This is a genomic window from Leeuwenhoekiella blandensis MED217 (genome assembly GCF_000152985.1).
Taxonomy (GTDB): domain Bacteria; phylum Bacteroidota; class Bacteroidia; order Flavobacteriales; family Flavobacteriaceae; genus Leeuwenhoekiella; species Leeuwenhoekiella blandensis.
In genome coordinates, this window is record NZ_CH672395.1 from 285,520 (window position 1) to 400,862 (window position 115,343).

Annotated in this window: 83 protein-coding genes and 1 tRNA gene (2 of these 84 only partly in view); 46 read left to right on the forward strand and 38 right to left on the reverse strand. The window is 42.1% G+C overall.

The genetic code is table 11. The features are described 5' to 3' along the window. Window positions 1–380: the 3' portion of a hypothetical protein gene (locus MED217_RS01280; RefSeq protein WP_040532491.1), read on the forward strand. 43 nt of this gene lie to the left of the window's left edge; the window shows 380 of its 423 coding nt (coding positions 44–423); its start codon lies beyond the left edge, outside the window; its stop codon occupies window positions 378–380. Window positions 381–516: 136 nt separating this feature from the next. Continuing rightward, window positions 517–2,730 carry a TonB-dependent receptor gene (locus MED217_RS01285; RefSeq protein WP_040532492.1) on the forward strand — a complete coding sequence of 738 codons (2,214 nt, stop codon included), beginning with the start codon at window positions 517–519 and terminating at the stop codon, window positions 2,728–2,730. A gap of 171 nt (window positions 2,731–2,901) precedes the next feature. Here the strand turns inward: MED217_RS01285 and MED217_RS01290 are convergent, their stop codons facing one another. After that, on the reverse strand, window positions 2,902–3,318 hold the full coding sequence (locus tag MED217_RS01290) for a cupin domain-containing protein (RefSeq protein WP_009778660.1): 417 nt from the start codon (window positions 3,316–3,318) through the stop codon (window positions 2,902–2,904). An 86-nt stretch (window positions 3,319–3,404) separates the two neighbouring features. Between MED217_RS01290 and MED217_RS01295 the strand changes: the two genes are divergently transcribed. The 4 genes from MED217_RS01295 to MED217_RS01315 all read left to right on the forward strand — a co-directional run bounded on the left by MED217_RS01295 (window position 3,405) and on the right by MED217_RS01315 (window position 9,582). Then, on the forward strand, window positions 3,405–4,238 hold the full coding sequence (locus MED217_RS01295) for a helix-turn-helix domain-containing protein (RefSeq protein ID WP_009778661.1): 834 nt from the start codon (window positions 3,405–3,407) through the stop codon (window positions 4,236–4,238). A gap of 167 nt (window positions 4,239–4,405) precedes the next feature. After that, entirely contained in the window at window positions 4,406–5,230 is an 825-nt protein-coding gene (ygiD, locus tag MED217_RS01300; protein ID WP_040533114.1) for a 4,5-DOPA-extradiol-dioxygenase, read from the forward strand. Window positions 5,231–5,910: 680 nt separating this feature from the next. Then, on the forward strand, window positions 5,911–7,104 hold the full coding sequence (locus MED217_RS01305; protein ID WP_009778663.1) for an esterase: 1,194 nt from the start codon (window positions 5,911–5,913) through the stop codon (window positions 7,102–7,104). A gap of 771 nt (window positions 7,105–7,875) precedes the next feature. After that, complete coding sequence (locus tag MED217_RS01315; RefSeq protein WP_009778665.1) at window positions 7,876–9,582, forward strand: GH39 family glycosyl hydrolase; 1,707 nt, start codon at window positions 7,876–7,878, stop codon at window positions 9,580–9,582. 852 nt (window positions 9,583–10,434) lie between these two features. Here the strand turns inward: MED217_RS01315 and MED217_RS01320 are convergent. Together MED217_RS01320 and MED217_RS01325 are read right to left on the reverse strand one after the other, a co-directional pair. Next, window positions 10,435–10,818: a DUF3037 domain-containing protein gene (locus MED217_RS01320; protein WP_009778666.1), complete on the reverse strand. Its 384-nt coding sequence runs from the start codon at window positions 10,816–10,818 to the stop codon at window positions 10,435–10,437. Further along, window positions 10,796–11,590 carry a HipA family kinase gene (locus MED217_RS01325; RefSeq protein ID WP_009778667.1) on the reverse strand — a complete coding sequence of 265 codons (795 nt, stop codon included), beginning with the start codon at window positions 11,588–11,590 and terminating at the stop codon, window positions 10,796–10,798. The genes MED217_RS01320 and MED217_RS01325 overlap by 23 nt, the downstream gene beginning before the upstream one ends. 111 nt (window positions 11,591–11,701) lie before the next feature. Here MED217_RS01325 and MED217_RS01330 point away from each other — a divergent pair, with 111 nt between their 5' ends. The 15 genes from MED217_RS01330 to MED217_RS01395 all read left to right on the forward strand — a co-directional run bounded on the left by MED217_RS01330 (window position 11,702) and on the right by MED217_RS01395 (window position 31,337). Continuing rightward, window positions 11,702–12,076 (forward strand): hypothetical protein, encoded by a 375-nt coding sequence (locus tag MED217_RS01330; protein WP_009778668.1) that lies wholly within the window; start codon window positions 11,702–11,704, stop codon window positions 12,074–12,076. A 200-nt stretch (window positions 12,077–12,276) separates the two neighbouring features. After that, window positions 12,277–13,479: a dipeptidase gene (locus MED217_RS01335; protein ID WP_009778669.1), complete on the forward strand. Its 1,203-nt coding sequence runs from the start codon at window positions 12,277–12,279 to the stop codon at window positions 13,477–13,479. Between the two features lie 191 nt (window positions 13,480–13,670). Further along, window positions 13,671–14,357, forward strand: coding sequence for a hypothetical protein (locus tag MED217_RS01340; protein WP_009778670.1), 687 nt, complete (start codon window positions 13,671–13,673; stop codon window positions 14,355–14,357). Then, complete coding sequence (locus tag MED217_RS01345; RefSeq protein ID WP_009778671.1) at window positions 14,354–15,751, forward strand: alpha/beta hydrolase family protein; 1,398 nt, start codon at window positions 14,354–14,356, stop codon at window positions 15,749–15,751. The genes MED217_RS01340 and MED217_RS01345 overlap by 4 nt, the downstream gene beginning before the upstream one ends. Before the next feature lie 90 nt (window positions 15,752–15,841). Then, window positions 15,842–17,224 carry an alpha/beta hydrolase family protein gene (locus tag MED217_RS01350; RefSeq protein ID WP_040533116.1) on the forward strand — a complete coding sequence of 461 codons (1,383 nt, stop codon included), beginning with the start codon at window positions 15,842–15,844 and terminating at the stop codon, window positions 17,222–17,224. 998 nt (window positions 17,225–18,222) lie between these two features. Continuing rightward, window positions 18,223–19,809: a family 43 glycosylhydrolase gene (locus tag MED217_RS01355; protein ID WP_009778673.1), complete on the forward strand. Its 1,587-nt coding sequence runs from the start codon at window positions 18,223–18,225 to the stop codon at window positions 19,807–19,809. 345 nt (window positions 19,810–20,154) lie between these two features. Further along, window positions 20,155–20,352 carry a hypothetical protein gene (locus MED217_RS18970; protein WP_154648887.1) on the forward strand — a complete coding sequence of 66 codons (198 nt, stop codon included), beginning with the start codon at window positions 20,155–20,157 and terminating at the stop codon, window positions 20,350–20,352. 1,011 nt (window positions 20,353–21,363) lie between these two features. Next, complete coding sequence (locus MED217_RS01360) at window positions 21,364–22,722, forward strand: sulfatase family protein (RefSeq protein ID WP_230199223.1); 1,359 nt, start codon at window positions 21,364–21,366, stop codon at window positions 22,720–22,722. A gap of 1,129 nt (window positions 22,723–23,851) precedes the next feature. After that, complete coding sequence (locus MED217_RS01365) at window positions 23,852–24,436, forward strand: hypothetical protein (RefSeq protein ID WP_009778675.1); 585 nt, start codon at window positions 23,852–23,854, stop codon at window positions 24,434–24,436. A gap of 229 nt (window positions 24,437–24,665) precedes the next feature. After that, window positions 24,666–25,898 carry a DNA cytosine methyltransferase gene (locus MED217_RS01370; RefSeq protein WP_009778676.1) on the forward strand — a complete coding sequence of 411 codons (1,233 nt, stop codon included), beginning with the start codon at window positions 24,666–24,668 and terminating at the stop codon, window positions 25,896–25,898. Continuing rightward, the gene (locus MED217_RS01375; RefSeq protein WP_009778677.1) at window positions 25,895–28,123 is read left to right on the forward strand and encodes a sensor histidine kinase; all 2,229 of its coding nucleotides are present in this window, start codon (window positions 25,895–25,897) and stop codon (window positions 28,121–28,123) included. The genes MED217_RS01370 and MED217_RS01375 overlap by 4 nt, the downstream gene beginning before the upstream one ends. 2 nt (window positions 28,124–28,125) lie before the next feature. After that, window positions 28,126–29,241 (forward strand): hypothetical protein, encoded by a 1,116-nt coding sequence (locus MED217_RS01380; RefSeq protein WP_009778678.1) that lies wholly within the window; start codon window positions 28,126–28,128, stop codon window positions 29,239–29,241. 149 nt (window positions 29,242–29,390) lie between these two features. After that, the gene (locus MED217_RS01385; RefSeq protein WP_009778679.1) at window positions 29,391–29,816 is read left to right on the forward strand and encodes a hypothetical protein; all 426 of its coding nucleotides are present in this window, start codon (window positions 29,391–29,393) and stop codon (window positions 29,814–29,816) included. A 141-nt stretch (window positions 29,817–29,957) separates the two neighbouring features. Further along, on the forward strand, window positions 29,958–30,374 hold the full coding sequence (locus MED217_RS01390) for a hypothetical protein (RefSeq protein ID WP_009778680.1): 417 nt from the start codon (window positions 29,958–29,960) through the stop codon (window positions 30,372–30,374). A gap of 240 nt (window positions 30,375–30,614) precedes the next feature. Continuing rightward, on the forward strand, window positions 30,615–31,337 hold the full coding sequence (locus MED217_RS01395) for a hypothetical protein (RefSeq protein WP_009778681.1): 723 nt from the start codon (window positions 30,615–30,617) through the stop codon (window positions 31,335–31,337). Window positions 31,338–31,526: 189 nt separating this feature from the next. On the opposite strand, the gene MED217_RS01400 is transcribed toward MED217_RS01395, so the two are convergent. From MED217_RS01400 to MED217_RS01435, 8 genes are all read right to left on the reverse strand, one after another. Continuing rightward, window positions 31,527–32,762, reverse strand: coding sequence for an MFS transporter (locus MED217_RS01400; RefSeq protein WP_009778682.1), 1,236 nt, complete (start codon window positions 32,760–32,762; stop codon window positions 31,527–31,529). Window positions 32,763–33,050: 288 nt separating this feature from the next. Beyond that, the gene (gene msrA, locus MED217_RS01405) at window positions 33,051–33,770 is read right to left on the reverse strand and encodes a peptide-methionine (S)-S-oxide reductase MsrA (protein WP_009778683.1); all 720 of its coding nucleotides are present in this window, start codon (window positions 33,768–33,770) and stop codon (window positions 33,051–33,053) included. A gap of 453 nt (window positions 33,771–34,223) precedes the next feature. Then, window positions 34,224–34,358: a hypothetical protein gene (locus MED217_RS19295; protein WP_262494744.1), complete on the reverse strand. Its 135-nt coding sequence runs from the start codon at window positions 34,356–34,358 to the stop codon at window positions 34,224–34,226. A 514-nt stretch (window positions 34,359–34,872) separates the two neighbouring features. Next, on the reverse strand, window positions 34,873–35,634 hold the full coding sequence (locus MED217_RS01415; RefSeq protein ID WP_009778684.1) for a DUF6503 family protein: 762 nt from the start codon (window positions 35,632–35,634) through the stop codon (window positions 34,873–34,875). A 546-nt stretch (window positions 35,635–36,180) separates the two neighbouring features. Further along, window positions 36,181–36,801 carry a TlpA family protein disulfide reductase gene (locus tag MED217_RS01420; protein ID WP_040532497.1) on the reverse strand — a complete coding sequence of 207 codons (621 nt, stop codon included), beginning with the start codon at window positions 36,799–36,801 and terminating at the stop codon, window positions 36,181–36,183. A gap of 209 nt (window positions 36,802–37,010) precedes the next feature. Further along, window positions 37,011–38,198, reverse strand: coding sequence for an aldose epimerase family protein (locus tag MED217_RS01425; RefSeq protein WP_230199224.1), 1,188 nt, complete (start codon window positions 38,196–38,198; stop codon window positions 37,011–37,013). Continuing rightward, window positions 38,188–39,255 (reverse strand): cellulase family glycosylhydrolase, encoded by a 1,068-nt coding sequence (locus MED217_RS01430; RefSeq protein ID WP_009778688.1) that lies wholly within the window; start codon window positions 39,253–39,255, stop codon window positions 38,188–38,190. The genes MED217_RS01425 and MED217_RS01430 overlap by 11 nt, the downstream gene beginning before the upstream one ends. Before the next feature lie 21 nt (window positions 39,256–39,276). Beyond that, on the reverse strand, window positions 39,277–40,326 hold the full coding sequence (locus MED217_RS01435; RefSeq protein WP_040532498.1) for a glycoside hydrolase family 43 protein: 1,050 nt from the start codon (window positions 40,324–40,326) through the stop codon (window positions 39,277–39,279). A 254-nt stretch (window positions 40,327–40,580) separates the two neighbouring features. On the opposite strand from MED217_RS01435, the gene MED217_RS01440 reads away from it, so the two are divergent. Beyond that, window positions 40,581–40,865, forward strand: coding sequence for a hypothetical protein (locus MED217_RS01440; protein ID WP_009778691.1), 285 nt, complete (start codon window positions 40,581–40,583; stop codon window positions 40,863–40,865). Window positions 40,866–40,974: 109 nt separating this feature from the next. Then, a complete protein-coding gene (hemN, locus tag MED217_RS01445) occupies window positions 40,975–42,336 on the forward strand; it encodes an oxygen-independent coproporphyrinogen III oxidase (RefSeq protein WP_009778692.1) in 1,362 nt (453 codons plus the stop codon). A 575-nt stretch (window positions 42,337–42,911) separates the two neighbouring features. Here hemN and MED217_RS01450 read toward each other — a convergent pair. The 9 genes from MED217_RS01450 to MED217_RS01485 form a co-directional block, all read right to left on the reverse strand. Beyond that, entirely contained in the window at window positions 42,912–43,619 is a 708-nt protein-coding gene (locus tag MED217_RS01450) for a sulfite exporter TauE/SafE family protein (protein WP_009778693.1), read from the reverse strand. 3 nt (window positions 43,620–43,622) lie between these two features. Next, on the reverse strand, window positions 43,623–44,069 hold the full coding sequence (locus tag MED217_RS01455) for a FixH family protein (RefSeq protein ID WP_009778694.1): 447 nt from the start codon (window positions 44,067–44,069) through the stop codon (window positions 43,623–43,625). A 42-nt stretch (window positions 44,070–44,111) separates the two neighbouring features. Beyond that, complete coding sequence (locus MED217_RS19085) at window positions 44,112–44,258, reverse strand: hypothetical protein (protein WP_009778695.1); 147 nt, start codon at window positions 44,256–44,258, stop codon at window positions 44,112–44,114. Between the two features lie 8 nt (window positions 44,259–44,266). Further along, window positions 44,267–45,688 (reverse strand): cytochrome c oxidase accessory protein CcoG, encoded by a 1,422-nt coding sequence (gene ccoG, locus MED217_RS01460; protein ID WP_009778696.1) that lies wholly within the window; start codon window positions 45,686–45,688, stop codon window positions 44,267–44,269. Window positions 45,689–45,691: 3 nt separating this feature from the next. Further along, window positions 45,692–46,675, reverse strand: coding sequence for a cbb3-type cytochrome c oxidase N-terminal domain-containing protein (locus tag MED217_RS01465; protein WP_009778697.1), 984 nt, complete (start codon window positions 46,673–46,675; stop codon window positions 45,692–45,694). Beyond that, window positions 46,672–46,860 (reverse strand): CcoQ/FixQ family Cbb3-type cytochrome c oxidase assembly chaperone, encoded by a 189-nt coding sequence (locus MED217_RS01470; protein WP_009778698.1) that lies wholly within the window; start codon window positions 46,858–46,860, stop codon window positions 46,672–46,674. The genes MED217_RS01465 and MED217_RS01470 overlap by 4 nt, the downstream gene beginning before the upstream one ends. 2 nt (window positions 46,861–46,862) lie before the next feature. Then, window positions 46,863–49,067, reverse strand: a complete 2,205-nt coding sequence (gene ccoN / locus MED217_RS01475; protein ID WP_009778699.1) for a cytochrome-c oxidase, cbb3-type subunit I — start codon at window positions 49,065–49,067, stop codon at window positions 46,863–46,865. Window positions 49,068–49,069: 2 nt separating this feature from the next. Further along, window positions 49,070–49,288, reverse strand: a complete 219-nt coding sequence (ccoS, locus tag MED217_RS01480; protein WP_009778700.1) for a cbb3-type cytochrome oxidase assembly protein CcoS — start codon at window positions 49,286–49,288, stop codon at window positions 49,070–49,072. A 131-nt stretch (window positions 49,289–49,419) separates the two neighbouring features. Then, window positions 49,420–51,831 (reverse strand): heavy metal translocating P-type ATPase, encoded by a 2,412-nt coding sequence (locus MED217_RS01485; protein ID WP_040532499.1) that lies wholly within the window; start codon window positions 51,829–51,831, stop codon window positions 49,420–49,422. A gap of 103 nt (window positions 51,832–51,934) precedes the next feature. Between MED217_RS01485 and MED217_RS01490 the strand changes: the two genes are divergently transcribed. Then, entirely contained in the window at window positions 51,935–52,636 is a 702-nt protein-coding gene (locus tag MED217_RS01490; RefSeq protein ID WP_009778702.1) for a Crp/Fnr family transcriptional regulator, read from the forward strand. Here MED217_RS01490 and MED217_RS01495 read toward each other — a convergent pair. Then, the gene (locus MED217_RS01495) at window positions 52,633–54,171 is read right to left on the reverse strand and encodes a pectinesterase family protein (RefSeq protein WP_009778703.1); all 1,539 of its coding nucleotides are present in this window, start codon (window positions 54,169–54,171) and stop codon (window positions 52,633–52,635) included. The genes MED217_RS01490 and MED217_RS01495 overlap by 4 nt on opposite strands. A gap of 600 nt (window positions 54,172–54,771) precedes the next feature. On the opposite strand from MED217_RS01495, the gene MED217_RS01500 reads away from it, so the two are divergent. The 4 genes from MED217_RS01500 (at window position 54,772) to MED217_RS01515 (ending at window position 62,588) form a co-directional block, all read left to right on the forward strand. Next, window positions 54,772–57,804, forward strand: a complete 3,033-nt coding sequence (locus MED217_RS01500) for a SusC/RagA family TonB-linked outer membrane protein (protein ID WP_009778704.1) — start codon at window positions 54,772–54,774, stop codon at window positions 57,802–57,804. A gap of 20 nt (window positions 57,805–57,824) precedes the next feature. Further along, on the forward strand, window positions 57,825–59,633 hold the full coding sequence (locus tag MED217_RS01505; RefSeq protein WP_009778705.1) for a RagB/SusD family nutrient uptake outer membrane protein: 1,809 nt from the start codon (window positions 57,825–57,827) through the stop codon (window positions 59,631–59,633). A gap of 68 nt (window positions 59,634–59,701) precedes the next feature. Further along, the gene (locus MED217_RS01510) at window positions 59,702–60,826 is read left to right on the forward strand and encodes an alkaline phosphatase (RefSeq protein WP_009778706.1); all 1,125 of its coding nucleotides are present in this window, start codon (window positions 59,702–59,704) and stop codon (window positions 60,824–60,826) included. 4 nt (window positions 60,827–60,830) lie between these two features. Next, window positions 60,831–62,588, forward strand: a complete 1,758-nt coding sequence (locus MED217_RS01515) for an alkaline phosphatase (RefSeq protein ID WP_009778707.1) — start codon at window positions 60,831–60,833, stop codon at window positions 62,586–62,588. A gap of 74 nt (window positions 62,589–62,662) precedes the next feature. On the opposite strand, the gene MED217_RS01520 is transcribed toward MED217_RS01515, so the two are convergent. After that, a complete protein-coding gene (locus MED217_RS01520) occupies window positions 62,663–64,582 on the reverse strand; it encodes a family 43 glycosylhydrolase (RefSeq protein WP_050759310.1) in 1,920 nt (639 codons plus the stop codon). Window positions 64,583–64,868: 286 nt separating this feature from the next. Here MED217_RS01520 and MED217_RS01525 point away from each other — a divergent pair, with 286 nt between their 5' ends. Then, window positions 64,869–67,277, forward strand: a complete 2,409-nt coding sequence (locus MED217_RS01525) for a TonB-dependent receptor (protein WP_040533124.1) — start codon at window positions 64,869–64,871, stop codon at window positions 67,275–67,277. Between the two features lie 19 nt (window positions 67,278–67,296). Further along, on the forward strand, window positions 67,297–68,655 hold the full coding sequence (locus MED217_RS01530) for a hypothetical protein (RefSeq protein WP_009778710.1): 1,359 nt from the start codon (window positions 67,297–67,299) through the stop codon (window positions 68,653–68,655). Between the two features lie 100 nt (window positions 68,656–68,755). On the opposite strand, the gene MED217_RS01535 is transcribed toward MED217_RS01530, so the two are convergent. Both MED217_RS01535 and MED217_RS01540 read right to left on the reverse strand, forming a co-directional pair. Beyond that, a complete protein-coding gene (locus MED217_RS01535; RefSeq protein ID WP_009778711.1) occupies window positions 68,756–70,096 on the reverse strand; it encodes a sensor histidine kinase in 1,341 nt (446 codons plus the stop codon). Beyond that, window positions 70,086–71,432 (reverse strand): sigma-54-dependent transcriptional regulator, encoded by a 1,347-nt coding sequence (locus tag MED217_RS01540; RefSeq protein ID WP_009778712.1) that lies wholly within the window; start codon window positions 71,430–71,432, stop codon window positions 70,086–70,088. Before MED217_RS01540 ends, MED217_RS01535 begins: the two co-directional genes overlap by 11 nt. A gap of 204 nt (window positions 71,433–71,636) precedes the next feature. On the opposite strand from MED217_RS01540, the gene MED217_RS01545 reads away from it, so the two are divergent. The 15 genes from MED217_RS01545 (at window position 71,637) to MED217_RS01615 (ending at window position 96,511) form a co-directional block, all read left to right on the forward strand. Beyond that, window positions 71,637–72,890: an efflux RND transporter periplasmic adaptor subunit gene (locus tag MED217_RS01545; RefSeq protein ID WP_009778713.1), complete on the forward strand. Its 1,254-nt coding sequence runs from the start codon at window positions 71,637–71,639 to the stop codon at window positions 72,888–72,890. Between the two features lie 55 nt (window positions 72,891–72,945). Continuing rightward, entirely contained in the window at window positions 72,946–73,650 is a 705-nt protein-coding gene (locus MED217_RS01550; protein WP_009778714.1) for an ABC transporter ATP-binding protein, read from the forward strand. 90 nt (window positions 73,651–73,740) lie between these two features. Next, on the forward strand, window positions 73,741–76,128 hold the full coding sequence (locus tag MED217_RS01555; protein ID WP_009778715.1) for an ABC transporter permease: 2,388 nt from the start codon (window positions 73,741–73,743) through the stop codon (window positions 76,126–76,128). A 25-nt stretch (window positions 76,129–76,153) separates the two neighbouring features. Then, window positions 76,154–78,568, forward strand: a complete 2,415-nt coding sequence (locus MED217_RS01560; protein WP_009778716.1) for an ABC transporter permease — start codon at window positions 76,154–76,156, stop codon at window positions 78,566–78,568. A gap of 28 nt (window positions 78,569–78,596) precedes the next feature. After that, window positions 78,597–80,969, forward strand: a complete 2,373-nt coding sequence (locus MED217_RS01565) for an FtsX-like permease family protein (protein ID WP_009778717.1) — start codon at window positions 78,597–78,599, stop codon at window positions 80,967–80,969. A gap of 25 nt (window positions 80,970–80,994) precedes the next feature. Beyond that, entirely contained in the window at window positions 80,995–83,421 is a 2,427-nt protein-coding gene (locus tag MED217_RS01570; RefSeq protein WP_009778718.1) for an ABC transporter permease, read from the forward strand. 24 nt (window positions 83,422–83,445) lie between these two features. Next, complete coding sequence (locus MED217_RS01575; protein ID WP_009778719.1) at window positions 83,446–85,890, forward strand: ABC transporter permease; 2,445 nt, start codon at window positions 83,446–83,448, stop codon at window positions 85,888–85,890. Between the two features lie 23 nt (window positions 85,891–85,913). Next, window positions 85,914–88,334 (forward strand): FtsX-like permease family protein, encoded by a 2,421-nt coding sequence (locus MED217_RS01580; RefSeq protein WP_009778720.1) that lies wholly within the window; start codon window positions 85,914–85,916, stop codon window positions 88,332–88,334. A 29-nt stretch (window positions 88,335–88,363) separates the two neighbouring features. Beyond that, on the forward strand, window positions 88,364–89,032 hold the full coding sequence (locus tag MED217_RS01585; RefSeq protein ID WP_009778721.1) for an ABC transporter ATP-binding protein: 669 nt from the start codon (window positions 88,364–88,366) through the stop codon (window positions 89,030–89,032). An 84-nt stretch (window positions 89,033–89,116) separates the two neighbouring features. Next, window positions 89,117–90,538 (forward strand): TolC family protein, encoded by a 1,422-nt coding sequence (locus MED217_RS01590; RefSeq protein ID WP_009778722.1) that lies wholly within the window; start codon window positions 89,117–89,119, stop codon window positions 90,536–90,538. A 72-nt stretch (window positions 90,539–90,610) separates the two neighbouring features. After that, window positions 90,611–91,510, forward strand: a complete 900-nt coding sequence (locus MED217_RS01595; RefSeq protein ID WP_009778723.1) for a pirin family protein — start codon at window positions 90,611–90,613, stop codon at window positions 91,508–91,510. Between the two features lie 28 nt (window positions 91,511–91,538). Continuing rightward, window positions 91,539–92,246: a helix-turn-helix domain-containing protein gene (locus tag MED217_RS01600; protein WP_009778724.1), complete on the forward strand. Its 708-nt coding sequence runs from the start codon at window positions 91,539–91,541 to the stop codon at window positions 92,244–92,246. 146 nt (window positions 92,247–92,392) lie between these two features. Further along, window positions 92,393–93,817 carry a S41 family peptidase gene (locus MED217_RS01605; protein WP_009778725.1) on the forward strand — a complete coding sequence of 475 codons (1,425 nt, stop codon included), beginning with the start codon at window positions 92,393–92,395 and terminating at the stop codon, window positions 93,815–93,817. A 30-nt stretch (window positions 93,818–93,847) separates the two neighbouring features. Beyond that, window positions 93,848–95,833, forward strand: coding sequence for a tetratricopeptide repeat-containing sensor histidine kinase (locus MED217_RS01610; RefSeq protein WP_009778726.1), 1,986 nt, complete (start codon window positions 93,848–93,850; stop codon window positions 95,831–95,833). Between the two features lie 12 nt (window positions 95,834–95,845). After that, a complete protein-coding gene (locus MED217_RS01615) occupies window positions 95,846–96,511 on the forward strand; it encodes a helix-turn-helix domain-containing protein (protein WP_009778727.1) in 666 nt (221 codons plus the stop codon). A 111-nt stretch (window positions 96,512–96,622) separates the two neighbouring features. On the opposite strand, the gene MED217_RS01620 is transcribed toward MED217_RS01615, so the two are convergent. The 6 genes from MED217_RS01620 to MED217_RS01645 are packed head-to-tail and all read right to left on the reverse strand — an operon-like array spanning window position 96,623 to window position 104,289. Beyond that, complete coding sequence (locus MED217_RS01620; RefSeq protein ID WP_009778728.1) at window positions 96,623–96,994, reverse strand: response regulator; 372 nt, start codon at window positions 96,992–96,994, stop codon at window positions 96,623–96,625. Then, on the reverse strand, window positions 96,981–98,540 hold the full coding sequence (locus MED217_RS18975; RefSeq protein ID WP_009778729.1) for a hypothetical protein: 1,560 nt from the start codon (window positions 98,538–98,540) through the stop codon (window positions 96,981–96,983). The genes MED217_RS01620 and MED217_RS18975 overlap by 14 nt, the downstream gene beginning before the upstream one ends. Beyond that, a complete protein-coding gene (locus MED217_RS01630) occupies window positions 98,537–100,432 on the reverse strand; it encodes a glycosyltransferase family 2 protein (RefSeq protein WP_009778730.1) in 1,896 nt (631 codons plus the stop codon). Before MED217_RS01630 ends, MED217_RS18975 begins: the two co-directional genes overlap by 4 nt. A gap of 6 nt (window positions 100,433–100,438) precedes the next feature. Further along, window positions 100,439–101,326 carry a hypothetical protein gene (locus tag MED217_RS01635; protein ID WP_009778731.1) on the reverse strand — a complete coding sequence of 296 codons (888 nt, stop codon included), beginning with the start codon at window positions 101,324–101,326 and terminating at the stop codon, window positions 100,439–100,441. Then, window positions 101,316–103,358, reverse strand: a complete 2,043-nt coding sequence (locus MED217_RS01640; protein ID WP_009778732.1) for a cellulose biosynthesis cyclic di-GMP-binding regulatory protein BcsB — start codon at window positions 103,356–103,358, stop codon at window positions 101,316–101,318. Before MED217_RS01640 ends, MED217_RS01635 begins: the two co-directional genes overlap by 11 nt. A gap of 31 nt (window positions 103,359–103,389) precedes the next feature. Beyond that, complete coding sequence (locus tag MED217_RS01645; RefSeq protein ID WP_195891549.1) at window positions 103,390–104,289, reverse strand: sensor histidine kinase; 900 nt, start codon at window positions 104,287–104,289, stop codon at window positions 103,390–103,392. Between the two features lie 467 nt (window positions 104,290–104,756). Here MED217_RS01645 and MED217_RS01650 point away from each other — a divergent pair, with 467 nt between their 5' ends. After that, complete coding sequence (locus MED217_RS01650) at window positions 104,757–105,794, forward strand: glycoside hydrolase family 5 protein (protein ID WP_009778734.1); 1,038 nt, start codon at window positions 104,757–104,759, stop codon at window positions 105,792–105,794. 83 nt (window positions 105,795–105,877) lie between these two features. On the opposite strand, the gene MED217_RS01655 is transcribed toward MED217_RS01650, so the two are convergent. The 8 genes from MED217_RS01655 to MED217_RS01690 all read right to left on the reverse strand — a co-directional run. Next, window positions 105,878–105,951, reverse strand: a tRNA-Asp gene (locus tag MED217_RS01655). A 113-nt stretch (window positions 105,952–106,064) separates the two neighbouring features. Beyond that, window positions 106,065–106,994 (reverse strand): DUF58 domain-containing protein, encoded by a 930-nt coding sequence (locus MED217_RS01660; protein ID WP_040533126.1) that lies wholly within the window; start codon window positions 106,992–106,994, stop codon window positions 106,065–106,067. Window positions 106,995–107,102: 108 nt separating this feature from the next. Then, window positions 107,103–107,648 (reverse strand): ClpP family protease, encoded by a 546-nt coding sequence (locus tag MED217_RS01665; RefSeq protein ID WP_009778736.1) that lies wholly within the window; start codon window positions 107,646–107,648, stop codon window positions 107,103–107,105. 266 nt (window positions 107,649–107,914) lie between these two features. Continuing rightward, a complete protein-coding gene (gene trxA, locus MED217_RS01670) occupies window positions 107,915–108,232 on the reverse strand; it encodes a thioredoxin (protein ID WP_009778737.1) in 318 nt (105 codons plus the stop codon). Between the two features lie 157 nt (window positions 108,233–108,389). Further along, window positions 108,390–112,772, reverse strand: coding sequence for a DNA polymerase III subunit alpha (dnaE, locus tag MED217_RS01675; protein WP_009778738.1), 4,383 nt, complete (start codon window positions 112,770–112,772; stop codon window positions 108,390–108,392). Between the two features lie 244 nt (window positions 112,773–113,016). Further along, window positions 113,017–113,463, reverse strand: a complete 447-nt coding sequence (locus MED217_RS01680; RefSeq protein ID WP_009778739.1) for a ferritin-like domain-containing protein — start codon at window positions 113,461–113,463, stop codon at window positions 113,017–113,019. A gap of 185 nt (window positions 113,464–113,648) precedes the next feature. Next, a complete protein-coding gene (locus MED217_RS01685; RefSeq protein WP_009778740.1) occupies window positions 113,649–114,095 on the reverse strand; it encodes a ferritin-like domain-containing protein in 447 nt (148 codons plus the stop codon). A 204-nt stretch (window positions 114,096–114,299) separates the two neighbouring features. Then, window positions 114,300–115,343, reverse strand: partial view of a zinc-dependent metalloprotease gene (locus tag MED217_RS01690; protein WP_009778741.1) — the end only. Its footprint extends 1,392 nt past the window's final position; 1,044 of the gene's 2,436 nt are visible here — the last part of the coding sequence; the start codon falls outside the window, past its right edge; it ends in the stop codon at window positions 114,300–114,302.

Genomic DNA, 115,343 nt, shown 5'->3' on the forward strand with positions numbered 1-115,343 from the left:
CCTTACTCTATATTTTGGCGCCACTGCATCAATTCGTGTTAGAGGCCGCTCACGACCTGGAACACGAGTTTGATCACATCACGCAAAGCGAACATCAACACGATTTTTTTTCTGCCGAAGAACTCCTTGCCGAGGCCGGTCACGATCATCGCACTTTAGAATACATCAAGCAAGTACTCGAGCCTTTTGAAGACGATCTCAAAAAGGAACAAGAAAAAGAAAAGCCTACTCCCAAAAAGGTGGATAAGCACCTGCGCTTTGAATATGCGGTAGCATCCCCTGTGGTTGTGCAACACTTCATAAAACGTCAATTTGATCGTAGGACAGCAATACACAACGCTTTGCCTGTATTGCAACCGGTACCGCCTCCCGAAGTTTAAGAATAGCTCAAATCACATTTTTTAAAACCTGATGCAATAGCATTCAGGTTCACGTTGAGGTGCCGTAGCTATAAAGTTGTGCAATGCGATTTTGTTGCCTTTACGGTACCTAATCACTATTCTTATAAACACTTTTATGAAAAACATATATATCGTGTTGCTGTTGTTCTGTGCGTCTCTTTCTGCACAAAACCTAACAGGAACCGTAACCACTCAAGCCGGTCAAGCGCTTGAAAACGTAAACATCTATAACCTCAATAACGGAAAACACACCCACACCAATGCCAATGGAAGCTTTGTGCTTTCTTCGGTAGCCGTCAGCGATTCTATTGCTTTTTCCCGCCTGGGCTTTGCGACACAGCATTTGGTGGTTAACAAACGCAATGGAATAAACATCAGCCTGGCTGAAGCCAGCACTTCACTAGATCAGGTGTTGCTTACTTCTGAAGTGAACAGCCTGAGCAGTGTGGTGGCTGTAGACCTCAAGCTGAATCCCGTTAAATCTTCACAAGAGATCTTGCGCAAAGTACCCGGACTCTTCATAGGTCAGCACGCCGGGGGCGGTAAAGCCGAGCAGATCTTTTTGCGTGGCTTTGATGTAGACCACGGTACTGATGTGGCGATCAGCGTTGACGGGATGCCGGTGAATATGGTCTCTCACGCACACGGTCAGGGTTATGCCGACTTGCATTTTGTGATCCCGGAAACTATTGACAACATCGACTTTGGAAAAGGCGCGTATTATGCAGATAAAGGGAATTTCAATACCGCAGGTTATGTTGATCTTAGACTTAAAGAAAGCTTAGATGCGAGCAGCCTGTCGCTTGAAGCGGGGCAGTTCAATACTTCGCGTCTTACAGGAATGTTCAGCCTGATCGATGAGCAAAACCACTCGGCGTATCTGGCTTCAGAAATGTACCTGACCGACGGTCCTTTTGAGAGTCCGCAAGACTTCAACCGCATCAACGTTTTAGGGAAATACACCTATACCGATGCAAACAAAGACAAGATCACTTTGACGGCTTCGCATTTTCAAAGCAAGTGGGACGCTTCAGGACAAATTCCACAGCGTGCCGTAGATCAGGGGTTGATCAGCAGATTTGGTGCGATTGACGATACCGAAGGCGGGCAGACGAGCCGTAGCAATCTTACGCTTCAGCACTTGAAAAACTTGGAGCACAATGCCGTATTGAAGACCAATGCCTATCTTTCTAAGTATGACTTTGAGTTGTATTCTAACTTCACCTTCTTTTTAGAAGATCCCATCAACGGCGATCAGATCAAGCAAAAAGAAGAACGCTTTATCGCAGGCTTGCAGAGTACCTATGAGCGCAAACACATCGCATTGGGTGAAACCCGTTTAGATTATCAGGCGGGTGTAGGATTTAGATACGACAACATAGACGATGTTTCGTTATCGCACACCCTAAACAGGCAGACGGTTCTTGAGCCGTTGGCACTGGGAGATGTAGACGAACTCAACGCTTTTGCGTTTTTGAATACCGAATTTAAAACCGGGAAGTTCACCTTCAATCCGGCGGTGCGTCTCGACTATTTTAAGTTTGATTATTACAACAAACTCACCGAGACCTACGACAATCAGAGCGAAAGCAAAGTGGCATTCAGTCCTAAGTTTAACACCGTATTTGCACCGTCTCAAAACTGGCAGCTGTTCCTCAAGACGGGTATTGGTTTCCATTCTAACGATACACGCGTGGTGGTGGCAAATGGTGGAGAAGAAATTCTACCTGCAGCCTATAGTGCAGACTTGGGAACGATCATCAAGCCGATGCCGCGACTGGCATTGAATGCTACACTATGGACGCTGTTTCTGGATCAGGAATTTGTGTATGTAGGCGATGCCGGAATTGTTGAACCTAGCGGAAAAACCCGCCGAATGGGAGTAGAAGCCGGTGCGCGCTATCAGTTAAACGATTGGTTGTATGTGTTTGCAGATGCCAATTATACCCACGCCCGAAGCACTGAAGAAGCAGATGGGGAAGATAACATTCCGTTGGCGCCTAAGTTTACTTCCGCGGGTGGTTTGAGTGTAGATAATCTTTCCGGGTTTTCGGGATCTTTAGGCTACCGCTGGTTGGGCGATCGTGCAGCCAATGAAGACAACTCCATCGTTGCGGAAGGCTATTTTGTAACCGATTTTAACCTGAACTATACGATCGAGAACTGGACGCTAGGCGTTATCGTAGAAAACCTGCTGGATACCTCGTGGAATGAAACGCAGTTTGCAACCGAAAGTCGCTTGTTTAACGAACCGGCACCGGTTGAAGAAATTCACTTTACACCGGGAACGCCATTTTATTTAAGAGGAAAGATCACGTATAGATTCTAAAACTGGCACCGCCAGAGGGTTTTATACTCCATCCCGATAGCTATTGGGATGCCTCGAAATTGCAATTAATGCCTCTTGGGCCTACCCTGAGGTAAGTTTGCTTTTCTAAACGGTCTAAGTTCAGTTCTTCTGTGCTTAGACCGTTTTTTTTATTGGCACCGCCCAAGGTATCTATTGCTCGTATTTCTGCATTACGAGATACTTCAGCTGCGTATCCCCTGCATTGCTGATACCATGCATACTGTTTGACGGGCAGTACAAGCTGGTGTATGGGCCTACTTCTACTGTTTTTCCATCCAGATAGAATTCCGCAGTGCCTTCCAATACAAAGAAGAACTCGTCTTGAGGATGTTGATGTGGCGCATGCGTGGATTTACCCGGCTCTACCACACTCATCTTGATCGTTCTTCCATCGGTAAATTCCTTATCGGCAAACCAGAATTGATGCCCCACTTTAGTTTCCTGCGCCTGCTCTTCAGAATAGGTAGTCACACAATCTTCAAAGCTGTAAGTTTTGTCTGTCGGGGTTTGTTGTGCGCAAAGCGGAAAAGCCATACACAGCAAGATCACATAAAGAAAAGGCTTCATAATACTGAATTTAAAGCGCTTAAGTTACGCATTTTGTAAAGGAGTTTCGTAGGCCGGTATTGCGTAACTTTGATAAAAACCCGGGAATGCAAGAACTTTTTAAAATTTATCAGGTAGACGCCTACGAGGCCGCGCGTATTGCTGCAACTCCCAACGAGCCGCATACGCATTCCTACGAAGAGTTGATGATAGGCAGTGCCGGTGCGCTCGAGCATTTTATAGATTTTGACTCGGTAACCACGCGTGCGCCTTTTGTGAGTTTTGTGACCAAAGGCAAGGTGCACCGCGTGTATCCCAAAGCGGTCGATGGGCAGTGTGCCATTTGGGTGATTCGTTTTAAGAGTGAGTTTATTGCAGAGACCACCTTTCAACTGTATGCCTGGTATCACAAGCAAGCCGATCTCAGTCTGGAAGTCGGACCTTGTTTTGACCGACTGCTTACTGTGTGCGAACTGATGGCTGCCGAAATGCAACAGGAAACTCCAGATTATGCAATTATCCGTCAGTTGTTGAGTGCCTTGTTTACGATGGTGGAAGGCGAACGCAAGAAAATACATCCGGAAACCGATTATGCGCACAACACCAAGCATATTTCGTTTAAGAACTTTCTGGCGGTTCTAGAAGAGAATTACCACCGCCCGGTAGGTGTGGAGTATTATGCTGAAAAGCTGTTTATGTCGAGCCGTAACCTCAATTTGATCTGTCAGGATATTTTAGGTCAAAGCGTTTCAGAGATCATTGAAACCCGCAAGTTGATCGAAGCCAAAAACCTGCTGATCAGTACCGACAAAACCGTGAGTGAGATCGCTTACGAGCTGGGCTACAGTGACAATGCCTATTTTTCTAATGTCTTTAAAAAGAAGTCCGGCGAGTCACCGGGAGCCTTCCGTAAGGAGATGCAAGCCAAGCTTATTTCTTAATCTTACAATAGTTTTTCTGATAGGCTCAATGAAGTACAAGGATGTATTGCTGAACTTTGTTCTGTAAAAAATACGCGTCTTTTAAGACGGTGTATACTCAAAATCAGGTTATGAACCGATTGGATTTTTTAAAAATGGCAGCGATGCTGCCGATACTAGGAGCAGCTATGAAACTTAAAGATTTAGAAAAATGGAACCAGAGCCTTCCCAATACCGAAAAAATGCCGGTGTTGTTTTTAGGTCATGGGAGTCCGATGAACGCAATAGAAGAAAATCAATTTGTCACCGAATTCAGAAAACTGGGGCAGGAACTCACCCGCCCACAGGCTATTTTATGTATTTCGGCACACTGGGAAACGCGAGGGACTTTTGTAACGGCGATGGAGCACCCGCAAACCATTCACGACTTTGGCGGTTTCCCTCAAGCCTTGTTTGACGTGCAATACCCTGCACCGGGCAGTCCGGAACTGGCACTTGCAACGCAAAAGTTGGTAACAAGCACCGAAGTACATCTGGATGATAAATGGGGATTGGACCACGGCTCGTGGAGTGTGATCAAACATATGTACCCTGATGCGATGGTAGCCGTGATCCAGATGAGTATCGACTATACACAGCCAGCGCAATACCATTATGATCTGGCTAAAGAACTGGCAGCACTTCGTCACAAAGGCGTGCTTATCGTAGGTAGCGGGAATATGATCCACAACCTGCGCCGCGTGGCCTGGGACAAACTCAACGCGCCTTATGCGTATGATTGGGCACTGGAAGCTCGCGAGAAAATGAACACCGCAATTCTTACCCACGATCACCAAACGCTTATCGATTTTAGAAAGCAAGGCACTGCTTTTGACCTTTCGATCCCCACCCCTGAGCATTACCTGCCGCTGATCTATGCGTTGGCCTTACAAGACGATCAGGATGAGGTACAGTTGTTTAACGACGAACCTGTTGGTGGGTCGTTGTCTATGACGTCGTTGAAGATTGCATAAACACAATTGAAAGCACGTGCTTTCAATTGTGTCTTTTCAATTCGTAATTCTTCGATGTATATGGCTGAGGTACTCTGTTTGAGTAAACTTAACGTCTAATTAAGTTCTTTACTTTTCTTTGCTTGTCCAAAGAAAAGTAACAAAAGAAAAGACCCTTTTTCTTAGGTATTTTGCCTTATCAGGCAAACCACAACAAGGCTCCTAAATTTTTTCCAAGGCTTCTAAAATTTTTAACGGAGCCTTATTGTTATACTGAAGAAAAAGAATGCCAAAGCAGAAGCAGTCTTCCTCTAATGTATTAAAATGTTCAAACCGGCATACTTTTTACATCTGTAGTAAAACAAGGAAATGCCGCAGCGTTGGGCAGTGGAGGATGGCCTAGCGTAGCGGTTTGCCATCCGCAGGATAAGGAATTTACGTAGTTTTCAAGGATGTAAAAATAAGCCTAGACTTTCCTGCCTGCCGGCAGGCAGGTTTGATTCTTTTTTGGGCAATGCAAAAAAGAATGAATATGAATAGAAGTAAATATTATCAAATATAGGATAGTAGATTCACGAGCTCTTGAATAATAGGGCTAGGGGATGATGGGGATTACCTTCAATTCAACATTGCTTAAAAAAAAAGCAATAAAGAATGCTTAGGATTAGCTAAATTTGAGAGATAACCCATTTTAAATCCTTATGAAAAAATATATAGTCATTGCACTCTTGGGCCTTACAGGTTTGGTGCAAGCGCAGGAAGCCCTATTTAGCGGACAGCAAGTGAGTTCGCCTCAGGTGAATGATGATAAAAGTGTAACCTTTCGTCTGGTAGCGCCACAAGCCGATACCGTTCAGGTGACCGGAGATTTTTTACCATCGGTTAAGGTCGATACCCCAATGGGAAAAGTAGACGGTCCCGGAAAAGCCTTACTTAGCAAAAACGAAGAAGGGGTCTGGACCTATACGACTTCTGTATTAGCACCCGAACTTTACAATTATGCCTTTATCGTAGACGGGTTTAAAACTACCGATCCGGCCAACCCGTTTCTTATACGGGATGTGGCTTCAGTAACCAATATCTTTATCGTTCCTGGGGAGCAAGCCGATCTGTACCGCGTACAGGACGTGCCGCACGGTACCGTGGCGAGCCGTTGGTATGACGCCAAAGATCTAGGTTTTGACCGAAAGCTGTCGGTGTATACACCTCCGGGGTATGAAACCTCAGCTGCTGAATACCCGGTCTTGTATTTACTGCACGGTGCCGGTGGAGACGAGGAAGCTTGGTTGTCTTTGGGACGCGCTGCTCAGATTCTCGATAACCTCATCGCTGAAGGAAAAGCAGAACCTATGCTTGTGGTTATGCCTAACGGAAATGTAGGGCAGGACGCTGCGCCCGGTGCCGGAAGCGACGGTTTTTACACACCCCAGTTTATGACACCGGAAACCATGAACGGTAAATATGAAGCCCAGTTTATGGACATTGTTGCGTTTATAGAAGCCAATTACCGCGTAAAGTCAGACAAGGCACACCGTGCGATCGCCGGTCTTTCTATGGGGGGCTATCACAGTATGCACATCTCCCGCTTTTACCCCAATACGTTTGATTATGTAGGCTTGTTCTCTGCAGCGATTATGCCTCGGGAAGATAAGAGTGATAAAGGCGTCTATGCCAATTTTGACGAAACTTTAAAAGCCCAAAACGAGAATGGTTACCAGCTTTACTGGATCGGTATCGGGAAAACCGATTTTCTGTATGAAGCCAATACGGCCTTTAGAAAACAACTGGATCAAATGGATATGCCCTACGAGTACATGGAAACCGAAGGCGGACACATCTGGAGAAACTGGAGGGTGTATTTAAGTGAGTTTGTGCCGTTGTTGTTTGAAGAATAAGACTAAAGAACATAGAGAAAAGAGCAAAGAGCACAGAGCAAAGATTGTTTAAATATAAAAGTAGAAATCGCATCTTGTAAGCGTTGCACAAAAGTCCTAATACCTATTTTCTCTTAAGGTTAAGTGCCATGATTATAGTTCCAAAAGATGTTTCTGTTCATTTTCTTTGCTTGTCCAAAGAAAACGAACCAAAAGAAAAGACCCTTTTTCTTAGGTATTTTGCCTTATCAGGCAAACCGCAACAAGGCTCCTAAATTTTCTCCAAGGCTTCAAAAATTCTTAACGGAGCCTTATTGCTATACTGAAGAAAAAGAATGCCAAAGCAGAAGCAGTCTTCTTCTATTTTATAAAAATGCTCAAACCGGCATACTTTTTACATCTGTAGTAAAACAAGGAAATGCCGCAGCGTTGGGCAGTGGAGTATGGCCTAGCGCAGCGGTTTGCCATCCGCAGGATAAGGGATTTACGTAGTTTTCAAGGATGTAAAAATAAGCCTAGATTTTTTTGGTTCGTTTTTTCATCGATGGAAAAAATGAACAGAACATGATTAGTTCCAACTCATACTAAAATCGCCGTTAGGCGATAACGCCCAACACCCAACAATCAACCTTAATTTTAAATCTTTAAAAATAAATCGCTTCTAAAAGGACGATAGGCTGTCAAAATCGTGATAATCACAACCGCAGGAATAATAGGAAGGCACTACGTTTCTTAATAAATGTGCTTTGAACATTTTAACGTAACTTATTGAGCTCAATATTATTTACTCTTATGAAACGATTTATAGCTTCTTTATTATCGGTTTTGGTGCTGATGCTTTTAAGCACCAGCGTATTTGCGCAGTACGATAACGTGCAGCCCATTGAAATGACGGTTAATTTAACGCACGAAGACGGTCAGTTACAACCCATCTGGGCTTGGTGGGGATATGATGAGCCCAACTACACCTATATGAAAGACGGGAAAAAGTTAATCAGAGAAATCTCTGAACTGAGTCCGGTACCTGTATTTTTTAGGGCACACAGTCTGCTGGTTACCGGTGATGGCGAAGCGGCACTCAAATGGGGTTCCACCAATGCCTATACCGAAGATGAAAATGGAAATCCCATTTACGACTGGACCATCATCGATACGATTTTTGACACCTACATCGATTTAGGAATGAAACCCCTGGCGCAAATTGGTTTTATGCCTGAAGCCTTATCTACCCATCCCGAACCTTACCGGCACCACTGGAAACCGGGTGCTAAGTATGAGGACATTTATACCGGCTGGGCATACCCGCCTAAGGATTACGATAAGTGGGCAGAACTGGTTTATCAATGGGTTAAACATTCGGTTGACCGCTACGGAAAAGAGGAGGTCGAAAGCTGGTATTGGGAATTGTGGAACGAACCGAACATTGGCTACTGGCGCGGTACGACTGAAGAATACATCAAACTGTACGACTATACGGCTGATGCGGTGAAGCGAGCTTTGCCTACGGCGAAAATTGGTGGCCCTGAAACAACGGGACCGGGTTGGGACAAAGCTGAAACCTTTCTACGTACCTTTTTAGATCACGTGGTTTCCGGCAAAAACTATGCGACCGGAGAAACCGGTGCCCCGCTTGATTTTATAACGTTTCACGCCAAGGGAAGCCCCAAACTTGATGAGGGTACGGTCGTAATGAATATGGGCGCGCAGCTCAACGACATTCGTAAGGGTTTTGAGGTGGTAGCTTCTTACCCCGATTTACGCTATTTGCCTGTGATCATTGGAGAGTCTGATCCTGAAGGTTGTGCCGCCTGTTCTGAAGAGGATTACCCCGAAAATGCCTATCGCAACGGGACGATGTACAGCAGTTATACGGCGGCCTCTTTTGCCCGTAAATACGATCTGGCCAAAGCATACGATATCAACCTGGCCGGTGCGGTGACCTGGGGATTTGAATTTGAAGACCAGCAGTGGTATGCCGGGTTTCGGGATATGGCTACAAACGGCGTCGATAAACCGGTGCTTAACGTATTCCGCATGTTTGGGATGATGGAGTTTAACCGCCTTAAGGTGGAAGGTGATTTTGACTACGACTATAAGAAAATAAGCGATGCTAGTGTGCGCGATAATCCTGATGTGAATGCTCTGGCGTCTCGTGGCGAGAATGCTGTAACCGTTATGGTATTTAATTATCACGACCGGAATGCCATTGAGGTGAAGCCTACCCCTGTAACCTTAAATCTGGAGGCTATACCTTCCAATAAAGTTTTGGTTTCTCAGTATCGGGTAGATGAACAGTTTAGCAATTCCTATACAGCCTATAAAGCGATGGGTTCACCCAAGAACCCAACTCTGGAGCAAATAGACCAATTGGAGCAAGCCGGTCAGTTGGAGCTTTTCACTTCACCGCAGTATATGCAGGTTAAAGATGGGAAACTCACCCTAAACTTGGATCTACCCAGACAGGGTGTAGCTTTGTTTAAGGTGGAGTTTATGCCGTAGTTGTTTGAAGACTAAGATTAAAGAACATAGTGCAAAGAGCAAAGACTGATTAAATAGAAAAGTAGAAATCGGAAATACAAAAGCATTATACACTGTCACTTCGAGCGCAGTCGAGAAGTTTTAGGAAATTAACTAATTTAAATATAATACAAGCTCCCCTCATTTCTAAGGAGGGGAAAGCCCGCGCAGCTGGGCAGGGGTGGTTACTTTTTTTCTATCACAGGCAACCACCCCGTCTACAAGCTAGCACTAAGGCGTATCTTGCAGCCACCCCTCCTCTTTTGAGGAGGGGAACGCTTATATCTAATATTGATGCTTGCTTTTAAAGACAGCGATTAGAACAGATGAGATGCTGAAACGATTCGGAGGAGAAGGGTGCTAGCAGCTTGTGTGATCTCTCCTATCGTCGAGATGACTAGGCCTATTCATACCCGAAGGGTTTAACGAATACAATTTTCCCTCGGTTCAGAATAGCTGCAAGGGCAGAGCGTTAAGGAAAGGTCTAGTAGACCTTTTTAGCGAATGAGCCAGGTGGCGCGTTGGCTTTGATATGGATTACTTTACTTCAAGTAAGAACTACTCTTAGAAAAACGTAAGTAGCGACGCGGAGCTGACAAGGTGGTTTTTGCCTGATAAGGCAAAAAAATCCTAAGCGAGGGTGTCTTTTCTTTTCTGCATCCGACGACCGCAGGGAGAGGAATGCACCTGTTGTGCTATCTAATGCTGGTAGTCGAATTAGTACAAGCAAAGAAAATGAACAGAACATGATTAGTTCCAACTCATACTAAAATCGCCGTTAGGCGATAACGCCCAACACCCAATTTTGAATCATAAATTTTAAACCTTGAATCTTTAAAGAACCAAATCCTCAAACAAACCCTCCAGTGTAGCTTCCAGATCTTCACTAAACCCAGGGTGGGTTTTAGAAGTTTGAATCACCGAACTGCGCGTTGCCGTTAACCAGCGGAAACGTTCTGCAGGTTCCAGTTGTGCGATAGGTCCGCCGTTTTTGGCACCGGCGCAGATCGCTTTAAAGGCTTCCAGATTCTTAGTAACCTGTTCCACGTCGAGTTCAGGGCAAAAGGCTTCCAGTTTTTTGGTATCCAGCTGAAAGCGCATCCCAATAAAGCGTGGGCGTTTGCAATACACCACCACACCTACATTAAAGAATTCCTCGCGTTCTACCTGAGGGACCAGGCGAATGACCGCATATTCATACAAGTGTTTGTCGTGCATCTTTGGCGGTTTTAGTGAATAGATCGGCGTGGGTTAAGCGGGTGCTTAAAAACTGAAAATAAACCTGGCGCAGTGCGTCCGGACGTTCCTCATAGCCTTCCCAGTCGAGCCAGGCATCAGGGATGAGGTTCACCATATGCTGTAAAACCTCGTCGGTGAGCAAGGCTTTGAATTTAGTATTGGCTTCATCCAATTGCGAGGCTTGCGGAAGCAACACGTGATCTTTGATCATCGCAAAAGGCGTAGCGGCACTTTGTTCCCAGTTGGTAAAACTGTGATGAAAATACAAGGTGGCGCCGTGATCGATCAGCCAGAGTTCACGATGCCACATCAGCATATTGGTATTGCGAAACGTACGGTCAATATTGGTCATAAAGGCATCAAACCAAACGATCTCAGAAGCCAGTTGTGCGTCTACCTGGGTGACTGCCGGGTCAAAGTTGATCGCTCCCGATAAGAAATGCAGCCCTATGTTCAAGCCTTGAGAGAACTTCAGCAGATCTTGTATTTCCTCATCGCCTTCGGTACGACCAAAAGCTTCATCCAGATCGGCAAACACCACTTCAGGTACTTTAAAACCCAGATACCTGCCCAGCTCACAGCCTAGCAATTCGGCGATCAGGGCTTTGGGTCCGTGGCCTGCCCCTCTAAATTTCACCACATATTTAAAGCCATCGTCTGCATCGGCAACTGCCGGCAGGGAGCCGCCTTCCCGCAGGGGCGTGATGTAGCGGGTGACGTTGACGTGACGTAATTCAGGGAGTGTTTGCATAATTTCGTTTGAATAGGGTAAAAATACAGTTATATTCCCTGCAAAACCAATTTTAAGCCAAGGCTTGAACTTGCATCCGTAGGGCTTATTTTTGAAGTAGAATACACGAGTATGAAGGTATATGCGACTTGTAAACAGTGTAAAAATGAACTGCAGTTTCGTACAGCTACCGAAACCCGGGTGGACTTAGCGATGCGGGAAGGTAAGTATCACTCCAAGATCTGTAAGGCGTGCGGGAAGAACAATACTTTTTTTGTAAACGAACTTTATGCTAAAACCTCCAAAATCTTATTGGTGGTCGCAGGTTTGATCTTTGCACTGGGCACTAGTATTGCCTGCGTAGTCTGTTATTATGCCTTTTTAAAAAGTACCCATCTTGCTGTTGCGGGATGCTTTGGCCTGCTCTTGATACCGGGCTGGGCATGGTCTATTGTGGTGAAGGGAGATCGGGACCGTGTACGCGCATTCAACTATAGTTTTCTATAAGATACCTCAGTTTTAGCCAATGCTAAAAAACCATTCAAATAGTAATATTGTACTTGTTGAAACATATTGTGGATAATTGAATAAACAGAGGGGGAATTCCTGATTTGTTGTGATTAATTCATCATTTTTCAAGAAATGCTGATTATTAATTCATAAAAATTATTAATTTACATTTAGTAATGGTCCCAAATTCTTCCCCTATGCGTTACCTCTTTTTACTGTTATTGGCAGTAACTTCCTGTAAACAAGACACGCAAGATGCTTCAACCCAGGCTGCATATCAAGACATTCACGAGACGGCAGTGTTTATTGATACGCATAACGATATGCTCACCAAGATCGTAGAAGACAGCCTGAAGTTTGACAGCGACCTGAGCGGAATAACCCACAGCGACTTAGACCGTATGCGCACCGGCGGACTCGATGCACAGTTTTTTTCGGTGTGGAGTGATGGTACGTTGGACGAGCCGTTTGCCTACGCCAACCGGCAGATCGACAGTCTGGATGCGGTGATCGCCCGCAATCCCGATAAGATGCTGAAAGCCACAAGCAGTGCCGCGATACAAGCAGCCGTAGATCAGCACAAACTGGCCGCCTTGATCGGTGTAGAAGGTGGGCATCATATCGAGCATAGTCTTGAGAAGTTAGACAGCTTATACGATCGGGGCGTACGCTATATGACACTTACCTGGAACAACTCAACCGATTGGGCGACCAGCGCCACCGATGAGTGGGACCTGGAAGGGCAACGCAACAGCGAAGGGGAAAACGGTCTCACCGAATTTGGTGTTGCCGTGGTGCATAAGATGAACAGCCTGGGAATGCTTATCGATATTTCCCACGTGGGCGTCAATACCTTTTGGGATGTGATGTACGAGACCACCAAACCGGTGATCGCTTCGCACAGTTCGGTGATGGCACTGCATACCCATCCCCGTAATTTAAACGACGAACAACTCAAGGCGATCGCAAAGAACAAGGGGGTGGTGCAGGTGAACTTTTATTCGGCATTTATAGACAGCAGTTTTAATAAAAAGCACGAGGCCTTTATGACGCGGCATCAAAAAGTCTATGACAGCTTGATCGCTTCAGGTACTTCGGCATACGCTGCTAAAGCTTCCTTATACGAGCGCTTTCCCGAAGAGGCCGAAAAGCTGCGCGCCCCGTTTGAGGTCTTGATGCAGCATATCAACTATATTGTTGATCTGGTAGGGATTGATTATGTAGGCATCGGTTCAGACTTTGACGGGATCTCCTTTCCACCCCAACAGCTGGATGATGTAACGGCGTATCCCTTGATCACCAAAGCCTTGGTAGACAAAGGCTATAGCAAAGCAGACATTCATAAACTATTAGGCGGCAACCTCCTGCGGGTTTTAAAAGCCAATGAAGCACAACCTTAATTGGGAAAGGGGAGCTTCAGTCAACACAGCTTATATTTTTTATGGAAGCGTCACCTTGAACCTGTTTCAAGGTCTCAATAGTTTAGGTGTGGAGTGCACGACTGGCCTTATTATCAATAATTTGTGATTTTTAATTATTAATAATGATAACTTAGTGACTTGAGAAGCTTCGGCTACAACTATTTATCATCATGAAATGGATACTCCTTATATTCTTTAGCTATTCTGTAGCCCAAGCACAAGCTTTAGAAAAAGCATACGCCAAAGGTGAATATATTTATTCGGTAAAGATTTATAAGAATGAAATACAAGCGAATTATACGTTTTCCAATGAGATGACTCAGGTTAAGGAGTTAGGGGATTTATTAAATGGTGGGCAGTTTCCAGTACTGGAGCAAGTAGCTTATATAGGATTAGAGATCACAGGCCAAACCCTTTTTACTAAACAACAGATGATTCATTGGAATTATTACGATTCAAATTTTAATAGATTGAGTAAAGAGATCACAGGCTTAATTCAAAATGCTTCACGAGTATGGCTTCATCCACCTCGAACGCAAATCTTCAAAATGCTTGAATTAAATCCCTTTCCGGAGATTCGGTTTCAAGAATCCTTATGGGATACTACACTAGAAGTTGGGAGTATTTGGGGTGATGAACGTTGGAAGACTTGGGAAGGCTTGCTTACGATTAATTCAAAATATCAGTATGATAAAGCCAAAAATGAAGTTGTTGCCGAAGCAGCTACAGGTGTCGGAAAGACGCAACTCCGTTTGGAGTATGATCCTAAATTAGGTTTTAAGACTTTAGATTTTACAACGATTAACGGTCTGCGTATTCTGATGGAATTCGTCAAATTTGAAAAAGAAAAATTATGAAAAAACCACTCCTCCTCCTTTTACTCGTATTTTGTCTGACCTCTTTGTCTGCCCAAGACATCAATGGCGACTGGTTTGGTACCTTAAACGTGCAGGGGTTTAAACTGCCTTTGGTATTTCATATCAAAACCACCGATACCGCGACTACCGTAAAAATGGACAGCCCCAGTCAAAAAGCGTATGGCATTCATGCAAGTACAGCACGTTTTGAGTCTGATACCTTGTACGTAGGTCTTAAAAGTCTGGGCGCTTCCTATACCGGATTCTTTAACGGTGAGCTTTTTAACGGCAACTTTACCCAGTTGGGCAACAGCTTTCCGCTGGACCTGTATCCCGAACTTCAGGAAGAAGAACCGCTTAAGCGTCCGCAGGAACCGCAACCGCCGTTTCCGTATGCTACCGAAGAGGTGGAGTTTCAAAACGATACCGCAATGATCAAGCTGGCAGGAACTTTAAGCCTTCCACAAGGCGAGGGTCCTTTTCCGGCCGTGGTGCTCATCAGCGGTAGTGGTCCGCAAGATCGAAATGAGACCTTGATGGGGCACAAGCCTTTTCTGCTTATTGCCGACTACTTAACCCGAAAGGGCATTGCCGTATTGCGGTATGATGATCGTGGTGTGGGCGACTCTGCAGGCTTTTTCAGTTTGGCCGATTCTGCAGACTTTGCCACCGATGTGTCGGCTGCAATGGCGTATTTAAAAACTCGTCCGGAAATCAATGAACAACAACTGGGATTGATCGGTCACAGTGAGGGCGGACTCATAGCCCCGCTGGTGGCGACCCAGACTGAGGATGTTGCGTTTATGGTATTGTTGGCGGGTCCCGGAGTGCGGGGAGATCAACTGCTTTTAGAGCAGGAAGCCTTGATCGCACGTGCCAGTGGAGCTTCAGAAGAAGCGATCAAAACCGCCCAAAGCCGTAATAAGGCGCTCTTTCATTTGGTAAGCCAATTTGAAAATAAGGAGGCTCTGGCAAAAGCATTAGAAGATCAAATCAACGTGTTTATTGATGAAGAAGAACGCGTAGACTTTCCGCAGGAAATGAATCGGGAGACCTATGTAAAACAACAAGCCAACCAACTCGCCAATCCCTGGATGATGTATTTTATCAAACACAACCCTGCCTTTGTTTTAGAAAGTGTCACCTGTCCTGTCCTAGCACTCAACGGAAGCAACGACCTGCAAGTTTCGGCAGCGCAGAACCTACCCGCTATTGAAGCGGCACTCAAAGCCGGCGGAAATACACAAGTCACTATAAAAGAATTTGACGGACTCAACCACTTGTTTCAGGAAAGTGCAACCGGTGCGCCTTCAGAATATGGGGAAATCGAACAAACCATGGCACCTATCGTACTGGAAACAATCACCAACTGGATCCTGAAGCAAGTTGATTAGCTTTTTATATTTAAGAGTATACTTTGTGTTACCCGAGGCTTTACAAGCCTTATATAGGAGGATATTACTTTAACAATGGGTGTTGGTATTATGAAAAAACTATTGCTTTTTATTTTTGTTGCTTTATTTGGTAGGATCTCTTTTGCTCAGAGCATTATCGGTGACTGGTATGGTATTATAAATAGTGAAAACAGCAGTATTCCTTTGATTTTTCATTTCTCTCAAAAGAACAATATCTATAGCGCTACTTTAGATAGTCCTTTACAACAATCCTTAGGTATTGATGTTACTACTATAGATTACAATGCAGGAAAATTACACTTGGTAGTTGCGAGACACGATTTACAATATAAAGCGGTATGGTCTGGGGGTAAATTGGTTGGTAATCTTACCCAAATGAATACGGATTATTTTTTAGTGCTAACTAAAGAATCGAAACAACTACAAGAGCCTAAGTCTACTTTTCCGTATTTAACTGAGGAAGTTCGCTTTCAAAATTCTCAAGCAGAAGTAAACTTAGCAGGTTTGCTGAGCTTACCAGAGGGTAGCGGTCCATTTCCTGCAGTACTCTTATTAGGAGGCAGTGGCCCAACAGACCGTGATAATACAATAAATAGCAATCATAAGATGTTTTTGGTGCTTGCAGATTATCTCACCAGAAAGGGAATAGCAGTTTTGCGCTACGATAAACGTGGTGTAGGTGCATCAACCGGAGATTTTAATGTAGCAGGATTACAGAATTTTGCTTCAGATGCCAAAGCTGCACTACATTACCTTCAAACACTTCAGGAGATCAATACAAATCAGATTGGCTTGATAGGCCATAGTGAAGGTGGACTTCTTGCCGCCATGCTTGCTGCATCATCTAAAGAAATAGATTTTATAATAGCACTTGCAGCACCCGGTATCGATGGTGACACAAACTTTATATTGCAGAGGAAATTGATTTCAAAATCAAAAGGAATCTCAGAAAAGGAATGGCTGGCAAAACTTGATTTTTTAGAACAGGTAGTAGGTGAAGTTAAAAGCGCTGAACGTCCAAAAGAATTAGAGCGGTCTTTAAAAGAGATTGTTGTTTCTTATTTAGAGCGTACAAAAAGAGAGATACCCTATGGAATGAGTACTGAAGATTATACAGCAATGCTGGTTGATCGATATACTCATCCTTATGTTCAGGATTTAATTAAGATTGTTCCGAGGCAAAGCTTTAGACAAGTAACTTGTCCCGTATTGGCACTCAACGGAAGCAACGACCTGCAAGTTTCGGCAGCGCAGAACTTGCCCGCTATTGAAGCGGCACTCAAATCCGGTGGAAATACGCAAGTCAGTATAAAAGAATTTGACGGACTCAACCACTTGTTTCAGGAAAGTGCAACCGGTGCGCCTTCAGAATATGGGGAAATCGAACAAACCATGGCACCCATCGTACTGGAAACGATAACGGACTGGATCCTGAAGCAAACGGAAGAATAAACAGTCGGCAGTAGCAGTTTTTCAGTAACTTCTTAAAAAATACGAAAGTAGAAATACAAAATACGCTTTGCAGCGTCACTTCGAGTGATGCTTGAGCGCCGGAGCGCGAAAGGATTGTATCGAGAAGTCTCACTAGATGAGATGCTGAAACAAGTTCAGCATGACATTGTTTCCGAGCTGTCTTTCCTTATATTCCCGCGCTGCCTGTCCCAATGTCTATAGGGAATTGCATCGCGTGTTGGTTAAGCTTAAAACTAATAGGTTTTTCTTTTGAATTCGAATTTTAGCACCCTTCCTCCCGAAGCTTCGGGAGAAGGAAGGGAGTTAGCTTGTTGTGTGATCTCTCCTAACGTCGAGATGACTAGGCGCATTATACCCGAAGGGTTACACGAATTTAAACTTCCCTTGGTTCAGAATAGCTGCAAGGGCAGAGCCTTAGGAAATTAACTAATTTAAAAATAATAAAAGCTCCCCTCCTTTTTAAGGAGGGGAAAGCCCGCGCAGCTGGGCAGGGGTGGTTACCTTTTTTCTATCACAGGCGAAACCACCCCGTCTACAAGCTAGCGCTAAGGCGCATCTTGCAGCCACCCCTCCTCAAAAGAGGAGGGGAACGCTTATATTTAATACTTATGCTTGCTAAAGAAAAACAGCGACCGGAACAGATGAGATGCTGAAATGATTCTGATAGTTATCGGGAGAAAAAGTGAGTTAGCCTGTTGTGAGATCTCTCCTATCGTCGAGATGACTAGGCGCATCTATACCCGAAGGGTTACACGAATCTAAAATTCCTAAGCAAGGGGGTCTTTTCTTTTGTTACTTTTCTTTGGACAAGCAAAGAAAAGTAAAGGACACGTTTAGAAGAACATAATATCAAAATCGACACTAGGAGATTTATGAGTTTCACGAAATAAAAATATCATAAGCAAAGAAAAAGAACAGGCAAGCACAGGATAAAGAACCTTAATTCTTCTCGTATTTTGTTTCCTTATCTATTGCCTATGAAACCCTTTAGCCTTGCTTTTCTTTTAGCTTTTGCTGTGTTTTCCTGTACCTCACGGGCGCAGGAACTTAAGATCACGAACGACCGTTTTTGGAATACCGTAGACGGCGAACCCATCTATTCGCAGGGTGGGGGCATTTTTCAGTTTCCTGATCCGCAAAGCGGAATTCCTAAATACTACTGGTATGGGGTGCATTATAAAGAAGCTGAAACCTACCGCAACGATCCGTCTAAAACCTTAGAGCGTAACCATTTTGAAGGGGTAACCTGTTACACTTCTACCGATCTGGTGAACTGGAAATTTGAGAAACACGTGCTTACCAAAGAAGCGGTGAACTATGAAGAACGCCCTACCTGGCTGGGGCGTATGGGCGTGGCCTATATCGAGGCACTTAAGCAGTATGCCCTATTGATCCAACACGGAAAAAATGTGATGATCGCCTTGGCTGATTCGCCTTTGGGGGATTTTAAAGTACATAGACATATTGATATGACCTCGCGTATTGGGACGCCCAATACAGGGGACCAAACCGTCTTTACAGATCCCGATACCGGAAAATCCTACCTCGTATATTCCTACGGGCGTGGGCGAAACAAGATCTATATTTCAGAGATCGGCGTGCGCGACGGCAAGGTAGATTTGCTTGAAGTGCACGAGATCTTTAGAGGTGCCAGCCGCGAGGGCAATTGTATGTTTAAATACAAGGGCAAGTACTATATGGCGGCTTCCAACATCTACGGTTGGGATGGTTCTTTTGCCTATTACCTCGTCGCCGATACTATCTTTGGTCCGTATAAACCCACTAATGAGATGCAGGTGATGCCGGGCAGCGAACAAGACTATGCGCACATCTCGCAAACCGGATTTTTTTATACTGTGCGCGGAAGCGAACAAGAAACCGTACTCTTTTGCGGAGACCGCTGGGCAGAGTTCGCCGGTAACGGACTCGGCTACAACCAGTGGGTGCCTTTGTCGTTTGATGGGGAAACACCGTATTTCAATTCGTTACACAGCTGGAAGCTCAACGAAGCCACCGGAACCTGGAGCGTCGCAGCCGATAACAATTACATCAAGAACCCGAGTTTTGAAGCCGACCGTCGCCACATTCCCAGTAACAACAAACCCGTGCAGGAACAGCTGTTGGGTTGGCATACCGAGATCCTGCAAGGGAATCCCATTTCCACCACCGATCCCGATTCACCTGTACTGAATCACTTCAACACCCAAAACGACCGCCAGCATGTGATCGGAGAAAAGAGTTTACACATCAGCGATCAAGTGCCTTTTGAACGCCGTATCACCCAAGAACTAAGCAGTACGCCCTATGTAAGTTTACCTGACGGAAAGTATCGCCTTTCCGCCACCGTCAAAAACACCACCGGATTTGAAGAACTAAACCTTTATGCCCAAAGCGGTACCCAAACGTTTGAAACTAGCTTCACCACCTCAAACCCCGAATGGACCAGCATCACCATAGATGAAGTTTCCGTAGTCAACGGTAAGCTTACTGTAGGTATTTATGCTAAAGGAGCTGCCGGTGCAACGGCTTGGGTTGATGATGTGCGTTTTGAGCTATTAGACTAGAGCTGATAGACGGGAGACAAAAGAGAATAGAATAAAGCGTAAAGACAGTGTTGAAATACGAAAGTACAAAGTAAGAAGTAAAAAATACGCTTCGCTCTGTCACTTCGAGTGATGCTTGAGCGCCGGAGCGCGAAAGGATTGTATCGAGAAGTCTCACTAGATGAGATGCTGAAACAAGTTCAGCATGACATTGTTTTCGAGCTGCCTGTCCCAATATCCATGTTTCCGCGCTGCCTGTCCCAATGCATATAGGGAATTGCATCGCGTGTTGGTTAAGCTTAAAACTAATAGGTTTTTCTTTTGAATTCGAATTTTAGCACCCTTCCTTCGAAGGAAGGGTTGGGGATGGATGTTTTCAGACGAAATCTTAACATCCCTCTAAATCTCCCTTCAAAGGGAGACTTGGCTTTATTGATGGGTGTTGAAACAGACAGTCATTTCAACCATCGGGAGAAATCGCATCTTTTATCCCTCATCCCCGGCCCTTCTCCTCCCGAAGCTTCGGGAGAGAAGGGAGTTAGCTTGTTGTGTGATCTCTCCTAACGTCGAGATGACTAGGCGCATTCATACCCGAAGGGTTACACGAATTTAAACTTCCCTTGGTTCAGAATAGCTGCAAGGGCAGAGCCTTAGGAAATTAACTAATTTAAAAATAATAAAAGCTCCCCTCCTTTTTAAGGAGGGGAAAGCCCGCGCAGCTGGGCAGGGGTGGTTACCTTTTTTCTATCACAGGCGAAACCACCCCGTCTACAAGCTAGCGCTAAGGCGCATCTTGCAGCCACCCCTCCTCAAAAGAGGAGGGGAACGCTTATATTTAATACTTATGCTTGCTAAAGAAAAACAGCGACCGGAACAGATGAGATGCTGAAACGATTCTGATAGTTATCGGGAAAGAAGGGAGTTAGCTTGTTGTGTGATCTCTCCTAACGTCGAGATGACTAGGCGCATTCATACCCGAAGAGTTTCTCATTCTTTTTCTTCAGTATAGCAATGAGGCTCCGTTAAGAATTTTTGAAGCCTTGGAGAAAATTTAGGAGCCTTATTGCGGTTTTCGCCCTAAGGCGAAAAATACCTAAGAAAAAGGGTCTTTTCTTTTGTGTAGCCTGTCCTGAGCGATAGTCGAAGGATTTCTTTGGACAAGCAAAGAAAATGAATGAACATGGTTAGAAGAACATAATATCAAAATCGACGCAGGAGATTCAAGAGTTTCCATTAAATAGAAATCGCGCGATTGTATCGCGTGATAGTTTGATCTTAAACGTACAGGTTTGTTTTGTAATTACTTTCAAAAGCAGGAAGTCATTTCAACCATATCAGGAAATCACAGGTGTTGTGCTATGTAGCTGCTAGTCGAATTAGTACTAGCAAATCGACGCTAGGAAGTTCACGAGTTCCCATAAAATAGAAATCACGCGAGTAAAGAAAATGAACAGAACATCATTAAAAGCAAAATAGGTATTTCAAAAAAGAATCCTATTTTTAAACCACGCGAGAGACCAACCGCGATTTAAATACGCTTTTATGAAACGTTTACTGCTGCCTGTACTTACGGGCTTGGGTCTCTTTTGCTCGTGTGCCGAACCGCAACCGGTTCAAAAACCTAATGTGATTGTACTGTTTATTGACGATATGGGGTGGGGCGACTTCTCCTGTTTTGGCAATACCGATGCGCAAACGCCCAACATCGACCGGATGGCGGAGCAAGGCATCAGCTTTGAACAGTTTTATGTCAATTCGCCTATTTGTTCGCCTTCGCGGGTGGCCATCTCCACAGGCACTTACCCACAGCGGTGGGACATCACTTCGTTCTTGGCCCACCGGGAATATAATGAAGAACGCGGACTCGCACAGTGGCTCGATCCCGAAGCGCCAATGCTGGCACGCAGCCTGCAACAGCACGGGTATGCTACGGGACATTTTGGAAAATGGCATATGGGCGGGCAACGCGATGTGACCGAAGCGCCGGCCATCACCCAATACGGTTTTGATGCATCCCTTACCAATTTTGAAGGTATGGGCCCCAAGCTGCTACCACTTACCAAAGATGAGAACGGCACCATAGGTCGCATTTGGGCAGATGCCGAAATTTTGGGCGGACCGGTCACCTGGATGCAGCGCTCGGAGATCACCACAGGCTTTGTAGATAAAGCTTTGGAGTTTATGAAAGCCAGCCAAACCAAAGACCAACCTTTCTACGTCAACATCTGGCCCGATGATGTGCACAGCCCATACTGGCCGCCGTATGAAGAATATGGAGTGGCAAAAGAACAAGGCAAACGCGGCTTGTACCTGGCGGTGCTCGAAGCTTTAGACCAACAGGTAGGCAAGCTTTTTGACTACATTCAAAACGATGAACAACTCAGAAACAATACGCTGGTATTGATCTGTTCGGATAACGGACCCGAAAAAGGTGCGGGGCGTGCGGGCGGACTCAAAGGCTATAAGACGCATTTGTATGAGGGAGGCATTCGCTCGTCGCTCATCGTCTGGGGACCCGGTCTTATCGCTCCCGAAGCGGTGGGTACCCGAAATGCAAGCTCGGTGTTTTCGGCGATCGATCTGGTGCCGACTATATTAGAAGTTACCGGTACTCCCGTAGCCGACAGCATCACCTACGACGGCGAGGCACTTACCGAAACCTTACTAGGAAAAACACAGGCTTCCCGAACAGCGCCTATTTTTTACAGCCGTCCGCCGGATCGTAAAAACTACTACGGCTTTACCGAACTACCCGATCTGGCGATGCGTGACGGAGCCTATAAACTCTTATGCGATTACGACGGCAGCCGTCCCGAACTCTACAACCTCGAGACCGACGCCGCTGAAACAACAAACCTCGCCACCGCACAACCCGACCGCACTGCTGCCATGACGCAGAAGTTGTTGAAGTGGTATGCTGAGGTACAGGAGTAGGTTTTTAGACATGAGATTTTAGATTTGAGACGTTAGAATAAAGAGAAAAGAGAAAAGACGTTTTGAAAATACGAAAGTAGAAATCGGAAAAACAGTGGGCAGTAGCAGTTTTCAGTCTTCAGTTTGTGGTAGATAGACTTGAGATTTTAGACTTGAGACAAAAGAGAATAGAACAAAGCGTAAAGACAGTGTGATATACGAAAGTACAAAGTAAGAAATACAAAATACGAAATACAACGCCCTGTCACTTCGAGTGATGCTTGAGCGCCGGAGCGCGAAAGGATTGTATCGAGAAGTCTCACTAGATGAGATGCTGAAACAAGTTCAGATGACATTGTTTTCGAGCTGTCTTTCCTTATGTTCCCGCGCTGCCTGTCCCAATGCATATAGGGAATTGCATCGCGTGTTGGTTAAGCTTAAAACTAATAGGTTTGTCTTTTGAGTTCGAATATTAGCGCCCTTCCTCCCGAAGCTTCGGGAGAGAAGGGAGTTAGCCTGTTGTGTGATCTCTCCTAATGTCGAGATGACTAGGCGCATTCATACCCGAAGGGTTTCCGCTTCTTTTTCTTCAGTATAGCGAGAAGGCTCCGTTAAGAATTTTTGAAGCCTTGGAGAAAATTTAGGAGCCCTATTGCGGTTTTCGCCCTAAGGCGAAAAATACCTAAGAAAAAGGGTCTTTTCTTTTGTGTAGCCTGTCCTGAGCGATAGTCGAAGGATTTCTTTGGACAAGCAAAGAAAATGAACATAACATGACTCTAAGTCACAATCATAAAAACTAAAAAAATCAATAAAAACACACCTTAACCCTCACATTACTCCTACCAATACCCACCTCCAAAAACACCTGCTTTATTCAAAAAACAACAAGTAAAAACCTTGTGTTTTAAAAGCAAAAAACAAAGGTTTGGATAGGGTTTTGTTCGGTTGTCCTTCGGGTCTCCTTCGGTACTGGTTCGGTAAAAGGGGGTGTTTACCGAACAACACCCGAACAACACTGGGAGAACACCCGAACAAAGGGGCTTTTGAGGCTATACTATAACTCAAAATAATAAAATTAAAGGGTTGGAACACCTAAAACACATAAATTGAATATCTTGTAATTCAAGAACCCAAGCTTTAAACCCGCGTTATGCCCAAGCTAACCAACAGGCCTTACTTTAAAGGCAAGACCGTATTTATCGTTTCGCTGCTGGTGATCGGGGTAACGGCCTTGACGGTTTGGTTAACCGGGATCCAGTATCACCGAGCGCTTACGACCAACTTTTACCTTGCTCTAGGGGTCATTGGGAGTATCTTGTTTGTATTTATGAGCTACGGACTCTACAAAGGCGTGGGGCTCAAAGATGATTTCCCTAAATACCGTAGCTATAAAACCGGTACGTTTATGGAGTATGACGCTGTGGGCAGGTTTAAAATGCCTGATACTGATGTGGGAGATGGCCTGGCAGGCGTGGTGCTGAGTATCCTGCTCTGGGTGGTTATGGGCATCGTGTTTCTCTTGCTGTTGCTCTTTTTAGAAGTGCTCTTTTGGTTTTCGCTATTCATCCTGATTATGATGCTGTATTGGGTGTTTTTTAGCGCCTTAAAACAGGTGTTTAACAAAGCTGAGCAAACCCGTGGCAACCTCTTTTTAGCACTGACCTATGCCTTGGGTTATACGCTGCTATATACCGGATGGCTCTTTGGGATCGTGTTTTTAAGTACTGTAATTTAGAAGAGAAGGGGGTGTTTTCCCCCTTTATGTGTATAAACTACAAGTATTTACGGGATTCTGTAGAGTACAATTATATTTTGTTTATAAATTGACTAAAAATATGACTACTTACGGAAGATTTTAAACCATTTCAAATAAGTACTTTCGTATTATTTTCATAATTTTTAAAAGTTAAGGGGTGTTACCCGTAGATTTTCAGGTCTGTTGGGTAAATCCATATTAATATAGAATGAGGCAACTAAACTTTATAGATCTTTTTTCGGGGGCTGGGGGGCTTTCAGAAGGTTTCATTAATGCTGGATTTGAGCCTATTGCTCATGTCGAAATAGATGCTAAAGCCTGCGAAACTTTAGAGACTAGGCTTATATATCATAAATTAAAATCAGAAGATAAACTAAAGGATTACTATAAGTACATATTAGGGGATATTTCGCGGAGTGACTTTTTAGAAAAAAATAGTTCTTCGACTATTTCAAATTCGGTGATAAATACCGCAATTGGAGGTGATAATAACAAAGTGATATTTGCAAAAATAGACAACCTCGTTAAGGGCAAGCCGGTTGACTTAATTGTTGGAGGACCTCCTTGTCAAGCTTACTCGTTAGTTGGACGCTCTCGGGATAAAAATAAGATGAAGGATGACCCAAGGAATTTTTTATACAAGGAATACGCCAAATTCTTAAAAAAGTATCAACCAAAAGTGTTTGTTTTTGAAAATGTTATGGGGTTGATTACTGCGGAAAGCGGTAGCTATTTTAAAAATATGCAAGCTTATTTTAAGCGCATAGGTTATGAGTTAGATTATACCATTCAAAAATCTGAACATTTTGGTGTTTTACAGAAAAGAAGAAGGATTATCCTAATAGGATGGCAAAAGGGTTTTAGCTTTCAATATCCGTCTTTTACAAAGGTTAAGGAAAAGTATACTTTAGATCAGATACTCTCAGATTTAAAAAAGCTTAAACCGGGAGAACAAAATAATGTTACAAAATATACGGGGCAGATTACGCCGTATTTAGAGAAGTATGAGTTAAGAAACGGGGTTGACTTTGTGACGCAACATATCGCAAGGCCTCATAATGAACGGGATTTAAAAATATATAAGATCGCCATAAACAAATGGCTAAAAGAATCTGAACGCCTAAAATACCCTGATCTACCTTCTAAACTCAAAACCCATAAAAATGAAAAAGCATTTGTAGATCGTTTTAAAGTAGTTGATATAAAAGGATTGTCACATACTATGGTTGCACATATTGCAAAAGATGGACATCATTATATCTACCCAGATACAAAGCAAGTTCGATCTATATCAGTTCGTGAAGCTGCTCGAATTCAATCTTTCCCTGATGACTATTATTTTGAGGGAGGAAGAACTGCTGCTTTTAGACAAATTGGGAATGCTGTTCCACCTTTAATGGCAAAAAAAATTGCTAATAAAATTAAAAAACAGCTTCAATGAGCGATGATTTAACATACAAGATTAGACCAGCAGCTAGATTGATTCATACAATCGGTAGCGATTTAATAGGAGATTCTTATGCTGCATTGGTTGAACTAGTCAAAAATTCATACGATGCAGACGCCACGAAAGTCGACATTGTTTTTAAATACACCGAAATTGACAATGAACAGGCTTTGATTATTTCTATTAAAGATGATGGTCATGGAATGGATTTCGACACAGTAATTAATAAATGGCTAGTTCCAGCAACCAACGATAAGCTCAAGAGAAAAGTGAGTAAAAATGGTTCAAGAACCTTGCAAGGGAGAAAAGGTATTGGTCGTTTTGCTGCTTCCATTTTAGGTCAAGAAATGACACTTTCTACAGTTGATGCAAATGGTGAAAAATCTGAGGCTGTTATTGACTGGAGAATTTTTAAAACAGATGAATTTCTTGAGAACATAGAACTTCTCATTGAGAAGAAAGAAACTCAAGAGGCCTCTGGAACAGATATTTTAATTATTGCTAAAGATGAAAAATATGAAGAAATAGTTATTGATGAAAATGGTGATGAAAAAGTCATTGAAAAAATAGATACTAAACTATCTTATTGGAATAGAGATACACTAAACCAATTGGTCAGTGAATTAAGGAAGCTTATTTCACCATTTAATGAATCAATTGAAGACAAATTCAAGATAAATTTGTCATTTAAGAATTCACCATTTAAAGATATTGATGATAATATAAAAATTGAGACGTATCCTATCATAAAATATTATGATTATCGTGTGTCAGGAACAATATCTGATAAAGGAAAGGCAAATCTATTGTTTGAAAACAATGTAAATCCTGAAGTTGTCCAAACTGAAAAGATTGAGAAAAATTTAGAAATATCAGAATCGAGTAAATTTTGTGGCGAAGTTAAAATAGATTTTAGAGTTTTTGACCGTGAACCTGAAGCTATTGAAAACCTAATAAACAAAGGACTAATTAATCCAGTTTCAAAGGTTCTTATGGGCAAAAGAGAGGCAAGAAATCAACTTAATGAGGTCTATGGTGTAAATATTTATAAGAATTCATTTAGGATTAGACCTTACGGTAATAAGGGTGTTGATTGGCTTGGGCTTGACAAAAGCAGAGTTCAAAGTTTTGCCGATAGAGTAAGTAATAATCAAATCGTTGGATTTGTCACAATCCAATCAGAGGAAGCATCAGGATTAGAAGAAAAAAGTGCAAGAGATGGTTTAAAAGAGAATGAGTTTTATTCTGGATTGGTTGAGCTTTCTCAAAAGGCACTTTCAGAGTTAGAGGAAAGAAGATATGGGTTTAGATTAAAAAGTAAAAAAAGCAGAGGTGAAACGTCTAAAATTCAAGATAAAATAAATACGCTTTTTAGCCTAACGGATGTTAAGTCTTCAATTGGTAAAACACTATCTGAGTTTAAAATAGACGAGAATGCAATTGACGAGATTGAAAATATATTAACCAAAGAAGAGGCTAAGAAAGCTGAACTCAAAGAGGAAATTGAAAAAACAATAGCCATTTATCAAGGTCAAGCAACTCTAGGTAAAATTGTCAACTTTATTCTTCACGAAGGTAGAAAGCCATTGCAGTTCTTCAATTCTGAAACTAAGATAATGGAGCGTTACTTAAAATTCTATCGAGCACAACCAACTGAAGAGGACTATGAACGCCTAGTAAAAAGCATAAATGGATTTAAGATGAATAGCAAGTTTATTTCGACTCTATTTAAGCGAATATCACCTCTAGCCAAACTAAAGAGGGAGAAAAAGTCTGACTTTTCAGTTATTCGTGTTATTAACGAGAGTTTAGATGTTTTCAAATCAAGTATTGAAGAAGCAAATATTAAAATTGACATTGTTGGAGATGAAAGGGTAGAAATTTTTGGTTGGTCAGAAGATTTGTATATCGCTTTAACAAACCTAATTGAAAACAGTGTTTATTGGTTAGGTATATCCAAGACAGTTGAAAAGAAAATTGTAATAGAAGTTATTCAAAATAAAGACTCTGTTATTATCGACTATAAGGACACTGGTCCAGGCTTAACAGATTTGGAAATTGAATCTGGAGCCATTTTTGAACCTGGTTATTCTAAGAAAATTGAAGGAACTGGTCTTGGTTTAGCCATTGCTGGGGAAGCATCAGATAGGCTCAATGGTGAACTTTCGGCTAGAAAAAGTGATAACGGAGTGAACTTCCAAATTGAAATCAGCAAATAAATATGGAAGAGTTAAAAATATTAATTGTTGAAGATGATAAGGCAATCTACGACGATGTATACAAAACCAATATTGACTTATTCAATAGAGAAAATGAGGAATATCAAATCAACCAGCTTTGGATACAAAGTAAGGATGAGGCTATTGTAGCACTAAAAAATTCTGAGAATATATTTGATGGTGCGATTGTAGATTTAGACTTAATAGGTTCGGGAGGAACAGATACTTCTGGAAACGAGGTTGTCAAAGAAATCAAAGAGAATTTACGCTTTCCGACCTTTGTAATCACAGGAACCCCTTATCACATCTCAGATGAATTGAATGTACCAAGTTCAGTTTTTAGAGTTTTTCAGAGAGATGAGGTAGATGTTATGGATACTCTTGATAAATTCAAGACAATCAAAGCTACAGGTATTCTTAACCTTTTAAATCGGAAGGGAAAAATTGAAGAATTAATCCAAAACATTTTCTGGAATCACATTTCAACTTCTTTAGACAATTGGGCTCTAGATAACAAACGAACTTCAACAGAGAAAGAAGACTCACTTCTACGTTACACCATTTTACATATGTTGGAGTATTTAGATGAAAGCAAAATACATCCAAGCGAGTTTTATATAACAAGGCCTGTAAGAGAAAACCTTTCAACAGGTGACTTAATCTTACTAGACGATGTTCGATACGCTGTACTAACTCCAGCATGTGATTTTGTTTACCATAGAGGAAAAAGAAAAGTAGAAAAAGTGTTTTTACTTAGGATAAAAGAACTAGAGGAGATTTCAGAGTTTAAAAAGTTAAAGGACATTGAAAAATTTGAAGATCTTAGTGGAACAAAAAAATCTGAGCTTTCAAAATTAATCACTAATAGTGCTAAGCCATACTATCATTATATCCCAAGACATAGTTCTATCAATGCTGGAATAATTGATTTTCAAGATAAATACTCAATACCAGTAGAAGAATTAGAGCAAAAAATTAACACAAAAGCTGCGGATAACTTTGCTACGATTTCAATGCCATTTTTAAAAGACTTGATTGAGAGATACTCAAGTTACTATGCTCGACAAGGTTCGCCAGATTTTGACTCAGATGAAATTATAGAATCATTAATTAGATAAGACTATAAAAGTTTATTATGATAATTTTTTTATTTGGCGATTGAAATATAATCCAAAATTATTTCGATACACCACATAAAACAGCCTATTCCCTCCTTTGATCCCTAGACTTTTACTAGTTTTAAACTTCATCAATCAAAAACAACCTTATGAATACATTCAGCATCAAATACCTAAGTCTTGTGGCAGGTATCTTTGTTTTGTTCCAATCGTGTAAAGAGCAAAAAGAAGCAGCAGACCCCATTACCTATACAGTAAATGAAATCGTTGGTACTTGGGATCTCCTACCAGAAGGGCGAGATAAGGGCGCGGCAGCCATTAGCAGCGCAGACTTGTTAGCCAATCACGTGGCGCAACTGCGGTTTACTGACAGTACAGGCGTTCATGAGTATACCGGGAGTTGGGGACTACCGGAAGATGAGGAAGTTTCAGGGAGCAAACTCCCGGATTATGATTTAATGATACAGTACAACCCCACGCCTTCACATACCATGCGCTACCTTGGATTGTTACGTGAGGAAAACATGCATTTGGTCTTTTTGGCGGCTGGTTTTTCTATGCAAAAACAGAAGTAAGTTTTTTGCATACGTTCGCTATAGCTACAGGTTGCGTTTAGAACGTGTGCTGCCGTGTTTCCTATAAATAAAATAGCCTATTGCTACCTTTGATTCCTAGGCTTTTAGTAGTTTTAAAGTGCATCAATCTAATACAAATCTATGTATCGTTTTAGCTTTAAAAGCGTAAACCTGTTGCTAGGGGTCTTAGTTCTTTTGACCAGTTGCTTAGAAGTCAAGGAAGACGACCGCTATCCCTATACGCAGGACGAACTGATGGGTGCCTGGGAAACGGAGATTCCGCTACATCAAGATGAATGGACGGGGATTACCGGAGTAGATCTTCAAGCCAATAATCAAGCAACCATACATCTGGTGGATATGTCTGGGGCGCATGAGTATACCGGAAGTTGGGAGGCTTCAGGAACTCAGGATTTAAAAGTGATGGAATTCTCCTATGATCTGAAAATAGAGTACACCGATCCTGAAATGACCAGGATACACTTAGGGAATGTTTATGTCAAAGACGATCAGCTGGTCTTTTCCAGTTCTAAACTAACCTTACATAAACAGGAGTAGGGCGTTTGTCACCCTGAGCTTGTCTCAGGGTCGCACAAGTAGCTTTTTGCAAGCAGGTTAATGAGATGCTGAAAAGTGTTCAGCGTGAGGTTTACATTAGGCTGTAGTCTTTAATATTGAATTTTAAACTTTGAATCTTGAATTTAGGAATGCACTTCGACAAGCTCAGTGTGACACGCTCGATGTGACAGCTAATTCTATTTATTATTGATGATTTCTTATTTTGTTTAGTTTTACAGTATGCTAAAACAACTACTATTACTACTTCTGGTTACATTAAGTCACCAAGCTATTGCTCAAAAAGGAAAAGCAGTACTTATTCTAAAAGACAGCACACGTGTAAATGGATATGGCGAGATTAGTGGTGTTTCTACCACGGTTTCGATTATGTTTGAAAATGATACGTTGCGATGGAAAAAATACAATGGCAAAGACCTGATCGGGATTGATATTCTGGAGCATAATTATTACCGTAAATTCAGATATAAATACATAGATGGTGGAAAATACCCTAGAGCTTTAGAGGTGGTTTCTCTCGATAGTTTAAGTCTGTATGTAAAATTGTACGAAGGCAGAGCGCTATCCAATTCTTTTGTAAGCGTGCCACAACCAACAGGTGACTTGGCCAAGCCGCAAACCATTATCCTAGAAGATGGTAAGGAAGTACCTGTGGCATCGAGTCGTAATCTCTATAATGAAATTAACCTTCCCCGATACAGCTACTATGTAGGATATGGAGAAAGCGATCAGGTAGAACATCTGTACACCAAAGGAATTCCTTTTGCAAAGAGTTTTAAAAAAGCGATGACCATGTACTTTGAAAACTGCCCTGAATTGTTGGAAAAGGTAGAAAACAAAGAGTTTTCAAATACCCAACTAGGTGAGGTATTGGATTTTTACAATTCAAGGTGTTTGAAAGCAGATAGTACAAAGGATCGCGATACTGATACTATTTCAGGATAGCGTGTGGCACCACCCCTCCTCCGTAAGGAGGGGAGCTTTTTGTTTTGTTTGCTTTCAACTTTGAATTTTAGCCTTTGAATCTTGAATTTAGGAATGCACTTCGACAAGCTCAGTGTGACACGCTCGATGTGACACTTCCAACAGAAAACAACAAACTGTAAACCGAAAACAACAAACCGAAAAACCGTATTAGCCTTGAACCTTCAACACGCTTTGGCGTTTCCGCAGGTCGCGTTTTTTAAAGTAGCGAAGCGAAAAGAAGATCACTACGGCCAGTGGGGCGGCGATGAGCAGGTAGCGGAGGGCCATATCCTTGGTATCGGCAATGCTTCCGGAGTGGGAGATCACAAAGCTGCCCATCGAGGTAATGATGTACAGGAGCCCGCCCATAAGTCCGCCGGCGATGCCTGCGTTTCCGGGAAAGAACACCATATTCTGCGTAAAGTAATTGGTAAACAAAAACCCGGAGCAGATGTGCACGATAAAGGCAAAACCTACGAGCAGCACCAGATTGTCGATCATACTGCCTAAGCCGATAAAGAGGCCTATCAATACAAGTTGCGTTAGTGATACCAGACGGATCTTTTTAGTAAAGTTCACCGGCGTAAAACGCTTGCTTAAGATTCCACCGATCATCCAGGCAAAGCCTAAAACGAGGGTGCAATAGCCAATGATCACAGCGTTGTAATTAAAATGCTGTTCTACCACAAACGGCCCTGCGATGTTGAACACCATCACCACCGAATAGGCACAGCCCAAAACGGCGATGCCTAAGATAAAACCGGGGTTCTTCAGCATGGCCAGATACAGCAAGCCGGTTTTCTTGAGGTTGAATTTCTTGTAGTTGCGTATGGTCTCCCCGCTGAACACGAGTTCGCCTACAAACAGGATGGCCGCATAGATCGCGAGGAAGTAAAAGTTAGACTGCCAGCCCAGATGCTCTTCGAGGAAGCCCCCTAAAAAAGGCGCGATGATGGGTCCGCAGCTCCATACAATAGTAAAGTAGCTGAGGTAGTGTTTTCGTTTTTCATCGTCAAAGAGGTCAACAAAATAGGCACGTTTGGCGACTACAATAAAGGCGGTGGCGATCCCTTGTACGATACGCAGCACACTGATCACCAGCACTTCGCCGGTAAAGGTCACGGCGAGGCTGCTTAGCAGCAATACGGCCAGCGAGATCAGCATAGGTTTGCGCCGGCCTACACTGTCGGCTACCGGGCCTACAAACAATTGGGAGAACCCGTAACTCAGAAAAAAACAGGTGAGTGTCAACTGAATACTTTGTTCTGAAACGCTGAGGTTGCGTGCCATTGATGGAAACGACGGCAGGTAGATGTCGGTCATAAAGCCCGAAAGCGGAATCGACAAAAAGGTAAGTATCGTAGCGATCTTTTTACGTTGAGGGGAAGCGTCGCGTAAATGCATGTAAAAAAGGAGTATTGACGTTAGGGTGCTGCAAAGCTACTACATAAAGAAGAAGGATATACTGATGCCTTGAAGCTTTGTATGCGTTTTAACGGAAGTGCCAGACGCGCGGTTGTCTGGCGGTGCCATTACACTACCTCAGGGCAGACCTATGAGGCGTTGGTTGGAAACGAATTTCTAAATTCGACGTAAGTCTCGGAGTATTAAACCCTTTGGCGGCGCCAAATAAAAAAGCCCTCTCCGTGTTGAAAGGGCTTAGGGCTTCTTTTTTCTTCTTCATAGTTCAGCCTAGTGGCTGTTCGCTTTTAAAAGTTCAGGAAACTTTTCTTTAAAACGGTTGATACGCGGTATCGATACGTTTTGGATATATGGGTTTTCCGGATGCTGTACCTCGTAGTTTTGATGATAGGCTTCTGCGATCCAGAACTTCTCAAAAGGCTTGATCTCTGCGGCTACCGGTTCGCCCAATGCTTTTTCCAAAGCAGCTTTCTTTTGTTCGATGATCTGTTTTTCGGCATCATTCTGATAAAAAATGATCGAACGGTATTGCGAACCTTGGTCCGGTCCCTGACCGTTTACCTGTGTTGGGTTTTGCGAACCGAAATACACATCAACGAGTTGGCTAAAGCTGATCACACTAGGATCATAGATCACCTTAACCGATTCGGCGTGTCCCGTACGGCCGGTATTGCTCTCCTCGTAGGTTGGGTTCTTGGTATGTCCACCGGCATAGCCCGAAACGGCTTCGTCTACACCTTTTACACTTTCATACACCGCTTCTACACACCAGAAACATCCGCTGGCAAAATAGGCGGTTGCCCGGTCCTGAGGCACCGGTGTTTCGGCAGGCATCGCAGCCTCTTCGGCAGTACCTGTGGTGTTGAGCGCAACAGCCTCGGTGGTCTGCGCGCTGTCTGTATTTTTAGGCGTATCGGCACAACCTGTGAACAACAAGCTCAAAGCAATAGTTGCAGCCAATAACGCGGAAAGAATGATTCTGTTTTTCATCGCACTTTTAAATATAAACGTAAGTTCTACTTCGTTGGTTTTATAGACGCAAAGGTGCAGCTAAACTTTCTTAATAGGGTACTAAAATTTGAGATGAAATGATAAAGTGTTTTTAAAATCGTGTTTGTTCATTTTCTTTGCTTGTCCAAAGAAATCCTTCGACTATCGCTCAGGACAGGCTACACAAAAGAAAAGACCCCCTCGCTAAGGAATTTTTTGCCTTATCAGGCAAAAACCGCTTTGTCAGCTCCGCGTCGCTACTTACGTTTTTCTAAGAGTAGTTCTTACTTGAAGTAAAGTAATCCATATCAAAGCCAACGCGCCACCTGGCTCATTCGCTAAAAAGGTCTACTAGACCTTTCCTTAGCGCTCTGCCCTTGCAGCTATTCTGAACCGAGGGAATTATGATTTCGTTAAACTCTTCGGGTATGAATGCGCCTAGTCATCTCGACGTTAGGAGAGATCACACAACAAGCTAACTCCCTTCTCTCCCGAAGCTTCGGGAGGAGAAGGGCTGGGGATGAGGGATACAGTATGCGATTTCTCCCGATGGTCAAAATGACCGCCTGCTTCAAGAGGTTGCTTCAAAAAATCCTCGAGTTGAGATCTAACGAACACGCGATACAATTCCCTATATGCATTGGGACAGGCAGCGTGGGAACATGGGAATTCGTGTAACTCTTCGGGTATGAAGACTGTCACTTCGAGTGACTGAATACCAGCGGTAGCAGGGATTCAGTTGTATCGAGAAGTCTTTGAAGTCAGTGAGTTTATAGTTACCCTTATTGCTGTCTCGAAAACTTCTCGATACAACCCTTTCGCGCTAAGGCGCTCAAGCATCACTCGAAGTGACAGGGCGAAGCGTATTTCATATTTCCAATTTCTACTTTCGTATTTGACGCTGTCCTTTCTCTTTATTCTCTTCTCTTTTGTCTCTCCTCTATCCACCGCAAACTGAAGACTGCTACTGCCAACTTTTTTATGGCTTCAAAAATTCTTAATGGAGCCTTATTGATATACTAAAGAAAAAGATATTAACCCTCCGGGTAAGGGGCTTTAGTCTTTTTTCTATTATCTCTTCTCTTTTGTTTTAAATCTAAAATCATTTAGCATAAAACCCCTTCGGTTTTGACGCAGTACTGAGGCTTACTTGTTCAAAACGTACGGTACTTCGGGGTTGGGTGGGGATGCCGTTCTCTACGGTGTACCAACTGATCGCGTGCGGTAACACGATGCCTTCAACTTCCTGCCAGTCGTGGTAGGCGATGTAATTCACGCGGTCTGATTTTTTGGCAGCGCCAAAGGTAGCAGTATACCCCAGCCAGCGCATCTGGTGGGTGTTGGGGTCGTAATACAGGTAATATTCATCGTTAGACGAAGCGCCAATGTTGGCTTCAAACTGCATCTTGATCCCGGGATAGGCGGTGTCTGCTACCTGCAGGGCTTCGGTTTTTTCATAAATGATCCCTTCATCTGCGAGCACAAAGGGCATGGCATAGAAGTAAAACATCAGGTTGTGGTAAAATGCAGCATTGCCTTTATAGATCGAATCTGGGTCTTTGACCCATACTTCCTTGCCGTCATAGCCTATGGTCGCCGTACCGATGGCCAAACGGTCTTTACGCGAATGCAGATCGATGGTGTGGACTTCTTCAGTGCCTTGTTCGGGAACGAGCGTATAGCTTAAGGTTTTAAAAGCATCCCAATCGGCAAGTGTACCGTGCGCGTCCAGCACCTTACTGAAATGTGCAGGATAGCGTTCAGGAGTTTCCGTCACCGGGGCTACCGGCTGCTCTTTTTTGGAGTTGTTAGAATTGCATGAAAGCGTCAGGATAAAAAGACCGAGGAGGAGTAAAGCGCGCATACTAAGGTTTTGGTTGTGAGTTGCTTTAGTCTGCGTGTTTTGGGAATGCTTACAATAGGAGGAGTATTTAGATTTTAGACATGAGAGGTGAGAGGTGAGAGGGTAGACTAAAGAATCGTTTAAAATCATGTTTGTTCATTTTTTTGCTACCGCTCCTGTCCTTTGGAGTTTCCCGTACCTATTCTGAACCGAGGGAAGTCTGAATTCGTGTAACTCTTCGGGTATGAAGACTGTCACTTCGAGTGACTGAATACCAGCGGTAGCAGGGATTCAGTTGTATCGAGAAGTCTTTGAAGTCAGTGCGTCTATAGTTAACCATGTTGCTGTCTCGAAAACTTCTCGATACAATCCTTTCGCGCTCCGGCGCTCAAGCATCACTCGAAGTGACAGGGCGAAGCGTATTTCGTATTTCCAATTTCTACTTTCGTATTTGACGCTGTCTTTACTCTTTTTTCTATGATCTATTATCTCTTGTCTATCCACCGCAAACTGAATACTGCTACTGCCAACTGCTTATCCGTATTTCTAGGATTTACTTCCTAACCCTTACTGCAATCCCTCCAAATACTCCCTGAATGCTTCGGTATCATAATCGGCCATACCCATATGGGTGAGGGCGAGTTTGCCTTGGGCGTTGATGAGGATGGTGGTGGGGAGGCTGCCGGTGTTGTACATATCCGGCAGGTCGTAGGCGATGCGGTAAATGGGAAAGTCAAATCCTTTTTTTGCCTTAAAGGCTTTGGCCTTCTCAAAATCGGTATCAAAGGAAACCAGCACAAAGTTCACTTCGTCTTTTTTGTCGGCATACACCTTAGCGATGCCGGGCATTTCTGCGATACAGGGCGGACACCAGGTCGCCCAGAAGTTGATAAAATAGGGTTGCTTTGGCATATCGGCAAGGGAGACAAGTTGGTCGTTCTCATCAAAGAACTGTACATTAAGCTCTGCAGGATCGCCCGGGGCTACAGCTTCGCTTTGGGTTCCTTTTACCCGGGTTTTGGTATCCATATCCGGAACTTCTTTAAGCTGCGGATTCATAATACCCGTTTTCAGGATACCACGTTGCAGGGTCGCTATAATAGGTTTGTGCCATCCCTGAGAATAGACTAGGAGGAGAATACCGAAGAATAGGCCGTATTTCAACAGGCGTTTTTGTCGTGTGCTCATAGCGTCAAAAGTAGCAACTCTTGCAGGTTCTTTACGTAACCAAAGTCACAAAAAAAGCCCCTCCATTGCTGGAAGGGCTTTCGGTGAAGGTAAACTGTTTCTGGTGAAGTGTTTTGCGCTGTGAAGGTTGCGCAACCCACACAAGTTTACCCCTTTCAACACACACGAATAATTATCGTTACACGCAGGGCGTGCGTTTTTAAAATGTATTAAGTTTTAGTAACAGAAAATTTATAAACGGATGTGCTGGTAAAGGTTTCCCCGGGCTTCAATACAATACTCGGAAATTCCGGTTGATTGGGGGCATCGGGAAAATGCTGTGTTTCTAGAGCAAAAGCTGTTCTAAAGTCGTCTTTGGCTCCCGTTTTAAAGGTGTTTTTACTTTCCATAAAATTTCCGCTGTAAAACTGCAGGCCGGGTTCTTCGGTAAAGACCTCCATCACAATCCCGCTTTGATCTCCACTGATCTTCGCGGCAGGCTTTAAGGTTTCCCCAGTGGTATTGAGCACATAATTGTGGTCATAGCCTTTACCAAAGGTGAGTTGCTCATTGGCAGTTTCTATACGCTCCCCAATGCTATGCTCCTGAGTAAAATCAAAAGGCGTTCCTGCTACCGAGTCTAGCGTTCCGGTGGGGATCAATCCGCTGTCTACCGGCGTATATTGATCGGCGTTGATCACGAGGCTGTGGTTTAAAATACTTCCGCTGCCTTCCCCGTTCAGGTTGAAAAACGCGTGATTGGTAAGGTTTATCAGTGTTGTTTGATCGGTAGTCGCTTCATAGTCCATCTTGAGTTCGCGGTCTGCAGTCACGCTATAGGTCACTTTCACATCCACATTCCCAGGAAAGCCCATTTCCATATCCGGCGAGCGGTAGGTGAGCATCAGGGTGTGCGCATCGGGTTGGCGCGCATCCCACACTTTATACTGAAAACCCTGATCCCCACCGTGCAAGGCGTTATCGCCATTGTTTGTAGGCACTTGATATTCTTTGCCGTCCAGGGTGAATTTACCGTTGGCGATGCGGTTGCCCACACGCCCGATGGTCGCGCCAAAATACGGTTCGCTGGCATCGGCAAATTCCTGTACTCCGGCCATACCCACAACCACGTCGGTCATCTCACCATTCTTATTGGGCACCCAAAGGCCTACAATACGTCCGCCATAGTTGGTAAAGGCCACTTTAATGTCTTGATTTTCGATCCAGTACAAGTCGGTCTCCTTTCCGTCTATCGTCTGTTTAAAGGCGGAAGGATCTAAAAGAACCGCTTCAGAAGCTGCTGCTGTGGTTTCCTCTTCCGGCGCGTTGTTTACCATTTCTTTACAGGAATAAAAGCTTATGCCCAATGTGGTGATCAGGCATAAGCGGACGCATAATGTGGTTAGATTAATATGCATCGTTTAATTTTTTAATGAGGTCTACTTCGTCCTGACGATATGGTGTTCCGTCTTTTCTGAATACATCGTGAAACCATTCTACCGGCTCTTCCCCAGAGTCGATAGGCGTGTCCCAGGCATAGATCGTATTGGTTTTTCCGTTAACGAGTCCCCAGTTGATCGCACCAATATTGTTTTTGGCCAGCATAGGCAGGGTGGTAGAAAACCGACTGTCGTTAGTACGCGCCATATATTCGGTACAGATCATCGGGCGGTCGTGGGTTTTTAAGAGTTCGATCACGCGGCGGTGCATATCGGCACTTTCATAATCGTGGTAGGTGATGATGTCTGAGTGCTGCGCCTGAAAGGTGTTGAGCTCCTGGTAGCCCCAGCTCCATAGACCTGCAGAAAGCGGCTGGCTTGGGTTGATCTCCCGTGCCCAGGTGAATACGCTGGTGAGTAGCGGTAAGCTTTCGGTATTCTTGCCGTTGTTTCCGGGTTCATTATACAAGTCCCAAAACAAGATGCGGTCGTCGTCTTTAAAGGTTTTGATGATGTCTTGCACATAAGCCTTTAATTCGGGCGAGTTGGCCATCTCGTTAGAGGCAGGATATCCCGGGTCTTGCATCCAGCCGCTGTTGTGCGTTCCCGGTTTAGGAGCGCGCTGCTTTCCTATTTTAGGGTTGGCATCCCACACGTCGTCAAAGATCACAAAGATGGTTTTGATGTCGTGTTTATCGGCGATACTCAGGTAATCTGCCACACGCGCTTTAAAACCTGCTTTATCGGCCTTATAGGCCAGACTGTGCAGGTAGACACGCATCGTATTGAAGCCAATACCGGCGGCATAGCCCAGTTCACGGTCTATGGTCTCAGCATCATAAGTATCCTCCTGCCACATTTCTAATTGGTTAATGGCGGTACTCGGGATAAAATTGGCTCCGGTGATCCAGTCGTGCTCGGCATACCAGGCCTTTGCTTTTTCTTTAGACCATTTGTTGGCGTCAAGATTTGCCCCGCTCTGGCTAAAGCCAAAAAAACCAAGAGCGAGCGCAAATACTAAAAGTGTTTTTTTCATAATTGAGTTTGGTTACTGTTGTTATTCGTTTTCAGAAGGAATGGGTAAAATGACCGAAGTAGGTAAGGGCGTCCCTATAAAAGGCGTGCCGTCTTCTTGCCAGTAGAGGCGCTGCATACGCGGTGCACGTTTGTTACCGCAGCCTTCTCCGGGATTGGAATTGGCGTGGTATAAGATCCAGTCTTCTGTTCCGTCAGGAGATTTAAAAAAGGAATTATGTCCCGGCGCGTATACGCTGTTTTCAGGAGTTTGCTGAAAAATAGGTTCTTCTTTTTTGATCCAGGCCGAAGCATCCATCGGGTCTGTTCCTTCGAGGCTCAGCAAGCCCAAGGCATAAAAATCGGTCCAGCAGCCACTCGCAGAGAATACGATAAAGAGCTTACCGTCGTGTTCTAAGAATTGCGGACCTTCATTGACAAACACCTGCTCGGGGTTACCTGCCGTACCCAGATCGCCGTTACGCTCCCAGGGGTAAGTAGGCGAACTGATCTTCACCCGTTTTCCGGAGATGGTAAGCGGGTCGCTCATTTTAGCAATAAATAGATCCTGTTGCCCATTGGAATCTCCTTCCCAGCCAGACCAGGCCATATACAATTGGTTGTTGTATTCAAACACATTCCCGTCAATTGCCCATTTATCGGAGGGCGCAGCGAGTTTGCCTTTAAATTCCCATTGGTCATTGAGCGGATTGGCAGACGTGTTTTGCAGCACATACATGCGGTGGTTTTCATTGGTGCCGTTATCGGCAGCTACATATACATACCAGGTGTTGTTGATGTAATGAATCTCGGGCGCCCAGATGTTTTTGCTGTACTTGGTTCCTTGCGGAGGCGTCCAGATGGTTTTGGACTGTGCTTCACGCAGGTTGGCGAGATTCTTGGTTTTCCAGAGCACTACGCGGTTGCCCATGGTATGGGTGTAATAATAATACCCGTTTACATACACGCTAAACGGATCTGCACCTGAGTCTAACAACGGGTTTTGAAAGCTTTGTGCAGTAAGCGAGCTGCCCACACACAGGAGTGCGATGAGGTTAAAAAGAAAAAAACGAAGCTTAAGGAACTGAGTCATACCAAAGTCGAAAACGTTATAGAAGCGAAATTCAGCAAAGCCGATACAATTGTACCTGTTGGCTTAGCTCATTCTTTCAATAGATCGTTTCAAAATGCTGTTTTTGAGCAGTATTTGGAGGGTATGAAACAAATTGATGTGTTGTGGGATAAATCTTTTGATAAAAAAATACTGAACTGACAAAAGTCATAAAATAGGTTGCACTTGACTGGTACTTTTACCCTGTAATTTGATATTAATTAAATTTTTCAGGTATGACAACGCTATCAAAATTTCAGAACGACTTTACAAACAATATCATTGGCTATTCAGCTATAGGCATCATTCTAAGTACATGTTTAGGATCGGTTGCGATTATGACCACGTTGATGCATGGGCATACGTTACTACAAATGCTTTTTGTGATGATCACCGTTGTTTTTTGCAGTATGCATAATGCATCAATTCTTACAGTTCAAAAGCCGCAGTTAATTTTTAAACTGCTGATTGCAAGTACTGTGGTAAACACCTTGATCATTGTCGGAGGTATGCTTCTTTAAGGGCAGTAGATAACGTATTCAACGTTTTACAAGAACCTAAACCCGATTCTCAACCCTACTTCCGGAAACCTGTACAATGGGTTTCCGGGAGTTCTTTTGATTAGAAAAAATGACAACTCTAGTACGTAAATATAATGTTCCCGGCCCACGGTATACCAGCTATCCTACCGTGCCGTATTGGGATCAGGAAGCCTTTAGCCTTAAAGACTGGAAAGCCACCTTTAAAGCCAGTTTTTTAGAAAGCAATAAACGTGAGGGCATCAGCCTGTACATTCACTTACCCTTTTGTGAGTCGATGTGTACCTTTTGCGGCTGTACCAAACGCATTACCAAGAACCACAGTGTCGAAACGCCTTATATCGATGCGGTGTTAAAAGAGCTCGCACTGTACAGAAGCTTTGTAGGGGAGCGACCTGTAATTCAACAAGTGCATCTAGGTGGGGGCACCCCCACCTTTTTTTCAGAACACAACCTTGCCCGTCTCATCAATGGCATTTTTAAACATGCCGATAAAGCGCCGCAGTGCGAGATGAGTTTTGAGGGGCATCCTAACAATACCACGCTTGAGCATCTGGAGACTTTGGCTTCTTTTGGTTTTAAACGGGTGTGTTACGGGGTACAGGATTACAACGAGACCGTGCAGAAAGCCATCAATCGCATTCAGCCTTTTGCGCATGTACAACGCGCTACAGATCAGGCACGACAGGCGGGGTATACCTCAGTGGGACATGATATTATTTTCGGTTTGCCCTTTCAAAAACTGGAGCACGTAAAAAATACCATCGAGAAAACCATACAGCTCTTTCCAGATCGTATTGCGTTTTACAGCTATGCACACGTGCCGTGGATCAAAGGCAACGGGCAACGCGGATATGATGAAGCCAATTTGCCTACGGCGGAAGAAAAGCGCGAGCAGTATGAGGTAGGAAAACAGCTGCTTGCCGAAGCGGGATATGTAGAGATCGGGATGGATCACTTTGCCTTACCTACCGATGCGTTATTTCACGCGCAGCAGGAAGAGCGCATCCACCGCAACTTTATGGGCTATAATGCTTCAAAAACGCAGGTGATGCTGGGATTGGGCGTATCGGCCATAAGTGATAGCTGGTACAGTTTTGCACAAAACGTAAAAGGCATTAATGAATATTATCACCTGTTAGAAAATGACATTCTACCGGTGTTTAGAGGACATATTCTTACCGAAGAAGACTTAAAAATACGTCAACACATCCTTAACCTGATGTGTCATTTTAAAACCAGTTGGGAGACGCCGGCGCTTTATTTTGACGAATTGCCTGAGGTGTTGATCAAACTGAAAGAACTGGAAGCCGACGGACTGCTCATTTTTGAGCATAAAGGCTTACGAGTAACCGAAAAAGGAAAGCCGTTTGTGCGCAACGTGTGTTTGCCTTTTGATTTGCGTTTACAGCGTAACAAACCGGAAACCAAGCTTTTTTCGATGACCATTTGAGTCAGGCCAGGCTCATTTGATTTTTTTGATTGGTGAAAGCCTGCTCCTGTGACCGGAGCAGGCTTTTTTCTTTAATTGCTTTTGTTCATTTTTTCCATCGATGAAAAAACGAACCAAAAAAATCTAGGCTTATTTTTAGACCCTTGAAAACTACGCAAACGCCTTTGCCTGCGGATGGCAAACCGCTGCGCTAGGCCATCCTCCACTGCCCACCGCTGAGTCGCCCGCTTGTTTTACTACAGCTCTAAAAAGTAGGCCGGTGCTGACGTTGAAATAGAAATCAGATTTCAGAAGAGAGACAAAAGATGAATTACTCATACCTGTAGGGTTAAACGAATTCAAAATTCCCTCGGTTCAGAATAGGCGCAGGACGTTCCGAAGAACAGGAGCGATAGCGACGCGGAACGTACAAGACGGTTTTTGCGATAGCGAAAAAATTCCTAAGCGAGGGGGTCTTTTCTTTTGTTACTTTTCTTTGGACAAGCAAAGAAAAGTAAGGAGTCTAATGATGTGGAGGATTATACAAACCGACTTTAGAAGGTTCCTAACTTACTTAGCGTAATAAAGAAATAAGTTTAATGACAACTATGCGTTGCTGAGACTTCTGCTACAGCGACTTGATTGGAGGGTGAGATGTAGGGAATGCCCAGCCCGAGCCCGCGTAGGATAAACAGGCAGCCCATAAGCACTACGGCTACGGGAATGGCTTTAACCAGCAGCTGTTTGGTTTTTCCCTTTAAGAAATTACCAAGGTAAATGGCGGTGGTCATAAGCGGCAGGGTGCCTAATCCAAAAAACAGCATATAGACGCCGCCTTGTACACCACCACCGGAAGCGATGGCTCCAAAGATCGCCATATAGACCAAGCCACAGGGAAGGAGACCGTTTAAGAGGCCCAGCGTGAAAAAGGTAGACGCCTTCTTCTTTTTTAACTGAACGCCCAACGCGGTTTTGAGTCGGCTTACCAGGCGGTAAGCAGGTTTAGAAAAGCTGTAGGTTCCCATACGCTTGTGGGGTATGAGGATCACCAGGATCATCAAAACCCCAACAGCGATAGAGACTTGTTGTTGCAGGCCAAAAAGTTGGAGTCCACGACCCAGATAGCCCAATACCAATCCCAGCATCGCGTAGGTGAAGAGTCGGCCGCTGTGGTAACTCAGCACCTGAAAAAAGCGCTTAACGGGATTGTTGCGATCTACCGGCATGAGAAAGGCGATGGGGCCACACATACCTACGCAGTGAAAACTACCCAAAAGTCCAAAAAGTAATGCCGTCCAGATCATCGTTTAATAGGTTATGGCTTTCTCAAAGCGGTATTTTTTGCCTTGATACTCCCAGTTTACGGTAATGTTCCAGCGACCGTCAAGCAAGCGGCTGTCAGGTATGAGCAAAGTAGAATTTGACAAGGCTATCAACATGTCAAAATCAAGTTGCTTGCCAGACGGTCTGTATAGGAACACTTTTCCGGTTATTTCTTTAGGATCAAATGTTTCAGGAAACTGAAGCTCGTAACCGGCTTCGGTTTTTCTACCGGTCACCGGAGTTTCCAGCTGTGCCTCATTGGTAGCGGCATCAATAGTTTCCTGCAATTGCATTTCTTGTTTATAGTAATCTTCGGCCACCAGATCGTGGCTGTATTTATCGTCTGTGGTCATGGTGATCACAAAAAACATGATAAAGCCAATAAATAAGACCATACCAATGACCAGACCGGTTCCCCAATTGATTTTCATACTGCTAATTTTATAGTTGATGTGTAAGCGACCCCGTGTGGGTTAGGCATATTTTTCTGCCAGTTCTTCCTGACTCAAGGCTTTGCGTTCTTCGGCTTCCTTAAGCAAGCGCACTTTACAATTGTGATTTTGTCCCGGGTAGCCGTTTTTGCATCCTAAGCAGCAGTTTTGGTTCGATTTTGTACTCATAGTTCTAATTATTTATAACTGCGGGGTCCTAAAAACACCGTAGTTGTGGTTTCAATAAGTTGGTCTTCACTATAGACCCCTATTTTCAGTTTTTCCTTTTCGTCTTCGAGTTCGTGACTGTCTACTTCTATAAACAGCGTTCCTTCGGCAAGGCCTTGCTCAGGCACTTGAATGCGATCGTGTGACACGACGCGTATGATTCCTTTATGAGAGATCAATTCAAAATGCACTTCAGGAATCTCTTTGGTGGTTTTATTGATGAGTTTGTAGGTATACACATTGCTGATGATGTCTTCGCCTTTATGCTCATACAATTGCCCCGGAAGTCGCAATACGGTTGCTTCAACATCATTGCGCAAAAACAGCATTCCTGTAAGTACGCCCAGCAGGATCACCAGCACAGCGGTATAGCCTTTTAATCGGGCATTGAAGGTGAACTTAGCCTTCTTCTCAATATTTTCTTCACTCGCATAACGAATGAGATCTTTAGGCAGATTCACTGCTGCCATCATCTGGTTACACGCATCGATACAAGCGGTACAATTTACACACTCCAGCTGGGTGCCGTTGCGAATATCGATACCCGTAGGACATACCTGCACGCACTGTGCACAGTCGATACAATCCCCTTTTCCGGTTGCAGCGCGATCTTCAGACTTTTTAAATTTGGCTCTGCCGGCTTCTTTTTCTCCGCGCTTGTGGTCATAGGCCACAACGATCGATTTGTTGTCGAGCAGTACGCCTTGGAGCCTTCCGTAGGGACAAACGATGATACACACCTGTTCTCTAAACCAGGCAAACACAAAGTAGAATACACTGGTAAAGATGAGCAGCGAGATCAAAGTACCCACGTGATTGGCCGGCCCGTCTGTGATGTACTCAATAAGACGATCACTACCTATGAGATACGCAAGAAACACATTGGCAATAAGAAAGGAGATCACAAAAAAGATGCTCCATTTAATACTACGTTTTCTTAGTTTCTCTGCATTCCATGGCATCTTGTCCAGACGCATTTGTTTCCCGCGATCGCCTTCGATCCAGTATTCAATTCTGCGGAAGACCATCTCCATAAAAATAGTCTGTGGACAAATCCACCCACAAAAAAGCCTTCCGAAAGCGACCGTAAAGAGTACCACAAAGACGACGCCCGTGATCATAATGATCACAAACAGGTGAAAGTCTTGCGGCCAAAAAGGAAACCCAAAAATATTAAAGCGGCGTTCCAGCACATTGAACATCAAAAACTGATTGCCATTGATGTGAATAAAAGGTGCGCCAAATAAAAAGATCAAGAGCACATAGCTCACCAGCTTGCGGTACTCATAGAGCTTACCCACCGGTTTTTTAGGATACACCCACGAGCGTTTTCCTTCCTCGTTGATGGTTCCTATACTGTCTCTAAAATGTTCTTGATCCTGAGAAGCCATGGCTTATTCTTTAGTCTGAATGATATCTCCGGTTACCGCTTCTGTTTCTAATAACACTTCGATCTGTGTTGAGTCTTGCGTTACCTGAGCTTCTCCAATTGGAGCGTTCTCATCAACCCAAAGGTCACCCTGAGGCTCTTTAGCATCTGCGGGATTGGTACCGTGCAGACTCAATACATAACTGGCAACCTGAGCGATCTCACTGGGTTTCAAGTCGGTTTTCCAGGCGATCATCCCTTTACCGGCACGACCTCCTTCAGAAATGGTATGGAATACATTTTTGATGCCTCCACCTAAGATCCAGTAATCGTCGGTAAGGTTAGGGCCGATACCACCGCCACCGCCGGCTTTATGACATGCCACACAATTACCGCTGAAGATATTCTCCCCGGCTTTGATGTCTGAAGCATCGGTAAGCAATTCTACTGTGTTCTCATCTACAAGATCTTTTGCGGTTTTCTTGTACTCTTCGATCTCTATTTTTGCCTGAGCCACTGCTTGCTCATACTCGTCGATCTGGTTGTCGCCGCCCAGCACTTCAAAACGAATGAGGTAAATGGCCGCAAATAGTATGGTAGCGTAGAACCCGTATACCCACCACGGCGGAAGGTTATTGTCAAGTTCCTTGATGCCATCGTAGTTGTGGTCTAGGATGATCTCGTCTTCTTCTTCAATAGCTTTTACTCGGGTGAGTTTAGCATAAAGACCTTTTAACCAGGCGGTACGTTGTTCTTTTTTTGCAGCAACTTCTGCCTGATATTGTGCTTGAGCTTCCGGCTTTAGGGTTTTAAAGAGTACAGCGCGTAGGCTTTCTATACAGATCTCAAAAGCGATGTACATAAAAACCAGCACGGCATAAATGGCCCACAACCAGTTTTGTGTGGTGAATACCGAAGCTTCGTCTTCGGGCGTTCCTACATAATTTAAAAAGAGGTAGGCAAAGCCGGCAAAAACCAGAATGCGTATAAGTGATGCGATACTTCTCATGAGTGTTCAGATTTTAGTTGGTCGTCTAACGGAATGTTACTCACTTCGTTGATGTGCTCTTTTTTTGCGGTAAATACCCATAAGAAGAGCGCTACAAAAAAGAGGAAAAAGATGAGTAGGGAGATGATGGGGTAGATGCTTACCCCATCAATATTTTCTAGATTCTGTTTTACAAATTTCAACATGGCTATTCGGTTTTAGCAGCGCTTACTTCAGGGCTGTTTTTAATTTTAATATCGGTTCCTAAGCGTTGTAGATACGCGATAAGGGCAACGATCTCCCGGTTGCGCATTTCTACGAAATCTTCACCGTTTTCTTGCGCATACTTTTTATCAGACTCGTAGGTGTCTGCAAAATCAGGATCGGTATAGAGGTTTTGCTCTATTTGGGTTCCCTGCTCCAGCATCCACTGTTGTGCGCGTTCGATATCTTCAACTGTATACGGCACGCCCAGTTTTTGCATTGCTCTCATCTTATCTTCGGTCTTCGACTTGTCTAGTTCGCTACGTATCAACCAACTGTAAGAAGGCATTATCGAACCGGATGAGGTACTCTGCGGATCGTACATATGATTAAGGTGCCAGTTGTCTGAGTACTTTCCACCTACGCGTAACAGGTCGGGGCCGGTACGTTTACTACCCCATAAGAAGGGATGGTCATAAACATATTCTCCTGATTTGGAATACTCGCCATAACGCTCTACTTCACTGCGGAACGGTCTGATCATTTGTGAGTGACACGACACACAACCTTCTCTGATGTAAAGGTCACGACCTTCTAATTCAAGCGGGGTATACGGTTTTACGGTGGAAATTACCGGTACATAATCGTCAACGATCAAGGATGGAATGATCTGAACCATACCTCCGATCAAAATAGCGATGGTTGCAAAAATGGTAAGTTTTACCGGGCGACGCTCTAACCAGGTATGATAGCCTTCTTTTGCGGTACGCTTGCTGGTCACGCGTTGTAGCGGTGCAGCTTCAGCAAGTTCGTCGGTTACTTTGCTTCCGCTTTTTACGGTTTTAAATACGTTGTACAGCATTACAAATGCACCCAGAATATACAAGCTACCTCCTATGGCACGCATCCAGTACATTGGGATGATCTCGGTTAAGGTTTCCAGGAAGTTTCCGTAGGTAAGCGTTCCGTCAGGATTGAATTGTTTCCACATAGATGCCTGTACAAATCCTGCAACATACATCGGTAGCGCGTACATAATGATCCCTAAAGTTCCTACCCAGAAATGCACGTTAGCCAGTTTGGTAGACCAGAGTTTGGTTTTAAACAGACGAGGTACTAACCAGTATACCATACCAAAGGTTAGGAAACCATTCCACGCCAAAGCACCTACGTGTACGTGGGCGATCACCCAGTCGCTAAAGTGTGCGATCGCGTTTACGTTTTTAAGTGAGAGCATTGGCCCTTCAAAAGTGGCCATCCCATACCCGGTAATGGCAACTACCATAAACTTCAAAACAGGATCGGTACGCACTTTATCCCAAGCACCACGCAGGGTTAAGAGTCCGTTGATCATTCCACCCCAAGACGGTGCGATCAACATTACTGAGAACGCTACCCCAAGGTTTTGTGCCCAGTCGGGTAATGCAGAATACAATAAGTGGTGTGGTCCTGCCCAGATATAGATAAAGATGAGCGACCAGAAATGCACGATAGAAAGACGATACGAATATACCGGGCGGTTTGCCGCTTTAGGCACAAAGTAATACATCAAGCCTAAAAACGGAGTCGTTAAAAAGAAGGCTACCGCGTTGTGGCCATACCACCATTGTACCAGTGCATCTTGTACACCTGCATATACCGAGTAACTTTTAAGAGCGCTTACCGGGATCTCGATGCTGTTTACAATGTGTAGCACCGCTACGGTAACAAAGGTTCCTAAATAAAACCAGATCGCAACATACAGGTGACGCTGTCTACGTTTTAAGATCGTACCGATAAGGTTGGCACCAAAGGCCACCCATACCAAGGCGATGGCGATATCAAAAGGCCACTCGAGTTCTGCATATTCTTTTGAAGTAGTATAGCCTAACGGAAGCGTAAGCGCAGCACCTACAATGATGAGCTGCCAGCCCCAGAAGTTAAAGTTACTCAGCCAGTCTTGCCACATACGTGCTTTAAGCAGGCGTTGAGTCGAGTAGTAGACTCCGGCAAAAATGGCATTTCCTACAAAGGCAAAGATCACGGCATTAGTATGCAAGGGACGTAGGCGCCCAAAGCTGAGCCACGAGATGCCATCTGTAAGGTTGGGAAATAAAAACATAAAGGCGAGCAGTAGTCCTACGCTCATACCAATGATCCCCCAGAAGATGGTGGCATTGATAAACTTTCTTACGATCTTGTTATCGTAATAAAACTGTTCTGTTTGCATAATTACTTCAGTTTGCGATTAGCGTTGTTTTGGGTTTTGGATTGTGGTGTAGCTTTTGAAGTTTTAGAAGCACCTTTTACGAGTTCGTCTTCAAAAAGCATACGTACAGATGGGGTATAGGTGTCATCGTACTGTCCCTGTCTTACCGAGAGAATAAAGGCCACAAAAAAGACCACAGCTACAACCACGCTTATCGCGAGAAGCATATAAATGATACTCATACCTACCTGATTTTATACGGTAAAATTACCGGTGTATGTTTGTTTAAAAGATGACATAAATCAGCTTTTGAAATTATTTTGATTTTTTATTGGCATCGACAAATGATTCAATATCAGAGTCTTGCCTTGATCTAGTTTACCTGGCGCTGAAGGCTGCGACCATAATAGTAAGTGGCCAGCGTTGTAAACACCACAATACTTATCGAGCTCAGCGGCATGAGAATGGCTGCGTACACCGGTTTTAGATTACCTGTGATCGCCAGAACCAGTCCTACCAGATTGTAGAGCAATGAGAATACAAAACTCCATTTGATGATGCGTTTTCCTTGTTTTGCCAGTTGTATAAATGCGGGAAGATCTTTAAAGCGCGAAGCGTCAAGAATCCCGTCACAGGCAGGTGAAAACACATTGATATTCTCTGAAATGGCGATGCCCACGTCGCTTTGCGCCAGCGCTCCGCTGTCGTTGAGACCGTCACCTATCATTAAAACCTTTTTACCTTGTTGCTGTAGGTTTTTGATGAAATTGAGCTTGTCGTCTGGCTGTTGCTCAAAGTGCATCTCTACTTCCTGTGTGAGGAGTGCATTTAGATTTTGGCGTTCGGCATCATTATCTCCAGAAAGAATGATGAGTTTAGCCTGTTGCTGTAAGGCAGTAAAGACCTCTTTTAAGCTTTTTCTGAAGCGGTTGTAAAACACATAACAACCTTTGTAAGCAGCATTAGTACTGATGTGAACCGCGGTGCGTTTTCCATTCTTAAAAACCCATCCGGCGTTCTTGCCGCCCACAAAATCATACGAACCTATTTTGACGCTGTTTTGATTTGCAGTGCCATAGATACCGTGTCCTACTTCCTCTTCAAACTCATCAAGCGTTTGAATGTCGTGATTCTGAAGGATTGCATATAAGCTGCGACTCAGTGGGTGGTTTGAAGCTCTTAGCGTACTAGTGACCAGCGACTCTTCATCTTCGGTTAAGGCCAAGCCTTCATAACGAATGGCTGTTTCTGAGGCTGTGGTAAGCGTACCCGTCTTGTCAAATACAATATGGTCTACATCTGCAAGTTGCTCAAGGATGGCTGCATCTTTAAGGTATAATTTGTGTTTGCCGGTGATGCGTAATAAGTTACCCAGCGTAAAAGGTGCCGAAAGTGCCAAGGCACACGGGCAAGCCACAATGAGTATCGCGGTAAACACATTAAGGGCCATAGCCGGGTTGTAAACCAACCAGAACAGGCCGGCTATCGTAGCAATACTGAGCACGCCCCAGGTAAAATGTTTACTTATTCGCGCAGTAAGGCTGTTGAGGTGGGTTTGCTTCTCTTTTTTAAAGGCCTCGTTGCTCCATAATTGGGTGAGGTAACTTTGTTCTACCGCTTTGGTGACGCGCAATTCGATAATGCCGCCCTGTTGTCTTCCGCCGGCAAAAAGCGTGTCTCCGGCATTTTTAGCAACGGGTTCGGCCTCACCGGTAACGAAGCTGTAGTCCAGCAATCCCTCTCCTTTTAAAAGAATGCCATCTACAGGCAAGAGTTCGCCATTACGAATGAGAATACGGTCGTCCGGTTGCAGTTCGTACACCGGTACTTGCTGCTCCAGATATCTGTTTTTAAAATGCTTTGCCGGTTCCAGACGGGTGACGGCAATAGGGAAATAGGATTTGTAATCCCGTTCAAAAGACAAAAACGCATAGGTTTTTTGCTGAAAGAACTTTCCAAGTAATAAAAAGAATACCAGACCGGCGAGACTGTCAAAAAAGCCTGTTCCGGTTTGAGTGATCACCTCGGCGCACGAGCGTACAAAGAGAACCAGAATACCCAATGCGATGGGAACATCGATGTTAAGCAGTTTTGAGCGTATTGATTTATACGCAGAGCGGAAGTAATCCTGAGCAGAATACACCACCACAGGAATCGAGAACGCCAGCATTAAACCTCTAAAAAGATGCTTGTATTGATCGAGCCAGAATTCTTCAACCTCAAAATATTCAGGAAAGGACAAGAACATGATATTGCCAAAGGCAAAGCCGGCAACGCCCAGTTTATAAATGAGTGAACGGTCTGTTTTCTTTTCCTTTTTATTGAAATCCTCAAGAGAAATTGCAGGTTCGTAGCCCAGCATACACAGCAATTCTACTACTTGTTTTAGCGAGAGTACCGAGGCATCATAGGTGATGCGTATGCTTTTTTCCGGGAAATTGACCTGCGTACTTTTTATCGCAGCGTTAAGTTTGTTGAGGTTTTCTAACACCCAAATGCAGGAGCTGCAATGAATGGCAGGGATCGTAAATGAAACGATCTGTGTGTTTTGCTCGTTAAACTCCAGAAGTTTATCAAGAATGGTTTCATTGGTGAGGAAGTCAAACTTGCCTTGCACCGCTTTAGGTGAGATCCCGGGGTTTTGGTCGAGGTTGTAATAGTATTCCAGATCATTCTCGTGAAGAATGTCGTATACCGTTTTACAGCCGTTACAGCAAAACATCTTGTCCTGATGCTTTATGCTGTCGCTTAAACACGGGTCACCACAATGATAGCAGTTTTCCATTTTAATCTAATTTGCTCAAATACCTGATACAAAGGACTAAAAGATCCTAAGGTTAAAAGATGACTTTTGTCAGTTCTCAAAAAAAATGTGTTAATTTTGAAGTATGGCAGCACACGAACAAACCCGATGCGAAAACTGTATCATTAGAGAGCTCAATTCCCTCAGAGCCCTTAAAAAGGAGGAGCTCAAAGCCATTTCTGATAGTAAAGAGATGCGTGTGATCAAAAAAGGGGAACCTCTTTTTAAGGAAGGAGAGAAGCTGGGAGGTGTGTATTGCGTGCGTAATGGGGTTTCTAAACTCTCTAAAATAAGCGATAACGGTAAGGATCAAATTGTCAAGATCGCTTCAAAAGGAGAAGTCATGGGGCAGCGCTCGGTTATCGCTGAGCAAACTACCAATCTTAGTGCTGTAGCACTTAATGATATGGAAGTGTGTTTTATTCCTAAACATAACATTACAGCGGGTATTCAAGATAACCCTGAGTTTACACAAGCGGTTTTAAAATATATGGCGCAGGAGCTCAAAGTGGCAGATGACGTTATAGTGAATATGTCGCAGAAAACGGTAAACCAAAGACTTGCAGAAACCCTGTTGTATATTGAGAATAATTTTGGCCTGGATGCAGAAGGCTACCTCGCGCTTATTTTATCACGGTCAGATATTGCAGATGTCGTGGGTACGGCAACCGAACTTTGCATACGTACACTTGCCAAATTTAAAAAGGAAGAACTCATTGAGACCAAAGGAAAGCGCATCAAGCTCATCGACAAAAAAGGCTTGAACCAACTCAAGAACGGTTTTTAAAATACTTTGGGGGTCCAGCCTTCTAAAATGAATTTTGGGTTTTGGTAATCTGTGATCAATTGTTGGTCTTCGGGTAGTTGAAGCTGTTTAGCATAGGCAGCCCGTTGAGAAACGTCAGCTTCAGTAGAATCTTTAAGTTTACGGCTCTTATATTCCCAATAATGCAGTTGGTCTTTTGCTTCACCCACTGCACCCCATCCTTCAGGAATGATATTGTCTAAATAACAGTTGATCAAAACCGCTTCTGCATTGGGATAGTTGTAGCCTTTATTGTCAGGTGCACGGGCGATTTCACTTCCGTTAGTGCGCGTTCCCGTAAAACTGCAATTGACAAAAACATTACCGTGATTTTCTTCAGTATTTCTTACCCACATAAACGGGCCGGGCGAGTAGAACTCACAAGACTTGAAAAATGCGGGTCCACGTCCCAGGATCATATCTCCGCCACCATCTATGGTGACATTTTCAAAATAGGCAGGACCGTTGGTTTGCAAGGCATCACCATCCCCAACGATAGAGACATCTTTAACCAGTATTTTGTCGCCGTTGATGAGGAGTCCTTCGGCCTGTCCTTTTAATAGCGTTTTAATCGTGAGGTTATGCAATTGAATGTTCTCGCAGTTATCAATTGCAAAAGCCGCTCTACGTGAAGGGAAGGTTCCCGGCCATTCATTGGTTTTTACATACTCCGGGTGTGGATTAAAAACTTCATTATTGGCATATTGGATAATGGTGTTTTTTTGATCTGCGCCGCTTATGCTGATATTGGTCTTGTTCCTAAAATAGATCAGGTCTTCATATATCCCTTCCTTTACAAAGATCTTAATCGAATCTTGATGAAAGTCCGGAATAAAATCAACAGCGCCCTGCAAGGTATTGAAGTCGCCCGTCCCTTTATGGTCTACCACCAGACGCTTAGTAGACAAATCAGGTTTTTGGGTTTTGGTGGTAAAGGTCCATTGGTTTTTATCATAAACGCCTTTAAAGGGTTTACCGCTGCTTTTTAAAACGGTGCTGTCTACCAAAACATAATAGGACGTATCATACTCCAGCAAATTATGGTGCAGGTTAATGATGGCAGTGGTGTCGTGAATGATTATGGGATAAAAATGAAACGCGTCGGTAAAACCGCCTATGATGGTAAGTTGGTACTCATCAGAATTTGGAGCAGCGGTGCCTGATGGAGTGCCGGGTTTGGTATTGGCATTGGTAGCCGTAGCGGGAGCATATTGATACGGGGTTTGCGTGTAGGTAGCTTCCGGATTTTTGCGAGGCTCGGTCGGGCCCGGTGGAATACTCAAGTCGAGCACATCGACTAAGGTATCGGTTTCCTGCTCATAGATACGAATGCGTCCCGAAGTACCAATTTCTGGTTTGGTATCAAAGGTGATTTTTAGATGGGTGTCTACGTTTACAGCTTTTTGCTCAGGTTGGGGGTAGAGCTGCAAAGCTGCTGAATCTTTGGGTTTACACGCATAAAAAACACTTAGAATAACGAAGCTGAAGAAGAACAATCGGACGGTTTGCTGAATCATAGTAGTGTAAGGTTAGCTGCAACGAGACGCCCTATTTTAAATCATCTGCCTGGGCGTAAAGCGCCACTAAAATATCACTTTTGGTTAAAAACAACTAATAATCAGCGCTTTGTATTTTAAAAAAATGGGTTAGGGGCATGGCAGTTATTCTAGCTACTGTTAGGCAATCTTAATGCCCAAGAGATTATTTAAAGGTTGTTTTAATGTAAACTAAAACTTACTCTTTGGTCGGTTTGTGTTAATAAGCTTGAGGTAATCTTTTGATTGTACTTGATACAGGTTTTGAAGTGCTTTTATAGATTTTTTAAGAAAAGCCCATTCTTATTATAGGTTTTTAGAAATAAGCGGGTGTAAACTATGCGTTTTTCAAAAAACTGAAGCGGCTGAGGTCGTTTCAAGCTTTGAGAGGAGGGCTTTTTAAGGTTAATCCTTCGGTAACATTAAAGTAAAACCTTTTAGCGGAAAATTCAATTATTTAGCGGCTTGAAGTAAATACCCCTAAAATAAATTTCTATGTAACACTCCCAACAAAAAAACGCAGCTGCTACCAACAACTGCGCCATCCATTATTAAGCATTGTGTCCAATCAATTACTTAACCATGAATTTTAAAAATAATACTATTACGTATAAAAATATAGTTGCATTCGCTTCAATTGTATTTTTTTCTACACAAACCCAAGCGAAAACGCCGTATTTGGCGCTAAAAAGCACTGTCGATCCTATTAAAAATGAGGCAGTACAACAAACGATAACCGGTACCGTAACCGATAGTGACGGAGTTTTATTACCCGGAGCATCGGTAATGGTGCAAGGAACTTCTATAGGAACCACCACAGATTTTGACGGAAACTTTAGCATTGATGCTAATCCCGGCGATGTGCTCGAAGTTTCATATGTAGGTTTTGAGACCACTATAATTGAGGTAACTCAAGAAACTAAGTATAGCATTCAACTTGCTGCAAATACTTCAGAATTAGATGAGGTGCTTGTTGTAGGTTATGGTACTCAGAAGAAATCAGATTTAACCGGAGCGGTAAGCTCTGTGGTTGCAGAAGAGTTTAACAAAGGGGTGGTGAATAACCCCGGGAACTTGCTACAAGGTAAAGTTTCTGGTCTTAACGTGACCAACACCAGTGGTGAGCCGGGAGCAGGTCAAGACATCATCATACGTGGTGTGGGAACTTTGCGTTCTGGAACTTCTCCTCTTTATGTTGTTGATGGTTTTGTTTTAGACAACTCCGGAAACGGTCTGGCAACAAACCCGTTAAACTTTATCAATACGCAGGATATCGAGTCGATTAACGTATTGAAAGATGCTTCGGCAGCGGCTATTTACGGTTCGCGTGCGGCAAACGGGGTGGTGGTAATTACTACCAAAAAAGGAAAAGCAGGAAGAACGCAAATGAACTTTTCGGCTTCAACAGCAATCTCATCTATTGCTAATAAGATCGATGTGTTTTCTGCAGAAGAGTTTAGAACCATCGTACCACAAATAGGCGGAAGCTTAAGCGATAACGGCGCAAACACCGATTGGCAAGACGAATTGACCCGTACCGCGATTACTAACAACATCAACTTCTCGATGAGCGGAGGTTCGGCAAATACGTCTTACTTCGCTTCTATTGGTGTTGATGATCAGGAAGGGATCATTAACAAAAGTGACTTGAAGCGCTACTCGGCACGTGCCAATGTAACGCAAAAAGGTTGGGACGATCGTTTAAAAATCGATTTGAATCTTACTGCGACCCGTACCGAAAATACGCGTCCTAACATTGGTACGATGGTGAGCAATATGTTGAGCCTTAATCCAACCACGCCGGCGTATACCAATGGGGAACCTACCGTATTTGGAACAGGGATCAACCCGCTTATTATCGAGAATATCTACGGTGATTTTTCTAATAACAACCGTATGATCGCTAATATCGCACCCTCGTTAGAATTTGTAGATCATCTTACGTATAAATTGAACCTTGGGGTAGATTACTCTACAACAGATCGTGATGTGCAGTACATCCCGTACGCTGCAGATCCAGATTATGCACAAGGATCGATCAATACCTCGTTTACAACGAACAGAAACACGCTGGTTGAGAACACCTTGACCTATAATAATGTTTTTGGCGATCACGGATTGACGCTGCTAGCGGGGCATTCTTATCAAAAGTTCTACATTCACGATAAAGGCTTTTATTTTGAAAATTTCCCAAATAACGGTATCGAACCACGATATCAGTTAGAAGCAGCGCGCGGAGAAAATGCGACACAATATTCTAATGCAGTTAGTAATGAACTGCAATCGTTCTTTGGTCGTGTGAACTACACGTATCAAGACAAGTATCTGGTAACTGCAACCTTGCGTTCTGACGGTTCGACCAAGTTTGGAGAGAACAACCGCTATGCTACTTTCCCTTCTTTAGCTTTAGGTTGGAATATCTTTAAAGAAGATTTTATGGCAGACTCCGGGATCAACAACCTAAAGTTGAGAGCGAGCTGGGGTAAATCAGGGAATCAGGAAATTCCTGCTAAACAAACCCGTTTGAGCTATGGAGAAAGTTTTGCAGATAATGACATCTACCCTTTAAATGATGGAATCACCACACGCGAGGGCTACGACTACGGTTTGGTATTCGCACGTACGGCAAATCCTGATCTTCAGTGGGAAGAAACCACACAGACAAACATTGGTTTAGACTTCGGTTTTCTGGATTATAAATTGAGCGGTTCGGTAGACTATTTCTTAAAGGAAACCAATGATGTATTGCTGTATTTCTCTACTCAGGATCCTATTGATGAAGTAGGTTACAAGTGGCAGAATATTCCTGATATGAAGATCAAGAACAGCGGTATTGAAGTTGCTCTGGATTATCAGAGTGACCGTACCCGTGATTTTTCGTTCAACATAGGAGGAAATATTTCTTATATCAAAAATGAGATCACCGATTCTCCTTTTACCATTGTGACTACAGGAACAGCCAGTGGAGCAGGGCAAACCGGAGCGACCATTAATGGGTATATGAACAATCAGCCTATAGGTAATTTCTTCTTGCGCGAGTTTACAGGAATTGGTGCTGACGGTTTCAGTACTTACACCGATCTTAACGGTGACGGACAGATCGATGACAGTGATCGCATCTCTGCAGGTAGTGCAGTGCCCGATATCCTTTATGCATTCTACCTTAAATTCAAGTACAAGAACTTTGACTTAGGACTGAATTTTAACGGGGTAAGTGGTAATGAGATCTACAATCATACCCGTATGAGTTTGTTTAATAAAACACAAATTTCAAACTCTTTGAATACCACAGATCAGGCGATAGCCTATCCTAATGAAGATCCCAGCAATACCAATACAGTTTCTACGCGTTATTTGGAGAACGGTGCGTTCTTACGCCTTAACAACGCAACATTTGCCTATAGCTTAAACCCTCAAGTGATCGGTATGGACAAATGGTTAGACAATGTACGTCTATCTGTTACCGGGCAAAACCTGTTTATCATCACAGATTACACCGGTTTTGATCCGGAATTGAACACAGGTAGCTCGAGCGATTCAAAATCCTATGGTATTGATTACTATACCTATCCAAAAGCACGTACGGTGGTATTTGGTTTAAATGTATCCTTCTAAAAAATTAAAAATTGTTTACAATGAATTATAGAATTCTCACGCTGGTTGTTGGGCTTAGTGCTTTACTCTTCAGTAGTTGTACAGACCTCGAAGAAGAAATATTAGACGAATCCCTAACGGGAACAGACGGACTCGCAGAGCCTATTACAGGATCGATCTCTGCGGCTTACGGTATTTTACCACAAACCTTTAGACATACGCGTTATTTTGGCTTACAGGAAATTCCTTCAGACGAAGCGATCCTTCCTCCGCGTACCGGTTTGGGTGGAACGCAATGGGCAGATAATGACACCTACACAACAGCGCACAGACACTTGATGTCTTCAAGCAACAGTCTGGTAACGCAATCCTGGAGTTATTTAACGACCGCCTTGTTTAGAACAGTAGCAGCAATTGATGTTTTAAGACCGCTTGCCGAAGCAGGTGATACCGAAGCAATTCAGGGATTGGCAGAAATGCGTGCGTTACGCGCCTATGAGAACATGCTGTTCTTAGACAGCTGGGGACTTACTTTTAGAAAAGAAGCAACCTCAGAAACTTCAGAAGTATTACGAGGTGCTGAAGCAGTGACGTATATCGAAGAAGAGTTTCTTGCTTCGCTTGAAAATCTTAGTAATTCTAACGGTCCCGGTCGTATGACGCAAGATGCGGTTTATGGGTTTTTAGCGAAATTATATCTGAATGCAGGCGTATATAGAGATCCATACGGAACTCCGGTATTTACCGATGAAGATATGGCCAATGTAATAAACTATACAGATCGCATCATCAATAACGGAAGCTATGCGCTTTCACCGGAATATTTTGATCTTTTTAATGACGAGAATCACGATAACGCCGAGCTTATTTTTGCGCTTGATCTGCGTGGTGTATTGAACAATGACCACAACCGTTGGGCATACTGGTCGATGTCTGGTTCGTTGTTCCCAAGACCCGGTGATTTTTATTTAAGTATGGACGGTACAGACGGTCCTGCCGCTACACCTGAGTTTTATCAAAACTGGGTAGATGCTTACGGTAATGTTGACCCTGCAGCTGCAGATGCACGTTTTTATAAAAAGAATGCACAAGTGCCTGCAGAGTTGGAAGACATTTCAGGATTAACTCCGTATACTAAAGATACCTTAGGCTTAAGCACAGATAAAGATCATTACTTTATCGCCGATGAAGATTTTGAGATCGACCGTGGTATCATTCGCGGTACGATGTGGGCACCTCGTAAAGAGAATTACAGATCGGGAAGCTTTATGACCGGTACTGATGCCAGTGGGAATAGCGGTTATAGAATCTATCCACTTGCCGAGGCACGTGAGAACGGTTCAGATCTTGAAGATATCGTGTATTATGTAGATCATACTTTAGACATCAGCCTTGACGGAAGCGCAGGTTATGCAAGCGGCTATCGTTTTGCCAAGTGGCAATTCAGTAAAACTTCAGATGATGGTAACAATTACAGCAGTGTAGATCTAGTGTTGTTACGTCTTGCAGATGTGTATTTAATGCGTGCTGAAGCTAAATTGAGAATGGGCGATGCTGCAGGCGCTTTAACCGATGTAAATACGGTACGTACCTCAAGAAATGCGCGTCCAGATCAAACCCCGGCAGCACTAACGGAGATCACCTTGCCTACTTTATTGCGTGAGCGTGGCTTTGAGTTCTACTGGGAGATGTCTCGCCGTAGCGACCAGATTCGTTTTGGCACTTACGAAGATTCCTGGACGTCAAAAACAGATAGTGATGTACTTCACAGGTTGTTCCCAATTCCTCAGGAAGCGATAGATGGAGCCTCAAACACTCCGGGATATCTAGAGCAAAACGAAGGATACTAATTTTTAAGTGTGTGTAGAAAACAACGGCAAGAGGAAACTCTTGCCGTTGTACTTTTTAAAAAACAGCAATGAAAAACTATTTAATTAGCGCAAGTGTGGCAATCAGTGCATTGGTAATGCAGGGATGCGGCACTACGCAAAACATAAAACAGCAAACCCAAAGCGACGAACCCTTAAATGTCATTTTGATGATAGGAGACGGGATGGGAATTCCGCAGGTGTCGAGTGCTTTTTATTTTGGAGATCAACGTTCAAATTTCGAACGGTTTGAGACCATAGGCTTGCACAAGTCGTATTCTACAAGTCATTTGATTACCGATTCTGCAGCGGGAGCCACAGCGTTTTCCACAGGAGAGAAAACTTATAAACGCGCAATTGGCGTTTCAAATGATACCATTCCGCAGGAAACGATTCTAGAAAAACTGAAAGCAGAAGGTTACCAAACCGGACTCATCAGCTTAACGAGCATCACTCATGCTACGCCGGCATCTTTTTATGCTCACGTCAAAGATCGTGATATGCACGAAGAGATCGCAGCGCAATTAGCGGTTGCAGATATTGATTTTATAGCCGGTGGTGGGCGTAAATTTTTCGACCAGCGTAGTGATGATCAGGATTTGTTTCAAACGCTTTTAAACCGAAATTACAATCTGGACACCTTGGCGCTTAGCAAAGCAAAACCAGATATGCGCAACGCCTTTATTATCGAAGATGAGGGACTTCCGTCTAAAACAGAAGGACGTGGAGACTTTTTAAAAGATGCGAGTTTACAAGCGCTGTCGTATTTTGACTCCAACAATAAACCTTTCTTTTTGATGATCGAAGGTTCGTATATCGATTGGGGCGGGCACGCCAAAGATGCCGAAATGATGATACAGGAAGTGGCTGATTTTGATCAAACCATCGGTGCGGTTTTAGACTATGTAGAAGCACATCCCAATACGCTTTTGGTCATCACTGCAGATCACGAGACCGGCGGGGCGAGCATTGGTAAATATTATGAGGTTGATGAAGAAACCGGTAAGAAAACCGAAGTGCCCGAAAAAGTTGCAGTCTATTTCATTACAGACCAACACAGTGGGGAGTTGATCCCGGTTTTCGCAGCAGGAAAAGGCGCTGATCATTTTAAAGGAATTTATCAAAACAGTGCGATTTACCACAAAATTTTAAACGCCATCAAGGCTAAAAAATAAGAATATGAAAAACAGCATTTTAATCCTTTTTCTTTGTCTGTGCAGCCTGAGTTTTGCACAGCAAAAGGTCAATTATAAAGTTCACGCGCACAACGATTATGCACAGGAATTTCCGTTTTGGGAAGCGTATATTGGCGGTGCCAGCAGTATCGAAGTGGATGTGTTTTTAAAAGAAAACACACTTTTTGTTACGCATAGCGAAAATGAAATCAACAAGGCCAATACGCTTGAAAAACTGTACTTGCAGCCGCTTAAACAATTGCAAACAGAAGGCCGACTGAGAAGTCTTCAGTTGTTGATCGATATAAAATCTGATGCTGAAGCTACCCTGAAAGCGATCACAAAAGCCATCAAAAAGCACAATTTAGATGAGGTTGAAGGGCTGCGTTTTGTGATTTCCGGCAACAAGCCCAAGGCAACAGACTATTCAGAGTATCCTGATTTTATTCAGTTTGATCATCAAAATCTAGACAATCTGGATAGTATTGATTTAAGCAAAGTTGCTTTGGTAAGTGTGAATTATAAGAACTATTCCGTTTGGAATGGCTTCGGAAATATGGTTGCTCCAGAACTTGAAGAAGTAGAGGAGGCGATCGCCAAAGCCCACGCGGTAAATAAACCGTTCCGCTTTTGGGCAAGTCCCGATACTAAAATCGCCTGGACGCGTTTTGCGAATTTGGGTGTGGATTTTATCAATAGCGACAAGCCTGCGGAAGCTGTGTCGTATCTAAAAACGCTTGATCAAAATACCTATGTAAATACACAGCAGATCGAAGTGTATCAGCCGGAATTTCAATTTGATTACAACGATACTCCGGTAAATGTGATTTTGATGATTGGCGACGGGACCGGCTTAGCACAGATTACTTCGGGGCAAATTGCTAATGGCGGACAGTTAACCGTAACGCAGTTAAAAGACATCGGCTTTTCAAAAACGGCTGCTACAGACGATTTGGTTACCGATTCTGCTGCGGGTGCAACTGCAATGGCCACCGGAACCAAAACGCATAACCGTGCGATTGGCGTAGATCCTGACGATCAGCCGCTTCAAAACATAACAGAGCTCTTAGGCGGAAAAGGTTTTGCTGCAGGTTTGATCACAACAGATGCGATCGATGGGGCGACTCCGGCATCGTTTTTTGCGCATCGCAAAGAACGCGACGATGCAAAAGGGATTCTCTCTGATTTAGAAGGGAGCGAGATTGACTTTTTTATCGCTGGTGGAAAATCTAAAGCAGCGTTGGTTCCTGACTCGTATCAAGTGAAAACCTTGGCCGATTTCAATTCCATCGAAGAAAAAACCGCAATTTATGTGGGTGATGGGAAAGTACCTTCTATCGCAGATGGTCGCGGACCGCTTTTACCCAACAGTGTAAAGCAGTCGCTTGAAATCCTGGAAAATAACAAAAAACCCTTCTTTATGATGATCGAAGCGGCGCAGATTGACAGCAATGGGCACGCTAATAATACCAGCGGAATTGTACAGGAAATGCTTGATTTTGATCAAACCATCGCCGAAGTTTTAAAGTTTGCAGACAAGACTAAAAATACACTGGTAGTCATCACTGCCGATCACGAGACTTCCGGATTTGGGATCATTAGTGGCGATCTGGATAAGGGAGAACTACACGGCGAATTCTTAACCACCAATCATACGGGGATTATGGTTCCTGTTTTTGCTTACGGTCCACAGGCGCAAAACTTCAGAGGCGCTTTTGAAAACAACGAGATCTTCCACAAGATTTTAGCCGCTTTAAAGTAAAGTCTAGAATTGAATTTTAATAAATAAAGCCCGTCAAATGACGGGCTTTATTTATGGAAGCAATACCAATAGCATCAGTTTTTAGCCTGCACACCTTCCGTAGTCATTTGAATACGTTCTAGACTTCCGTCTTCATTATAATGTAGAGGATCTATACATACCGAACGGCTATAGCTACTACCATCAGGTTGAATGCCGCCGTTGTGATAGATAAAATACCAGTCGTTTTTAAATTCAACAATACTTTGATGATTGGTATTGCTGTTACCGGCAATTTCATTGAGAATGCCTTTGTAGGTGTATGGTCCATCAATTTTATCTGCGACTGCATAAGCGATTTTTTCAGGAAATTCTGTGGCATAGGTGAGATAGTATTTACCGTCACGCTCGTGAACCCAAGGTGCTTCGGTAAATTCTAGACCTTCAAAATCTATGGTTTTGATTTCGCCCTCGATCTCGATCATATTGTCTTTCAGCTTTGCGTAATAACAAACCCCATTCCCCCAGAAGATCCAAGGTTGGTCGTCCTTGTCAATAAAAATGGCCGGGTCAATGCAGGTCCAAGAGTGGCTCGATGCAAAACAATCTTCATTGGTAAGTAGCGGTTTGCCCAGTGCGTCTTTGTAAGGACCTTCAGGTTTATCGGCTACTGCGACACCTATCCCGTTCCAGTTGGTACTGATGTACCAATAGTACTTTCCATTTCTTTTAGCGACGTGACCGGCATAGGCGTCACCACTGGTTGCCCAGGTAAAATCATCAATCTTGAGAGGTACAGGATGTTCGGTCCAGTTTTTTAAATCGGTGGTAGAATATACCAGCCAGTCTTTCATTTTATACCCTTTTTGTCCGCCGGCATAATCGTGACCGGTAAATAACCAGAGCGTGTCGTTCTCTACCAATGCTGCCGGGTCTGCGGTGTATTTATGCTGAATTATAGGATTTCCTTGTGATTGAAAACGGTAGCGGCCTTGTGCATCGGTGAGCAAAGAAACAGGAACGCCATCCCATTTTTGATCGAGGCGTTGCGCTTCTTCTTTGGTAATACTAATGACACTCCCGTGTCGGGGATGAAAATCTTTGGTAAAAGATTCGGTTTCTTTGGTAAAAGTGTACAGATCTTTGCTGCGCTGAAACTCATACCTTCCGCTAGAATACAAATCATACATAAGAATGTATTCGTCTTTATCATTCAGTTTAAATACCGAACTGCCTTCTACAGTCGTTTTTTTGTCGGCATAAAAGTCGATATAGTCAAAAGATTCTGTGTAGGGGCCTAGCAGCTTTTCACTCGTAGCTTGCTTGATACCGTTTTGTATTTCTTTGCCTGCTGCGTCTTTGGTATTGCCTTTATAAAAAAGATGATAGGTTCCATCTTTATAAATGATATCTCCATCAATAGCTCCGTCTTTTGCGCTGTAAAGTAATTTGGGTTCAGCCTCAAAACCGGTAAAATCTTTATTGGCATAAGCCGCATAAAAGTCGAGTTTGAGGTTGTCGTGAGAGCGCACGGTAAAATACACCAAGTATTTCTTTTTCTTAGTATCATAGAAGGTTTGTGGCGCCCATACCCATTTGGTGTTTTTGAATTTGGGATACGATTTTTCGAGATTGATCGCAGTGGATTGCCAGGTTATCAAATCATCAGAATGCATGAGAACAATTCCCGGGTTAGTGTCCCAGCCGTCTTTTTTGGTAAACATATCGGTTGCGACCATATAAAAACCATCGGCTTCTGCACCTCTTAAAAGATGCGGATCTCTTACTCCGCCAGTATTTGAAATGGCTGCGGAAGGAATAATCGGGTTGTTTTGATTAAGTGCCTTCCAATGTACAGCATCATCACTCACTGCAAACCGAATGGCTTCCTGGTCTGCCCCGGTACCTTCAAAGTAAGCAAAAAGGTAACCTTGCATAGATGTTTGCGCAACACACTGAAGGGAAAAGGCAAGAAATAAAAGGTGTACTAATGATGATTTAAAAAGTGATCGCATAGGGAAACTATTAAGGCTTTAAAAATAAATGTAATTTATACAATAATTATTGACTTGATACATTTTTCTGGGATCTGTTAATCGACTTTTCTTAATGCGTTGCAGTGTATTTTAAGAAGAATTCCTGTTGCTTTTATTTAGTTTGATTAAAAATAATTTTTAAAATACTTGCTAAAAAAGCGCTTTAACGCCTGTGTATTTGCGGGTTGAGGGGCTTTTTCATCTTTCCTTGTTTTTATTTGTACTTAATCTAAATAAGCATAAATTTGTCAGCAATAAATTACTGATGAAGCCAAGATTACTCCTTTTATTATTTATCCTTCCATTGACCTTAAGTGCACAAAACACCCTGAGTGGCGTGGTTAAAGATGCCAATGGGTATATCGTCCCGCAAACTGAAATTGTCTTAACCGGAGGTGGAATTTCTCAAAAAGCTAAAGCCAACCTTCAAGGGGTTTACAGTTTTCAAAATTTGCCTTCAGGAACTTTTACGCTCGAGATCGTAAGTGGCGATTTTATCGCTTTTGATCAGGTGACAATAAAAGAAGCAAATCTGCGTCACGACATTAAGCTTGATAACGCCAAAGATTATGAGTTGGACGAAGTGGCCATTCGTGCGGAGTCGATCAAAACCAAAATGGAAAAGCAGGGCTTTGCGGTAAATGTGGTAAATACTGAGGAGGCTGCACAGCGCAATATTCAGACTAACGAGCTGCTCAATACCACAGTAGGTGTAAAAATTAGACAGAATGGTGGTTTAGGGTCGCAAGTACAATACAGCCTTAACGGACTTTCAGGCAGTGCGGTGCGTATTTTTATTGATGGGATTCCCATTTCAACCTTTGGCTCTTCTTTTAATCTTAACAGCATTCCGCCTGCGATGATCGAGCAGATCGAAGTGTATAAGGGTGTTGTTCCCGGTCATCTTTCTGATGATGCTTTAGGAGGAGCGATCAATATCGTGTTAGATAAATCTGCGGGAACCAATCTGAATGCTTCGGTTTCTTATGGATCATTCAATACCTTTCAAGCAAGCGTTAATGGGTTGTACCGTTTTGATAAATCTGGCTTTACGGTTAAAGCTTCAGGCTTTCACAACTATTCTGATAACGACTACGAAGTTTCAGGGCGAAGTGTTGTAGTGACCGGTTTAGGCGGGGTACAAACACCCATTACTGCAAGGCGTTTTAATGACGCATACCGTTCTACAGGCGGTGTTGTTCAAGTAGGATACACCGATGTGAGTTGGGCCGATCAATTTTATGTTGGTTTTACAGGATCTGATGATTACAACGAAGTGCAGCACGGGGCATTTATGACCATAATGCCATACAAAGGGCGCTTTTATGAGTCTGATGCGGCACTGGCCAATTTGACCTATCAAAAGAAAGATCTTTTTACTGAAGGTTTTGATGTGAACATCAACGGATATTATGGGAGCCGTAACCGTCAACTGAGCGATACTGTTGCTGCTGCCTACAGCTGGAATGGTGAGCGCGCGATCGACTTTAGAGGAAATGAATATGAGTATACTTGGGGTTCACAACAAGAAGGTGGACCAACCTTAGCGAAAATCAGTAGAAATGTAGCTTCTATACGTACCGGACTTTCTTATGCCTTTAATGATAATCATAAGGTCTTGCTTAATCATATGTACAGTGGGATCGATCGGGAAGACAGTGATGAATTACGCTCAGTGCTAGAAAACACTTTTGTGGGTACTCGTGATTTACACAAAAACATCGTGTCTTTAACCTATGAGGTCAATGCTTTTAATGATCGGTTAAAAGCGAGTTTATTTGGGAAATACTATCAGCAAAAAACCATTAGTAAAGATCCGGCGATTGTAACCAATGAAGCAGGTAACCGTGTGATCGTTGACGAAGTGGTAAGCAGTAATAAAGAATTTGAGGGTTATGGTTTTGCTGCTTCTTACGGAATTACTCCAGAAGTGTTTCTACTCGCATCTGCAGAAAAAGCCATTCGTTTACCCAATGAGACCGAAATTTTTGGTAACGATGGGGATAACGTAGTTGCCAACGCCAGTATTAACCCTGAGCAGAGTAATAATTACAACTTAGGATTTCGATTTGGAGCCTTTACCTTCAACAAACATCGGGTTACACTATCGACCAATGTTTTTACACGAAACATCAAAGACCGTATAGGCTTACCTATTGAAAATTCACTGAATGTAGATGACGAACTTATCGTTTATGTAAATCAGGGAAGTGGTACTTCACAAGGTTTTGATGCGCAGGTCAACTATGTGTACAACGACAAGCTTTCGGCCAATTTCAATATTTCAAAATTTGATTTGGAGATTGAAAACCGTGGGACAGAGGTCGCTGTGCCCAACACGCCTTTCCTTACGATGAACGGAAATCTACGCTATTCTCTAGATAATCTATTTCAGAAAAAGTCGCGCTTAGACTTGTTCTATACGCTCTATTATACCGGTGAATTTTCATACTTGGTTCCACAGGGATCTAATACCGTAGGCGATGATTTTTTTAAAGTTCCTGAGCAGTTGGCACAGGATTTTGGGATGAGTTACACCTTCCCTAAAAAACGCTTTGTGCTCAGTTTTGATGTTAAGAACATCTTTGACAAGCCTTTGTATGATAACCTTTCGGTACAAAAACCGGGAAGAGCATTCTATTTAAAACTTAACTATTCAATCAATAAATTTTAATCGTTTAAACAAAAAAGCAATGAAACGTATATTCTTAAACTTAAAAGCTTTTTCTCTCATAACCCTTTTGGGACTCGCAGCATCTTGTAGCTCAGATGATGATAACACCGGTGTGGTGGGACCAGAGCCTGAAGAAGCACGTATGATCACCATCGCCGCTGCGCGTATGGGCGACAATCCGGGAGATGGTAATGGAGGAACCTTGATTTACTCCGTAACCAGTGCAGAGGCAAAAGACCCTTCGGTTTCTATTGAGCCTTTTGATAACGGATTTATCGTGCCTTCTAACCGAACTGCAAGATTACAAGCTTCAGAAGATGGATCGACTATTTTCAACATCAGCTATGCGGGAGACACCGGAGGAAACTACACAAAATATGACGTTCAAGGTGGACAGAATTTTGAACAAATTGGTTCAGCCATTAGTATCGCACCTTATGTAGGGACGGCTCCACGATGGATCAAACTTTTTGATGGTGATCAAACAGGAGCGGCAGTTTATGCTTCTACCGAGCATCAATTTGACGATAACGGTACTCCGGCGGATGAGTCTGATGACACGTATTTACGTACAGATGTTACTTTAGGCGTGGTGACACTAGACCTGGTAAACTCAGCAATCAAAAATTTTGAAGAAACAAATGTTGCTTTACCAGCAGATTTGGAAGCGCAAGGATTTTTTATTGGTAGAACAGATATGCCAACCCTAAATGCAGCTGGTGATAAATTGTACATCGGAGCACGTTTAGATAAAGTTGATCCTGAAACTACTGAAAGAGACCGAAATTTTGATCCTTTAGAATCTATTACCATCGTGTTAGACTACCCGTCATTACTTAATCCTGAAGTGATTATGTCTGGAGTAGGAAAAGGTAATACTAGCGGTTACCGAAGCATCAACGCTTTTGAATACAACGGTGCCGTGTACCAAGCCAACCAAGGTGACCCTCAAGGATCTCACATCTTACGTATAGGTTCAGACAATGAATATGATGATTCGTATGTTTTCAATCTTGATGATGCTTTAGGTGTTGATGGTGCTTACATCCTGGCGTGGAGACCCGCTGCAAACGGAAAAGCAGTGGTAGCGTATCGTCACGAGGGTTCTGCAGAAGGTGTTGCAGGAGCTCAAGGTTTCTTTGCATTGGTAAACTTAGAAGCTAGAACGGCACAGCAAATTACAGAGATTCCTTACGATCCTGATTTTTACTTATTCCAGTATCAAGGTTTTGCGGTTGACGGAAACGAAATTTATGTAACCCAAGCGCCTGTAGGTGAAAATGGAAACATCTACGTGATCGATACCGAAACCGGAGCGGTTACTCAAGGAGCAGAATTAGTAAATGTTGAAGGAAGCCACTTTATTGGTGCGTTCTAATTAAGACAGACTTAATACACATGTAAAAGCCTCGAGAAATCGGGGCTTTTTTATGGCACCGCCAGAGAGCGAATTTACTTTTGGTAGTCTATGTCTGTTCTCAAAACTGAAGCGTAAACTCGGTTCCTGTGCCGGGTTCGCTTTTAAGCTGAATTTTCCCTTTATGTAAGGTCATAATCTGTTTGCTCAAGCTCAGACCGATACCGCTACCGGTCTTTTTGGTGCTGAAGAAAGGAATAAAGATACTTTCTTTAATTTCTTCTGGAATGCCGCTGCCGTTGTCTAAAACTTTCAATAGCACACGACCTTTAGCGTTTTGCGTAGCGTTGACATAAATTTTAGGCTGTGCGACCATTTTTGTGGCGTCAATGGCATTGAGAATAAGATTGATCAAAACCTGCTCGATGAGGTAACTGTCAATTTCTAAAAGCATCTCCGGCTGATCCATTCCAAAACTTAACTCCACAGGTTTGTCTGCAAGTGTGGGCTGCAGCAAGTCGTTTATGTTTGTAAAGAGTTCGTTGACGCTCACCGTTTCCAGATTGAGGTGCGTGACTTTACTCAGGCTGCGATAGGTTTTTGCAAATTTCATCAGCCCTTCACTTCGCTTTTTGATACTGCTGATGCCAGCATGCAGATCATCCAGATCAATTTCAGTTTCTTGATTGGTTTTTGAAGCTGCGATGTGCTGTTGTAAGGTTTCGGCAAGGGAAGAAATAGGCGCGATACTATTCATAATTTCGTGGGTCATCACGCTTAGCAATTTCTTCCAGGCATCAGATTCATTCTGATTAAGTGTGTCTTCAATATTTTGCAACACGACCAGTTTAAAAGCATCTTCCTCTACCTGAAAAACTGTTTCAGAGATCAAGACTTTCAGATGTTCGTTTTTCAACGTAATACTTATGGAAGTCGCTTCGGTACGATACGTATCAAAAAGCTCCTCGTAGAGTTTCGGTCTTCTTTTTTCAACAAAATGAATGTTCTTAAACGCAGGTAGATCAAGCGTGCTCAGTATAGATTCGTTGGCCCAAAGAATAGCGCCTGAATCTAAATTGTAGGCAATAATACCCACATCAACCATCTCTAATATTTTTTGAAGATAGACAAATTGCGCCTGACGCTCATTGTTGATGGCTTTGATGGTTTTGTTTACCGAATTGAAGCCTTTATGTAAATTTCTAAGATCCTGCGGACCGTGTTTTTCTGAAAACCATCGTGAAAAGTCGCGGTACTTGACGGCTTCAAAAAAATCATCCATCGCTACAAAACGCCTGATGAGAAATTGATGTAAAAAATAGAGCAAACCAATGCTTGCCAGACTTCCTCCCAGTATCGCATAAGTATTCAACTTTACGAGGCCAAAGGCCAACACCACCAGCGCTGCCAGCAAAAGCAACACCCTTAGTAAGAGTCCGGCGGTATAGCGTTTATAGGTCATATTTGTTGAGTCTGCGGTATAAGGCCGTGCGTGTAATACCCAATTCTTTAGCCGATTTTGAGATGTTGCCTTTGTTTTTCTCGATCACCTTTAGGATGGTGTTTTTTTCAACCGCATCCAAATTGGTCGTTTTTAATTTGAGTTCGGTTTCAGGCTGTTGTTCGATGGGGGAAAAAGCCAAATCTTCAGCATGTAGAATTCCTCCTTCAGCCATAATAACAGCGCGTTCTAATGCATATTGTAACTCCCGTACATTTCCGGGAAACGGGTGCTCTTTAAGCTTTTTGATAAAGTCGGGATCAAGTTCAAACGAAGTTTTGCCATATTTTTCGGCATACATTTTCACAAAATAATGCGCGAGTAAGGTGAGGTCAGATTGGCGTTCCCGCAACGGCGGAATGATCAAATCAACTGTATTGATGCGGTAGATAAGATCTTTTCTAAAGGTGTTTTCATCCGCGAGATCCTTTAGGCTAAGATTGGTTGCACAAATCAACCTGATGTCTACCGGGATCGCCTCATTGGCTCCCAAAGGCGTCACCTGCCGGTTTTGCAAAACCGTAAGCAACCGCGCCTGTTGCCGCAAGGGAATATTGCCAATTTCATCAAGAAATAAGGTTCCGCCATGGGCGGCTTCAAAACGTCCTTTTCGGTCTTCGCGCGCATCAGTAAATGCGCCTTTTTTGTAGCCAAAAAGTTCGCTTTCAAATAAACTTTCGGTGAGCGCACCCACGTCTACTTTTACAAAAGGTTTGTGCTTACGCAACGAATTTTCGTGAATAGAACGTGCGATCAGGTCTTTACCGGTACCGTTTTCGCCTAAAACCAAAATATTAGCATCGGTGGGCGCTACTTTTTTCAGCTTTACAAAAACCTCTTGCATAGGTTCGCTTTCCCCAATGATCTCGGTCGCCGAATCCAGCTTGATTTTAAGGGTTTTGTTTTTGCGTTTTTTGGTCAGGATTTCACTGATGGCATCGAGAAGCTTTTCATTTTTCCAGGGTTTGACCAGAAAATCAGAAGCCCCTTCTTTAAGCGATCGTATAGCAAGATCAATATCGCCATAGGCAGTGATGAGAATTACGTCTGTAGCCGGTTTCCAGGATTTGATTTTATTCAGCCAAAAAATACCTTCATTTCCCGTATTTACGAGTCCGTTGTAATTCATATCGAGAATAACAACATCAAAATCCTGCGCATTGAGGAGTCCTTGCAGCGCATTAGGATTTTTCTCCACGACCACCTGTTTTACTTTGGGTTTGAGCAAAAGCCGTAGCGCGGTGAGCACATCTTCATCGTCATCAATGACTAATATATGGGCGTCTTTGAGTTGCATACGTACAATATTACAATTTATAAGGCTTCAGTTTTTGGGATAAAAGACTTATTTCTACAGGTCAATAAACTGTATCGCAGGCGTACATGAAGTGTATCAAAACCGAACACTTTCAAATTGTATTTATTTATTAAAACATTGTAATTCAATTAATTATATTTTTGGCACAGTATTGCTTAACTAGAAGGTGCAAACAACTTATTTATGGACATCCCTTTAGAAAAAAAGCGTTTTACAACTTCTAAAATACTGATGATCGTTGGTGCTGTGAGTATCGTCGCGCTCATCCTTTTTGTGATTCTATCCACTACCGGAAATGCAAAACTGAATGTGCAAAAAGAACGCATAAGTATTGCCACTGCGACGCAAGGCGTTTTTCAGGAAAATATCCCGGTGAATGGTGTGGTGATGCCTATCACAACTATTTATCTCGATGCCTTAGAGGGTGGTCGCGTCGAGGAAAAGTTTGTAGAAGATGGGGCGATTATGAAAAAAGGCGAACCCATTTTAAGGCTTTCAAACACCGACTTAGAATTGAGTTTGGTCAATCAGGAAACGCAGGTGTATAATTTGCTGACGCAGATGCAGATTTCACAAAACGCAGCGCGCCAGAACACCATTAATAAACTCAATCAATATACCGATGTTGAGAACAGTCTTATTGAAGCCAAGCGTTTATACGAGCTCAACAAAAAACTTTACGATAAGGATGCGATCGCGCGTCAGGATTTGATAAAATCTCAAAATGATTACAACTATCAGAAAGAGCGTATGCAACTTGCCAAGCAGATTTTGGAGCAAGATTCAATTGCGGTAAAACAGGAAAAAAATCAAGTGAGCAGTTCGTACCAGCGTACACAAAACGCCTTGGAGTTGATGCGTCGCAAAGTGGCAGATCTTGTGGTGAAAGCGCCGGTTGACGGGCAATTAACTTCGCTGGATGCCGAAATTGGTCAGTCTAAGAACAAAGGAGAGCGTCTGGGGCAAATCGATGTGTTGAGCGGTTATAAGGTGCGTGTAGATATCGATGAGCATTATATTTCTAGAATTTACACCGGTCAGACCGGAAGCTTTGATTTTGACGGAAAGAACTACACTTTGGTCATCAAAAAAGTTTACACACAAGTAACAAACGGAAGGTTTCAGGTAGATATGGAATTTGAATCTGAAGTTCCTGAAGGTATTCGTCGCGGGCAAACGCTGCAAATACGTGTAGCATTAAGTCAGGAAAAGCAAGCGCTATTGATTCCGAAAGGGGGCTTTTTTCAAGAAACCGGTGGAAATTGGATTTTTAAAGTAAGTGAGGATGGAGCTTCAGCGTATAAAGCAGACATTTCACTAGGCAGTCAAAACACCGAATATTACGAAGTCTTAAGCGGCTTAGAACCCGGCGATCGTGTGATCACCAGCAGTTATGATAACTACAAAGAAGTGCAAGAATTGGTACTTCAGGATTAAAATATAAACCTATGACAACACTAATCATCACCCTATTAACACTAATCGTTTCCTAATGATAAAAATTACAGACTTAGAGAAATACTACGCCACCGAAGAAGTGCGTACCATCGCCTTAAATAAATTGTCTTTTCAGGTTCAGGAAGGTGAATTTGTAGCCGTTATGGGACCTTCGGGTTGCGGTAAATCAACTTTACTTAACATCCTTGGTTTGCTGGACGATCCTGATGGAGGAAGTTTCATTTTCAACGGAATTGAAGTTGCCGGCTTTAATGAGCGCAAGCGTGCCGATTTGCGTAAGCACAACATCGGTTTTGTTTTTCAAAGCTTTAATCTCATTGACGAACTCACCGTTTTTGAAAATGTAGAGCTTCCGCTGATCTATACCGGCGTAAAACCTGCAGAACGTAAAAAGCGTGTGGACGAAGTACTTGAGAAAATGCAAATCATGCACCGTCGCAAACACTTTCCGCAGCAATTATCTGGAGGGCAGCAGCAACGTGTGGCCGTAGCACGCGCCGTGGTGAATAATCCTAAACTCATACTTGCCGATGAACCTACCGGAAATCTGGACAGCAGCAACGGTAATGAAGTAATGGACCTGCTTACCGAACTCAACGAAGCCGGGACGACGATCATTATGGTTACACATAGTGAGCACGATGCCAAATACAGCCACCGCATCATCAGGATGCTCGACGGTCAAAAAGTAACCGAAAATGTATTGACCGAGTATAAAAGCAAAACACTAGAAGTTTAAAATTCCTTACGGGGATTCATTCATCAATCGGCAGCTGCCGAAAATCAATCAATTAAACGGGACTTCATCACTCCCTATATAGTATCAGTTATGCTTAAAAACTATTTCAAAATCGCGTTTAGAAATCTGTGGAGACATAAAGGGTTTTCCATTTTAAATATTGGGGGTCTGGCTGTAGGTATGGCTGCGGCGTTTTTAATTATGCTATACGTAGGTTTTGAACTGAGTTATGATACGATGTTTCCTAAAAAGGAGCGTATTTATATGTTGGTAAGCGATATAAAAACACCTTCAGATTCGTATCAAATACCGGTAATAGACTGGAGTGTCCTTGAAAAAATCACTCCGCGTTTTCCTGAAATCGAAACCTCTACCCGAATTATGGATCTGAGTTTGAGTATTCAAAAAGGGACTGAAAATTTTCAGGAAAAGCGATCGCTGGCAGCCGACTCGACCTTCTTTCAAATATTTGGAATAAAGCTTTTAAAAGGAAATCCTAATGAGGCGCTTCGGGCACCATTAAGTCTGGTATTGAGCGAGACCGGTGCCAGGAAATATTTTGGATCAGAAAATCCGATAGGCAAACGTTTAAAAATTATGAACGGGGAGTATACGGCGCAAGTCACCGGAGTCATGGAAGATCTTCCACATAATACGCAAATTGAAGCAGATTATTTACTCTCAATTTCCACCTACACTCAAATTATAGATCCTTCACTGGATACTTCTTGGGCAAACTACGAGCCCAGAGGCTACGTACTTTTAGCAGAGAATACCAATACAGAGAATTTGGTTTCCAAAATCAATACGTATCTCGATGAGGTCGATGGTGATAAGATGAAGGCAGCCAACCTATTTGTAAAACAAGACCTGGAGCTTATTACAGACGTCTACCTTCATTCTACGCGTATTGGTAACGGAAGTCCTAACATCGGCAAGGTTTATATTTTTAGCTTGATCGCAGTTTTTATTCTGCTTATCGCAGGAATTAATTTTATCAATCTTACCACAGCGAGATCAGTCGAGCGCGCAAAAGAGGTAGGCATCAGGAAAGTCGTAGGCGCTCAAAAAAAGCAGCTGATGCTGCAATTTGTAGGAGAGTCTCTTATTGTAACCTTATTGGCCTTTTTCTTGGGAATTGCAATCGCCACGCTGGCTTTGCCTTATTTTAATGCTCTTGCCGGTCAAACCGTAGCTAGTGGCATATTTATCAATTGGTCGTATATCGCATTGTTTTTTGGGATTGCGTTGGCCATGGGCTTGGCGGCAGGAACCTATCCCGCATTGGTGCTTTCTTCCTTTAGACCCGTGAGTGTACTTAAGGGGAAATTTTCAACTACGCGTAGTGGCGCATTCCTGAGAAAAGGGCTTGTGGTAGGCCAATTTTCGCTTTCGATTGTGTTGATAATTGGAACGCTGGTGATGTACAATCAAATGCATTTTATGCAAAATCAAGATTTAGGTTTTGTTAAAGATCGTTTACTTATTCTGGATACAGACAACGATCCAAAGCAACAATTGCTTAGTGATCATTTGAAAACGAATCCCAATATAATTTCGATAGGTAAAGCTTCAACTGTTCCCGGTGGCGGTGGTAACAAAAGCTCTGCTTTATCCCTTATGGAAAACAGTCAGGGACAGGATCAGACCCTCACAGCAGACCGCTATATTATTGATGAAAATTATCTAGATCAATTAGATATAAAGTTATTGGCCGGTAGAAATTTTTCAAGAGAACTTGCCAGCGACAGTACCCAAGCTATTATTGTAAACGAAAAAGTAGTTGATCTTCTGGGCTATGCAAATGCCGAGGAGGCTATTGGAGCTTCATTTGATCAATGGGGTAGAAACGGTCAAATTATAGGTGTTGTTGAAAATTTTCATGCTGAATCTTTAAAGAGGGAAATAGGCCCGCTAAGTTTTGTGTTTGACCCTAAACAGTCCAGATTATTGACGCTTAAAGTCGCTGCGACTGATTTATCTAGAACCCTAAATTTTGTTGAAGATTCTTGGAAGCAATTTTTGCCCAATACTCGCTTTGAGTATTATTTTCTCGACGAGTTTTTTGATAGACAATATCGCTCCGAACAACGCTTCAACAATCTCTTTTTGAGTTTTGCAGTTTTAGCCATTTTCATCTCTTGCCTGGGACTTTTAGGGCTAGCTTCTTACAGCACTAAACAGCGTCGACGCGAGATAGGCATACGTAAAATAGTAGGAGCCAGTGTTCCCGGGATCGTCAATTTGCTTTCAAAAGAATTTATAAAGCTGGTTGGAATTGCATTTCTAATAGCGGTTCCGGTGGCTTGGTTTGGTATGCATAAGTGGTTACAGGACTTTGCTTACAGGATAGAATTGTCTTGGTGGATTTTTGCTCTGGCAGGTTTGCTCGCTATTGGTATTGCAATGCTCACCGTAAGTTTTCAAGCCATCAAGGCGGCAATCGCAAATCCTGTAAAGGCTATTCGAACAGAATAACATCAATCAATCAAAACATTCAGTTATGCTTAAAAACTATTTCAAAATCGCCTGGCGGAATCTCAAAAAGGACAAATCCCTGTTCTTTTTGAATAGCAGTGGTCTTGCCATAGGGATTGCCAGTTGCTTAATGATCTCGCTTTACGTTTGGGACGAGTTGAGCTACGAGCAGTCTTTTGATAATGCAGATCGTATAGCGCGTGTCGTGCTTCGCGGAAATGTAAACGGAGAAGAACTCAAAGAAGCCATGGTTGCTGCGCCGGTGGCCAAATCTTTTAAGGCAGATTTTCCGCAAGTGAAAAATGCTACGCGACTGAGTATGGTCTACAATCCGCAGGTACAGTACAAGAATACCAGCTATGAAGAGTTGAAAGCCGCTTTTGTAGATCCTAATTTCTTTGAAATATTCCACTTGAATTTCCTCAAAGGAAATCCTGAAACTGCGCTTGAAAACCGCAACAGCATTGTACTTACCGCATCTGAAGCTAAAAAGTATTTTGGTACAGGAAATCCTATCGGGAAACGTGTGTACTTTCAGGATATTGAAGAAGCGCTCGAAGTAACCGCGGTGCTCGAGGATCTTCCGCAAAACACCCATCTGCAGTTTGATGTCTTTATACCTATGCAGCACAATACACGCAGCACATCAAATTCGTGGGTAACCTCAGGTTTTGCGACCTATCTAGAGCTTCAGCCGGAGACCGATTTGGCACAGCTGGAAGCACAAATTCCTGCGCTTTTAGAAAAATATATAGGAGATCAGGTCAAGCAGGCTATCGGGATTTCTTATGAAGAATTTCAGCAGAACAACAAATTAGGTTTGTTTTTACAGCCGCTCACTGATATTCACTTACACTCAGATTTTAGTCCGAATACCGAGCTGTCTCCCACGGGAGATATCAAATACGTCTATATTTTTAGTGCGATCGCGTTATTTATGTTGTTGATCGCCTGCGTTAATTTTATGAATCTCGCTACAGCAACCGCAACAAAGCGTAGCAGAGAGGTGGGCATTCGTAAAGTCTTGGGTTCGGCCAAAAAGCAATTGATCACGCAGTTTTTAACCGAATCTATACTTACTACAACTTTTGCAACGCTTCTGGCGATAGGCATCATCGTCTTGCTTTTACCGGCGTTCAATACGCTGGCCGGAAAAGAACTTGCGCTGCTTGATTTTATTTCGGTTCAAAATGTGTTACTGCTTGTGGTTTTCATCATGGGCATAAGTCTTTTTGCAGGGGCGTATCCGGCATTTGTGTTGTCTGGTTTTAAACCGCTGGCGGCCATCACTAATAAAATTACGCGTAGCGGTCGCAGCACAAGTTTGAGAAGCGGGATGGTGATCTTTCAATTTGTGATTTCGGCTTCTTTGATTCTTGCTACGATCGTGGTATATAAACAGATGCAATTCATTCAGCATAAAAAATTAGGCTATGAGAAAGGCCAGGTGATCGTGTTGAGAGATGCCTATAAAATGGGATCAGAACGTGTAAACGCTTATAAAGAAGAGTTGCTTCAAAACCCCGGAATTGCCAGTATAAGCAGATCGGCTTTTGTTCCTGCGGGAGAAACAGACAATCATTTGCGCGGAATTTTTAAGAATAACACTTACCTGAGAAAATTCTTCTTTTACGATGTAGATGAGCAGTATATCCCCACGTTGGGATTGGAATTGATTGAAGGACGCAATTTTTCTACAGAATTAAAAAATGAATCTGATAAAGTGATCCTGAATGAGCAGGCAGCTAAAATTTTAGGGTTGGGAGAGAATCCTATAGGAGCAACTTTTGAACGTGCGGCTGATACTGAAAATGAACGCCTGACGGTTATAGGGATCATTAAAGATTTTCATTTTAAGTCCTTGCATAGCGAGATCGATCCTTTGGTCTTGGCGTACAATCCTTACGGCGGTCTGATCGTAAAAACCAAGAATGCCGACGTCGCGGGAGTTCTCGATTTTGCTGAAGAAAAATGGGCAACATTCAATCCTGAACAAGCTTTTACCTATTCGTTCTTAGAAGATTCATTTGAGGAAACTTATCGCAAAGAAGAGAAAAAGGGAGTGATTCTAAGCATCTTCACGATGCTAACCATTTTTGTGGCCTGTCTGGGCTTGTTTGGTCTGATCACCTTTGCCACCGAACAGCGTTTTAAAGAAATCGGAATTCGAAAAGTGCTGGGCGCGAGCGTTACAGAAATAGTAGGCTTGCTCGCTAAAGACTTTATCAAGTTGGTAGCCATTGCCTTTCTGATTGCGTTCCCCATAGGCTATTATTTAATGCAAAAATGGCTGCAGGATTTTGCATATCGCGTGGATCTAGAGTTGGGGCAATTTGTGCTAGCGGCTTGTATCACACTTTTTATAGCAATGGCTACGATCAGTTTTAAGAGTATAAAAGCTGCACTTCAAAATCCAACCCAATCGCTAAAAACGGAATAGGAAAACAAGCAACAGAAAACGAACACAAATGTTTAGAAATTATATCAAAATCGCCTGGCGAAGTCTCCGTAAGAATACGTTGACGAGTTCATTAAGTCTTGCAGGCTTGGTTGTAGGCGTTATAAGTTTTTTGCTCCTCGGAACTTATATTTTAAATGAATTGCGGTATGACCGTTTTAATGAGAAGGCAGATCGTATCGTATATGTAAACTATAGCTATAAGTCTCCTTCTGATGCAGAAGCTACCATTTCACGCTACACGCCAACTGCAGTTGCTCCCGTAGCCAAGCGGGAATTTTTTGAAGTAGAAGATGCGGTGCGTGTTTATAAATATGATCGTCGGGAGGTTGAAATAGATGGTAAGAATTTCACTGAAAGGAATATGATTCTTGCAGATGCATCCATTCTTAATATTTTCAGTTTTGATTTTTTAAATGGTAATTCTAAGTCAGCTCTAAACAAGCCTAATGCTGTAATACTTACTCAAACCACTGCTACCCGATATTTTGGAGCTCAACCGGCTTTAGGAAAGTCAGTTGTTATTAATGATAATGTATGGGAAGTAACCGGAGTGATTGAAGATAACTTACCGTATTCTTCGCTTCAATTTGACTTGTTGGGATCTTATCAATCAAGTAAGCGTGCTGAACGGGAAATCTGGAATTCAGCAAACGATCATTCTTATTTGCTGCTGAAAGATGCACAACAACGTACACAGGTAGAGCAAAAGTTTAATGCCTTTGTTCAAAAGGAATTTGAGGAAGATTTTCAGGCTGGTTTTAAGATGCACTTTGACTTTGTTCCACTTAATGAAGATCATCTTTCGGCTGAAGCATCAGGTAATTTGAAAACCTATTTATTCATTTTGGGAGCATTAGCAGTGTTGTTACTTACAATAGCGGCAATAAATTTCACCAATTTAATGACAGCAAAATCTGTTGAGCGTCTTAGAGAAATAGGTGTGCGTAAAGTGATGGGTGCTCCGCGTAAAAGCTTAATTGCTCAATTTTTAACCGAAGCAGGGGTTATAATTGTTTTGGCTATCATGATAGGTACGTTGGGAGCACTCGCATTGCTACCCACATTTAATAATCTGACAGGATTAAATATAAGTCTTGCTAGTTGGGATTGGTCATACTTCGTAATCACTCTGGTAGTTCTGCTTTGCAGTACTACACTATTAGCAGGAGGTTGGCCTGCACTTATTTTATCGAGGTTCAAACCAGCAACTGCCTTAAAGAATAACACCTCCTCCCTGAGCAAAAGCGGTAGTGTTAGAAAGTTGCTAATTGTCTTTCAGTTTACGGTTTCCGTAGTTTTTATCATTGGTACTTTGGTAGCAAAAAGGCAACTTGATTACATTAAAGATACCGATACAGGTCTTGATCGATCTAATGTTGTTGTTGTCGATGCTAACGGAATGTCTCAACAAACGGTAGAGTCTTTTAAAAATGCATTATTGGCCTCGCAGTCCATATCAAACGTCACGACATCTTCTCATACTCCGGTAGATATGCAAGGCGGGTACAGTATTCAGGTTAATGGCCAAGAAAGCGGGATTTCAATAACTGCAGCACCTGTAGATAAAGACTATGTTACCACATTGGATATGCACGTAATCGCAGGGTCCAATTTTAATGAAACCGATAAAATGCAAGTGAAAGTTGCTTCTGAAGAACGTACTTATGCTTTTATGTTGAATGAAACAGCAGCAAATAAATTAGGATTTACTCCAGAAGAAGCTATAGGAAAGGCAGTAAATCTTAATGGAAGGGCTGGATATGTCAAAGGTGTTCTGCAAGATTTTAATTTTGTATCACTACATCAAAAGATCACTCCGGTAGCACTTTTTGCAGAGTATGACTGGTCTGCTAAAGTTCTAATTAAGGTACAAGGGAATACAGCTCAGGCCCTTTCAGAAATTCAACAGGTATGGAAAGCGTTTAAACCTGATAGTGCGATCACGTATTCCTTCTTAGATCAAGATTATCAAAATCTTTATGAAAGTGAACAGCGCACTGCGAAGATTCTGAATGTTTTTGCCGCAATAACCATTTTGATTTCTTGCTTAGGTTTGTTTGGACTTTCAGTTTTTATGGCAGCACAGCGAAAAAAGGAAATAGGCATACGTAAAGTTCTTGGTGCTTCTATCGCTCAAATCACCTACTTGTTGTCTATCAGCTTTTTGAAACTTATTGTGATTGCGCTTTGTGTCGCAATGCCTCTAGCATGGTATATAACTACAACCTGGTTACAGGATTTTGCCTATAAAATTTCAGATCCTTATGAACTCTATTTCTTAGCGGGAGGTATTGCGATCACTATTGCATTGTTGACCCTGAGCATTCAAGCCATAAAAGCAGCAATAGCAAATCCCGTAAAATCACTGCGTACAGAATAATAATTAGAATAGCAATAACAATAATATGTTTAGAAACTATATCAAAATCGCTTGGCGGAATCTTCTTAAAAACAGCACTTATTCGCTAATCAATATTATTGGGTTAACGATTGGATTAGCAGCCTGTCTAGCCGTAACCACTGTGGTGATCGATGAATCATCGTATGATAGCTTTTGGACCAAAAAAGACCAGATTTTTAGGCTGAATACTATAACTACTCGGGATGGAGAACTTTTAGAAAAAGGAGATTATGCATTATCAGGAACTAATATCGCTTTAAAAGATTTCCCGGATGTGGAGGCGATTACCACCATCGAACAATTTGACACCAATTTTAGTTTTAGAAATATTCGGGGTGAAGGCACAAAAACCAAGGTGATCTACACCAACCCTTCATTTCTGGAGATGTTTGATATTGAGATCACTTCAGGGAATCCTGAAAATTTGGTTGAAGGAACTCTAAATATTATCATTTCAGAATCCTTGGTAAAAAGATTTTTTAACGGTAGAAACCCGGTTGGAGAGACCATTAAAGATCTGCCTTCTTACAGCAATGAGCCTAACGAGTATCTTATCACGGGGATTTTCAAAGATATTCCGGAAAATACACATCTAAGAGGGCAGGTGATATATCTGCATAAACCCAGAACAGAGGTACTTAATAAAAAGCAGTTTGGATTTTTTCAAACCTATTATGTAAGTCTGAAAAACGATGTGGATAAAACAACCTTTGAAGCGAAATATAATAATTGGTATTCAAATTATACCGAAGTGGAACATCCAGATAAATTTGAGTTACAGCCTTTACAAGATATTTATCTAAGATCTGATTTTGCTGGCAACCAGATTTACAAAGGAAGTGCTCAGAAACTTTATATTCTAGGTGCGATAGCGATTTTATTATTGGTTATCGCCTGCATCAATTATGTCAACCTAACTACAGCCAGAGCTTCTCACAAAATGCAGGAGACTGGTGTTAGAAAGGTTTTAGGAGCAGATCGGTTTCAGCTTATATCTCAATATTTGGCAGAGTCTGGATTGTTTTTTCTTATTTCTGGCATTCTTGCTTTTGCGATCTATCAGCTGAGTTTACCAGGCATCGTAAGTTATATCGATCATCCTTTGGCGCTTACTTTTAGCAATTCTGCGTTATTATTTTTAGGTGCCATTGCATCGATTTTCGCCTTAAGTGTTCTAACGGGCTTATATCCTGCGCTGTTGATCTCAAGAATAAATCCTTTGGCTTCATTGCGCAAGAAATTTAGATCTAATGCTACAGGCCAAACTCAGTTTGTGAGAAAAGGGCTTGTGGTCTTTCAGTTTTCAATATCACTGGTTGTACTCATCGCTATGATCGTGGTAAACCAACAAGTAACACTTTTAAAATCTAAAGATATTGGGTTCGATGCTTCCAATCTTTTAAGCATTAAATATTCGACTTGGCAGAATAAAGGCGAGAGTTTTAAAAACGAATTACTTAAAAGTCCGTTTGTAGAAAATGCGAGTATTTCTTCCTGGATTCCATCTGGTGGAGGCGGAAGTATGAATCGAAGAATTGAAAATCCGGACAAAACTGGTGATGAAGTGGAGATCTGGTATATGTTCGCCGATACCGACCTAGCTGAAACTTTAGGGCTGGAAATTGAAAAAGGAAGATTTTTGAGCAATGATTTTGGCGGTGATGCCCTGCCACAAAGCTTTTATATTGAAATGGATTCGGTCAAAAAAGCTGAGTTGGAGAAAAGACCATCTCTAATTACCGCTCAGGCTGCAAGACTTTTAAAAGTTGATCAATTAAATGTCGCTAACAAAGATTTGGAAGTAACGCCTGTTGGTATTGTAAGCAATTTTAATAATGAAAATCTTAGAACCAGCGCAAAACCAGTCGTGATTCAGGCTGATAAAAATCCAGATCGCGGAAGCCTACTCATGCGTATAAAACCCGGCTCTGAAGAAAAAGTTATAGCCAAAATCAACGAATTGTGGCAAGAGTTTTATCCTTACAAGCTTCTGGAAATCAATAATGTTTCAGACCTATTGCAAAAACAATACGAAGCTGAGACCAAACTTTTACAATTCTTCAGCTTTTTTAGTGCGCTTAGTTTATTTCTGGCGGCCCTTGGTGTTTTCGGTTTGATCGTTCAGGTAACCGAGCAGCGCGTAAAAGAAATAGGAATTCGGAAAGTGCTTGGCGCTTCGGTACAATCTATTGTGCTATTATTTTCTAAAGACTTTTTAAAAACCATTGCCGTAGCACTTTTTATCGCTATTCCAATTGGTTGGTATGCGATGCACGAATGGCTTCAGGATTATGCACATCGCATAGAAATAAAATGGTGGGTTTTTGGGCTTGCTGCTTCTGTAGTAACAGGTGTCGCTATGTTAACCGTAGGAATTCAATCGGCTAAAAAAGCAATTATCAATCCCGCAAAAAGCTTAAAAACGGAATAATTCATCAATCAAAAACGAACACAAATGCTTAAAAACTATATCAAAATCGCCTGGCGCAACATCTGGAAAAACAAACTTTTTTCAGCCATCAATGTCATCAGTCTGGCTATTGGGTTGAGTGCTTCGTTTGTGATCGGACTCATGGTGTATTATGATTTTAGCTTTGATACCTTTCACGAGGACGGCGATCGCATTTATCGTGTGGTAACCGATTTTGAAACGCCGCAAGGGAATTATAAAAACGGAGGGGTTACCCCGCCGATGCGTATCGCTGCTAAGGAGCAACTCACCGGTGTTGAGCAATCGGCTTATTTTTATAATTGGTGGATTTCTGAAGCTAAGGCCGAAGCAAACAAGCAAACCTTTAAAGATCCTGAACGTATAATTCTTACCGAAGCCAGCTATTTTGACATTTTTCAATACAAATGGATCGCCGGTTCTAAAGCAACGGCGCTGCAGCAACCCAACAGTGTCGTGTTAACCCGAAAGCGTGCTGAAGCATATTTTCCGAATATGCCTTTAGCAGCTGTAATGGGACAATCTTTGGTATATGATGGAACCATTTCAGCAACAGTTTCCGGGATTGTTGAAGATTTTGACAAGCGTACCGACTTACACTTTAATGAGTTCATTTCGCTAGAAACCGCAAAGCAAACCGAAAGCAGCGATCAGATTTTTGGTGATGATTGGGGAAACACCAATAATGCTTCGCAATTGTATATCAAGATCGCGCAGCAGAGTACGCCGGAGCAAATCAAAACGCAGTTGGCTACTTTGAGCGAAGCGCACGTTGATGCCGATATGCTCAAGTACAACAATAAGCGTACGTTCAATTTACAAGCCTTGTCTGATTTGCATTTTGATCACGAGTATGGCGCCTATGGCTATTCGGATTATGAAGCCGATAAAGGTATTTTGATAAGCTTGGTTTTTGTGGCGCTTTTCCTGTTGCTTTTAGGCAGCATCAATTTTATCAATTTGAATACCGCTCAAGCAGCGAGTCGTGCTAAAGAAATTGGAGTGCGCAAAACCATGGGCAGCTCTAAACGTCAATTGGTGCTTCAGTTTTTAGGCGAAACCTTTCTGCTCACGCTTATAGCCGCTTTATGTTCTGTTGTTTTCTGCGTCTTAGCGCTTAAGGCTTTTGATAGTTTTATGGCTGAAGGAATTGAGCTGAGTCTTATGCTGACTCCTTGGTTTGCGGCACTAGTTGTCGTGCTTGTTATTGTGATCACATTATTGTCGGGTTTCTATCCCGGAGTCGTGTTGTCCCGTTTTAAACCGGCACGCGTGCTTAAAGGAAGCGTTTCGAGCAGCAAAGAAAAGGGCGTTTTGCGTCAGGTGTTAACCGTTTCTCAGTTTGCGATTGCACAGGTTTTTGTGATCGCCACACTCCTTGTAGGAAAGCAAATCTATTATATGATGCATCAGGATTTAGGGTTTAATACCGAGGCTGTTGCTTACCTGCAAACGCCATGGGATGATTTTTCAATAGACAAACGGCTTGTTTTAGAACAGGAATTGAAGCGTATTCCTGAAATTCAAAACGTGAGTCTGGGGGGTATGCCGCCTGCTTCATTCAATATGGCGACTCGAATGGGGATTTTTAAAAAAGACGGTCAGGAGCTTATTCAGGAACTACAAATTCTGAATGGTGATACCGAATACCTAAAGCTTTATGATATCGAATTGCTTGCCGGAAGACCAGCACTTAATGATACCATCGAAGAATATGTGATCAATGAAACCGGAATGCGTGCTTTTGGTTTTAAAGATCCTGAGAAAATTGTAGGGCAATATCTTGAACTCAATTCGCATCAACGATTGATCGTTGGAGTGATGCAGGATTTTAATCAGCGCTCGCTTAAAGATAAAGTGATGCCGCTGATGCTTACCGGAGATACCAGCCGAGATCGCCGTACCAATTTTAGAACACTGCACGTCAAACTTACCGGTGCATCTTCCGGTTGGCAAAATACCATTGCAAAAGTAGAGCAGCTTTATCAAGAGGTGTATCCCGGAGAGGAGTTTAGGCTCTCGTTTGTAGACGAGAGCATTTCAAAATTTTATAAGCAAGAGCAGCGTATTGCAACCTTACTCAACTGGGCGACCGGTCTTGCGGTGCTCATTAGTTGTTTAGGATTGTTGGGGCTGGTAATTCACACCACCTCACGACGCACCAAAGAAATTGGGATTCGCAAAGTGTTGGGAGCTTCCATTCTTCAAATCAATGCCTTGCTGTGTACCGACTTTTTAAAACTAGTCATCGTAGCCTATGTGATCGCGCTGCCCATTGCCTGGTGGGGATTACATCAGTGGCTCGAAGATTATGCCTATAAAACCGAAATGAGCTGGTGGGTGTTTGCCTTAAGCGGATTAGGGATGATGCTGCTTGCAGTACTCATTATGAGTTTTAAAACGCTGAAAGCCGCAATTGCCAATCCCGTAAAAGCACTGAGAACCGAATAATTCATCAATCAAAATCAATCCTTATGTTAAAGAATTATATCAAAATCGCCCTACGGAATTTATGGAAGGATAAAACCTTCAGTATACTGAATCTTGTAGGTTTGAGTACGGCCTTTGCGGTGGCCGTTCTCTTGGGAATGTATGCCTTTTTCGAACTTTCGTACGACGGGTTTCATCAAAATAATGCATCCTTATATCAGGTGTATTCCACAGAACAAACGCCCGAAGGGATCGTGTCAAGCGTTCCTAAATCGGTGCCTTTTACTCCGGCCTTACAAGAAGAAGTACCGGGAATCGCCCAAAGCACACGAGTTAACGGTAAAGGCGTTTTGGTCATAGCCGGTGATAAGGAATTGCGTATGAGTGCTGCCTACGTAGATCCTGATTTTTTCTCGATGTTTAGTTTTCCTGTACTTCGCGGAGTTGAAACGCAACCCACAAAAGACTTGAGTACTGTAACGCTAACGGAGCACGCGGCAGAACGTATTTTTGGCAAAGAAAGCGCCTTAGGTAAAACCCTGCGCGTCATCACCGAAGGAGAAGAGAAATTATTTACAGTAAATGCAATTACAGCAGATTTCCCCGATCAGAGCAGTATAAAGTTTGACTTAGCTTTAGATTTCAGTAATCAGGCTTCGTTCTCTTATGCGAGTATTAAAGACGATTGGAGTAAAGAGAATCACGAGGTTTTTGTACAGCTAGAGCAGGGGGTCACTCCGCAACAATTTGAGCAGGCAACCGCTCCGTTCACACAATTGCATTATAAAGAAGATCTAGAAGCCGCCAAGCGCGATGGAGCACAGCCCGATCAAAACGGAAACTACAAACAAATACGCTTACTGCCTTTTCAAGACCGAGCCTATGCCAATTTTGATTACGGAATCGCGCACGTAGATAAAGCGATGCCGTATTTGGTGCTAGGTGTGGGCTTTTTGATCTTGTTTATCGCTTGTGTGAATTTCATCAATATGAGTATTGCAAAAAGCACACAGCGTTTACGGGAAATAGGGATGCGTAAAACCTTAGGCGCCGGCAAAGCACAACTGTTTTTTCAGTTTTGGGGTGAAAGCATTTTTATTTTTTTGGGTGCTGCAATTTTAGGAGGTGCATTGGCGGCCGCTTTTTCAGATTCTTTTAAAACCTTGTTTTCAACTCGGGCTACTTTTGAAGCTGTTTTTAGTATTAAAGTGCTTTTAGGTTTTATACTGGTCTTTATGGTGATCACGTTGATTGCCGGTGGATATCCTGCACTGCTGCTTTCTAAATTAGGGACGCTTCAATCCTTAAAAGGAAAACTCAATCTCACGCGTAAAAATCGGGTGCGGGATGTGCTGATGGTCATTCAGTTTGGGATCGCGATTTTATTGATCAGTGGTACGTTTGTGCTTTGGCAACAAATCGATTTTATGCGGAATAAAAATCTGGGCTATAACAAAGAGCAAGTGATTTCAATACCGCTTAACGGAAAACGTTCTGATGCGCAGGTGATGCAATTACTACGGAATAAATTGCAGGCGTATCCTGAAATTTTAGACATCACGGCTTCTAATAACAGCTTGGGGCTGGGACGCGACGGAAGCTCCAGAACAAGCCAGATGGGATTTGAGTATAAAGGCCGTATGGTTACCACGCATATTTTGATGGTAGATTACGACTATCCTGAAACCTTAGATATGGAACTGGTTGCCGGCCGTAGTTTTAAAAGAGACTATGCTTCAGATAGTCTTGCGGTGTTGATCAATGAGCAAATGGCGGCCCAATTGCAGGAAAAGAATCCGTTGGAAACCCGGTTTATTATGGACGACAGCGTAGCTTACAATGTCGTAGGAGTGTTGAAAGATTACAACTTTCAGAAGCTTAACACTTCGGTGGCACCGCTCACGTTATTTTTAAAGCCCGACTGGAATATGCATTATGCTTATATAAAAGTGGCTCCTAATAAAGCGGCAACAGCACTTCCGCTTTTAGAAAAAGTTTGGGGCGAGATCGAGCCAAAGGCCGATTTTCTCGGGTCCTTTCTCGATGAGAATGTAGACCGCACGTTTAAAGCAGAAAAAAGAATGGCTACAATGATCACCAGCGGTTCGATCTTGGCGATTATCTTAAGTTGTATCGGGCTGTTTGCGATCTCCCTGCTCATCGTGGCGCAGCGTAAAAAAGAAATAGGTGTGCGCAAAGTGGTGGGAGCAAGCGTTCTTAGAATCACCCTGATGCTTTCTACCGACTTTTTAAAACTGGTTGCTGTAGGTTTTGCTATTGCTGTGCCGCTCGCGTGGTGGTTTGCTCATAATTGGTTGCAAGGTTATGCCAGTCATATTACGCTTAATATTTGGATTTTTATCGCAGCCGGAGCCGCGGCGTTATTGATCGCTTTACTCACGATCAGCTTTAGAACCATAAGGGCAGCTTCACAAAACCCTGTACGCTCTTTAAGAACCGAATAAGAACCCTAGAATAGAACTATAAATACATTATGCTTTTACAACTCAATCATATTTACAAGTGGGTCAAACAAGGAGGAAAACGTGTTTTCCTTTTAAATGACATCAGTCTTCAGGTAGAAGAAGGCGAATTTATCTCGATAATGGGACCTTCGGGCTCGGGGAAGTCAACTTTGCTCAACGTCATCGGGATGCTTGACGAATTTCAGGAAGGCGAATATAATTTCCTGGACGAGTCGGTACATACGCTTAAGGAAAAACACCGCTCTAAACTCTATAAAGAATACATTGGTTTTGTGTTTCAGGCCTATCATTTAATTGATGAATTGACGGTGTATGAAAACATAGAAACGCCGCTTTTGTACAAAAATGTCAAGTCTTCAGAGCGTAAAGCTTTGGTAGCAGACATGCTCGACCGGTTTAATATTGTAGGTAAAAAAGATCTTTTCCCCAGTCAGTTGAGCGGGGGGCAGCAACAGCTTGTGGGGATCGCGCGTGCCTTGATCGCAAAACCCAAACTCATTCTGGCAGATGAACCTACCGGGAATCTCAATTCGAAACAAGGTGAAGAAATCATGCAGCTTTTTAAAGAACTGAATCAAGAAGGGGTAACGATCATTCAGGCCACGCATTCTGAAGCGAATGCCGAATATGGCAACCGAATCATTCACCTTTTGGACGGAAGCAAAACCAAGGCCTAATCAACCTTTTTCCGATTATCAGAAAATTTAATCCTTGGGCTTGCTCAGGGCTGTTAGTTAAAATTCATCATCAATCAATTAAGTATGCTTATCAAATTGCTAAAGCACGCCTTTGTAGCTTGTGCTTGTGTTTATACGTTAAATGCACAAGAAACACAAAATATCAGTTTGCAAGCGTGTATAGAGATCGCACTGACTCATAACCTGGATTTAAAAGCTGCAGATCTACGCGCAGAAACCGAAACCATTCAGTTTAAGCAAAGCCGCAATGCGCTGCTTCCGTCAATAAATGCCAATTATAATTTGGGGTTGAGCAATGGCCGAAGTATCGACCCGTTCACCAACAGCTATGTGAATGAAGAGCTGACCTATTCTAACGCCGCACTCAGTATTAATACAACCCTATTTGACGGTTTTCGGATTTTAAATACACTGAAGCAAAACAGCCTCAATAAGGCTGCCGCCGAAATGGAAATCGAAGAAGCACGGCAGAATTTAGTGCTTGATGTAACCTTGAGTTTCCTTCAGGTGCTTAACTTTCGGGAGTTGGTAAAACTTGCCGAAACGCGCTTGATCACTTCTAAAGAGCAACTCAACCGACTTCATAAATTACAAGAAGAAGAAACCGGAGATCCTGTGGCCTATCACGATTTGCAAGGCCAAGTAGCTTTAGATCAAAGCGCTGTAAATGACGCAAAAAATAATCTGAACAATGCGCTTGCAGATCTAAAATTTCTGCTGAATACAGAGCGTCCTATCGAAGCTTCACAACTGGTGCTTTTGCTGAATCTTGAACCTCGATCAGATACTGCAGATGCAGTTTATGAGGCTGCGTTGCACAATTTAGCTGCTATCAAAGCAAAGGAATTGCGCGAGGAAGCAGCAGCAAAAGGCGTTGCAGTTGCTCGTGCTCAATATGCACCGCAAATCAGTTTGTTTGCAAATTTTGGTACCAACTATTCCAGCGCTGCGCGCCTGTTTGAAGACGCCGGGACGCAAACTGTGCAAACCGGAGATTTTGTGCGCCTTGACGGGACCGATTATGCTGTCTTTACACAAGAAGGTTTGTTTGAAGCCTCTCCCATTTCGTACACCGATCAGTTCAACAACAACCTGAATAGTGCCGCGGGTGTTTCGGTGAGCATTCCTATTTTTAATGGTTTTCAGGCAAAGAATGCTGTACAATTGCAAAAGGTAAATCGCGATCAGGCTTCGGTGATCCTGGAGCAGACGAAGCGTGCCTTAAAACAAAACATCACCCGTGCTTACAACGATCTGAATGCTGCATACTCAAATTATCAACTTTTAGAAGCGCAGGTTGAAGCCTATGAAGAGTCTTTTCGCATTAATGAAGTGAAATTCAATTTGGGTGTTTCTACCAGCGTGGCCTACATCACCAGTAAAAACAATCTTGATAATGCGCGGATTAATCTGACCAATGCGCGTTATGCTTATTTATTGACGTCTCGAATCTTAGATTATTATGGCGGAAGGATCGCTATGTGATGCTTCTAATTTACATTTCTGTCTTATTTTTAAGGTATGTGCAAGAAGCACTACATCTAAAAACGAGAGCGCATGCAATCAAACGTAGGTCTGGTAATTGAAGAAAAAGCAGCAGATATTGGGAATTTTATGGTGGGCAGGTTACTGCCATTTAGAAAGAAGCGCGCCGTTGGTCCGTTTTTATTCATAGACCATATGGGACCTGCTTGTTTAAAAGAATATCAAAATCTCGATGTGCCTCCACATCCGCACATTGGGCTTTCAACCTTGACCTATTTGTTTGAAGGATCTATTTTTCACCGGGACAGTTTGGGTAATGCGGTTGAGATCAAGCCGGGTGCTGTCAACTGGATGACGGCAGGAAAAGGAGTGGTACATTCTGAACGCACCCCGGAATATCTGCGAGATGAATCTAAATTTTTACATGGTTTTCAGATTTGGGTCGGTTTGCCTAAAGCGCTGGAGCAAAGCGAACCCTCGTTTTATCATATTGAAAAAGAAGCTTTACCTACGTGGGAAGAAAACGGAATTCAATACAAGCTCATTGCCGGGAAAATTGAAGGGAAATCTGCTCCCGTTCCTGTGCATAGTCCGTTATTTTTTATCGAAATAAAAACCGAAGCTGCTCAAAAAATTGATATAGGCGACCGACTTTATGGCGAAGTGGCGATGTATGTTTTAGAAGGTTCGGTCAGGGTTGAAGGAAACACTTACGGAACCAAGCAACTTCTGGTAGCTAAAAAAGCTTCATTATGCGCTTTTGAAACTAATGAGGAAACCACGCTCTATTTGTTTGGCGGGGAGCCATTTGATGAAGAGCGTTTTATGTTTTGGAATTTTGTCAATTCTGATAAAGCTGTTTTAGAGCAAGCCAAAACCGATTGGAAAAATCAAAACGTAGACGCATTTCCTAAAGTCCCGGGTGATGAGGAAGAATATGTTCCGCTTCCGGAGCCTAGACAGTATAAGTAATTTCTTTTAATGTAAGTTGATCGTAAGAATGCCCAAGAAAAAAGACTTTTTTACTTTAAAAAATTCAGCCCGAAGTATCTCAAGAGAAGAGCGCTTGCGTTCTTCAAATTATCTGGAGTCAGTAAAGGCTTTTGCACGGCTTACTAACCAAAGTTTGTATGTGATCAATTATGCAGAAATGGGTTTTGAGTACGTGTCAGAAAACCCTTTGTTTTTGTGTGGGTATTCGGCAGAAGAAGTGCTTAAAATGGGTTATGATTTCTATCTCAATACTGTGCCTGAGCAGGATTTGAAATTACTGTTGGAGATCAACAGAATTGGTTTTGATTTTTATGACACAATACCGCTAGAAGACCGCAAATTGTACACGATCTCTTATGATTTTAATTTAAAGACAGAAGATCAAAGCAGTATTTTGATCAATCATAAATTAACACCCTTGTTTTTAGATGCGAGTGGAAAAATCTGGAAAGCTCTATGTATCGTTTCTCTGGCATCTTCTGAGTCTGCAGGAAATATTAAAATTTACAAGCAAGGTGGTCAAAATAGCATTCGATATGATCTTGCGTCTGGAGTATGGGAAACTGTTGCTTCTATTCAGTTGACTTCTCGCGAACAAGAAATCCTTCAACTCTCAATTAGGGGTTTTAAAGTAGATCAGATCGCACAAGAACTCAATCTTTCTCTGAATACCATTAAGTACCATCAAAAAAACTATTTGAAAAACTTGATGTGACCACAATTGTTGAGGCGATAACCTGCGCTACGCGGAATAACCTCATTTAAACTACCTTTTTGGGTAGTTTATCACGTTAGTTGCTTTTGTTTATTTGTAGCCTTAAAATTTGGTAATCAAATCACAACCTTACAAAGAACTAACTCATGAACAAATACTTCCTTATCATTTGTATTTTATTTTTTGCTCACGTTCACTGTCAGCAAAAACTGAAGCCGGAAGAACTAAAGGCTGATTTTGATTTTGTAGTAAATGAATTGAAGGCACAGCATCAAGGACTTTATAAATATGAAGATCAGCAAAAAACAAATAAGCGCCTTGATAGTATCAGGAATACATTAAACACTGCTCAGACGCGTTTGGCATTTTATGAGAAATTGAGATTTGTTATAGGTCTTACCAACGAAGGCCATACGGAGGTATCTCTACCACAGGCAGAAATGCTAAAACTTGGACTTTCTTCATCTTTTATGCCTCTTGCTGTTGAGCTATGTGAAGAGCATTTAATCATAACACAGCACTATGGAAAGCAAATTGAAGGCTTACAAAGAGGAGTTAAGATCGTTTCGGTAAATGATAAAAAGACAGAAGAAATTCTAGAAGTTTTATATCCTTTGATCCCAAGTGATGGGTTTAATACAACCTCAAAGAAAGCTTGGGTGGGAGGGTTCAACTTTGCCTTGCTCTACAGGTTGGTTTTTGGCAAACAGAAATTCTTTCAAATTAGGATACAGAAGTACGGTGAGAAGAAGATTGAAACCTTGACCCTACCAGCAATTCCATTTACAAATTTTATAGAGGAGCATGCGACTTTTAAGGAATATACTTTTGACTATCATGAGTTTGCTTTTGAGCAGCTCAATGATTCTATTGCTTATTTAAGTGTGCCGAGTTTTGGAAATGATGATCTGGATTACGATCAGTTTTATAAAAAGCATTTTAAAAAGATTGATTCGCTTAAAATCAAGCATCTTATTATTGATATTCAAGCCAATGGAGGAGGAACCGAAGGAAACGAAAATTTACTTTATAGTTATCTGTCAAATAAGGTTGTGAAGAAGTACAATCAAGTAACTATGCTACCCAAACCGTATTTGAAGAATAAAAGTAAAGAAGGTTATATAGAAGATCAATGGGCCTACCAAGATTCTACAGCTACTCGTGGCGCGTTTACTTTATACAGTGATTATTATTCAGATTTGGGGTATTCAAAACCAAAAAGCGATCTTGTATTTAAGGGTAAGTTGTATGTTTTGATAAGCGGGAAGACCTTTTCTGGTGGTGCAGAATTTGCCAGTCTGATCAAGATGACCCAAAGAGGAACTTTTATTGGGGAAGAAACAGGTGGAGCTTACGAAGGAAACGTTAGCGGTTATGCCGAATACATCCAGGTGCCCCATTCAAAAATTGAAATCAAGATTCCAACAGTACATTTTGAAATACAGGTTTCTCCCCAAATTAAAGGACGAGGCGTTATGCCCGATTATACGGTGCATCAAACTTGGGGTGATTACATGAAAATAAAGAATACAAAGAAGATTTTTACGCTAAATCTTATTGCTCAGGAGTAAGGCGAATGCCTAAGAAAAAACAAAAGGCTTGTGGGAAACTACAGGTCTTTTTTAGTAGCTTTAGTCCAAAATCCTGACCCCTTGTATTACCGCTTTCTTGTGCTTTTCGTTCTCTTAATTGTAGGATGCACCTCTAATTCAAATACCGATCTCAAAATCAATGAAGACGCTTCTGATTCTATCAGCTTTTACGACAAGAAAGCACAGAATTTGGAATACAGTTTAGAAGAGCGGAAACATTTTGCCAATAAGGCTTTTGAAAAAGCACAAAACGAGATAAACACGAAGCGTTTTGCGCGCTTGTCTTACCAAAAGAACTATTTGCACTTATCGTTAGGTGAGTACGATAGCTTGCTCGTTTATGATAGACAAATGAATCGCACGAGGTTTATGAATGCTCCCGCTATTTTGGCGATGCAGGAGTATTTGATGGGGTACTATTTTGAGGCCATCACACAGCAGCCTGATAGTGCTTTTGTGCGCTATAACCGATCTAAATTTTATTACCAGAAAGTATCAGATAGCAGCGGGATAGGAAAAGCCTTGTTAAATATGGGCGGAATTCAGAAAAGGAAAAATGATTTTTTTGGAAGTAAAGAGACCCTTACCGAAGCTTTAAAGTATATCGATCGAGATAAAGATGCACAGACGTATTTCTCAACATTAGACCATCTTGCTCAAAATCATCGCAGGCTTAAAAATCTTCAGGAAGCAGAAGCGCTCTATGATCAAATTTTGCAAGGAGCACCTCGCGAAGATCTGCCGACTTATAAAAATAACTTGGCGACACTTTATATTGATCAGCAGGAGTATGCAAAAGCACTTACACTCCTTAACGATATTCCAGTAGAAACTTTTGAGGATTCTAATACTTTAAAAGCAAGGGTACTTGATAATAAGGCGTATGCGATGTGGTCTTCTAAAATAGAAACACCGTTAGAAGCATTTTTGATTCCGTTAGAACTACGTAAAAAAGCCAACGATCACACAGGTGCTATGGCCAGCTACACGCATTTAGGTGAGTTTTTTATGACGCGGCAACCGCAACGAGCCACAGCCTATTTTGATTCAGTTATAGGGATCTCACGCAAACTTCATGTTCCACGAGCTGAGCTGGATGTTTTACATTTTAAAATGAAATTAGATCCGCAAAATCTAAGATACAAAGACCGCTATATAGCATTGCGAGACAGTCTGTATGAAAACGAACTCAAAGTCAAAACGCAATTTGCCAAGTACAAATACGACGACCAACTCAAGCAGGAAGCGCTTTTAGATCTTGAAAAGCAAAATGTTGAAAATGAATTGAAACTAGCAGAAGAGCGCTACAACAAACTTTGGATCATTGCTGCGTTGGTCGTAGCGATACTGCTTGCGGTATTGATTTATTTCAATCAAAAATACCGCGCAAAACGCTTAAAAGATGCGCATAGAATAGACAGGCTTAAAGCCACCTATGATACCGAAGCTGCTATTTCAAGGCGTTTGCACGACGATTTTGGTTCGGGATTAAATAATGTCATGTTGATGTTGCAGCGTAATGCCGGTAATGAGCAAGTTTTAGATCGTTTAGAAGGCTTATATGATCAAAGCAGGGATTTTTCGCGTACGCTTAACGAGATTGATACAGGAGCCGGCTATACACAAATCCTTTCCGGGATGTTGCGTGAGCAGACGCCAGAGGAGACCAATTTGTTGTTGTTAGGCTACCAGCAGGTGAATTGGGGTCGGCTTAATGCGGTGAGTAAGATCACGCTGTATAAGGTTTTGCGCGAGTTGATGATCAATATGCGTAAACATAGCGCTGCTCAACGGGTTACTTTAAAATTCAGTAATGTGTCGCAGCAACTCGAAGTAACCTATACAGATAATGGTCGTGGAGCGAGCACAGCAGACTTGCAGCTAAGAAATGGACTTCAGATTACGGAAAAGCGTATTCTAGCCATCGGCGGAACCCTTACTTTTGAAACAGCACCCGGAACTGGTTTTAAAGCGGTGATCAAACTGCCTTATTAAAAAGTAGGATTTATGTTTAAAAAAGTATTGATAGCTGAAGATTTTCAAGGAGATACCAAGAGCATCGTTGATACCCTTAAAGAGCAAACCTTTATTGCTGAAGTGTATGAGGCGCAATACTGTGATACCGCGTATACACGCATTCAGGTAGCGCTTCAGGAGCAGCAGCCTTTTGAACTCTTGATAACCGATTTATCATTTAAACCCGGTAGCTTAACCCGAAAACTTACATCGGGCTACGCCTTGATCAAAGCAGTACGAGCTTTAGACCCGGAGATTAAAATCATTGTAAATTCTGTAGAAGATAATCCGGTTAAGATCAAAGAACTACTTGACGGTTATAAAATTGATGGTTATGTATGCAAAGGCAGAAGTAGCTTAAACGAACTCATACAGGCTGTAAAGCAAGCTTCTACAGGTGCTGTTTTTGTTTCGTCTCAAATCGATTTAAGCGAAAAGCGTAATGTTATTGAACTTGAAGAATTAGATCTTATCGTGATCAACGATCTCGCTGAAGGTTATAGTAAACGAGAGATACGTGAGCGACTCATCAAGCAAGGCATCAAACCCAATAGTGAGAGTTCTTTAGATAAGCGCGTAAGCAAACTCTTTATTCAGTTTGATGTAAAGAATTCGACGCATCTGGTCGCTAAACTCGCACGTCAGGGAATTATTTAGTCGGCTTCAAGAGTTTAAAAGTTAGATAAATCACTCTATTTCTTTAGGATTGTAACAGAAAATGGAGCGATACTTTTTAAGTGATCTGCAGGTCTTCGATTTAGAAAAGGATCAAAGTTTTTCGGCCAAGATAGACTCTAACGCATCATACTTAATAGGCTTTTCTAAATATCCATCAATGAGGTGAGCCTGCTGCGGGTCACTCGAGTTATTAGCACTAACCACAATTATAGGTGTTCTTTCTTCCTGTTCAGCCTTTCGAATTAATTGAATTACTTCATAGCCATTGAGGTCAGGAAGTTTTATATCCATAAAAATTAAATGCAGCGTATTAGTGTTGTAGATCTCTAGTGCTTCGGTACCGGATTTAGCCTGATAGATCTGCGCATCAGGGAGAATCTTTTTTACAATGGTGTTGATTAAAAAAAGGTTTACCGGGTTGTCATCAACTGTTAGAATATGCGCTTCTTTAGTTGCGATCATAAGTTTTTGGATGGGTTTTTAATAGGGTGAAATCGGCATTCTGATATTCAATAGCATATTTTCTTCGGTGGCCGGTTACATTCAATCTGGCCTCTAGCTGTTCTGGTTTGACGGCCTGTGGGATCAATATATAATCTGCAAATAATCCTGGTGCTTGAAACGCATCATAATAGTCAAAATCAAATTGATCTACATAAATAACTTTTTCCCTTGTCAATGCACTAATACCATAGGTCAATGTATTGTCAGTAAGTAATTTTGAACCTTTTGGAATATGATTGTTAAGGTATTCAATCAGTTCTAGACTTGAAGCGGTGTTTAATGGAGCTTCTTGTTTGATAAAGGCAAACATATTTTGTTCTTGCGGAATCTTGGAATGATCAAAATAATAATATTCACCACATAAGCTTAGTCCTAAGAGGGCAAAACTTAATGTGTGCAAAATTTTGCTTTTCCGAAAAATACCAAGCAACGCTGTTTGAAAAAGGTGAATGAAAGCAGCAATGCCCGAAGCGGTAATAATTAAAAGATCTTGCAGTGAAAGCAACTCTAATGGGTTTGAATTGAGTTTATAAATAATCCAAATGGGAGCAAGTAGTAGTATGAGATGAAATAGTAATTTTTTGCGTCCCATTACAAATGAGGTTAGATATACCGGCGATAAAAATAAACAAGAAAGCAGTAGGTTTTCTATGCGATCAATTAGATAAATATCTGTAGTTTCAGTGGTATAGAAAAGCTGATTGATAAGTGGGTTTTGATCCCAGGAAGTGGTTTGAGAGGTCTCAAAAAAAAGAAAATTACCGGTAAACCAATAGTTGATTATCATAAAGCAACTCAAGCTTAAAAGGGGTGTGAATATGATTACCAGAATGGTAGAGAAAGACTTGTTAATGAGTTCTCTTGTAGAGGATTTGTTTTGGGTGAGTTCTTCAAATATTCCCACATAGGATTTTTGTATTGTCGTCGAGTTGAATAAACTAAAAAAGAATATGATAGGAACTACAAAAATCATCATCCAAAGAAACTGATAATCCAGCAGCACAAATAGGGTAAGACACAGACTCATCATCACAAAATTATAGGTAGTATAATCCCGTGTGTACCGAAATAGAAAGCTAAAAAAGAAATAGTATAAAATGAAGTATAAGTATAAAGAGGTCCCCGACGTTGCGATTGAAAGCATAGCGGGGCTGCATAATAAGTAAATACTTACCAAGACAGAGATCAGTTTTAAATCCTTACTATAAAGCTCAACAATCAAGTAGGACGAGAAAAACCCCATTGCAATACTTGAGGTAATCACGGGAGCCAAAATGGGATCTATAATCAATGCCGGAATAGCTAGTAAAAGGGATAATGACGGGTAGGTAAAGTAAAAAATCTCAAGGGTCTTAATATCATTTGAAAAAAGCAGATGCAATCTATCACTTGTAAATAGGGGTTCAAGAAACTTGAAGCCCAGCGTTTTTTCATACAAGGCTATGCTTATATAAATGCAGGAGAATAAAGTCCCAATGATCGCAATCGAGAGTGCTCTTTTCATTCGATCTCAGGTTTATGATCTTTGGTAAGACCGTGATTTGTTTTCTCCCAGTAAAAGGGTTTTGAAATTAGCTGAAACAATCCCTTGTAAGCCGATATAGAATGCATAAGCCAGTAAATAGGATTGGTAATGGCATATAAAATTAAGCTGTAAGACTTTCTTCGGAAAACCGCGATCATATTGATATAGATCATCAATAGATTACCGGCCATAAAATTAAATACCGAAATGATAATGACCCACTCCGGGAAAATCAGTTTAAAGAAATCTATGATTTCTGTATTAAGTGAACCTACGACATACGAACTTATATCTAAGGTCAAAAAGATATAAAACAGAAATAATAAGAGTAAAATAGGATACGCGAGGAAGGTAAAAAATGTACCTCCTATAAAAAACTGAAACCCTAAAAATCCATTTAAGCCTACTTCCCGATATAATTTTGAAGGATTGCGCATGTGCACCAGATAGGTTTGCATATAGCCTTTGATCCACCTGGAGCGTTGTCTTATCCAATTATAAAAAGCGTTGTTGGCTTCCTCATAAGTAGTAGAATTTAAAACCGTCACCTTGTAACCTTTTGCATAGGCTCTAATTCCTAGGTCGGCATCTTCTGTAACATTAAAACCGTCCCAACCTCCCAGTTCGATCAATCTGTCAAACTTAAAGTGATTGCTCGTACCTCCTAAAGGTATAGGCACTTTTAAACCGTCAAGACCGGGGAGCATATAGTCAAACCAATATGAATATTCTAAGGTGAACATTCGGGTTAAGTAGTTTTCAGTCTTGTTGAAGTAGTTTAGCGCGCATTGAATCACGATATATTCCTCAGGTAATTTGCTAAACAGTGCGTGCACCATTTTTAGTTGATCACTATCCGGGATATCTTCAGCGTCATAAATGGTAAGGTATTTTCCTTTGCTGAAATGAAGTCCGTAATTACACGCTTTTGGCTTTGTTTTTGGCTGTGCATAGGGGATGATCACAGGGTCAAAAATACACGGGAACTTAAGGTTTTTTACAGCATTAAAAGTTACCTCATCATCAGATTCTATCAATAATTTGACGTCTAACTTTTCTTTGGGATAATCAAGATTTTGAAGATTAGAGGCCAATTTATAGATAACTTCAGACTCTTTAAAAACTGGCAGTTGAATGGTGTAATACGGGAGTTCATCTGCATTGATTTTTGAAAGTTCAGTCTGTGATATTTTTTGAATCGTTTCAGACTTGGCTCCTACAACCGTGAGTAAAAATTTAAAACCTATTGCCAGAAGTAAAAACAGATTGATAAAAAGGTTAATACTTATGATTGTTGTAATCGGGTATAGAAGCAGCAAGCTTAAAAGTATGATTCCTAATATGCACAGGACAATCACCTGTTTTAAAGTAAAGGTCTCTAAAGCCGAACTTTTATTGTCTTTCTCATAGAGATCAAATACGGCTTTGTGCAATATTGTGTCCCCATACGTCATATGTAAAGCTTTGACAATATCGAGATCTTCACCTATGTGAATCTCACCTACGTCATAAGAAAAAAAGTCTATAAAGCGGTTAATGCTTATGTCATCTGAAGGGTCTGCAGTGACTAGGTCAACCTTTCCTTTGGCCGTCTTTATAGGATACAGGTTTTGGTCTAATAAAAAATCAAATTCTTCTTTGGTAAGCGTCTCCCTGATTTTGGTTAAACTCGTATAATCAAACTCGTAAAAGCGTATACCTAAATCCAAGAGGTGTTCTTTGAATTTAAGTCTTGAAAGGAATGCATAATTTAAGGTCACTTTTAGAAACGACTTGTTAAGCCGCTGACTCATCTCTTCTATATGCTCATAGGAGTCTTTAAGCAGCAAACCAGACTTTAGAAATAAGTCATTTCTATAGTGATTAAGCATTATTTATTAAATTTTAAGAACGGTAAACAGCTGAAAACCTCTTCCTATAGCTGAATTACGATTGTAGATATCATGAAACACTCCGCCGTACAGCGAGAAACTCGAGGTAAAATCATATCCTAGATTAAACGAAGCTTTGATCATATTGTATTCGGCGACGGCTTGCAAATTAGTATTGAAAAATTCTTCATTTTCACTAAAAGAGAACATCCCCTCTAATTCTCCTAAAAGGATAAATTTATCAGTCACCCGATAACCTTCAGATAGTAGAAAGCGTATCTGGGTAGGATCATCAGGAAAGAAATGTCGCAAACCAAGCTCTACTTTATGAAAGTTGTTATAATCGCCTAAAAAAGGAAGACTTCCCACTAAAGCGAGTCGGGTTTCTAAAGCAAAAAGATCATAGCCTGCAAAAGGCGCCTGATTATTTTTATACGCCGGGATATAACTTATTAAGCTCCCTAAAAGATAATTGTTTTTCAATTTGGCTAGATGAACGCGCAGTCCCAATTCAATATCTCCAAAATCAGTATTAGTATCTAAATTTTGGTCGGTTTCAGACCTATTAAAAAAATAGGGAAGAGAAGCAATGACGTTTACATGCTCTGAGAACAAAGGGGCTGCAATAAATACTCGAGGATTATAATTTGAATATTTACCACCGTTTGCAAAATCAATTTTATTACCGTCGGCATCCCGGTAAGATGTTGCCACATAATGACTAAGGTATGGCGATATGAGAACTTCTCCTTTGGCTTGTTGCCAAGGATTAAGGCGCTCAGTATTGTTGGATGCTGTAGTGTCTAAGTCAGGACTATTGACAGGATTACTCGTTTGTGCAGCAAGCACATTAAAGACAAAGCAGCTTATTAAAAATAAGAACTTAGTTTTCATCAACTATGTTTTTTTTCGATTCTTGTGATTTCTGAAATATATAAATCAGGATAACGATCATTAATATGAACAGCCCGAAGATGATAAACACGCGGTAATTAGACCAGAAAATGTCAAATTTGCTTTGAATATCGTCTTTGTTTACGATTCCATCTGTGTTTTTTAGGTCAAATACATAGGCTTCATCTGCGCTAGCCAAAACAAGATTTCCTCTTTTATAAGAATCATCTTTATCAATTGTAGTGATCAAAAGATCTAAAATGGCTGCATCTCCATTAGGTACATACATAAACATTGCACGCGCATCACCTATTTTAAACAGCTGGTTTGTGCCAATTGCATCAGCGTAGGCAAGGTCAAAATATCTGCTATAATCATCTTTCTCAAATTCATAATAAGCGGCGTTCAATTCAAAATAAGGCTTAGAGGTCGCTGCAAATTCGGTTATTGATTGCGACTTTGAAGAAATGATAATAGGGTTATAGTGAAGTGTCTTGGTCTTTAGACTATCTACTGGAAAAATCTTTGGAAATACGTGACGACTGCTTTTGGGGTTCGGATTCATAAATCCTATCAATGTGCTTAAAGCAGTTATTTGATCTCTATTAAAAGGGATGTCAAGATAGATGGCCGGTGCTTCGGTTAAAAAGTTTTCAGGAAAATTAAAGAGATCAAGATCTTCATCTTCTTGATACGAAATGGCTTTAAAATTTGAATTCTCAAGGTCTAGTTGGGCATAAAAGGAAACAGGGTTTTCAATACAAAGGCCGCCAGCGGGCACATAATAATACTCTACTTTGACTGAGGTGTTTTTATCTAAGTTGAGTTTTTCAAATACAAGGCTTTCTTCAAATGCACCGGTATGATCAAGTGCTTCGCTAAATTTTAAAACATTGTCGAGATAAATATTAACATAGGCTTGCTCTTGCTCGTTTATAGGGCGGTGCTTAAAAGACAAGTTAAATTCAAGTTCGGTAAGGCTAGGCCCAAAAACAGCTCGAGAAAGATTAAATTCTTTGGTAAGTTTTCCAATCCCTTCTGTCACCTCTTGTTGTACACCTAGTTGCTTAAGATTAACCTCTTGATCGATTGATAAACCGGTATAGGTCATATCGATTCCCTCTTTAACGCTATACCTGCTAGTGTAGGCGCTTTGAAGGATGTCTAGGTCTAGTAAACTTTGTGCTGCTTTGTTAAAGCTTGATGTGCTTGTTCCTGTAACCACTAAAGTTTGCACCGGAGAAGGTGTAGCATCTGCCGAAGCATTTTCTAATGAGTCTAGTGTATGTAACTCAATCAACCCGTCAGATTGTGGTTCTTTTGTTGTAGCTGTTTGCAAGGTTGCGGGCAGCTTTTCAAATTCTGAAAGTGTGATGCTGTTGGAATGTTGTGCAGAATATACCGCCGGTATACTGTCTATTTTAAGGGGTTTACCGAATTCACGCTCAAAGAAAAACTGAATGTATGCCGCATAGTTGATAACATCATAAGACGGATTCTCAGGAATTAAAAGCTGGTCTACTTTTGGTATAAATTGAGCAATAGTCTTTGGCTTTTTATACGACTTGTCATAATCTAGTGTAATCGAGGAGGAGGCTAAACGGCGTACCCAAACTGCACCTTCATTATAAAGTTCGCACACATCCCCGGTGATCGAAAAATTATTTAGCACTTCGATCTTTAGGTAGCCCGAAACAATATCATCTGCATCAAAAGGTGCCGTAAAACTAAGGCTGTGATCTTCTTCTAAAGGAGATTTTGTTGCTAACGGGGTGTCTGCTACGATCAGGGTCACAAAACTTTTGCTAGCCTCTATGGCCTGAGAGGTTTTAAAATCTAATTGAATGCTGTTTTGCTCCAAAAGAAGCGCACGATTAACAGGTATAAAATAACTTACTTTAGTATGAGTACCCCAGGCAATGGTTTCTTCAGGGTAGCCAAAATCAGTAAACTCGTAGGTTTTTTGAGCGCTGATCGAAAAAATGTTCAGTAGCCCAAAAACCGCTAATCCAACTAATTCTTTATAATGCATAATTCAATTTTATATGAAAAATCTATTGCTGTTAACTGCTGTGTGTAAATTCAACCAAAAATTCAAAACCCAATGATTTTGATGAGCTGTATCTTAGATGACCATCTAAGAGCTCAATGTTATTCTTGGCGATACTTAGACCTAGACCTTGGTTGCTTTTTCCATCATCCATCTGGTAATCTCCAATATTTCTAAAGTACGACTCCAGTTGCGACATTGGGATGCCTGTTGTTCTGTTAACCAACTCTAGGATTATAAGATCTTGATAATTTCTTGAGATCACCTGGATCGTATCGTTATTCTTAGAAAATCTGATGGCATAGTTCATCAGATTATAAATTGCAGTATTGGCAATATTCTTATCAACATACACCATTGATTTTTCAGCCTGAAGGTCAAGCTCGAGCTTGATGTTTTGTGCAGAGGTTTTCTCAAAAAGGTTTACTCGGTTACTGCTGACCAGGCTATGCAGGTCTATCATAGTTTTGTCAAGTACCGCTTGTTCTACGTGGTCGTCATTAAATTTGTTGAAGAAGGTGTTTTCGCCAGATGCATCCCCTAGTAGGTTTTTTATCATACTCAAGTAATCGTTTTGTTCTGGCTTTAAAACATATTGATTATCTAGTTCGATTAGTTCTATCAAGGACTCAATACTTCCGAGTTTATTCTTAAGATCGTGTCTAAAGACTTTAGCACTGTTTTTATACGTTGTAATTTTCTGGGTTTTTAAGTTGTTCTCTTTTTGAAGGTTTGCATTGAGCCGTTCTACCTCTTTTTTGGTTTGAGTAAGCGTATAGTTTTCTAGAATTTCATCCTTAAGTCTCAGCATTTTTAATGAAGGGAAAGTGATACTTATCGCTGCGATGGCAAGAACCGTGTATATACCGTGTTCTTCTAAAGACGAAAAATCGATTATTGCATAGTAATCCATAACAATGATCAAAACACATAAGAAGATGCACTGAAAAATCCCATTTCTGAATGTCCAAATCGCAATACTATTGAACGTAACCAAGGCTAAGGCAATAAGCGAAAAATATAGGTAGTACCCTATTGCATTATCTACAAGAGCAATACTATAGACAAAAAGAAAGTTTAATAACACCAACGTCAAATGTAAAATTGGTGAGGGGTTTTTAAGTATTTTTGATAACAAAAAATTAGATATCGCAATTAAAAACAACGTACAAACGTTAAAGAAGGTAAGGATGATATAGAAATTTTCTAAAAGCAGAAAATCAAGTATGGAAATAAATATTAGAAAAAAAATGGATCCCCAGACAAGGATGTTCGATGATTTCCATATCTCCTTTTGGAGTTCCTCTAAAAAAAAGTGTTTAGACAGCTTAGGCTCCATAGGCTTTGGTAGATTGCTAAACGAATTTACTTAATAAAAATATGAATTCTAATATTTTAAAATATTTTATCATAAATTTTTTTACAATCTGTACGATTTTTACTACAAGATCTCAAGGTGTCAATTGCACCGGCTTAGAAAAAACTTGGAAATCTCGAAAGTCTATTAATTATAGCTATTATAAAGCAGATATTGAAAAATTGAAGATTAACGGTTTTAAACACATAAGACTCCCTGTAGATCTTAATTATTTTTTGAATGATGCCGATAAACGTGAAAAATACAAGTTCAAAAGATTGATTAAGCGCATAGTTAAAGGCACCGCTAAAGCGCATATGAGTTTGATTATTTCAAACTTTAATCACGGGCTCAACCTTGAAAACTATACTAAAGAATCAGATCGTGTTTCTAAAAATTGGATTGAACTGCTCAACATGCTTTCAGAAAATGAAATAGCAGTTGATCATATTTATTTAGACATTGTTAACGAACCCGTTTTATATCCAAAAGAATGGGAGGTTTCAGCATTAAAAATTATACGTGGCATAAGAGAAGTTCATCCTAATGTAGTGGTGATCTATGGAGCGTCTAACTACAACAGCATTTATGAATTGTCTAGAACAAAACCACTTCCGCTCGATAACATAATCTACGGTTTCCATTTCTATGAACCTTTTCTATTTACGCATCAGGGTACATCCTGGACGGGTGATCAAAATGCTACATTAGGTATTCCGTTTCCGTATCCAGATTCAACAACAACTGTCAAAATGCCGCAATTGGCACCTCAAGCGATTCATACTGCAGGTGAAGTCAATTATAAAGACTATGATAAGACCGGAACGTATCAAGCCATCAGCGATAAATTAGCTTGGGTAAAAAATTGGAAAGAGCTTTACAAGGTTGAAGTCTGGTGTACCGAATACGGTGTGACCAAGAATGCCGATGAGCCATCCCGATTACATTATTTAAATGCGGTAAATCAAGTGCTTCGTGATTATAATATCAGGGGTTATGTCTGGGAATATAAAGGGAATTTTGGAGTCAAGGAATTCATCATAAAGAAGCAGATACATTGATTTTTTACTTACTGCTTTAAATCCTTTTTAGTTGAAAAATAAGAGCATAAAAAAAGCTCCTCAATTTCTTGAAGAGCTTTTTGCGGTCTGGACGGGACTCGAACCCGCGACCCCATGCGTGACAGGCATGTATTCTAACCAACTGAACTACCAGACCAATATTTTATGAACTTTGCAAGAGCAGAAGCGTTGATCATTTCCTTTCTTGCGGGTGCAAATATACATTCCTTTTTTAAGTGTGCAAACAAAAAATGAAAGTTTTTTTATTTCTTATAAAAACTGTTTTCGTTCTACTAAAAATGTGCTCAAAATTGGCGCAAAACCACGCTGTATATCAGCACTTACATAGGTGATGTTGTATTGCGCGCATCGCAGTTTAAGTGCTGTAAAATAATCACTTACGGCTTTGTTGTATCCTTCTTTTACATTGTCAGAAAAAACATCGATGCTTTTTCCGGTCTCTACATCTTCGAATCGCTTGGGTGTGCTGTCAAAATCAAAATTTAATTCGGTAGCGCTATCGTAGGTATGAAAAAGCACGACTTCGTGCTTATTGTACTTCAAATGTTGCAAAGCTTCAAAGGTCTTTTCTTGTTGTAATTCGTTTTGAAAAAGATCACTGAATAAAAACACCAGCGAACGTCGTTTCAATTTTTCAGCAATAAAATGAAGATTAGCGTAGGTATCTGTTTTTTGCGCTTTGTCGGGTTGAATTAAAACCTGATTCAATTGATCGAGCAACATATGATGATGGCGCTCACTTCCTTTTTCCGGAGCATAGTAATCAAACTGCTCTGCATAAATGCTGAGTCCAACCGCATCCCGCTGCTTCCTCATCAATTGCATAATAGCCGCACTTGCCAATACCGAAAACGCAATTTTATTAGGTTGATTAAAATCGGTTTGTTTGAGTTTAGGGTAGTGCATACTGCTGCTGTTGTCTATAATGAGATGACAACGCAGGTTGGTTTCTTCTTCGTAGCGTTTGGTGTATAACTTGTCTGAACGTGCGTACAGCTTCCAATCGATGTGCTTGGTACTTTCACCCGTATTGTAAACCTTATGCTCTGCAAATTCTGCAGAAAAGCCGTGAAACGGACTCTTATGCATCCCGCTAATAAAACCTTCTACCACTTGACCGGCGAGCAGTTCCAGATTATTGAAACCGGCAATGCTGTTAAGATGCGCCTGTAGATCGATCACGTTTGTGGTTTAGGTTTCGGGGTTTTCAGATTGCAACTCGCAGTATCAGTTGACCGTATTTCGGATACTGCCTACTGCTACTGCAAGCTGCTTACTGTTTTTTGATTAAACGATTCCGTCTACGATTCCGTAGGCAACAGATTCTTCTGCACCCATCCAATGGTCACGGTTAAAATCTTTCATTACTTTATCAAAATCCTGCCCGCAGTTGTCAGCAAGAATTTTTGCACTCAACTCTTTGGTCTTTAAGATTTCCTGAGCGGTAATTTCAATGTCGCTTGCTTGTCCGCGTGCACCACCACTTGGCTGGTGAATCATCACACGGGCGTGTGGCTGAATGAAACGACGTCCTTTTTCACCTACCGAAAGTAAAATACTTCCCATACTCGCAGCCAGGCCGGTGCAAATGGTAGAAACCGGACTTTTAATCGATTTGATCGTATCGTATATTGAAAATCCTGAAGTCACATATCCTCCCGGGCTGTTGATGTAAAATTGAATTTCGTCGTTGCTCAACGCGTCCAGATATAATAAGCGATCTACGACGTGTTTTGCACTTTTATCGTCTACCTGACCCCATAAGAATACTTTGCGTTCTTCTAATAATTTAGCATCGATGAGATCTTGTGGTTTTCCTTTTTTAGTTTCCATTTTCTGAATTTTATTTGAATAGCGCTATGGCTTTTTCTATAGATTAACGTACAAAATTTAGTCTAACAAGTATACGCATTTAAGATATGAATTGCTCGTAAAATCTTGCAGAGACTGCTTGCATACAGCTAAAGTTTTACCTCGTAAACGGAGTTAGACAAGCCTTTGAAGATTAAACCCTTTAGCGTCGTTAATAAAAAAGGTCTGACGCTACGTCAGACCTTTTTTATAATGTACGTGTTTACTCAAATCAAGAGTATAAACTCTTAAAGTAAACCGTCAATAGCTTCTGTGTATACATTTTTTGGAGCAACACCTACCTGGCGACCTACAACTTCACCGCCTTTAAACATCAAAACGGTTGGGATGTTACGCACACCATACTTAGCAGCAAACTCCTGATTAGCATCAACATCAAGTTTACCTACAACGGCTTTACCATCATACTCTGTGCTGATCTCTTCAATTACAGGTCCTACCATTCTACAAGGTCCGCACCAAGCAGCCCAAAAGTCTACCAATACAGGCTTGTCAGATTGTAATACGGTTTCTTCAAAATTTGCGTCTGTTATTTCTAGTGCCATTTTAATTCTGTTATTAGGTTATAATGCAAAATTAGTCAATTATTTTTCCAAAGCTTACAACCAGCGAATTAGATTTGACTATGTTTTAATCAGTTAAATTGATTTTTGAATGCCTTAAGATCATATTTCGATTTTGGGCTGATCTATTGTTTTGCCACTAGTTCAATTTAAAACTAAACCGTTGCGCTTTTAATTCATTCAATAATGCGCTGCTGATTTTTACCTTTTTCTTTCTACTTGGCATTTGTAGCGCTATTTTTTCTTTGGGTTCAAATACGTAGAAATGCAAATTATGATCGCCACGGTGATTAAATAAAGTTTCACGCAATTGCTCGATGCGGTCGCCTTGTACTTCTTGCAGATCCAGATTGATCGTAAGCTTTTTGCTAAAGGTTTCCATCACGTCTTGCAGCTGCATAAAGTTGTTGAACTGCATTCTCGGATCGCCTTTTTTACCCGTCTCGCGGTTGGTCCATCCCTCACGAATAAATACACGCATATGCACAAAGGAGTTGGGGATTAGAAAGTGCCTGAACTTGAGGTACTCTTCGCCAAACATTCTAAACTCAAACGACTCGTCAAAATCTTCAACCGTAAAAGCAGCCCAGCCTTTTCCGTTTTTAGAAACCCGGTGTTGCACATCGCTAATGACGCCGCCAATGGTGAGTTCGCGGTTGAGATGCATTTCCAGATTATTAAAATCACTTATTTTTCCATTACAGAAATTATCCATTTCCAGTTTAAAGTCATCCAGTGGATGCCCCGAAATATAAATACCCACCACTTCTTTCTCGCGGCGTAGTTTTTCCATCGTTCCCCATTCTTCACAAGGAGGCACCACCGGCTCAGGAATCTGAACCTCACTAGCTTCGCCAAAGAGACTTACCTGTGCTGAGTTTTCATTCTCTTGAAATTTGGCACCATACTTCACCGCTTTTTCCAGAAAAGTGATGCCGTCGCCTTCATCTTTAAAATATTGCGCACGATGCGTAGCCATAAAACTGTCAAAACCGCCGGCAAGTGCCAGAGATTCAAAAGCTTTTTTATTGGCAGCACGCAGATCAATACGTTTAGCCAGATCAAAAACACTGCGATAAGGACCATCCTCCCGGTTTTCTACAATGGTTTTTACAGCATTGGCCCCCACACCTTTTACAGCGCCCATTCCAAAACGCACAGCGCCACGATCGTTAACGGTAAATTTTCTAAACGATTCATTCACGTCAGGACCCAAAACTTCAAGTCCCATACGTTTACATTCTTCCATAAAGAAGGTCACCTGCTTGATGTCGTTCATATTGTTAGACAGTACCGCCGCCATATATTCGGCAGGGTAGTGGGCCTTGCAATACGCAGTTTGGTAGGCGATCCACGCATAACAGGTAGAGTGCGATTTGTTAAAAGCGTACGCAGCAAAAGCTTCCCAGTCTTTCCAGATCTTTTCGAGAATCTTTCGGTCGTGGCCGTTTTTCTCGCCACCATCTAAGAATTGTGGTTTCAGTTTTTCCAGGAGGGCAAAGATCTTTTTACCCATCGCTTTACGCAAAACATCGGCATCACCTTTACTAAAGCCTGCCAGCTTTTGCGACAGCAGCATCACCTGCTCCTGGTAGACGGTAATCCCGTAGGTTTCTTCCAAATACTCTTCCATCGCAGGAAGGTCATACTGAATTTCTTCCTCCCCGTGTTTACGCGCGATAAAACTCGGGATGTATTCCATAGGTCCCGGGCGATACAGAGCGTTCATTGCGATAAGATCCTCAAAAACCGTAGGTTTTAACGCCTGCATGTGTTTTTGCATCCCCGGTGATTCGTATTGAAAGATCCCAACCGTATCTCCGCGCTGGAATAACTCATAGGTTTTTTGATCATCTAGCGGAAAACTGTCGGGGTCCAGATCGATCCCGTGCTTATGTTTTACCAGTTTTACCGTGTCTTTGATCAAGGTCAGGGTCTTCAGACCCAAGAAGTCCATTTTTAGTAGACCGGCTTCTTCTACGACCGAGTTGTCAAACTGGGTGACGTATAAGTCTGAATCTTTAGCGATAGAAACCGGAACGAAGTTGGTGATATCGTCGGGTGTGATGATCACCCCACAGGCGTGAATCCCGGTGTTACGTACCGAACCTTCCAGCTGGCGCGCTTGTCTTAAGGTTTGTCCTTCAAGATCGTCACCTTCAGCGAGGTTTAAAAGTTCGTTGACTTTGACTAAATCTTCAGAACGGAATTTCTTTTTTAAGTCGGCTTCACTCTGCCCAAAAATCTTGGCGAGTTTCGACATATTAGGGATCAGCTTGGCGATACGATCGGCATCACTTAGCGGAAGATCTAAAACCCGCGCGGTATCTCTGATCGAAGATTTTGCCGCCATCGTACCGTAGGTGATGATCTGCGCCACCTGATTGGCCCCATATTTATCGATCACATAATCCATAACGCGGCTTCGGCCTTCATCATCAAAGTCGATATCAATATCGGGCATACTCACACGATCCGGATTCAGGAAACGCTCAAAAAGCAAGTCGTACTTGATCGGGTCTATATTGGTGATTCCCAAGCAATAGGCTACCGCACTACCGGCAGCAGAACCCCGACCGGGACCTACCGAAACGCCCATATTGCGGGCTTCACGAATAAAGTCTTCCACGATCAAGAAATATCCTGGATACCCGGTATTTTCAATAACGCTGAGCTCAAAGTTGAGGCGCTCTTCAATATCTGGAGTGATCTCAGGATAGCGCTGGCGTGCACCTTCAAATGTGATGTGTTTTAAGTATTTGTTTTCTCCGCGCTTACCACCATCCTGCTTGTCTTCTTCAAACTGAAATTCTTCAGGAATGGTAAAGGCCGGTAAAAGTACGTCACGTGCCAGAACAAAAGCTTCCACTTTATCAACGATCTCATCAACGTTACTTATGGCTTCCGGCAGATCAGTAAACAACGCTTTCATCTCGTCTGCCGACTTGAAGTAGTATTCTTCATTGTCAAGACCAAAACGATAACCGCGGCCACGACCTTTTGGCGTAGCCACTTTTTCGCCATCCTTCACGCATAACAAAATATCGTGTGCGGGAGCGTCTTCTTTGTCGATGTAAAAGGTGTTGTTGGTCGCTACCAGTTTTACATCATGTTTTTTAGAAAATTCGATCAAGGTTTGATTCACACGATCTTCATCTTCCTGACCGTGACGCATCACCTCGATATATAGGTCATCACCAAAAGTTTCCTTCCACCATAGCAGGGCTTCTTCGGCTTGTTTTTCACCTACATTCAGCACCTTGCTGGGGACTTCTCCATACAGGTTACCGGTAAGCACGATGATATCTTCTTTGTAGCGCTCAACGATCTTGCGGTCTATACGTGGCACGTAGTAAAAACCATCGGTGTAGGCGAGGGACGCCATTTTTGCAAGGTTGTGATAACCGCGTTTATTCTTTGCCAGAAAAACGATTTGATATCCGTTGTCTTTTTGGCTTTTGTTGGTGTGATCCTGACAAACGTTAAGCTCGGCACCCACGATAGGTTTGATGATGGTTTCCGTAGGTTCTTCACCGGCTTCTAAAAGCTCGTCGTTTTTCTTTTGCGCTGCTTTGTTATGTGCGGTCAAGGCTTTCACAAAGTGGAAGGCTCCCATCATATTACCCATATCGGTGATTCCCACCGCGGGCATTTTATGTTTTTTTGCTGCTGCCACCAGATCGTGAACACTGGCAGTAGACTGAAGAATAGAGAACTGTGAGTGGTTGTGCAAATGCACAAAATCTACCTTGGCCAGTTGCTCTTTATTCTCCTTGATTTCTTCTTTTGAAATATCGGCCTGATCTGCTTTTTGCAGCTCTTTGCGAATTTCGTCTGAAGCCTTTTTGAGGTTGATGTGTTTTAAGCCAATAAACTCAATAGGCTGCGGATTGGCTTCTGAGAAGTTCTCAAAATATCCGGCGGGAACGTCTAATTCTTCCTGCGTAAAAATGCGTCTGCGCACCAGTTCAAAAAAGCAACGCGTGGTTGCCTCCACATCGGCAGTAGCATTGTGCGCTTCTGCAAAGGGTTGATTGAATAAGTACTGGTGTAACTCGGTTAGTGTGGGTAATTTGAATTTACCACCACGTCCACCGGGAATCTGGCAGAGTTGTGCTGTGGTTTCGGTACAGGTGTCAAGAACAGGTAATTCTTGTAGTTGATTGGTAACATCCAATCGATGGAATTCCGCTCCCATAATATTAACGTCAAAGCCCACGTTTTGACCTACCACAAATTTGGTGCGTTCAAGCGCCGCTTTGAATTTGCCTAAAACTTCACCAAGAGGTAAACCATCACGTTGTGCGAGTTCGGTAGAAATCCCGTGGATACGCTCGGCATCAAAAGGAATGTCAAATCCGTCAGGACGAATTAAATAATCCTCGTGCTCGATACAGTTGCCCATATCATCGTGCAGCTGCCAAGCGATCTGGATGGCTCTTGGCCAGTTGTCAGAATCGGTGATGGGAGCGCTCCAGTTCTTGGGTAAGCCGGTAGTTTCGGTATCAAATATCAGGTACATCTCTGGTTCTCTTTGGGTTATTTTTTGCGAAGTCGCAAACGCGGAAAAGTTTAAAATTAAAGAAAAACAGAGGCTTTAAAAAGTTAAGATATGAGGAGTTATTAACGGGGTATTTGAGTTAAACTGCCTCAGGGAAATCTTGAAGTATTAATTCTTTTGACAATACAAATAAAAAGCGCCTTGATCGTGAGATCAAGGCGCTTTTCAACATTTACTTTCGGTTGGCTAATTCAAATAAATGTGTTTATGCCATAACTTCAAAGGCTTTTACTTCTTCTAATGTGCCTTTGATTAGGTCTAGTTGTGTGTTTAAAATGGCTTCCGTTGTTGGTGGGAGATTTGGATTTTCGAGAATAGCATTGTACTCTTCGATCGCATTTTTTTCTCCACGGATGGTTTCTTCTAAAATCGCTTCTTCACTATTCTTAGATATGGTCGATTTTACATTCATCCATAAACGGTGCGCATCTCCGGCTACACTGGTTCCTTTATCAGGACTTTCGCTGTACACTTTTATTTCATTTTTGATTTGATGCCCAAAGTCGTAACGTTCTTTTGCTTTACGCCCAAAATATTCTTTTAGCGTATTGTCCTTTACGTTTTCTTCAGCCAATTTATAACCGGCTTCGGCATCGTAATTTTTGGTTAATAGTTCGTTTAAATTGTTCGAAATTTTCTCAGTAAACTTCATCTTCTATCTTCTTTAAATTAGCGAAACAAATTTTTGGTTGGTGGGATGTGTTTCGTTAACATCCATTCTTAATATAGCGATTCAATACTCTGAAAACAAATACATTAAGATTGTTTAACGTTAGGTTGGTTAGTTTAACACAATTTAAAACTGAACCTGAAAATCTTCAGGTTCAGTTTCTGTTTTTATGCAAGTACTTCAAGCGCTTTCGCCTCGTTTAAAGCATTTTTCACCGAATTGCGCTGTGCGGTAATGATCGATTTTGTAGATGAAGGAAGGCTCTCTTCTTTCAAAATCTCATCATATTCATCTACTGCAGCGCGCTCGCCGCGAATAGCTTCTTCTAGTACAGCTTCATCTTTATCTGAAGTTAAAGCTGTTTTTAAATCCATCCATAAGCGATGTGCATCACCGGCGAGGCTTGTTCCTTTTTCAGGCTCTTGTCCAAAAGTTTTTAGTTCTGCTTTTAATTCGTGACCAAAATCATAACGGTCTTGCGCACGACTTAGCAGATAATTTTTTAATGCTGAATTTTCTACTTTCTCAGCAGCGTTTTTATAACCTGCTTCGGCATCATAATTTTTCTCTAGTAGTTCGTTGAGCTTTTCGCCCATTTTATCAGAATAACTCATAGCTTAATTTTTTTTTTGGTTTAGACTTCAACTTATGCTGAAATCCACTACTAAAGTATTCAGGAGCACGCTTATATTCTTGCAATTAACAGGGTTTAACCTGATTTAAGGCAAATTAACAGCGGGTTTAAGAAGAATTCTGTTAAAAAAATAACGCCCGACTGGGAGCAGCCGGGCGTTGAAAATAGGGTTGGGTGTTTAAATTTAATTTCGGTCAAAAGCGGTATCAATGCGTGCGATTAAATCTTCAAAATGATATTTTGTAATCGTGTCGCCAGAATAATTTTTTCTTCTATTCAAGTCGCGACGTAATTGCGTAAGCACACCGCGCATCAACGCGCTTACGTCTGACTTCAACACTTCGTCTTCTGCAGCTTTTTCCTTTTTGATATATTCTGAAGCGATATCTACAAATGCACGCTGTAAATTACGACGGTAAGCATCGGTTTTTTGAGCAGCATACAATTCGCTGAAAATTCCTTTGCGTAGATCGGTCATCAGCTCAAGAGGCGTGTAGGCTGAATTTCCTTCTTGTTCTACGGTGCTCACCATACGGTTGATGCGATCTACGCTAAGCAGACTTCCTAAAGCACGTGTTTGTAAATTCTGAATGCGTTCAATAGCACCGTCTGATTCTATTCGGTTTAAAATTTCCTCATCAAGAAGCCATTCTGGAGTGGTGAAGGCATGCTCATTTAAGAATGCCACCGCTTCCTCTTGAATGCTTTCAGGAACCGGCTCATACACCACACCCTCCTGATCTGCTGTTTTGCGGGTTTCATAAATTCCACCAACATTAGTGATCACGTGATAAACATAACCTCTCCACAGTCGGGTTAATTCGCCATAAACTTCGTCAAGATCGTCGTAGCCGTAACCGTCTTTAGTCGTCCAGTCAATTAAGTTAGGAACGACCTTTTTCATATTTGCCAATCCGTATAAACTGGCTTTGATGTTATCGTCTCCTAAACTTTCGGTTTGTGAATGTGGATCAACACCTCTTGAACTGCCAAACTCATACCAAGGATTTCCTGCTTTTTCAAGAATCCATTGGTCTAAGGTAGGTTTTTCAGCTTCAGGACTGTCTGCTTCCGGAAGATAGCGATATCCCCAGTTCACAGCATAATAATCGTAAGGCCCCATCATTCTGATATAGCGAACACCTTCGTCTTCGGGTTGCGCTACATAATTTACACGGGCATAATCCATAATCGAAGGCGTTAAGCCATATTTCTGTGTAAACGAAGC

Excerpts from the sequence above, each read along its gene's own strand:
- MED217_RS01560 (WP_009778716.1), top strand. The coding sequence starts at position 76,154 with ATGCTTAAAAACTATTTCAAAATCGCCTGGCGGAATCTCAAAAAGGAC.
- MED217_RS01545 (WP_009778713.1), top strand. The coding sequence starts at position 71,637 with ATGGACATCCCTTTAGAAAAAAAGCGTTTTACAACTTCTAAAATACTG.
- ccoS (WP_009778700.1), bottom strand. The coding sequence starts at position 49,288 with ATGAGTATCATTTATATGCTTCTCGCGATAAGCGTGGTTGTAGCTGTG.
- MED217_RS01635 (WP_009778731.1), bottom strand. The coding sequence starts at position 101,326 with ATGAAAACTAAGTTCTTATTTTTAATAAGCTGCTTTGTCTTTAATGTG.
- MED217_RS01340 (WP_009778670.1), top strand. The coding sequence starts at position 13,671 with ATGAAATGGATACTCCTTATATTCTTTAGCTATTCTGTAGCCCAAGCA.
- ccoN (WP_009778699.1), bottom strand. The coding sequence starts at position 49,067 with ATGCAAACAGAACAGTTTTATTACGATAACAAGATCGTAAGAAAGTTT.
- MED217_RS01535 (WP_009778711.1), bottom strand. The coding sequence starts at position 70,096 with ATGACCTATAAACGCTATACCGCCGGACTCTTACTAAGGGTGTTGCTT.
- MED217_RS01525 (WP_040533124.1), top strand. The coding sequence starts at position 64,869 with ATGAAGCCAAGATTACTCCTTTTATTATTTATCCTTCCATTGACCTTA.
- MED217_RS01645 (WP_195891549.1), bottom strand. The coding sequence starts at position 104,289 with ATGGATTACTATGCAATAATCGATTTTTCGTCTTTAGAAGAACACGGT.
- MED217_RS01295 (WP_009778661.1), top strand. The coding sequence starts at position 3,405 with ATGCAAGAACTTTTTAAAATTTATCAGGTAGACGCCTACGAGGCCGCG.
- MED217_RS01570 (WP_009778718.1), top strand. The coding sequence starts at position 80,995 with ATGTTTAGAAACTATATCAAAATCGCTTGGCGGAATCTTCTTAAAAAC.
- MED217_RS01685 (WP_009778740.1), bottom strand. The coding sequence starts at position 114,095 with ATGAGTTATTCTGATAAAATGGGCGAAAAGCTCAACGAACTACTAGAG.
- MED217_RS01315 (WP_009778665.1), top strand. The coding sequence starts at position 7,876 with ATGAAACGATTTATAGCTTCTTTATTATCGGTTTTGGTGCTGATGCTT.
- MED217_RS01390 (WP_009778680.1), top strand. The coding sequence starts at position 29,958 with ATGTATCGTTTTAGCTTTAAAAGCGTAAACCTGTTGCTAGGGGTCTTA.
- MED217_RS01290 (WP_009778660.1), bottom strand. The coding sequence starts at position 3,318 with ATGAAGCCTTTTCTTTATGTGATCTTGCTGTGTATGGCTTTTCCGCTT.
- MED217_RS01335 (WP_009778669.1), top strand. The coding sequence starts at position 12,277 with ATGCGTTACCTCTTTTTACTGTTATTGGCAGTAACTTCCTGTAAACAA.
- MED217_RS01380 (WP_009778678.1), top strand. The coding sequence starts at position 28,126 with ATGGAAGAGTTAAAAATATTAATTGTTGAAGATGATAAGGCAATCTAC.
- MED217_RS01550 (WP_009778714.1), top strand. The coding sequence starts at position 72,946 with ATGATAAAAATTACAGACTTAGAGAAATACTACGCCACCGAAGAAGTG.
- MED217_RS01435 (WP_040532498.1), bottom strand. The coding sequence starts at position 40,326 with ATGACTCAGTTCCTTAAGCTTCGTTTTTTTCTTTTTAACCTCATCGCA.
- MED217_RS01400 (WP_009778682.1), bottom strand. The coding sequence starts at position 32,762 with ATGCATTTACGCGACGCTTCCCCTCAACGTAAAAAGATCGCTACGATA.
- MED217_RS01330 (WP_009778668.1), top strand. The coding sequence starts at position 11,702 with ATGAAGGTATATGCGACTTGTAAACAGTGTAAAAATGAACTGCAGTTT.
- MED217_RS01665 (WP_009778736.1), bottom strand. The coding sequence starts at position 107,648 with ATGGAAACTAAAAAAGGAAAACCACAAGATCTCATCGATGCTAAATTA.
- MED217_RS01515 (WP_009778707.1), top strand. The coding sequence starts at position 60,831 with ATGAAAAACAGCATTTTAATCCTTTTTCTTTGTCTGTGCAGCCTGAGT.
- MED217_RS01450 (WP_009778693.1), bottom strand. The coding sequence starts at position 43,619 with ATGATCTGGACGGCATTACTTTTTGGACTTTTGGGTAGTTTTCACTGC.
- MED217_RS01680 (WP_009778739.1), bottom strand. The coding sequence starts at position 113,463 with ATGAAGTTTACTGAGAAAATTTCGAACAATTTAAACGAACTATTAACC.
- MED217_RS01500 (WP_009778704.1), top strand. The coding sequence starts at position 54,772 with ATGAATTTTAAAAATAATACTATTACGTATAAAAATATAGTTGCATTC.
- MED217_RS01495 (WP_009778703.1), bottom strand. The coding sequence starts at position 54,171 with ATGATTCAGCAAACCGTCCGATTGTTCTTCTTCAGCTTCGTTATTCTA.
- MED217_RS01320 (WP_009778666.1), bottom strand. The coding sequence starts at position 10,818 with ATGCACGACAAACACTTGTATGAATATGCGGTCATTCGCCTGGTCCCT.
- MED217_RS01580 (WP_009778720.1), top strand. The coding sequence starts at position 85,914 with ATGTTAAAGAATTATATCAAAATCGCCCTACGGAATTTATGGAAGGAT.
- MED217_RS01365 (WP_009778675.1), top strand. The coding sequence starts at position 23,852 with ATGCCCAAGCTAACCAACAGGCCTTACTTTAAAGGCAAGACCGTATTT.
- trxA (WP_009778737.1), bottom strand. The coding sequence starts at position 108,232 with ATGGCACTAGAAATAACAGACGCAAATTTTGAAGAAACCGTATTACAA.
- MED217_RS01425 (WP_230199224.1), bottom strand. The coding sequence starts at position 38,198 with ATGCATATTAATCTAACCACATTATGCGTCCGCTTATGCCTGATCACC.
- MED217_RS01595 (WP_009778723.1), top strand. The coding sequence starts at position 90,611 with ATGCAATCAAACGTAGGTCTGGTAATTGAAGAAAAAGCAGCAGATATT.
- MED217_RS01440 (WP_009778691.1), top strand. The coding sequence starts at position 40,581 with ATGACAACGCTATCAAAATTTCAGAACGACTTTACAAACAATATCATT.
- MED217_RS01485 (WP_040532499.1), bottom strand. The coding sequence starts at position 51,831 with ATGGAAAACTGCTATCATTGTGGTGACCCGTGTTTAAGCGACAGCATA.
- MED217_RS01575 (WP_009778719.1), top strand. The coding sequence starts at position 83,446 with ATGCTTAAAAACTATATCAAAATCGCCTGGCGCAACATCTGGAAAAAC.
- MED217_RS01585 (WP_009778721.1), top strand. The coding sequence starts at position 88,364 with ATGCTTTTACAACTCAATCATATTTACAAGTGGGTCAAACAAGGAGGA.
- dnaE (WP_009778738.1), bottom strand. The coding sequence starts at position 112,772 with ATGTACCTGATATTTGATACCGAAACTACCGGCTTACCCAAGAACTGG.
- MED217_RS01640 (WP_009778732.1), bottom strand. The coding sequence starts at position 103,358 with ATGCATTATAAAGAATTAGTTGGATTAGCGGTTTTTGGGCTACTGAAC.
- MED217_RS01590 (WP_009778722.1), top strand. The coding sequence starts at position 89,117 with ATGCTTATCAAATTGCTAAAGCACGCCTTTGTAGCTTGTGCTTGTGTT.
- ygiD (WP_040533114.1), top strand. The coding sequence starts at position 4,406 with ATGAAACTTAAAGATTTAGAAAAATGGAACCAGAGCCTTCCCAATACC.
- MED217_RS01325 (WP_009778667.1), bottom strand. The coding sequence starts at position 11,590 with ATGCAAACACTCCCTGAATTACGTCACGTCAACGTCACCCGCTACATC.
- MED217_RS01430 (WP_009778688.1), bottom strand. The coding sequence starts at position 39,255 with ATGAAAAAAACACTTTTAGTATTTGCGCTCGCTCTTGGTTTTTTTGGC.
- MED217_RS01395 (WP_009778681.1), top strand. The coding sequence starts at position 30,615 with ATGCTAAAACAACTACTATTACTACTTCTGGTTACATTAAGTCACCAA.
- MED217_RS01555 (WP_009778715.1), top strand. The coding sequence starts at position 73,741 with ATGCTTAAAAACTATTTCAAAATCGCGTTTAGAAATCTGTGGAGACAT.
- MED217_RS01465 (WP_009778697.1), bottom strand. The coding sequence starts at position 46,675 with ATGAGAAGTATCGCATCACTTATACGCATTCTGGTTTTTGCCGGCTTT.
- hemN (WP_009778692.1), top strand. The coding sequence starts at position 40,975 with ATGACAACTCTAGTACGTAAATATAATGTTCCCGGCCCACGGTATACC.
- MED217_RS01615 (WP_009778727.1), top strand. The coding sequence starts at position 95,846 with ATGTTTAAAAAAGTATTGATAGCTGAAGATTTTCAAGGAGATACCAAG.
- MED217_RS01520 (WP_050759310.1), bottom strand. The coding sequence starts at position 64,582 with ATGCGATCACTTTTTAAATCATCATTAGTACACCTTTTATTTCTTGCC.
- MED217_RS01490 (WP_009778702.1), top strand. The coding sequence starts at position 51,935 with ATGGCAGCACACGAACAAACCCGATGCGAAAACTGTATCATTAGAGAG.
- MED217_RS01415 (WP_009778684.1), bottom strand. The coding sequence starts at position 35,634 with ATGCGCGCTTTACTCCTCCTCGGTCTTTTTATCCTGACGCTTTCATGC.
- ccoG (WP_009778696.1), bottom strand. The coding sequence starts at position 45,688 with ATGGCTTCTCAGGATCAAGAACATTTTAGAGACAGTATAGGAACCATC.
- MED217_RS01605 (WP_009778725.1), top strand. The coding sequence starts at position 92,393 with ATGAACAAATACTTCCTTATCATTTGTATTTTATTTTTTGCTCACGTT.
- MED217_RS01355 (WP_009778673.1), top strand. The coding sequence starts at position 18,223 with ATGAAACCCTTTAGCCTTGCTTTTCTTTTAGCTTTTGCTGTGTTTTCC.
- MED217_RS18970 (WP_154648887.1), top strand. The coding sequence starts at position 20,155 with ATGGATGTTTTCAGACGAAATCTTAACATCCCTCTAAATCTCCCTTCA.
- MED217_RS01530 (WP_009778710.1), top strand. The coding sequence starts at position 67,297 with ATGAAACGTATATTCTTAAACTTAAAAGCTTTTTCTCTCATAACCCTT.
- MED217_RS01470 (WP_009778698.1), bottom strand. The coding sequence starts at position 46,860 with ATGTTGAAATTTGTAAAACAGAATCTAGAAAATATTGATGGGGTAAGC.
- MED217_RS19085 (WP_009778695.1), bottom strand. The coding sequence starts at position 44,258 with ATGAGTACAAAATCGAACCAAAACTGCTGCTTAGGATGCAAAAACGGC.
- MED217_RS01505 (WP_009778705.1), top strand. The coding sequence starts at position 57,825 with ATGAATTATAGAATTCTCACGCTGGTTGTTGGGCTTAGTGCTTTACTC.
- MED217_RS01455 (WP_009778694.1), bottom strand. The coding sequence starts at position 44,069 with ATGAAAATCAATTGGGGAACCGGTCTGGTCATTGGTATGGTCTTATTT.
- MED217_RS18975 (WP_009778729.1), bottom strand. The coding sequence starts at position 98,540 with ATGAAAAGAGCACTCTCGATTGCGATCATTGGGACTTTATTCTCCTGC.
- MED217_RS01510 (WP_009778706.1), top strand. The coding sequence starts at position 59,702 with ATGAAAAACTATTTAATTAGCGCAAGTGTGGCAATCAGTGCATTGGTA.
- MED217_RS01385 (WP_009778679.1), top strand. The coding sequence starts at position 29,391 with ATGAATACATTCAGCATCAAATACCTAAGTCTTGTGGCAGGTATCTTT.
- MED217_RS01370 (WP_009778676.1), top strand. The coding sequence starts at position 24,666 with ATGAGGCAACTAAACTTTATAGATCTTTTTTCGGGGGCTGGGGGGCTT.
- MED217_RS01630 (WP_009778730.1), bottom strand. The coding sequence starts at position 100,432 with ATGCTTAATCACTATAGAAATGACTTATTTCTAAAGTCTGGTTTGCTG.
- MED217_RS01420 (WP_040532497.1), bottom strand. The coding sequence starts at position 36,801 with ATGAGCACACGACAAAAACGCCTGTTGAAATACGGCCTATTCTTCGGT.
- MED217_RS01350 (WP_040533116.1), top strand. The coding sequence starts at position 15,842 with ATGAAAAAACTATTGCTTTTTATTTTTGTTGCTTTATTTGGTAGGATC.
- MED217_RS01600 (WP_009778724.1), top strand. The coding sequence starts at position 91,539 with ATGCCCAAGAAAAAAGACTTTTTTACTTTAAAAAATTCAGCCCGAAGT.
- MED217_RS01620 (WP_009778728.1), bottom strand. The coding sequence starts at position 96,994 with ATGATCGCAACTAAAGAAGCGCATATTCTAACAGTTGATGACAACCCG.
- MED217_RS01565 (WP_009778717.1), top strand. The coding sequence starts at position 78,597 with ATGTTTAGAAATTATATCAAAATCGCCTGGCGAAGTCTCCGTAAGAAT.
- msrA (WP_009778683.1), bottom strand. The coding sequence starts at position 33,770 with ATGAAAAACAGAATCATTCTTTCCGCGTTATTGGCTGCAACTATTGCT.
- MED217_RS01305 (WP_009778663.1), top strand. The coding sequence starts at position 5,911 with ATGAAAAAATATATAGTCATTGCACTCTTGGGCCTTACAGGTTTGGTG.
- MED217_RS01650 (WP_009778734.1), top strand. The coding sequence starts at position 104,757 with ATGAATTCTAATATTTTAAAATATTTTATCATAAATTTTTTTACAATC.
- MED217_RS01345 (WP_009778671.1), top strand. The coding sequence starts at position 14,354 with ATGAAAAAACCACTCCTCCTCCTTTTACTCGTATTTTGTCTGACCTCT.
- MED217_RS01285 (WP_040532492.1), top strand. The coding sequence starts at position 517 with ATGAAAAACATATATATCGTGTTGCTGTTGTTCTGTGCGTCTCTTTCT.
- MED217_RS01375 (WP_009778677.1), top strand. The coding sequence starts at position 25,895 with ATGAGCGATGATTTAACATACAAGATTAGACCAGCAGCTAGATTGATT.
- MED217_RS01540 (WP_009778712.1), bottom strand. The coding sequence starts at position 71,432 with ATGCAACTCAAAGACGCCCATATATTAGTCATTGATGACGATGAAGAT.